The following is a 94056-nucleotide window of genomic DNA, read 5'->3' on the forward strand; positions in this document are numbered from 1 at the left end:
GGCCGGGCGCGCGGGGGCTCCGCCGTGCGCGGGGGAGCGCGGCGCCGGGCGCTGCGCGCGATGCCGGCGGCCATCCGTAGACTGGCCCCGTGAGTGAGCCCCGCCCTTCAGACCGGCACGACGCGTCCGATCCCGACGACACCTTCGCGGAGATCGTCGACGAGGAGACCCAGCGCGATCCCGATTTGGCGGTGATCGAGGCCGGGAGCCGCACGCTGCGCACCCAGTCGGGGCCGCCGCAGGGCGAGGCGGTCCCGGACCGCCCCGCCGACCCCGAGACCGACCGGGCGCTGCGCGAGGTGGAGCAGGAGCTCGCCGGCCGCTGGGGCGAGACCAAGCTCGAACCCTCGGTGACCCGGATCGCGGCCCTGATGGACGTGCTGGGCGAGCCGCAGCGCGCCTACCCCTCGATCCACATCACGGGGACGAACGGCAAGACCAGCACGGCCCGCATGATCGAGGCCCTGCTGAACGCCCTCGACCTCCGCACCGGCCGCTACACCTCCCCGCACGTCCAGTCGATCACCGAGCGGATCAGCCTGGACGGCGCCCCGATCGCGGCCGAGCGCTTCGTCGAGACGTACGCGGACGTCAAGCCGTACGTCGAGATGGTCGACGCCCAGCAGCCCTACCGGCTCTCCTTCTTCGAGGTGCTCACCGGCATGGCGTACGCCGCCTTCGCCGACGCGCCGGTCGACGTCGCGGTCGTCGAGGTCGGCATGGGGGGCACCTGGGACGCGACGAACGTCATCGACGCCTCGGTCGCCGTCGTCACCCCCATCTCCCTGGACCACACCGACCGCCTCGGCACCACCCCGGCCGAGATCGCCGGTGAGAAGTCCGGCATCGTCAAGCAGGACGCGACGGTGATCCTGGCCCAGCAGCCGGTCGACGCCGCGCAGGTGATGCTGAAGAAGGCCGTCGAGGTGGACGCCACGGTCGCCCGCGAGGGCATGGAGTTCGGGATCGTCTCCCGCGAGGTCGCGGTCGGCGGCCAGCTGCTCACCCTGCGGGGCCTGGGCGGCGAGTACGACGACATCTTCCTGCCGCTCTACGGCGCGCACCAGGCGCACAACGCCGTGGTCGCGCTCGCCGCCGTCGAGGCGTTCTTCGGCATCGGCGCGGAGCAGGCCCGCAGCCTCGACGTGGAGACGGTCCGCACGGCCTTCCGGTCCGTCCTCTCGCCGGGCCGCCTGGAGGTCGTCCGCTCCAGCCCGACCGTCGTCCTGGACGCGGCGCACAACCCGGCCGGAGCGCTGGCCGCCTCCGAAGGGATCTCCGAGGCGTTCAGCTTCTCCCGGCTGATCGGGGTCGTGGGCGCGAGCGGCGACAAGGACGTCCGGGGGCTCCTGGAAGCCTTCGAGCCGATCTTCGCCGAGATCGTCGTCACCCAGAACTCCAGCCCGCGGGCGATGGACGTGGACGCGCTCGCCGCGGTCGCGGTCGAGGTCTTCGGCAACGAGCGCGTGCAGGTCGAGCCGCGCCTGGACGACGCCCTGGAGGCGGCGATCACCCTCGCCGAGGAAGAGGCCGAATACGCGGGCGCCGGAGTCCTGGTGACCGGTTCCGTGATCACGGTCGGCGAGGCCCGGCTGCTTCTGGGAAGGCGCTGACCTGTGCGTACGCTCTGTGCTTCGACACTGATCGGCGAGTTCTTCGTCATCGGCTTCGCCGGGCTGGTCGCGATGAAGTCCGACGGCATGTCCATGGGGACGGTCTGGACGGTCTGCGGCATCGGCATGCTGCTCTCCGTCCTGCTCTGCGGGGTCATCACCCGGCCCGGCGGGATCCAGCTCGGCTGGGTGCTCCAGATCCTGTTGGTGCTGAGCGGCTTCTTCGTCCCGATGATGTTCATCCTCGGGGTGGTCTTCGCCGCGCTGTGGTGGGCCTCGGTGCACTACGGCCGCAGGATCGACGAGGCGAAGGCGCGGTGGGCGGCGCAGGCCGAGGCGCAGGAGAGCGCGGAGGCTCCGGCCCGAGGATGACGCAGCGTGAGCCCGGTCGCAGGCCGGTCGCCGCAGCCCTGTAACCTCGCCCTCGACCCGCACCCGAAAGTCTCCAAGGAGCCGCACATGACGCAGCGCACCCTCGTCCTTCTCAAGCCCGACGCCGTCCGGCGCGGGCTGATCGGCGAGATCGTCGGCCGCATCGAACGCAAGGCGTGCTGGACGATCACCGCGCTGGAGCTGCGCACGCTCGACCAGGCGACCCTGGAGCAGCACTACGGTGAGCACAAGGGCCGTCCGTTCTACGAGCCGCTGGTCGAGTTCATGGCCTCCGGACCCGTCGTCGCTCTGGTGGCCGAAGGCGAGCGGGTGATCGAGGGCGTCCGTGCCCTGGCCGGTCCCACCGACCCGATCGCCGCCGCGCCCGGGTCCATCCGCGGTGACTTCGGCACGATCACCAGGGAGAACCTCATCCACGCCTCGGACTCCGAGGAGTCCGCGGAGCGAGAACTCAAGCTTTTCTTTCCCGGCCTTTCCTGACGTCGGCTCCCCCGATCAGCGCTCATGACCTGGGGCGACCGAAGTAATTCGGTCGCCTCCCGGTATGGGCGCCGATGTCGCGGGAACGCATCCCTTCGACGTAACGTCAGCATGGGTGGGACGGGCAGCCGTTCCGCCCGCCACGGCGAAGGACCCTCGCGCTGTGTCCGTGCGTACGGCACTACGATGGAAGCTTCCACGCCCACAGCGCCCACCTCGCCTACCAAAAACAAGCCATTCTTCGCTTCTTGGGAAGGCCCGACGCATCCTCATGGGGAACAAGGGGAACTCAATGTCGTTCATCGGCCGTGACATGGCTATCGACCTCGGGACTGCCAACACGCTGGTGTACGTCAGGGGGCGCGGCATCGTTCTGAACGAGCCGTCCGTCGTGGCCATCAACACCAACACCGGCGGAATCCTGGCGGTCGGCGCCGAGGCAAAGAAGATGATCGGCCGCACACCGGGCAACATCGTCGCCGTGCGGCCCCTGAAGGACGGCGTGATCGCCGACTTCGAGATCACGGAGCGCATGCTCCGCTACTTCATCCTGAAGATCCACAAGCGCCGCTACCTGGCCCGCCCGCGGGTCGTCGTCTGTGTGCCCTCCGGCATCACAGGGGTCGAGCGGCGCGCCGTCATCGAGGCGTCGACGCAGGCGGGCGCGCGTCAGGTGCACATCATCGAGGAGCCCATGGCCGCGGCCATCGGCTCCGGCCTGCCCGTCCACGAGGCCACCGGCAACATGGTCGTCGACATCGGTGGCGGCACCACCGAGGTCGCCGTGATCTCGCTCGGCGGCATCGTGACGGCCCAGTCGATCCGGGTCGCCGGTGACGAACTGGACAACGCGATCATCCAGCACATCAAGAAGGAGTACTCCCTCCTCCTCGGTGAGCGCACCGCCGAACAGATCAAGATCACGATCGGTTCCGCGTACGAGATGGACAAGGACGAGCACACCGAGATCCGCGGCCGCGACCTGGTCTCGGGCCTGCCCAAGACCGTGGTCATCTCCGCGACCGAGGTCCGCAAGGCCATCGAGGAGCCGGTCAACGCGATCGTCGACGCCGTGAAGACGACGCTCGACAAGTGCCCGCCGGAGCTCTCGGGCGACGTGATGGACCGCGGCATCGTCCTCACCGGCGGCGGCGCGCTCCTGCGCGGGCTCGACGAGCGGCTGCGCCACGAGACCGGCATGCCGATCCACATCGCCGAGGACCCGCTGGACTCGGTGGCCCTCGGATCCGGCAAGTGCGTCGAGGAGTTCGAGGCGCTCCAGCAGGTGCTGGACGCCCAGCCGCGACGGTAGGACACGATGTTCCGCCGTACGGGCACTGCCGTCCCGTACGGCGGAACGTTGGTATACAGGCACGAACATTCCGACGAGGAAGGCACGGCCGCCGCACGTGAGGGACACACGAGAGAGCCGGCTGCTCCTGGTGCTGCTGATCGCCATCGCATTCGCCTTGATCACGGTGGATATCCGCGGTGGCGAGGCGTCACCGGTGGACGGAGCCCGGCAGGCCGCCGCCACGGTCTTCGGACCGGTCGAGAACGGCGTGGCGGCAGCGGTCGATCCGGTGGGCAACGCCATCGGCGCCGTACGGGACTCCGGTGACCGGCACGACCGGATCGCCGCCCTGGAGCACGAGAACGCCGCACTGAAGACCAAGCTCGGCAGCGACGACCGCAACACCAGCAAGGTCCGTCAGCTCGACACCATGCTGAAGAGCGCCGGGGCCGGCCAGTACGGCATCAAGGCCGCCCAGGTCATCGCCATAGGAGCGGCCCAGGGCTTCTCCTGGACCATCACCATCGACGCCGGGGCCGACGACGGCCTCCAGCGCGACATGACCGTACTGAACGGCGAGGGGCTCGTCGGCCGGGTCACCACCGTCGGGCCGAACACCGCGACCGTCCTGCTGGCCAACGACCCCGACTTCACCGTGGGCACCCGGCTGGAGAAGACCGACGAGCTCGGCTTCGCCACCGGACAGGGGGCCCGGCCGCTCTCGGTCCAGTTCCTCAACGGCAAGGCCGAGGTGAAGAAGGGCGACCGGCTGGTCACCTTCGGCTCCAGCAAGGACAAGCCCTTCGTCCCGGGCGTGCCCGTCGGCGAGGTCGTCCGGGTCGACCCCTCGGGCGGCGACCTGACCCGGACGGTCTCCGTCCGGCCGTTCGTCGGCTTCACCAAGCTCGACATCGTGGGCATCGTCGTCCAGGCGCCCCGCGCGGACCCCCGCGACATGGTCCTCCCGGCCCAGCCCAAGAAGCCGGCGAAGCCCAAGCCCACCCCGACGGTCACCGTCACCGTCCAGCCGAACGGCGACCTCGTCGACGGCAGCGGGAAGGTGGTCGGGAACGTCAACGAGACCCCCGGTGCCGCCGCCTCCCCGGGTGCTTCCCCGAACGCCACCGGCAACGCCGATCCGGCCGCCGACGGCGCGGCGAACGAGCAGGAATAGAGCTGATCCCCATGCGTATCAACCGGACGCTGCTCTCCGCCGCCCTGGTCGTGGTCGCCCTCGTCATCCAGGTGTCCGTCCTCGCCCGCCTCCAGCTCCCCGGCGCCACCCCCGACCTGCTGCTCCTCGTCGTCCTCGGACTCGCCTTCGTGTACGGGCCGGTCAGCGGCGCCCTGATCGGCTTCTGCGCGGGCCTCCTCGCCGACCTGGCACCGCCCGCCGACCACGCGGCCGGGCGCTACGCCCTGGTCCTCTGCGTCATCGGCTACGTCGCCGGCATGGCACGCCCCGAGACCGGCCAGCTGAAGTCGGCCTTCACCCCGATGGCCTTCGTCGTCGCCGCCGCGCTCGGCTCGACCCTGCTGTACGCCGGTGTCGGCTCCCTGGTCGGCGACACGGCCGCCCGCCACGTGGGCCTGGGCGGCCTGCTGCTGAGCGCCGTCGTGTACGACCTGCTCCTCGCGCCGTTCACCGTCCCGCTGATCATGGCGCTCGCCAGACGTACCGAGAACGACCCGGTCGCCGACAGTTCCGGCAGCGGCGACGTCGCCGCCGGCTGGCTGGCCTCCGGTACCGGGCTGCGGATCGGCAGCCAGCGCGGCGGCATGCGGCTGCGGGCCGCCCGGGGCCGCGCCGCACGTGCAGGAAGGATCAAGGGGGTCAAGCGACTGTGAGCTCGTACCGGCACCGGCCGGCCACCGGGGGCGTCCGCCCCGGTGTCCCCGGCCGTCCCACCACCACCGGGGGCGCCCCGTGAGCAACATTCCGGAGACGGGCCGGACCCCGAGGGTCCAGATCCGTCTCGTCGTCATCCAGGTCCTCGTCTTCTCCCTGCTCCTGACGCTCGGCGGCCGGCTCTGGTACCTCCAGATCCGCAACGGCCAGGAGTACACCGACGAGGCGAAGAACAACCACGTCCAGCAGGTCGTGCAGCCCGCCGTCCGCGGCGCGATCCTCGACGCGCGCGGTGTGCCGCTCGCGGACAACGAGACACGCCTCGTCGTCTCCGCGAGCCGCACCGAGCTGATGAAGATGAAGGACGACGGCGTCGGCGTCCTCACCCGGCTCGCCGGAGTCCTGGACATGAAGCCCAGGGACGTCCTGGACAAGGTCCGGCTCTGCGACGCCAAGACCCCGCAGCCCTGCTGGAACGGCTCGCCCTACCAGCCGATCCCGGTCACCGACGAGGCCACCACCCAGCAGGCCCTCACGATCCGCGAGCGTGCCGAGGACTTCCCCGGCATCACCGCCGAGCCCACCGCCGTGCGCCGCTACGCCGCCCCCGGCAAGGCCAACACCGCGCAGGTCCTCGGCTACCTCTCGCCCGTCACCGACGACGAGGTCACCCAGGCCCAGGACACCGACTCGCCCTACCTCCGCTCCGACCAGGTCGGCCGCTCCGGACTGGAGCGCACGTACGACAAGGAACTGCGCGGCAAGGCCGGCGTCACCCGCTACGAGGTCGACAACCTCGGCCGCGTCATCGGCCAGGCGCAGAACGACGAGGCCGAGGCCGGCGCCAGCGTGGTCACCTCCATCGACGCACGGGTCCAGGCCGTCGCCGAGTACGAGCTGAACAAGGCCATGGAGATCGCCCGCACCGAGATGGACCGCAACACCAACGAGCTCTACAAGGCCGACTCCGGGGCCGTCGTCGTCATGGAGTCCAAGACCGGCCGCATCGTGTCCATGGCGTCCCTGCCGACGTACGACCCCAACGCCTGGATCGGCGGCATCTCCGCCAAGGACTACGCCAAGCTGACCGGCAAGAAGTCCAACTTCCCGCTGCTCAACCGGGCCATCCAGGGCACGGCGGCCCCCGGGTCGATCTTCAAGGTCGTCTCCTCGACCGCCGCGGTCAACGCCGGATACGCCTTCGACGGCAACTACCCCTGCCCCAGCTCGTACTCCATCGGCGGCCAGACCTTCAAGAACTTCGAGTCCCAGGGCTACGGCAGCATCAGCATCGGCCGCGCCCTGGAGGTCTCCTGCGACACCGTCTACTACAGCCTGGCGCACCAGGAGTGGCAGAAGGACGGCGGCAACAAGCCGAAGAAGAGCCCCTCCGACTGGTTCTACAAGACGGCCCACCAGTTCGGCCTGGGCAAGGAGACCGGCATCGACCTCCCCAACGAGGTCGCCGGCCGCGTCCCCGACCGCCAGTGGAAGCAGAGCTTCTACGACGCCAACAAGGCGTCCTGGTGCAAGCAGGGCAAGAAGGACGGCACGTACGTCGAGAAGATCGCGTACGAAGGCTGCGTCGAGGGCAACAAGATGCGTGCCGGTGACTCCGTCAACTACTCCATCGGGCAGGGCGACACGCTCGTCACCCCGATCCAGATGGCGACCATCTACGCCGCGATCTCCAACGGCGGCACCCTGTACGACCCGACCGTCGGCAAGGCGATCATCAGCGGCGACGGCAGAACCGTCCAGGAGATCGCCCCCCAGGCCCACGGCAAGCTCCCCTTCAAGGGAGACACCCGCGACGAGATAGACGAAGCCCTCGCGGGAGTCGCGACCCGGGGCAGCGCCGCCTGGCGGTTCGGCGGATGGCCCCAGGACAAGATCCCGATGCACGCCAAGACGGGAACGGCCGAGGTCTACGGCAAGCAGACGACCTCATGGTTCGCCACGTACACCAAGGACTACTCGATCGTCATGACGATCTCCCAGGGTGGTACGGGCTCCGGCGCCTCCGGCCCCGCCGTGCGCAACATCTACAACGCGCTCTACGGGCTCGACGCCTCCGGCAAGCAGGACCTCAAGAAGGCGCTGCTGCCCAAGCCCCAGAAGGCCCTGCCCAAGATCAAGCCGGACGGCCAGATCGAGTCCCCGAAGATCCGGCCGTACACCCCCGCGCCCGCGGACGACGGCACCCAGGCACTCGCGGGCGCCCTGCCCGTGGCCGTCGGGAGGCGTGACTGATGGCCGGGTTCTCCGTCCCCCGCTACGGCCCCGAGGACCGCTCCCTCTGGGCCAAGCTCACCGCCCGCGACTCCGTCGTGCGGCGGCTGGACTGGCCCCTGCTGGGATCGTCCCTGGCGCTGTCCTTCGTCGGCTCGCTGCTCGTCTGGTCGGCGACCCGGGGCCGGGACTCCCTCACGCACGGCGATCCGTACTTCTTCCTCTTCCGGCACGCCCTGAACACCGGGATCGGCCTCGCGCTGATGATCGGCACCATCTGGCTCGGGCACCGCACGCTGAGGGGAGCGGTGCCGGTCCTCTACGGACTGTCGGTCCTGCTCGTCCTGCTGGTCCTGACCCCGCTGGGCGCCACCGTCAACGGCGCGCACGCCTGGATCCTCCTTCCCGGCGGTTTCTCCCTCCAGCCCTCCGAGTTCACCAAGATCACGATCATCCTGGGCATGGCGATGCTGCTCGCCGCCCGGGTCGACGCGGGCGACCAGCTGCACCCTGACCACCGGACCGTCGGCAAGGCCCTCGGCCTGGCACTCGTCCCGATGGCCGTGGTCATGCTGATGCCCGACCTCGGTTCGGTCATGGTCATGGCCGTCATCGTGCTCGGTGTGCTCCTCGCCTCGGGCGCGTCCAACCGCTGGGTCTTCGGACTCCTCGGCGCGGGCGCGGCCGGCGCGGTGGCCGTCTGGCAGCTCGGCGTCCTCGACGACTACCAGATCGCCCGCTTCGCGGCCTTCGCCAACCCGGCACTCGACCCGGCCGGCGTCGGCTACAACACCAACCAGGCCCGCATCGCCATCGGTTCCGGCGGCCTCACCGGCACCGGGCTCTTCAACGGATCGCAGACGACCGGGCAGTTCGTCCCCGAGCAGCAGACCGACTTCGTCTTCACCGTCGCGGGCGAGGAGCTCGGCTTCCTCGGCGCCGGGCTGATCATCTTCCTGCTCGGCGTCGTCCTGTGGCGGGCCTGCCGCATCGCCCGCGGGACGACCGAGCTGTACGGCACGGTCGTGGCGGCCGGCATCATCGCCTGGTTCGCCTTCCAGTCCTTCGAGAACATCGGCATGACCCTCGGCATCATGCCGGTGGCCGGCCTGCCCCTGCCGTTCGTGTCCTACGGAGGCTCGTCGATGTTCGCCGTGTGGGTGGCGATCGGGCTGCTCCAGTCGATCAAGGTGCAACGGCCGATGTCGGCCTGAGCGGCGCGCACCACCCTGCCGAACCCCGGACATCACGGATAGATTCGCCCCATGGCGGACTCGAAGCGTGAGGTCGGGCGGAAGTACCGAGCGACGCCCGGGACCCGGCTGCCGGACCTGACCCGTGCGGCCGGGGTCTCGGCCGTCGTCCACCGGGGCCCGGCCGAGCTCGACGCCGTCTACTACGACACCGAGGATCTCCGGCTCGCCGCGGACTCCCTCACGCTTCGGCGCAGGACCGGCGGGGACGACGCCGGATGGCACCTCGAGATCCCCGTCTCCGCCGGCGTCCGCGACGAGATCCGGGCCCCGCTCGCCGACACCCTGCCCCCCGTGCTCGGCGCCCTGCTCCGCTCCCGGGTGCGCCGCGCCGCGGTGCACCCCGTCGTCCGCATCCGCTCCACCCGGGACGTCCACCACCTCCTCGACGGCGAAGGCGCCCTGCTGGCCGAGCTCAGCGTCGACGAGGTCCGCGCCGAGCGCCTCACCGAGGACGGGCGGGGTGCCACCGCGACGTGGACCGAGATCGAGGTCGAACTGGCCGACGGCGTCGACCCCGCCCTCCTGGACGCCGTCGGGCGACGGCTGCGCAAGGCCGGGATCCGCCCGGAAGCCGCACCCTCCGAGCCGGCCAGGGCCCTGGCCGGGACCGCCCCGCCCGGACCAGGGCGCCGGCCCACGGACGAGGCTCCCGTCCCCGCCACCGCCGGCTCCTGCGTGCTCGCGTACGTACGCCGCCAGGTCACCGCACTCGTCGCGCTCGACCCCGCCGTGCGCCGTGAACTGCCCGACGGCGTCCACCGCATGCGGGTCGCCACCCGCCGGCTGCGCAGCGTCCTGCGGACGTACCGCGCGGTGCTCGACCGGGCCGCCACCGACCCGCTCCGCGAGGAGCTCGCATGGCTCGCCGGCGAGCTGGGCGTGGACCGCGACCGGGAGGTCCTCGACGCCCGGCTCGGCTCCCGCCTCGCCGCGCTCCCGCCCCGCCTGGTGCTGGGCCCCGTGGAGGCCCGGCTGCGGCTCGGCTCCGCGGCCGGGCGCACCGCCTCCCGGCGGCGGGTCCTCGCCGCGCTCGACTCCGGGCGTCATCTCGACCTGCTGGACGCGCTGGACGCCCTCCTCGCCGACCCGCCGCTGCGCCCCGCGGCCGGGCGGGCCCCTCGGGAGGTCCTGCCCCGCGCCGTCCTCGCGGACTACGAACGCCTCGCCGGCCGCGTCACCCACGCCCTGGACCGGCCGGCCGGCCCGGAGCGCGACGTGGCCGTGCACGAGGCGCGCAAGGCCGCCAAGCGCGTCCGCTACGCCGCCGAGGCCGCGGAGCCCGCTCTGGGCCGGCCGGCCGCGCGGTTCGCCGGGCGGATGAAGTCCCTGCAGTCGCTCCTCGGCGACCACCAGGACAGCGTCGTCGCCCGGGACGCCCTGCTCGCCCTCGCCGTCCAGGCGCACGACGCGGGGGAGTCCGCCTTCACCTGGGGCGTCCTCCACGGCCGGGAGGAGGCGGCGGCCGACGCACGCGAACGCGAGCTGCCCGGGGTCTGGGCGCGGGCGTCGCGCCCGGGACTCCGCGCGGCGCTGGAAGGCTGAGCACCGGGTTACGCTTGGTGGTCACCCCTGCCAGCTACGAAGGTCCTCAGATGTCTGCCGAGTCGGTCTTCCCACAGCTCGAAGCTCTGCTCCCGCATGTGCAGAAGCCCATTCAGTACGTCGGCGGTGAGCTGAACTCCACCGTCAAACCGTGGGACGCGTGCGACGTCCGCTGGGCACTCATGTACCCGGACGCCTACGAGGTCGGACTCCCCAACCAGGGCGTCATGATCCTGTACGAGGTGCTCAACGAACGCGAGGGCGTTCTCGCCGAGCGCACGTACAGCGTGTGGCCGGACCTCGAGGAGCTGATGCGCGAGCACGCGGTGCCGCAGTTCACCGTGGACAGCCACCGCCCCGTCGGCGCCTTCGACGTGTTCGGCCTCAGCTTCTCCACCGAGCTGGGCTACACCAACATGCTCACGGCCCTGGACCTCGCGGGCATCCCGCTGGAGTCCAAGGACCGCACCGTCGACCACCCGATCGTGCTGGCGGGCGGCCACGCCGCGTTCAACCCCGAGCCGATCGCGGACTTCATCGACTGCGCCGTCATCGGCGACGGCGAGCAGGCCGTGCTGGAGATCACCGAGATCGTCCGCGCCTGGAAGGCGGAGGGCCGTCCCGGCGGCCGTGAGGAGGTGCTGTTCCGCCTCGCGAGGACGGGCGGCGTCTACGTCCCCGGCTTCTACGACGTCGAGTACCTCCCCGACGGCCGCATCGGCCGCGTCGTGCCCAAGAAGTCCGGTGTGCCGTGGCGGGTGTCCAAGCACACCGTGATGGACCTCGACGAGTGGCCGTACCCGAAGCAGCCGCTCGTCCCCCTCGCCGAGACCGTCCACGAGCGGATGTCCGTGGAGATCTTCCGCGGCTGCACCCGCGGCTGCCGGTTCTGCCAGGCCGGCATGATCACGCGCCCCGTGCGGGAGCGGAGCATCACCGGCATCGGCGAGATGGTGGACAAGGGGCTCAAGGCCACCGGTTTCGAGGAGGTCGGCCTCCTGTCGCTCTCCTCCGCGGACCACAGCGAGATCGGTGACATCGCCAAGGGCCTCGCCGACCGCTACACGGACGACAAGATCGGGCTCTCGCTGCCCTCCACCCGTGTCGACGCCTTCAACGTGGACCTGGCCAACGAGCTGACGCGCAACGGCCGCAGGTCCGGCCTCACCTTCGCCCCCGAGGGCGGCTCCGAGCGCATGCGCAAGGTCATCAACAAGATGGTCTCGGAGGAGGACCTGATCCGCACGGTCTCCACCGCCTACGGCAACGGCTGGCGCCAGGTGAAGCTGTACTTCATGTGCGGCCTGCCCACCGAGACCGACGAGGACGTCCTCCAGATCGGCGACATGGCGGTCAACGTGATCGCCAAGGGCCGTGAGGTCTCCGGGCAGAACGACATCCGCTGCACCGTCTCCATCGGCGGCTTCGTGCCCAAGCCCCACACGCCCTTCCAGTGGGCCCCGCAGCTCAGCGCCGAGGACACCGACGCCCGGCTGAAGAAGCTCCGGGACAAGATCCGCGACGACAAGAAGTACGGCCGCTCCATCGGCTTCCGCTACCACGACGGCAAGCCCGGCATCGTCGAGGGACTGCTCTCCCGCGGCGACCGCCGCGTGGGCGCCGTCATCCGCGAGGTGTACGAGTCCGGCGGCCGCTTCGACGGCTGGCGCGAGCACTTCAGCTACGACCTCTGGATGAGGAGCGCCGAGAAGACGCTCCCCGGCTTCGGCGTGGACGTCGACTGGTACACCACCCGCGAGCGGACCTACGAGGAGGTCCTGCCCTGGGACCACCTGGACTCCGGCCTCGACAAGGACTGGCTCTGGGAGGACTGGCAGGACTCGCTCGACGAGACCGAGGTCGAGGACTGCCGCTGGACCCCCTGCTTCGACTGCGGCGTGTGCCCGCAGCTCGACCTGGACATCCAGATCGGCCCCACCGGCAAGAAGCTCCTGCCGCTGACCGTCGTCAAGTAGGACCCCGCCGCCCTCCGCGGGGCGGCAGCCGGTGACGGACGCCCGGCCCGGGAGACCCCGGGCCGGGCGTCCGTGTCTTTCCGGGTCCTTCCGGCCCGGACCGCCCGCCGCACCCGGCCGGAGCGCCGCAGGTCACCGAGGCGGGGAAACGCGGAGGGTCGGCTGCGCGTACGCTGGGTAGGACAAGGACTGTCCCCTGCGCGGCGCCCGCGCCCGAGATCTCCCCGCCCGTCGGCAACCGCCGGGCGGGGGTGAGCCGGAGCGGCACCCCGGGGCACCCCGTACTTCGTGGGCGGCACGCCGACGCGGCCGCCCCGCACCGAGGAGAAGAACCACTGGGCAAGCGACAGCCCGAAGGCCCGCCGCCCGCACCGGCGGTGCAGCGCATCCGACTGCGCTACACCAAGCGGGGCCGCCTCCGGTTCACCAGTCACCGAGACTTCCAGCGTGCCTTCGAGCGGGCGCTGCGCCGCTCCGAGGTGCCCATGGCCTACTCGGCGGGTTTCACCCCGCACCCGAAGGTGTCGTACGCCAACGCCGCCCCCACGGGCACCGGCAGTGAGGCCGAGTTCCTGGAGATCGCCCTCACCGAGGCGCGGGATCCGGCGACCCTCCGCGCACTCCTGGACGCGTCGATGCCGGACGGCCTCGACGTGATCGACGCTGTGGAGGCCCGCACCTCCGGCCTCGCCGACCGGCTCACCGCCTCCGTGTGGGAGATGCGGCTGGACGGGGTCGGCGCCGAGGAGGCGGAGAAGGCCGTCGCCGCCTTCATGGGCGCCGAGGCCGTCGAGGTCCAGCGCCGCGCCAAGAACGGCGTGCGGACCTTCGACGCCCGCGCGGCCGTCGTCGACCTCAGGGCGCTCGATCCACAGCCTGATAGGTCCGGGGACAGGCCCTGTGCGATACTGCGGCTGGTAGTGCGGCACGTGACACCTGCCGTGCGACCCGACGACGTCCTGTCCGGTCTCCGAGCCGTGGCCGACCTCACGCCGCCGGTCCCCGCAGCGGTGACCAGGCTGGCGCAGGGGCCCTTCGACGAAGAGCCCGGCACGGTGACCGACCCGCTCGCGCCCGACCGCGAGGCAGCCCCGGCCGTGGACACAGCCGATCCGGCAGCCGCCGCGGCGGCGCCGGAAGGTGCAGGTTCCGCGTAAGGCGGTCGTCGTAGCGCAGCCCTCGGACTCGGGAGCCACCTGGGTCGGGCCGCGCACCGCCCCATAAGACTTTCGCCAGGCCGTGCGCAGCACGTACGGAACCGGCGAGCCAGACATCAGCTCCCGTGCGGCGCCCGCGCCCCGGACGGCGGTATCGCGCACATCACGCGAATCGCGCCGGACCGGAACCAGGCGCGGCGCCCGGGAGCGCGACGGGAGAACCGCCCGCATGCACGAGCAGAACGAATCCGGTACCACCGGAAACTCCGCGAACGCGGAAGACAACAACGCACCCGGGGACAAGCTGCCGCCGCGCCGCAGGCGCCGCGCCGCCTCCCGCCCCGCCGGTCCGCCGTCGGGCGCGCCGGGTGCGGCCGCCACCGAGGACGTCACGCCGGCCGCGCCGGCCGCCGCCGAGGACATCGCCGAGCCCGCGGCCGAGGCCGCGCCGCCCGCGCGTCCCCGCCGCCGTGCGGTCCGCAAGGCCACCGCTCCGGCGGGTGCGCCGCAGGCCGCCGAGGTCGTGGAATCGGTCGCCGAGACCGCCCCCGCCGAGGAGGAGCCCGCGCGGACCACCGAGCCCGCGGAGACCGCCGAGGCCGCGCCGCCCGCGCGTGCGCGCCGTCGTGCGGTCCGCAAGGCGACCGCTCCGGCGGGTGCGCCGCAGGCCGCCGAGGTCGTGGAGCCGGTCGCCGAGACCGCCCCCGCCGAGGAGGAGGCCGAGGAGACCGAGGAGCCCACCGAGGCCGCCGTCGTGGAGGCCCCGGTCGAGGAGGCCCCGCGCGGTCGCCGCCGCGCCACCCGGAAGGCCACCTCTCCCGCGGGCGCGCCGCAGCAGGCCGAGGCCGTCGCGCAGGACACCGCGGTCACCGAGCCCGTGAAGGCACCCGAGCCCGCCGCGGATGCCGCCGCCGAACCCGTGGCCGCCGCCCCCCGGGGCCGCAGCCGCCGCCGTGCGTCGGCCCCTGCCGGTGCGCCCCAGGGCGCGGAGACCGCCGAGGCCCCGGCGGCGACGGCCGCCGAGCCCGTCCCCGCCGAGCAGTCCGACCGCGCCGAGGAGTCGGCCGAGGCCGCACCGCCGGCCCGGGGCCGCCGTCGCGCGTCCCGCAAGGCGACCGCGCCCGCCGGTTCCCCGCAGTCCACCGAGGAGGCGGCGGCCGAGCAGGCCGAGAGCCTTCCCGCCGCCGTCGCCGAGGAGCTGGCCACCGAGACCGAGCAGGTCGAGGAGGCCGCGCCGCGAGGCCGCCAGCGCCGTCGGGCCACCGCCGCCGCGGGCCGCCCCGAGTTCACCGGCAAGGCCGAGGAGCCGGCCCGCAGGAGCCGTCGCGCGACGCGCCCCGCCGTGGCCGTGTTCCAGGCCCCGGTCTTCGCCGAGCCGATGTTCCAGACCCCGGAGTCCGCGGCCGCCGCGGCGGCCGCCACCCCCGCGCACGACGAGCGCGAGGAGGCCGAGGAGCAGAGGACCCCGGACCGCGCGCCGCGCAGGGCCGAGGCCGTGCAGACCGGTGAGTCCGCCCCCGCCGAGTCCGAGTCCGCCCCCCAGGGCGGTTCGCGCCGCCGTCGGCGCCGCCGTGGCGAGGCCGTCGAGACCGAGCCCGCCGCCACCCCGGTCACGCTTCCGGCCGAGCCGGCCGCCGACACCGCCGAGGAAGGCCAGGAGTCCGAGACGGACGCCGAGCACGAGGGCGACGACACGGACGAGTACGGGGACCGGCCCTCGCGCCGCCGCCGCCGTGGAGGCCGTCGCCGCCGTCGCGGCGAGGCCAACGACGCGGACGACGAGCAGCAGCGCGAGGACAGCGCCGCGGACCACTCCGACGAGGAGCCGCAGCAGGCGCACGACGACGACGAGGACGACGAGCACGAGTCCTCCTCCGGATCCAGCAGCAGCCGTCGCCGCCGTCGCCGTCGCCGCCGCAGCGGGGACGCCTCCGGCGAGGACACGGCCTCGGGCACCGACGACCCGGAGCGCACGGTCGTCAAGGTCCGCGAGCCGCGCAAGAAGGACGCCGAGCGCGAGCCCGGCACCGGATTCGACGAGGTCCAGTCCATCAAGGGCTCGACCCGTATGGAGGCCAAGAAGCAGCGCCGCCGCGAGGGGCGTGAGCAGGGCCGCCGTCGCGTCCCGATCATCACCGAGGCCGAGTTCCTGGCCCGTCGCGAGGCCGTCGAGCGCGTCATGGTCGTACGCCAGAGCGGCGAGCGCACCCAGATCGGCGTCCTCGAGGACAACGTGCTCGTCGAGCACTACGTCAACAAGGAGCAGGCCACCAGCTACGTCGGCAACGTCTACCTGGGCAAGGTGCAGAACGTACTGCCGTCCATGGAGGCCGCGTTCGTCGACATCGGCAAGGGCCGCAACGCCGTCCTGTACGCGGGCGAGGTCAACTTCGAGGCGCTCGGCATGGCCCACGGGCCGCGCCGCATCGAGACCGCGCTGAAGTCCGGCCAGTCCGTCCTCGTCCAGGTGACGAAGGACCCGATCGGCCACAAGGGCGCCCGCCTGACCAGCCAGGTCTCGCTGCCCGGCCGCTACCTGGTCTACGTGCCCGAGGGCTCCATGACCGGCATCAGCCGCAAGCTGCCCGACACCGAGCGGTCCCGGCTGAAGACCATCCTCAAGAAGATCGTCCCCGAGGACGCGGGCGTCATCGTGCGCACCGCCGCCGAGGGCGCGAGCGAGGACGAGCTGCGCCGTGACGTCGAGCGGCTGCAGCAGCAGTGGGAGGAGATCCGGAAGAAGGCGAAGAACACCAGCAGCTCCAACGCGCCCACGCTGCTGTACGGCGAGCCGGACATGACCGTCCGGGTCGTCCGGGACATCTTCAACGAGGACTTCTCGAAGGTCATCGTCAGCGGTGACGACGCCTGGGAGACCATCCACGGCTACGTCTCGCACGTGGCACCGGACCTGACGGACCGTCTCTCGCGCTGGACCTCCGAGGTCGACGTCTTCGCGACGTACCGCATCGACGAGCAGCTGATGAAGGCGCTGGACCGCAAGGTCTACCTGCCCAGCGGCGGCTCGCTGGTGATCGACAAGACCGAGGCGATGGTGGTCGTCGACGTCAACACCGGCAAGTTCACCGGCCAGGGCGGCAACCTCGAGGAGACCGTCACCAAGAACAACCTGGAGGCGGCCGAGGAGATCGTGCGCCAGCTGCGGCTGCGCGACCTCGGCGGCATCGTCGTCGTCGACTTCATCGACATGGTGCTGGAGTCCAACCGGGACCTGGTCCTGCGCCGGCTCCTGGAGTGCCTGGGGCGCGACCGCACGAAGCACCAGGTCGCCGAGGTCACCTCGCTGGGCCTGGTCCAGATGACCCGCAAGCGGGTGGGCCAGGGGCTGCTGGAGTCGTTCTCCGAGACCTGCGTGCACTGCAACGGGCGCGGTGTCATCGTCCACATGGAGCAGCCCACCGCGTCCGGCGGGGGCGGCGGCAAGCGGTCCAAGAAGCGCGGCCGCGGCGCCGGGCACGAGCACGAGCACGGCCAGGAGCACCCGCACGCCGAGCAGCCGGCCGAGGCGGAGACCGAGGCCGAGGTGGCCGCCGAGGTCGCCGCCCCGGTGGCCCTGCCCGAGCCGGAGTTCGTCGCCGACGAGGAGCTGTACAGCAGCCCGGCCGAGGCCGAGGCGGCCGCCTCCCGCGGCCGTGGCCGCCGGCGCGCGACCCGCAAGGCCACGGCTCCGGCCGGTGCGCCCGCCCCGGCGGCCGAGACCGCCCCGGCGGCCGAGACCGCCCCCGCGGCCCCGGTGGCCGAGGAGAAGCCGCAGCCCGAGCCGGCCGCCGAGGCGGCACCCCCGGCCCGTGCGCGGCGCAGGGCGACCCGCAAGGCGACCGCCCCGGCGGGCTCGCCCAAGCAGGCCGACGTGACGCCCCCGGTGCAGCCGGCCGAGCCCGCGGCGGAGCCCGTCGCGGTCGAGGACCCGGTCGCCCCGGCTCCCGCCACCCCGGCGCCCGCTCCCGCCGAGGCGCCGGAGGCCGCGTCCGAGGCGCCGGAGGCCGCGGAGGAGTCCGCTGCCGCCGCGCCGCCGCGTGCCCGCCGCCGGGTGACCCGCAAGGTCACTGCTCCGGCCGGCTCGCCCACCGGAGCCGAGGAGGCGGCGGCCGTGGTCGTCGCCGGTTCCGACACGCCCGGGACCGACGGTCCCGACGCGGCGGACGAGGAGGCCCCGGTCAAGAAGGCCGCGGCGCGCAAGACGGCGAAGAAGGCCACGGCCAAGAAGGCGGCCACCAAGAAGACCGCCGCCAAGACGGTCGCGAAGAAGACCGCCGCGAAGAAGACGACGAAGAAGGCGGCGGCCAAGAAGACCGTCGCCGCCGAGCAGACGTCGCCTTCCGCGGCCGCGTCCGCGCGCACGGGGGAGAGCGAGTGAGCGAACCCCTCATGACCGCGTGACGCTCGTCCGCACGCACGTGTCCCGCTCCCGGATCCCGGGGGCGGGACACGTGCGTTGTGGCCCTCCGCCCGGGCACCGCCCGCTCATTCCTGCGACTGATATGTCTGATGTGTCATCATTCGATGCATTCGTAAGGTAGCAAGGCGAGGGGCGCGCGAACGGCGCACCCCTCAAGGAGGGCGTCGATGACGAGCACCGATCAGCAGGCCGTTCCCGCAGCCAGTCCCGTCATCGGAGAGGCCGAGATCGAGGCCGTGGTCCGCGTGATGCGCAGCGGCCGGGTCGTGCAGGGCCCCGAAGTCGCCGCCTTCGAGGAGGACTTCTCCGGACTGGTCGGCGGACGGCACTGCGTCGCGGTCAACTCCGGCACCTCCGCCCTGCACCTGCTCCTGCTCGCCCTGGGCATCGGCAGGGGCGACGAGGTGATCGTCCCCTCCTTCTCCTTCGCGGCGTCCGCGAACGCGGTACGCCTGACCGGCGCCGAGGCCGTGTTCGCCGACATCGAGCCGGGGAGCTTCGGCCTCGACCCGGCGGCGGTGGAGGCCGCGATCACCCCGCGCACCGCCGCGGTCATGCCGGTGCACCTCTACGGCCATCCGGCGGCGATGGACCGGCTGACACGGATCGCGGCCGCGCACCGGCTCGCCGTCGTCGAGGACGCCTGCCAGGCGCACGGCGCCGCCCTGGACGGCACCCCGGTCGGGGCGTTCGGCGCGGGCGGTGCCTTCAGCTTCTACCCGACCAAGAACATGCACGCCCTGGAGGGCGGCATGGTCACCACGGGCGACGCCGGACTGGCCCGCACCCTGCGCCTGCTGCGGAACCAGGGCATGGAACAGCGATACGCCAACGAGATCATCGGCGCCAACATGCGGATGACCGACGTCTCCGCCGCCGTCGGCCGCGTCCAGCTCGGCAGGCTCGGCGCATGGACCGAGCGGCGCAGGGCCAACGCGGCCCGGCTGGACGCGGCCATCACCGCCCCCGGGGTCGTGACCCCGCCGGTCGCCGAGGGCGCCCGGCACGTCTACCACCAGTACACGGTGCGCGTCCCGGGCGGCCGGGACGCCGCGAGGGCCGCACTCACCGAGGCGGGCATCGGCCACGCGGTCTACTACCCGACGCCGATCCACCGCCTGAAGCCCTACCGGGAGCCGGACCGGAAGGCGGGCCGCTGCTGGGCCCTCCCGGAGACCGAACGGGCCGCCGCCGAGGTCCTCTCCCTGCCCGTGCACCCGTCCCTGACACCGGGGGAGCTCGACCGCGTGGCCGCCGCCGTCAACGCCCTGGAGGTAACCCTGTGAACGCCGGACTGCGGGCCGGACTGATCGGCCTCGGCTCCATGGGCCGCCACCACGCCCGCGTCCTCGTCGCGCTGGAGGGCGTCACGCTGGTCGGTGTCGTCGACCCGCTGGGGGACAAGAACGGCTGGGCCCAGGGCGCTCCCGTCCTGACCGACCTGGAGGACCTCCTGGCCCTGGGCATCGACTACGCCGTCGTCGCCTGCCCGACCGGCCTGCACGAGGAGGTCGGCCTGAGACTCGCCGAGGCCGGGGTCGGCGTGCTCGTCGAGAAGCCGCTCGCGGACTCCGTCGAGGGCGCCCTGCGCCTCGTCGACGCCTTCGAGTCACGGAACCTGCCGGCGGGCGTCGGCCACATCGAACGGTGCAACCCCGCCCTGCGCTCGCTCCGCAGCCGCCTGGCGACCGGCGAACTCGGCGACGTCTACCAGGTGGTGACCCGGCGCCAGGGCCCCTACCCGCACCGCGTCGCCGACGTCGGCGTGATCAAGGACCTGGCGACCCACGACATCGACCTGACGGCCTGGATGACCGGCCGGAGCTACGTGTCCATCGCGGCCCACACCGTGTCGAAGTCGGGCCGGCCCTACGAGGACATGGTCAGCGCGGTGGGCCGGCTCTCCGACGGGACCATGGTCAACCACCTGGTCAACTGGCTGAGCCCGCTCAAGGAACGGTTCACCTCGGTCACCGGCGAGCGGGGCTGCCTCGTCGCCGACACCCTGACCGCCGACCTGACCTTCTACTCGAACGCCTCCGTCGCCACCGAGTGGGAGACCCTGCGGGCGTTCCGCGGCGTCTCGGAGGGCGACATGATCCGCTACGCGATCCCCAAGCGCGAACCCCTGCTCGTCGAGCACGAACTCTTCCGGGACGCCGTCCAGGGCCTCCCGTCCGACATCTGCACACTGCGGCAGGGACTGCGCACCGTGGAGGTCGCCGCCTCCCTGCTCGACTCGGCCCGCAGCGGCCGCACCGTGGTCTTCGAGGCGGAGGAGGCGGTGTCCCGTGGAGCCTGAACGTCCGGTCACCGGCCCCCGGCGCGGGACGGTCGTCATGCTGGTCGAGAACGGGGTGAAGGGCGACTCCCGGGTGCAGAAGGAGGCCCTGTCGGCCGCCGCGGCCGGCTGGGACGTCGTGCTCCTGGGCAAGTCCCCCGACAAGAAGGCGCGGAGCTGGCGGCTGGGCGGGGCCCGGGTGCGCCTGCTGCCCGTTCCGACGCCCCTGCACCGGCGCCGCCACGAGTACCGCCGCGCCGTGCTGCGCGCGCCGCTCGCCTACCCGCCGGGCCCCCTGGCCGAGTACCGCAAGCAGCGGATGAAGGCCTGGCGCGCCGAGCTCAACCTCCAGGTCATCGAGACGGGGCGGACCGGTTCCGCCGTCGCGCGGACCTGCCTGCTGCCGACCCGGCTGCTGTCCCGGGCCCTGCACCGCTGGGTCCGGCTGCGCGCCCGGCACACCGCCGCGCTGGAGCGCCGCCGCAAGGACATGGACGGCCCGCTCGACCGGTTCACCACGGCCTTCTGGGTCCGGGCGATGGGGGAGCGGGCCTGGCGCCGGCTCGACCCCGGCCTGTGGGACCTGGAGCTCGCCTACGGCAAGGTCATCGACGCGCTGCGGCCCGACCTCATCCACGCCAACGACTTCCGGATGCTCGGCGTGGGCGCCCGCGCCAAGCTGCGGGCCGAGGCCAGGGGCCGCACCGTGCGGCTGGTCTGGGACGCGCACGAGTTCCTGCCCGGCATCAAGCCCTGGAACCCGCACCCGCGCTGGCACGTCGCCCAGTGTGCCCACGAACGGGAGCACGCCAAGTACGCGGACGCCGTCACGACCGTGTCGGCCACCCTGGCGCGGATGCTGGCCGAGCACCACGGGCTGAACGCCCTCCCCGAGGTGGTCCTCAACGCCCCCGACGCCGAGACCCCCGCGGACGCGTCCGCCGAGCCGGTCCCCGACCTGCGGGCGCTGTGCGGGATCGGCCCGCAGGTGCCGCTGGCGGTCTACAGCGGATCCGCCGCCCCGCAGCGCGGGCTCGACATCATGGTCGAGGCGCTGCCGCAGCTCCCGGGAACCCACGTCGCGTTCGTCGTCCCGCGCGGCAACGCGCCCTACATGCAGGCGCTCAGGAAACGGGCGGTCGTGCTCGGGGTGCAGGACCGCGTCCACGTCCTGCCGTACGTGCCGCACGACCAGGTCGTCCGCCACCTGGCGGCGGCGGACGTCGGCGTCATCCCGATCCACCACTGGCCGAACCACGAGATCGCCCTGATCACCAAGTTCTTCGAGTACTCCCACGCCCGGCTGCCCCTCGTCGTCAGTGACGTCCGGACGATGGGCGCGATGGTCGCCACCACCGGGCAGGGAGAGGTCTTCACCGCCGAGGACGTCTCGGACTACGTGCGGGCGGTGTCCGCGGTGCTCGCCGACCCGGGACGCTACCGGGACGCCTACCTGCGGCCGGGCATGCTCGCGGAATGGACCTGGGAGGCCCAGGCCGCGGTCCTCGACGGGGTCTACTCCCGGCTCGTCGAGGGCGCACGCACCCCGGTGGGTGAACGCATGGCGCCGGTGGCCCCGTGACGGGGCGCCCCGACGTCACCGTGATCGTGGCCGTGTACAACACGATGCCCTACCTGACGGAGTGCCTGGACTCCCTGGTGGGACAGAGCATCGGACCGGACCGCCTCGAGGTGATCGCGGTCGACGACGGCTCCACGGACGGCAGCGCGGCCGAGCTCGACCGGTTCGCCGCACGGTACCCGGGCGTCGTGACCGTGCTGCGCCAGCCCAACTCGGGCGGCCCCGCCGCCCCGAGCAACCGCGCCCTGGACCGGGCCACCGGACGCTTCGTCCACTTCGTCGGCTCCGACGACCACCTCGGCGAGGAGGCCCTGGAGCGCCTGGTGGCCTGCGCGGACGCCCACGGCTCGGACGTCGTCGCGGGCCGGATGGTCGGCACCGGCGGACGGTACGTCCACCAGAAGCTGTACGCCGAGAACGCCCCCGACATCAGCCTGTTCGACTCGGCCCTGCCGTTCACCCTGGCCAACACCAAGCTGTTCAGGCGCGAGCTGCTGGAGCGGCACCGGCTGCGCTTCCTGGAGGACCTGCCGGTCGGCAGCGACCAGCCGTTCACCATCGAGGCCTGCCTCCGGGCCCGCAGGATCTCGGTGCTCGCCGACTACATCTGCTACTACGCCGTCAAGCGGAACGACGCGAGCAACATCACCTACCGCGCCGACCACCTGTCCCGGCTGCGGTGCACCGCCCGCATCATGGACCACGCCGCCGGACTCGTCCCGGCCGGCCCGCACCGGGACGCGCTCCTCGCACGGCACTTCGCCTGGGAGCTCTCCAAGCTCCTGCTGACGGACTTCCCCGCACTCGGCGCCGACACCCGGCAGCGGCTGTGCGCGGGGCTGTCCGTGCTGCTGGACGCGTACTACACCGACGCGCTGCGCGACGGAACGGGCGTGAAGCGCCGGGTCCGCTTCGGTCTGGCCGGACGCGGCGCCACGGCGGCCCTGAGCAGGACCATCACCGACGAGGCCGCCTCCGGGGCCCCGCCCTTCCTGCTGGAGGGAGCCCGCGCCTTCGCCGTCTACCCGGCGTTCCGGGACCCCGGGGTGGGCCTGGACGACCGGTACTACGAGGTGCTCGGCGAGACGGTGGCGGGCAGGCTGGCGGCGGCCGCCCACTTCGAGTCGGCCGACTGGGAGCAGACCGGTGCGGACCTCTGGCTCACCGTGCGGCTGCGGCTCGGGGTCGTCGGCGACGTGGGCTCGGTGACGGTCGCCCTCGCCGGGAGGGCCATGCCGCAGAGTGCGGACCGGGCGGGCGCCCGCCGGCTGCCGGCGGGGCACGGGCGCCCGCCGGCCCCGGGCGAGGTCACCACCGAGGCGACCGCCGACGGGCGCGGCACCCGGGTCAGCGCGCGCGTCCCGGTCCCCGCGTCCCCGGCCGTCCAGGGGCTACGCGTCTACGTCGACGTGGCGGGGTCGACGTACGAGATCCCCGTGCGCACCGAGGGGCGGCCCATGCCGCTGGCCCGCAGATGGGGCGAAGCCGTCCCCCACCGCGTCGCGGCGAGGCCGAACACCAAGGGCCGGCTCGTGATCACGACGGCCCCCCTGACCGAGCCCCGGAACGGACCGTTCACCGGGCTGGGGAGGCTGCTGACACCGAAGAGGAAGCGGAACCGATGAACATCTGCGTAGTGGCCCTGGGCAAGATCGGGCTCCCGCTCGCCGTGCAGTTCGCCGCCCGGGGCCACACGGTCGTCGGGGCGGACGTCGACGAGCGGGTCGTCGCCCTGGTGAACGCGGCCACCGAACCGTTCCCCGGCGAGCACGGCCTGGCCGCCCGGCTCACCGAGACGGTGGCCGCGGGCCTGCTCTCCGCAACGACGGACACCACGGCCGCGGTCGCGGCGTCCGAGGCCGTCGTGATCGTCGTACCGCTGTTCGTCGACGCCGAGGGCACCCCGGACTTCGGCTGGATGGACGCGGCGACGAAGGCCGTCGCCGCCGGGCTGCGGCCCGGCACCCTCGTCAGTTACGAGACCACCCTCCCGGTCGGCACCACCCGGGAGCGCTGGGCACCGATGCTCGCGGAGGGGTCCGGGCTCACCCCGGGACGGGACTTCGCCCTCGTCTTCTCCCCGGAACGCGTCCTGACCGGCCGGGTCTTCGCCGACCTGCGGCGCTATCCCAAGCTCGTCGGCGGCATCGACGAGGCCTCGGCGCTGCGGGGCGTCGCCTTCTACGAGACCGTGCTCGACTTCGACGAGCGCGACGACCTGCCCCGCCGCAACGGCGTCTGGAACCTCGGCACGGCGGAGGCCTCCGAGCTGGCGAAGCTCGCCGAGACCACCTACCGGGACGTCAACATCGGTCTGGCCAACCAGTTCGCCCGCTTCGCCGACCTGCACGGCATCGACGTCGAACAGGTCATCGACGCCTGCAACAGCCAGCCCTACAGCCACATCCACCGGCCGGGCATCGCCGTCGGCGGCCACTGCATCCCGGTCTACCCGCGGATGTACCTGTGGAACGACCCGCGCGCGACCGTCGTGCGGGCGGCCCGCGAGGCCAACGCCGCGATGCCCCGCTACGCCGTCGACCTGCTGGCCGCCGCCTACGGCGACCTGGAGGGCGCCGGGGTCCTCGTGCTGGGCGCCGCCTACCGGGGCGGCGTCAAGGAGACCGCGTTCTCCGGGGTCTTCGGCGTGGTCGAGGCGCTCGCGGAGCGCGGCGCTGTCGCCTTCGTGTCCGACCCCCTCTACGGGCCCGAGGAGCTGAGGGCCCAGGGCCTCGTCCCGCACGAGGACCAGACCGTCACCGCGGCGATCCTCCAGACCGACCACCCCGAGTACCGCGAGCTGTCCGCGCGGAGCCTGCCGGACGTACGCGTCCTCGTCGACGGCCGCCGCACGACGGACCCGGCCCGGTGGGAGGGAGTCCGCCGGGTGGTCATCGGCGGCTGACCCCGCGCGGACCGGCCGGGGGAGCGGGCACCGTCCCGGACGCCCCCCCCGGGGAGCGTGCGCCGGCCCTCCCCCGTCCCCTCCGGCAGGGGCGCGCCCCCGGGTCAGCCGGCGGTGCGCTCCGTGAGGGCGCCGCCGGCCTCGTCGTGCAGGGCGCCGGTCCGCGGGCACTCCCAGACACCCGGTTCGCCCGCCCGCTCGACGAGCCGGACGCCGCTGCGCCCCACCCAGCCGATCCTGCGCGCCGGCACGCCCACGACCAGGGCGAAGTCCGGGACGTCCGCGGTCACGACGGCGCCCGCCGCCACCAGGGCCCAGCGGCCGATCCGCACGGGCGCGACGCACACGGACCGCGCGCCCAGCGAGGCGCCCTCGGCCACCGTCACGCCCACGGCCTCCCAGTCGCCGCCGCGCTTCTGCCGGCCCTCCGGGCCGACCGAGCGCGGGTTGCGGTCGTTGGTGAGGACCACGGCGGGGCCGACGAAGACACCGTCACCGAGCTCGGCCGGCTCGTACACCAGGGCGTAGTTCTGCAGCTTGACGTTGTCGCCGATCCGCACGCCCGTGCCCACGTACGCCCCGCGGCCGACCACGCAGCCCGTGCCGAGTCTGGCTCCCTCGCGGATCTGGGCGAGGTCCCAGACGCTGCTGCCGTCCCCGATCTCGGCGCTCTCGTCGACCTGGGCGGTGGGCTGGAGCCTGTAGTTCACGTGCAGCACCTTTCGCGGAACGGATCGGGACAAAGCGTACGACCCCTCCGGCGGGCCCGTCCGGGTGGCGGCGGCGGCCCGAGGCCGGTTTGACCCCCCGGGACGCGCCCCGTAATCTTGACCCTCGGCGTGTTTCTGTGCGCCTACCCCCTGAGCACATCCCTCCCGGTGATCCGTCCCCGGGGGAGGCCGCTCATCCTTCCGGACTGTCGTGGGCCCCGGCCCGTGCGGGCGGCTGGCATCAGGGGATCCGTTCCGAGTGAGAGAGAGATCCGCGTGTACGCCATCGTGCGCAGCGGTGGTCGCCAGCACAAGGTTGCTGTCGGCGACATCGTTGAGGTTGACAAGATTTCCACCGCCAAGGTTGGCGACACGGTCGAGCTCTCGACCCTGCTCGTTGTCGACGGTGACGCCGTGACCAGCGACCCCTGGGTGCTGGACGGCATCAAGGTCCAGGCCGAGATCGTGGACCACCACAAGGGCGCGAAGATCGACATCCTTCGCTACAAGAACAAGACGGGTTACCGCCGTCGCCAGGGTCACCGCCAGCAGTACACGGCGATCAAGGTCACCGGTATCCCCGCGGCTGCGAAGTAAGGGACTGAGGAGACATGGCACACAAGAAGGGCGCATCGTCCACTCGGAACGGGCGCGATTCCAATGCTCAGCGGCTCGGCGTGAAGCGCTTCGGCGGTCAGGCCGTCAACGCCGGTGAGATCCTGGTCCGCCAGCGCGGCACCCACTTCCACCCGGGCACGGGCGTCGGCCGTGGCGGCGACGACACGCTGTTCGCGCTGACCGCCGGTGCGGTGGAGTTCGGTACGCACCGTGGCCGCAAGGTCGTGAACATCGTTCCCGTCGCTGCCTGATCCAGGCAACGGCTGAACGTCACAGCACCTTCCGAGGGCGGATCTCGGCTTTCCCGGTGACCGGGGAAGCGGGTCCGCCCTCGGCGCGTTACGCACAGAGACATTCCGTATTTTTCCGCTGTACCTGGAGGCCCCACCATGACCACCTTCGTGGACCGCGTCGAGCTGCATGCCGCCGCGGGTAACGGAGGCCACGGCGTGGCCTCCGTGCACCGTGAGAAGTTCAAGCCGCTGGGCGGCCCCGACGGGGGCAACGGCGGACGCGGCGGCGATGTGATCCTCGTCGTCGAGCAGTCCGTCACCACGCTGCTCGACTACCACCACCACCCTCACCGCAAGGCCACGAACGGCCAGCCCGGCGCGGGCGACAACCGGTCGGGCAAGGACGGCCAGGACCTCGTCCTGCCCGTCCCGGACGGCACCGTCGTCCTCGACAAGGCGGGCAACGTGCTCGCCGACCTCGTCGGCCAGGGCACCACCTTCGTCGCCGGCCAGGGCGGCCGCGGCGGCCTCGGCAACGCCGCGCTGGCCTCCGCCCGCCGCAAGGCGCCCGGTTTCGCGCTGCTCGGCGAGCCGGGGGAGAGCCGGGACATCGTCCTGGAGCTCAAGACCGTCGCCGACGTCGCGCTCGTCGGCTACCCGAGCGCCGGCAAGTCCTCGCTGATCTCGGTGCTCTCCGCGGCCAAGCCGAAGATCGCGGACTACCCGTTCACGACCCTCGTCCCCAACCTGGGCGTCGTCACCGCGGGCTCCACCGTCTACACCATCGCCGACGTCCCGGGGCTCATCCCGGGCGCCAGCCAGGGCAAGGGACTCGGCCTGGAGTTCCTGCGGCACGTCGAGCGCTGCTCCGTCCTGGTGCACGTGCTGGACACCGCGACGCTGGAGTCGGACCGCGACCCGCTCTCCGACCTCGACATGATCGAGGAGGAACTCCGGCTGTACGGCGGTCTGGAGGACCGCCCGCGCATCGTCGCGCTCAACAAGGTCGACATCCCGGACGGCCAGGACCTCGCCGACATGATCCGCCCCGACCTGGAGGAGCGCGGCTACCGCGTCTTCGAGGTCTCGGCCATCGCGCACAAGGGCCTCAACGACCTCAGCTACGCCCTGGCGGGGATCATCGCCGAGGCGCGGGCGAGCAAGCCGGCGGAGGAGTCGACGCGCATCGTCATCCGCCCCAAGGCCGTCGACGACGCGGGCTTCACCGTGACGGTCGAGGAGGACGGCATCTACCGCGTGCGCGGCGAGAAGCCCGAGCGCTGGATCCGGCAGACCGACTTCAACAACGACGAGGCCGTCGGCTACCTCGCCGACCGGCTCAACCGCCTCGGCGTGGAGGACGAGCTCCGCAAGGCGGGCGCCCAGGCCGGCGACGGCGTGGCCATCGGTCCCGAGGACAACGCGGTCGTCTTCGACTGGGAGCCGACCATGGCGGCCGGCGCCGAGATGCTGGGCCGGCGCGGTGAGGACCACCGCATGGAGGCGCCCCGCCCCGCCGCGCAGCGGCGCCGCGAGCGCGAGTCGGAGCGCGACGACGCACAGCGCGAGTACGACGACTTCGACCCCTTCTAGGAAGCGCCGGGAGCACCGCCCGCACGGCCGTGCGGTGCTCCCCGGCACCGCGCGGACCGGGCTGCTCCACGCGCCGGACACCGGGGCTGCACGCCGGGCCGCCCGGTGCCGCCGGGCCCCGGAGACACCGGGACGTGCCGGGCGAAGGGTGCGCCGCGGGCGCTCATGTGCAGATTGCGTCACACATCTGTGGAGTCCGGCGGCGCGGGGCGGAGCCCCGGAAGGGCCAATCTCCCTGGCCAGACGGTGAACTGCAGGTTTCCCACGGGCGAGTGGCAGTAAACGTCCGCCTTGCGAGACGGTCGCGGAGAGTGCGACCATCACACTGTTCCCCCCTGTCATCGCAAGGTAGGTCGTCTGTGTCTGTGTCTGTGCCGCATGAAGCCAAGCCCCGGACCACAGCGGTCGTGCTCGCCGGTGGGACCGGCCAACGCGTGGGCCTGTCGATCCCCAAGCAGCTGCTGAAGATCGCCGGTAAGGCCGTCATCGAGCACACGCTGACCATCTTCCAGAACGCCGACGACATCGACGACGTCATCGTGCTGATGGCGCCGGGCTTCGTGCCCGACGTGGAGAAGATCGTCGCCAAGGCCGGGCTGACCAAGGTCGTCAAGGTCATCGAGGGTGGCAGCACCCGGAACGAGACCACCGAGCGCGCCATCGAGGCCCTCGGCGAGGGCCTCGCCGAGGGTGAGGACCGCAACGTCCTCTTCCACGACGCGGTCCGCCCGCTGCTCTCGCAGCGCGTCATCACCGACTGCGTCGAAGCACTCGGCCGCTACCAGGCCGTCGACGTCGCCATCCCGTCCGCCGACACGATCATCGTGACCCGGACCCACGGCGAGGACGGCGAGTTCATCACCGACGTCCCGGACCGGTCCCGGCTGCGCCGCGGCCAGACCCCGCAGGCGTTCAAGCTCTCCACGATCCGCAAGGCGTACGAGGTCGCGGCCGGCGATCCGAACTTCCAGGCCACCGACGACTGCTCGGTCGTCCTGCGGTACCTCCCCGACGTGCCGATCTACGTGGTCGCGGGCGACGAGTACAACATGAAGGTCACCCAGCCGGTCGACGTCTTCATCACCGACAAGCTGTTCCAGCTGGCCTCCACCGCGGCGCCGCGCCAGGCCGACGAGGCCGCCTACCGCGAACTGCTCTCGGGCAAGACCCTGGTCGTCTTCGGCGGTTCGTACGGCATCGGCGCCGACATCGGCACGCTGGCCGAGCAGTACGGCGCCAAGGTGTACGCCCTGGGCCGCTCCACCACCGGCACGCACGTGGAGAACCCCGAGCACGTCGACGAGGCGCTGTCGAAGGCGTACGCCGAGACCGGCCGCATCGACTACGTCATCAACACGGCGGGCGTGCTGCGCATCGGCAAGCTGGCCGAGACGGACACCGCGACGATCCAGGAAGCGCTGAACGTCAACTACCTGGCGCCCGTGCAGATCGCCCGTGCCTCCTACAAGTACCTGGCGGAGACCCAGGGGCAGTTGCTCCTGTACACCTCCAGCAGCTACACCCGGGGCCGTGCCGAATACAGCCTCTACTCCTCCACCAAGGCTGCGATGGTGAACCTCACCCAGGCGCTGGCCGACGAATGGGCGGGCGAGGGTGTCCGGGTCAACTGCGTGAACCCGGAGCGCACCGCGACGCCCATGCGGACCAAGGCGTTCGGCCAGGAGCCTGAGGGCTCGCTGCTCTCCTCCGAGGCCGTGGCGCGCACCTCGCTCGACGTCCTCCTGTCCGCGATGACCGGCCACGTCATCGACGTGCGGCAGCAGGACCCGACCCGTGACGTCACGGAGGCCTCCGGGTTCGAGCAGGCCCTGGCCTCGGTGCTGGACCGTCAGGAAGATGTGTAATAATTCTTGACAATTGTGCTTTTCCGGGCCTCTGGAATCACCTTCGGTGATTGCAGGGGCCCGACTGCGTGAAGCCGCACCTTCACAATTCCCTCCATACGTGAAACAACCGGCACCCCCTGGAGCAGGTTCTTCGTGATTTCGACAGCCATCCGCCTGGCCCGTGTGGGCAGCCGGTCAGAACTGGCGGCAGCGATACTGATGATGCTGGGTTATCCCTGCGTCATGGTCGCCGCTCTCGTCCCCGATATCTGGTTCTTCGCGGCGGCCACGGCTGTCACGTACGTCGCGGACTGGTACCTGCACCAGCGCGGCAGCTATCTGGTCAACAGGCTGGGGAAGGTGCGGGCCGGGCTGTCCATCCGCTTCCTGCTCCGCCAGCTGATGATCATCCTGCTCCTGGCCCGTCTGGACCTCTCGCAGGAACCTCTCTTCTACGCCGCCGTCGCGTGCTTCCTCCTCTTCTACGGTCTGCAGGCTCCGCACGGCGCGCTGACGACGCTGATCCGGCTGCGCCGCTCGCTGCCGATCGTCACGCGGAACGTGGACCTGCACGCCGTCCGCATCCCGGACGGGCCGCCGCGCGCGCTGCTGCACCGGGCCAGCGAGAAGATGCTCCACCTCGACCTCCCCGCGGTGGTGGGCGTCCTGATCGCGGCGGGCACGGGTGAGGACGTCATCGGGTACGCCGGCGCCGCCCTGACCCTGCTGCTGGCCCTCGGCTACAACGCGCTGCTCGTCCCGTACCTGCGCCGGAAGCGGCAGGCGCCCTCGGCCCCCGCCGTGCTGAAGGCCCTGGACGTCTGGCTGGGCGAGTACCAGCCGACCGTGGTGCTCTACTTCTCCGGCTCCAGCGAGTCCGCCTACCAGGGCAACATGTGGCTGGACACCATGGCGGCCGTCGAGGGCCGCCCGCTGATCGTCATGCGTGAGCGGAACCTCGTGTCGCAGCTCGCGGAGACGTCCGTGCCCGTGATCTGCGTGCCGGGCGGCACCCACCTGATGAACATGAACCTCTCGACGGTCCGTGTGTGCCTGTACCCGGCCAACGTCGGCAAGAACATCCACATGCTGCGCGTCCCGACCATGAAGCACGTCTTCATCGGACACGGCGACAGCGACAAGCTGGCCAGCGTCAACCCGTACTCCAAGGTGTACGACGAGGTGTGGACGGCGGGCCGGGCGGGCCGCGACCGCTACGCCCTGGCCGACGTCGGCGTGCGCGACGAGGACATCGTCGAGGTCGGGCGGCCCCAGCTGGCGCCGATCGAGAGCTGGACCGGCACCACCCGGAACCCCGTCCCCACGGTGCTGTACGCCCCCACCTGGGAGGGCTGGGACGACAACCCCGGCAACACCTCGCTGCTGCTGGCCGGGGAGAACATCGTCCGCCGCCTGCTGGACGCGGACAGCCCGGTCCGGGTCATCTACAAGCCGCACCCCTTCACGGGCATCCGCAGCGCCAAGGCCAAGGCCGTCAACGCCAGGATCGAGGACCTGCTCGCCGCCTCGGCGCAGAAGCGCGCCGCCGACCCCCGCTGGGTCAAGGAGGCCGCCGACGCCGCTGCCGCCCACGGTGAGGCGAAGGCGGAGCTGGTCCGGATCGAGGCACGCCTGGCGGAGCTGGCGAAGCCGGGCCGCGCGGGCGGCGACGAGTCGGAGGTCTCCCGCCTCTCGCTCGCCGACCCGGCCCGCCTGGCCGAGACCGTCACCCTGCGCGCGCAGTGGAACGACGCCTACTGGCGTTCCTTCGGCTGGTGGGAGCACAAGACGGTGACCGGCGCGCAGCCCAAGCTGTACGACTGCTTCAACCAGTCCGACGCCATGGTCTCGGACATCTCCAGCGTGGTGTCCGACTTCATCGCGAGCGGCAAGCCCTACGCGGTCACGGACTCGGCCGAGCTGGGGGCGGAGGAGTTCAAGCGTCAGAACACCGCCGTGCGGGCCGCCGTCATCCTCTCCAACAGCGCCGCGGAGATCGACGCACTGCTGCGGGCCGTCGCCGACCCGTCGTCGGACCCGCTCGCCGAGGACCGCCACGAGCTGAAGACCTACCTGCTGGGCCCGGACGAGCCGACGTCCATGGAGCAGTTCAACGCCGCGGTCGCCGCGCTCGCGGCCAAGGCCGAGGTCCGCAACGCGGGCGTCGCGCAGCGGGTGGGCGGGCAGCAGCCCCCCGCGCCCCTGCCCGACGCCGAGGCGGAGTCCAGCGGTGTGGGCGACGGCACGGCCGAGATCATCGCCGAGGCCGAAGCCGCGGTCGACCCGGACGCACCGGACGCCCCCGACGCGCCGGAGACCGACGCCGGGATCGGCGCGGGGCCCACGACGGTCCGCTGACCACCGGCGTCTGGCCCGCCCCGCCGCCTCGCGCGGGCGCGGGCCGGACGCCCGCCGGTTCACCCGGAGTTCTCCGCCGCGTCGCCGCCCGGCCGATTTTCGTCCGGTACACGGCGCAACCCACAGGACGGCCCGTCCGTCTCCTCCTCGGGGAGGGGAACGTACGGGCCGTTCGGCGTGTCCGTATCGGAACCAGGCATGTGCCGTCGTTCCATCGTTTCTCCTGATAAGTGCGTTTATCTGAACCGGGGAGACATGGGCACGACCACCACGACCACCGCCGACACCGTCACCACGCCCGACGTGACCGTGATCGTCGGCGCCTACGAGGCGATGCCGTACCTGATCCGCTGTCTGGAGTCCGTGGAGGCGCAGACGCTTCCGGCCGGACGCATGGAGATCGTCGCCGTCGACGACGGGTCGACCGACGGCACGGGGGAGTACCTGGAGGAGTTCGCCGCCCGGACCGCGATCGACATGCGCGTCGTCCGCCAGGAGAACTCGGGGGGCCCCAGCGGCCCGCGCAACGTCGGCCTCGGGCTCGCCCGCGGCCGGTACGTCTTCTTCCTCGACGCGGACGACTACTTCGGCGAGGAGGCCCTGGAGCGCATGGTCGCGATGGGCGACCGGGCCGGCACCGACGTGGTCCTCGGCAAGGTGGTCGGGGTCAACCGGGGGGCGCCCAAGTCGATGTGGGCGCGGACCGAGGAGCGGGTCGACGTCCACCGTTCCAAGATCATCTACACCCTCAGTGCGCAGAAGCTCTTCCGGCGGGACCTGCTGGAGCGCATCGGCCTGCGTTTCGACGAGCGTCTCAAGACCGGCGAGGACGCCCTCTTCACGATGGAGGCGTACCTGCGCGGCGCCGGGGTCTCGGTCATCGCCGACTACACCTGCTACCACCTGGTGGGCCGCGACGACGGCAAGCACGCCACCAAGCGGGGCGGGTACGTCCCGCGCTTCGACGCGATGGAGGCCATGATGGCCCTCATCCACCGGCTGGAGCCGGCCGGGCCGAAGCGCGATCTCCTCATGGTGAGGCCCTTCACGGTCGGCATGCTCCAGCAGTTCGGCCCCGGGCTGCTGCGGCAGCCGGAGGACGAACAGCGGCACAAGATGGAGCTCGCGGCCCCGCTGATGCGGAGCTACTGGACGGGCGGGGTGGCCCGGCGGATCAAGGTCGCCGAGCGGCTGCGGCTCGCCTGCGTCGCACGCGGCCGCCTCGACCTGCTGGCCGACGTGCTGAGGTACCTCCAGTCCAAGGAGGTCCCCGACCTGGTCCCCTCGGCCAAGGGGGACAAGCTCTTCCTCGCCTACCCGCACTTCCGGGACGAGGAGGCCGGACTCCGGGACGCCGACTACCAGGTCACCGTGCCCGACTGGCGCGGCGGCGACCGGGTCAGGCGGCCCAAGCGGATGCTGAGGCCGGCGCCCGACCAGCCGTCCACCCCGCGGCGCGTCGTCCGGCGGCTGCGCAGGGAGCTCCGCGGCTGGCGCTCACGCCTGAGAACCGGATGACCCCGGACCCGGCCCGTAGCCCACTCGCCTCACCCGGAGGGGCGTTCTCGTCCCCGTCGGTGCCCGACGGCCGGGCCGCGGGGCACCCAGGGATAAACTCGCACAATATTCATGATCTCCCAAGAGATCTACATATCACCATCTGGACAGGGGCAACGTGAAGGCTCTCGTACTCTCCGGTGGGGCGGGCACCCGTCTTCGTCCCATCACGCACACGTCGGCCAAGCAGCTGGTCCCGGTGGCGAACAAGCCCGTGCTCTTCTACGGGCTGGAAGCCATCGCCGAGGCGGGCATCACCGACGTCGGCATCATCGTGGGGGACACGGCACCGGAGATCCGGGAGGCCGTCGGCGACGGATCCGCGCTGGGCATCGACGTCACCTACATCCCCCAGGACGAGCCCCGGGGCCTCGCGCACGCGGTGCTCATCGCACGCGACTTCCTGGGCGACGACGACTTCGTCATGTACCTCGGCGACAACTTCATCGTCGGAGGGATCACCGGACTGGTCGAGGAGTTCCGCGCGGACCGCCCCGACGCCCAGATCCTGCTGACCAAGGTGCCCAACCCGACCGCCTTCGGTGTCGCCGAGCTCGACGCCCAGGGGCGGGTCGCCTCCCTGGAGGAGAAGCCGAAGGAGCCGAAGAGCGATCTGGCGCTGGTCGGCGTCTACCTCTTCACCCCGGCCGTCCACGAGGCCGTACGCGCGATCGAGCCGTCCTGGCGCGGCGAGCTGGAGATCACCCACGCCATCCAGTGGCTGATCGACCAGCGGCGCGACGTCCGCTCCACCACCATCTCCGGGTACTGGAAGGACACCGGCAACGTCACCGACATGCTGGAGGTCAACCGCTCCGTCCTGGAGACGCTCCGGGGCGTCACGGAGGGGACGGTCGACGAGAGCAGTGAGATCATCGGACGGGTGCGGATCGAGGCGGGGGCCCGGGTCACCAGCAGCCGGATCGTCGGCCCGGTGATCATCGGGGCCGGCTCGGTCATCACCGACGCCTACGTCGGTCCGTTCACCTCGGTCTCGGAGAACTGCCGGATCGAGGACAGCGAGATCGAGTACTCGATCGTCCTGCGCGGCGCGTCCGTCTCCGGGGTCCGCCGCGTCGAGGCTTCGCTCATCGGCCGGGACGTCGAAGTGACCCCCGCGCCCCGCAACCCGTCCGCCCACCGGCTCGTGCTCGGTGACCACAGCAAGGTGCAGATCTCTTCATGACGACCCACATCCTGGTGACCGGCGGGGCCGGATTCATCGGCTCCCACTACGTCCGTACCGTGCTGGGCCCGCAGGGACCGGGCGACGTCGCCGTGACGGTCCTGGACAAGCTCACCTACGCGGGCAACCCGGCCAACCTCGACGAGGTCCGCGACCACCCGGGCTTCACCTTCGTACAGGGCGACATCTGCGACGCCGAACTGGTCGGCAAGCTGATGGCCGAGCACGACCAGGTGGTGCACTTCGCCGCCGAGTCGCACGTCGACCGCTCCATCGACGGCGGAGCCGAGTTCGTCCGCACGAACGTCGTGGGCACCCACACCCTGATCCACGCCGCCCACCTGGCCGGCATCACGACCTTCGTGCACATCTCGACGGACGAGGTCTACGGGTCGATCGACGAGGGCTCCTGGCCGGAGACCCACCCGCTCGAGCCCAACTCGCCGTACTCCTCGGCCAAGGCGTCCAGCGACCTCATCGCCCTCTCGTACCACCGCACCCACGGCCTCGACGTGCGGGTGACGCGCTGCTCCAACAACTACGGGCACCACCACTTCCCCGAGAAGGTCATCCCGCTCTTCGTCACCAACCTCCTGGACGGCAGGACCGTGCCGCTGTACGGCGACGGCGCCAACGTGCGCGACTGGCTGCACATCGACGACCACGTCCAGGGCATCGAGCTCGTCCGCACCAAGGGCCGTGCCGGCGAGGTCTACAACATCGGCGGCGGCACCGAGCTCTCCAACAAGGAGCTCACCGGGCTGCTCCTGGAAGCCTGCGGCGCCGACTGGGAGACCAGCGTCACCTACGTCGAGGACCGCAAGGGCCACGACCGGCGCTACTCGGTCGACTGCACCAAGATCCGCGAGGAGCTCGGCTACGAGCCCCGCACCGACTTCGCCGCCGGCCTCGCCGACACCGTCCAGTGGTACCGCGACAACCGCGCCTGGTGGGAGCCGCTGAAGGACCGGGCAGCGCTGTGAGCGCCGTCTGGCTGGTCACCGGGGCCGAAGGAATGCTGGGCCGCGACGTGCTGGCCCGGCTGGCCGGGGAGGACGTCACCGCCGTCGCCGCGGGCCGGGGCACCGTCGACATCACCGACCCCGCCTCGGTGCGCGCCGCCTTCGAGCGGCTGCGCCCGCAGGTCGTCGTCAACTGCGCCGCCTGGACCGCCGTCGACGACGCCGAGACCCAGGAGGACGCGGCCCTCCGCGTCAACGGACAGGGAGCCGCGCATCTCGCCGAGGCGTGCCGCGAGCACGGCGCCGTCCTCCTCCAGGTGTCCACCGACTACGTCTTCGCCGGCGACGCCGGGCGGCCGTACCCCGAAGAGGCGCCCACCGGACCGCGCAGCGCGTACGGCCGGACGAAACTCGCCGGGGAGCGCGCGGTCCTGGAGACCCTTCCGGACACCGGGTACGTCGTCCGGACCGCCTGGCTGTACGGCGCCGGCGGCGGGAACTTCGTCCGCACGATGATCCGGCTGGAGGGAGTCAAGGACACCCTCGACGTGGTGGACGACCAGCGCGGCCAGCCCACCTGGACGGCCGACCTGGCCGACCGGCTGGTCAGGCTCGGACAGGCCGCCCGCGCCGGCACCGCCCCCGCGGGCGTCTACCACGGCACCAGCGGCGGCGAGACGACCTGGTTCGGCCTGACCCGGGAGATCTTCGCACTGCTGGGTGCCGACCCGGAGCGGGTCCTCCCCACCACCAGCGAGGCCTTCGTACGGCCGGCTCCCCGCCCCGCGTACAGCGTGCTGGGCCACGACCGCTGGGCGGCGGCCGGGATCGAACCGGTGCGCGACTGGCAGGCGGCGCTCAAGGAGGCGTTTCCCGCCCTGCTGGCCGCCGAACGTCCCTGATCCGCGGCTCCCGGTGTCCGGGCCCTCCCCATGGGGAGGGCCCGGACACCGCCGTGGACGCGGCGCCCTCCGGCCGCCCGCACGCAGTCGGGTGGAACAGCTCCCGTACCGGGCGTTCCTGGGTTACTTTCTTCGGAAAAACCCGGCCAGTCGGTCCCTGTCGAAGGGCTGCTCCACGTGAACCGCCATGAGTTCCTCCGGTCCCTGCACCGCGTCTACCGTCCTCGCACCTACCTGGAGATCGGTGTCAACGACGGGCGGAGCCTGGCCCTTTCCCGGGTCCCCTCCGTCGCCGTCGACCCGGCGTTCCGGGTGGTGACGGACATCAGCTGCGACGTCCACCTGGTCCGGGCCACCAGCGACGACTTCTTCGCGCGCAAGGACCCGCTGCTGCACCTGCGCAACGGCCGCAACCCGTTCCGGGCCCTCGCCCGCCGGGACCCGCTGAACCTGCTGGGCGCCGATCCGAAGCTGGAGCTCTCCTTCATCGACGGCATGCACCTGTTCGAGTACGCGCTGCGTGACTTCATGAACGTCGAGCGGCACTCCCGCTGGACGAGCGTCATCGTGCTGGACGACATGCTCCCGCGGGACGTCGACGAGGCGGCACGGGACCGGCACACGAAGTTCTGGACCGGAGACGTCTACAAGGTGGCCGAGGTCCTGCGCCGCCACCGCCCCGACCTGTTCGTCGTGGAGGTGGACACCGAGCCCACCGGTGTGGTGGTCGTGCTCGGCGCCGACCCCGGCAGCACCGTCCTGAGCGACGCGTACGAGAGCATCGTCGAGGAGTACGTCGTCCCCGACCCGCAGCAGGTGCCCGAGGAGGTCCTGGTGCGCAAGAACGCCGTCCGGCCCGAGGCGTTCCTGCAGGCCGGCTTCTGGCCGGCACTCGTCCGGGCACGCAATCTGCGCCGCCCCCGGTCCGCCTTCGCCCCGCTGCGCCGGACCATGGAGGCCGCGGCCCGCTGAGCGGCGAGGTGCCCCCGGTCCCTGCCTGCGGACCGGGGGCGCACCGTGGTCAGCCGCGGGCGCGCAGCTCCTCGGCGTAGGCCAGGCAGGCCTCGTACGTGGGCAGGAGACCCTGCTCCTCCGCCTCGGCCAGCGTGGGGGCGGCCGCGTCCTTGTCGGACAGCAGCGGGGTGATGCCGTCGGGCCACTCGATGCCCAGCGCCGGGTCGAGCGGGTTGATGCCGTGCTCCCGGCCGGGCGCGTACCCCTCCGAGCAGAGGTAGACGACCGTGGCGTCGTCCGTCAGGGCCATGAAGGCGTGCCCGAGGCCCTCCGAGAGGTACACGGAGCGGTGGTCGACGTCGTCGAGCCGCACGGCCTCCCACCGCCGGTACGTCGGGGAGCCGACACGGATGTCCACGATGACGTCGAGCACCGCGCCCCGTACGCACTTCACGTACTTCGCCTGGCTCGGCGGCACATCGGCGAAGTGGACGCCGCGCAGGGTGCCCAGGCTGGAGACGGAGCAGTTGGCCTGGGCGAGCCGCAGCGGGTGCCCGACCGCCTCGGTGAGGCCGGCCCCCTGGTACCACTCGTGGAAGCTTCCGCGACTGTCCGGGAAGACCTTCGGCTCGTGGACCAGGGCGCCCGGGATGGAGAGCTGCCGCATGTTGATCACGTCCTTGTACGTGCGTGTGCGTGTGCGTGGGTGTGCGTCGGCCGCCGCGCGGCCCGGAACGGGCGGCGGTCAGCCGATGATCCGGCCGGCGAGACGCCGTACGCGCTTGCGGGCCCCGCCGGGGAGCCGGCGGGCGAGCGGGCCGCCGACCTTGCTCAGCGTGCGGCGCACCGTCGCCTTACGGCGCTTCGAGACGACCCGGCCGACCAGGTCACGGTCGGCCTCGGGCAGGCCGGCGGGCAGCTTGATCCGTCCGCGGGCGTCGACGGACACCGCGAAGAGGGGGAGCGGCGCGCCCTTGGCGCCGTCCAGCTTCACGGACAGCTGCCACGTGCCGGCCGGGACCGCCGCCAGGGCGGGCAGCGGCAGGTGGGCGCGGCCCTCCGTGGGGACCAGCGAGGAGGGGAAGACGTGGGCGGAGTCGTCCTGCGACAGCAACAGCTGGACCGCGGCCGGGCCCGTCCCGGCCGTGGTGAGCAGGTCGAGCCGGAGCTCCGGCCTGCCGCCCGGGACCAGCAGGACCGGACGACCCTCAAGCCGGGGGGCCAGCTTCTTGCCGCGGCGGGCGACGTCGAGGGTGAGGTTGCCGTGCGGATCGGTGAAGTACGGAATGACAGGCCGGGCGGCGGGGCCCAGGAGGGCGGGCAGGCACGCCTCGTCCACCCGCGGCGCACGGTCGGCGCCGAGCCGTGCCTTGCGCACCAGGCCCAGGCCGCGCAGCGGGACCCACACGTCCCAGAAGCCGCGGGAGAGCCGGCCGCGGCCCTTGACGGCGTCCGGGGACAGGCGCCCCGTGCCGTGCAGCACCACCTCGAAGACGTCGTCTCCCAGGTCCACCGTCTCTGCCGTGAACTTCGCCGGGCAGGGCCACTCGACGGCCGTCTCGCGGTTGCGCAGGGCCATCTCGGCGGAGAACCCGCCGAGGTCGTCGGTGACGTCGAGGAGTTCCCCCTCGGGCAGCAGACCCGCGGTGAGGTCGGGGTGCAGGTGGAAGCGGTCGTCGCGGCGGAGCAGCCTCAGCGGCGTCCCCTCCTCGCCGTGGACGAGGCGGCCGGTCACGGTGATCTCGATACTTCCGTCCGGCTGCCAGGCGAAGTCCTCCAGGCGGGCGGACGCCTTGACGGCCGCGGAGAACCGGGCGATCCGCAGGAGCCCCTGCCGGTCGTCGTCGCGCAGCAGGGTGGAGCGCAGCCGCTGCACCGCACCGAGCCCGTCGTGGACACCGTCGTCCATGAAGTCCTTCGCCAGGCCCTCGACGGCGTCGCACATCTCGTCGAGGAACTCGGGCGTGTACGAGAGGACGGCCGGCTCGCTGAGGCGGCCCAGCATCTCCACGCGGTAGAAGCGGCGCAGCAGGAGGTCCCGGAACTCCCCGGGCTCGGTGTTCTCCACCACCACGTCGAGGACCTCGCGGAGGTTCCCGTAGTAGCCGGACGGGACGATCCGCGCGGAGCCCGCGTTCTTCCCGTCGTCCCGCTTGGAATAGAAGTAGCAGGTGTGGTCGCCCAGGATCGAGACGACCTCGGCGGGGAAGTACGCCTGCATCATGTAGAGCTGGTCCTCGAGGCGCCGCTTCCCCTCGGGGTAGGCGATCCCGTTCTCGCGCAGGAACTCCGTGCGGAACATCTTGTGCGGGGTCAGGCTGTCGTACAGCGGGGCGTCGCGCAGCGTGCACTTCTCGCGGTTCTTCTTGAAGACGGCGTGCGGGACTCCGCGGAAGTTGCTCGCCACCTTGCCGATGACGATGTCCGAGCCGTTGCGGTGCCCCATCGCGTACAGCCGTTCCAGCGCCTCGACGCCGAGGTAGTCGTCCTGGTCGACGAATTGCACGTACTCGCCGGCGGCCTCGGCCACGCCGATATTCCGGGGCTTACCGGGCCAGCCCGAATTCGGAATGGTGATCACCCGGAAGTGGGGGTGCTCGGCCGACAGCGTCTCAAGCCGTTCCCGTGTGTCGTCCGTCGAACCGTCGTTCACGAACAGGACTTCGAACTCGTCCGCGGGCAGGGTCTGGCGCAGCAGTGAGTCGATGCACGGATCGATGTACTTGCCGGGGTTGTAAACCGGAATGACAACACTTACTTTGACTGACACGACGCGCCCCACCTTTGAGAACCCTGGACTGCAAGAAGGCGTGTGGGCCGCTTGCCGATCGAGGGCAGGGGGCCACCGTCCGCATGCACTCTAACCGCTGCCGCGATCGAACAGTTCGGACGCCGCCGGAAAAGCGGGCATCTACCGGTTGATCCGGTGCCATTCAGGGGCCTCTCACGCCGGTTCTGCATGCCCATGAGCATGACGGTACGGAGGGGATGTACGTTGACGCTCGTATCCATGACCCTTCTGCGAGTGAGCCCAGGACGTTTTGCTCCCCCGGTTGTTTCAGGAGTCATCCATCTTTACGCGGATCATCAGTTCCGGTCGTCCGCGCTGGTCACGGGGGTCGGTGGCCGAGCGCTTCGCCGGCCGTGACAACAGCCTCGGCGCCCTGCGCCTCGCGCTGGCCTCCGGCGTCGTCGTCTCGCACGCGAGTGTCCTGGGCTTCGGGGACAGCGAGTTCGGTTTCCGCTTCAGCCACGGGCAGGCCAACCTCGGCAACATGGCCGTGTACGGCTTCTTCGTGCTCTCCGGCATCCTCGTCACGCGCAGCGGCAAGCGGCTCCCACTGGGGCGCTTCCTGTGGCACCGGGCCCTGCGCCTGCTGCCCGGCCTCTGGGTCTGCCTCGCGGTGACCGCTTTCCTGGTCGCCCCGCTCCTCTACTGGAGGCAGCAGGGCGGCCTGGACGGTTTCTGGGGCCACCCCCGCGGGCCGTGGGACTACATGGCGTCCAACTGGGCCGTCGCGCCCCGGCAGAACGACGTCTCCGGTGTCGTGGCCACCGCGGGCGACGCGGGTCTCGCGCACAGCCCCAGCATCGACGCCGCGCTGTGGTCGCTGCGCTACGAGGTGCTGTGCTACCTCGGCGTCGCCGTCCTCGCCGTGACCGGCGTGCTGGCACGGGCGCGCCGGGTCGCGCTGCTGCTCGTCGGCGTACTGGGCTGGCTGATTCTCCGCGACGCGGTGCACGAGCCCTTCTGGGCCGGATTCCCGGACTCCACCTACCACCGGTCCATCGAGTTCTTCGAGGTCACGGGCAAGTTCGACCCGGACATCGTCCTCTACCTCGGCTTCGCCTTCGGTCTCGGGACGCTCATCGAGCTGTACCGCGAGCGGATCCCGGTCAGCGACGTGCTCGGCGTGGCGTCCGCGCTGGTCCTGCTCGGCAGCCTCCGCTTCGGCTACCTCTTCGTCGTCGGACTGCCCGCCTTCGCCTATCTGCTGCTGTGGCTGGCCATCCGGCTGCCGGCACCGTTCCGGCGCGTCGGCGCACGGCACGACTACTCGTACGGCATCTACATCTACGGCTTCGTGGTGCAGCAGTCCCTGGTGGCGCTGGGGCTGGCCCGCTGGGGCTTCTGGCCGTACCTCGCGATGTCGCTTGCGGGAGCGCTGGGCGCCGCGGTGCTGTCCTGGCACCTGGTCGAGCGTCCGGCGATGCGGCTCAAGGACGTCGGCTCCGCCCGCGCCCGGCGGCCCGGAACCGCCGGCTCCGCGCCCACCCGGACGCCCGGGAACAGCGGCTCCGCCTCCACCCGGCCCCCGGCCGGAGTCGGAGCGGCGCCCTCCGGATCCTCCGCGGCTGCCGGTCACCCCGGCGCCGAGGCACCGTCGGCCGTGCCGGCCCAGGCGTCCGGCGACACCGGACGTGCCGGCGGCCCCCCTGCCTGACCGGGAGGGGCCCGCCGTCGGTCGCCCCGCGGCGGGGACCGCCCCGTGTCCCGTCGGCGGCAGGGACGGCGCACGCCCCGGCCGGTGCGCGGGCCCGAGCGTCGTCCGGTCTGCTGCTCCGGTCTACTGCTCCGGGCGCAGCAGCCTGCGGACCGGGCGGCCCACCACGCGCCGTGCGCGCCGGTAGGCGGCGGGCCACGCGGCCGATCCGGCGCCGGCCTGGAGGCTGATGTCGACCGGGCGGCCCGCCTTCTTCTCCAGCTGCCCCAGCAGCAGGGCGTTCTGCGCGGACAGCTCCTCCAGCCGGCTCTGCATGAAGCTGAAGCGGCTGCTCAGCGCGTCCGGTCCGGCGTCGGTCCACGGCCGGACGGCGGGCGGCAGGGCGAGCTTGGAGACCTGGGCGTCGAAGGCCTTCCCCCGGTCGCCGTGGTGGAAGGTGTTCTCCAGGCCGTTCTTCTCCATGAAGCCGGTGAAGCGCAGGAAGCGCTCCTTGTGGCCGTTCACGAGCTCGCTGAAGTCCGCCGCCTCGTACAGCTCGGCGGGGTCGATGTTCTTGGGCGTCTCGGAGATCTTGCGGTGCGGGATGCCGAAGTAGCGGCAGAGCTCCAGGGTCCGGGAGTCACTGCACAGCACGGTGCTCGGGACGCCGGCCAGCAGCGCCGCGATGTTGCCGTGGATGCGGGAGCCGAACGAGAAGTCGAACGCCCGCAGCTCCTCGATCCAGGTGGCCGGGTCGACGTAGAGCCGGACCTTGCCCTCGCGGTACATCGGGTGGGACGGATGGGTCGGCATCGAGGTCTGCGCGCCGATCGGGTTGGCGGTTTCCCGCCAGTGCAGCAGCTGGGCCTCAAGGAGGTTCTGCCCGACGAACCGCAGATGCGGGTAGCGCTCGTGGGCCTGCCGGATGATGGCGTCGAGCCCGTGCGAACGCACGGCGCTGTGCGAGCCGTTCACCGAGATGCGGGATTCCGCGGTGAGGGACTCGGACCTCTTCTCCACCGTGAACGTCTCGCCGTGCAGGAACATCGAGGGGCAGCCGATGACCTCGACGTCCTTGAAGCCCATCTTGTTGAGGTACTGCTCGGTGAACTCGCCCCGCACGCCGATGGACGCGCTGCGGTTGAGCACCTCCGTGACGAACTCCCGGACCGTCGGCTCCATCGGCTTCAGCCGGTCGGCGTTGTACTTGAGGTCCGCCTGAGCGCCGACACCCAGGACGACGACGGGGATGCGCAGCTTCTTGATCAGCTGCGTCATCCGCTTCAGGGGGCGCTCGAAGGTCGGCCGGAACGCGTTCGCGAGCGGCACGACGAAGGCGTCGAACTCCTCGTTTATCCGGGCCGCCGCCGAAGGATCCGTACGGATGCCGTTGGAGAAGACCTCGGCCCGTGAGGTCGTCAGCAGCTTGTGCGCCGCGTCACTGAAGATCAGATTGCCCGCGTTGGTCGCGAAGACATCTCTGTGGAGGGACTGTTCGAGCGAAGCCACATCGAAGGGACTCTTGCCTGAGCGGAGGAGGATGCGCCTCTGGCGGGCCGGTTCATCTGTCACACAAAGAGGGTAGCCCGATGAACGCGCGGTGGAGATTGCGTAAATGCTCGCATTCAGTCGCATGTCGGGCAGGCGAAATCCGGTGTTCTCACGTAAGGAGGGTCGGATGTGACAGCAGCTGAGACGGCACGGTGCCCGCGGTCACCGCTCGCGTAGATTGGGAGGACGGAGCGGAACGACGTGATGTGGGGACGGACGTACGTGTCAGGGGCAAGGGAATCTCAGGGCGCGGCAGCGGCGTCCGAAGCCGCGGTCCACACCTCCGCCGCCGCCGGAGCGGGACGCAGACCCGGGGTGACCGAGGCCCGGAGGATCGTCGTCAAGGTCGGCTCCTCCTCGCTCACCACCGCGGCGGGCGGCCTGGACGCCGACCGGGTCGACGCACTCGTCGACGCGCTCGCCAAGGTCAGGAGCGGCGGGGACCGCGAGGTGGTCCTCGTCTCCAGCGGCGCCATCGCGGCGGGCCTCGCACCCCTCGGCCTGGTCCGCAGGCCCAAGGACCTGGCCCGGCAGCAGGCGGCCGCCAGCGTCGGCCAGGGCCTGCTCGTCGCCCGCTACACCGCGTCCTTCGCCCGGTACGGCGTGCGGGTCGGACAGGTGCTGCTCACCTCCGACGACACCAGCCGGCGCGCCCACTACCGCAACGCGTACAGCACGCTCGACCAGCTCCTGGAGATGGGGGCGTTCCCCGTCGTCAACGAGAACGACACCGTGGCGACGGACGAGATCCGTTTCGGGGACAACGACCGGCTCGCCGCGCTCGTCGCCCACCTCGTCCACGCCGACCTCCTGGTGCTGCTCTCCGACGTCGACGGCCTCTACGACGGGGACCCGAGCACACCGGGCACCTCCCGCATCGCCGAGGTGAGCGGTCCCGCCGACCTCGAAGGCGTCACCATCGGCAGCGCCGGAAAGGCGGGCGTCGGCACCGGGGGCATGGTCACCAAGGTCGAGGCGGCCCGCATCGCCACCGCCGCGGGCATCCCCGTCGTCCTCACCTCGGCGAGCCGGGTCGCCGACGCCCTCGCGGGGCGGGACACCGGGACGTACTTCCACCGCACCGGGCGCCGCTCGGCCGACCGGCTGCTCTGGCTGGCCCACGCCTCCACCCCGCAGGGCGCCCTCACCCTCGACGAGGGCGCCGTACGCGCCGTCGTCGAGCGCCGCACCTCCCTGCTGCCCGCCGGGATCTCCGCCGTCGAGGGCGAGTTCTCCGCCGGGGACCCGGTCGAGCTGCGGGACCCCGCCGGCCGGGCCGTCGCCCGCGGCCTCGTCAACTTCGACGCCAAGGAGATCCCCCAGCTGCTCGGCCGGTCCACCCGCGACCTCGCGCGCGAACTGGGCCCCGCCTACGAACGGGAAGTCGTACACAGGGACGATCTCGTCGTCCTCACGCCACGTTCGGGCCCCCGAAACGGCTGAAAGTCCGGCCTTCGGGCGGGACCTTCAGGAAAACCGCCCCACGCCCGGCCCCGGGCTGGTCAACTTTGTCACAGGGACACAAAAGGGGTCGGGACAGCCACACATCCACAGGAGGCCACCGGTGAGACGAGCGCGCCCGGGGGCACTGCCCCGCGGCACGGGCAGCCGTGCCCTGACCAGCGTCGGGGCGGGATCCGACGCCGTCGGCACGCCCGCGGACCAGACCCCGGACCCGAGACGCGTGGTGACGGACGAGGAGCTGACCCGCTCCAAGTTGTGGCACATCACCCTCAGCGTCTCCGGCGGCGAGACACCCCTGAAGGAGGTCAGGCGCGGGCTGGAACAGCTGGCGCACGACCACCCCTTCCTGCTCACCAGCAGGTACGCCAACGACCACGCGGAGATCCGCTACTGGGAGGAGGCCCGGGACCTGCACGACGCCGCTGCGGTCGCCCTGCGGCTGTGGGGTGAGCACCGCTCCAGCGCGCAGCTCCCGCCCTGGGAGATCGTCGGCCTGGAGGTCATCGACCGGGAGACCTACCACCTGCGCGTCGCCGAGGGCTACGGCCCCCCGCCGGCCGCCCCCGTGGGAGTCCACCCGTACTGAGCTGACCATCCTGTCCATGCGGCCGGGGGCCGGGGGAGTGCTGCCGGCCGGGGCGGGCTGTGCCCGGGGCCGGGCCGGGTCCGCGGCGGAGCTTCGGGCCGGGTCGGGGTCGGAGGAGAGCTGACGGCCGGGGCGGCTGTGCCCGGGATCGGGCCGGTTCCACGGCGGAGCTTCGGGTCGGGTCCGGGGCGGGGGAGAGATGCCGGCCGAGGACCGGGGAGCCCGGCTGTGGGGCGCGGGCGGGGAGCTCCGGTCCGCTTACGGGCGCGCGCTCGCGGCTCGTGCGGGGCCCGCGCCTGGCGTCTGTCTCGGTGGTGCGCGCCTCGATGAGCGTGCACCGGGTTGGGCCTGTGTGGGCGTGCGGCTTCTCCGTATCGGTGGGCGGGAGGCGCGATGGGTGCGCGGGTCGGTGGATGCGCGTCCCGGTCGGCGCGTGCCGAGGGTGCGTGCTTCGGTGGGTGTGCGCCTCCGTCGTTTCGCCGGGCGGATGCCGGACGGCCGGGCGGATGCCGTGCGGATACCGGGCGGGGGGACGGTGCCACGGTCGCGGGGCCGGGCGTTCCGGACGGGGTGCGAGGGGAGCGGGGCCGGGCGGCGCGCCAGCCCGGGACGGTGACGGCCGGGCGGTCCCGACCCGGTCAAAGGGCGGCGAAGCCCCCGTCCCGCGTCACGGGTGTCTCGTATCACGGGATACGTGAGGGATGCCCGCAGTGGGCGCACTACCCTGCGGGCATGACCACGCTTTCGCCGTACGACAACATGTCCCCGGTCGCCCAGGCCGCCTACCGGGCACGCGCCGCCGCCGACGACATCGCGCCGCTCCCGCGTGCGGCGAAGGACGACGCCCTGCTGGCGATCGCGGACGCGCTCGAAGTGCGCACCGGCGAGATCGTCGAGGCGAACGCCGAGGACGTCGCGAAGGCCCGGGAGGCCGGGACCAGCGAGTCGATCGTCGACCGTCTCACCCTGACGCCGGAGCGGATCCGTGCGATCGCCGCGGACGCGCGCCACGTGGCCGCGCTGCCCGACCCGGTCGGTGAAGTGGTCCGGGGCTCGACCCTCCCCAACGGCATCGACCTGCGCCAGGTGCGGGTGCCGCTCGGCGTCGTCGGCATCATCTACGAGGCCCGGCCCAACGTGACCGTCGACGCGGCCGCGCTCTGCCTGAAGTCCGGCAACGCGGTGCTGCTGCGCGGATCGTCGTCGGCGTACGCCTCCAACACCGCACTCGTCCGGGTGGTCCGCGACGCGGTGGGCGGTTCGGGCCTCCCCGCGGACGCGGTGCAGCTCGTCCCGGGCGAGAGCCGCGACTCGGTGCGCGAACTGATGCGGGCCCGCGGCCTCGTCGACGTACTCATCCCGCGCGGCGGCGCCTCCCTGATCCGGACCGTGGTGGAGGAGTCGACGGTCCCGGTCATCGAGACCGGCACCGGCAACTGCCACGTGTACGTCGACGCGCAAACCGACCTGACCATGGCCGTCGAGATCCTGCTCAACTCCAAGGCGCAGCGCCCGAGCGTGTGCAACGCCGCCGAGACCCTCCTGGTGCACAAGGACATCGCGGCGGAGTTCCTTCCCCTGGCCCTGGACGCGCTGGCCGAGGCCGGCGTCACCGTGCACGGAGACGAGCGGGTGCTGGCGTACGCCGAGGGGTCCAAGGCCACCGTCGTGGCGGCGACCCCGGAGGACTGGGAGACCGAGTACCTCTCGTACGACATCGCCGCGGCGGTCGTGGAATCCCTGGAGTCCGCGGTGGCGCACATCCGGCTCTGGTCCTCCGGCCACACCGAGGCGATCGTGACCACCTCGCAGGCGGCGGCTCGCCGGTTCACCCAGTTGGTGGATTCCACGACGGTCGCCGTGAACGCGTCCACCCGCTTCACGGACGGCAGCCAGTTCGGGTTCGGCGCCGAGATCGGCATCTCCACGCAGAAGCTGCACGCCCGCGGGCCGATGGGGCTGCCCGAGCTGACGTCCACGAAGTACATCGTCACCGGTGACGGCCACATCCGCTGACCGGACGACTGCGGCAGGGCGGGGGAATCGGCGGGTCGGGCGACTTTGCGGGCTCCCTGCCCAAAACACCCCACCGGGGCTACGCTGAAACCGTGCCGGAAGACGTGGGGGGCAGGCCGTTCCCGGACGGCTGGGAGCCCGACGACGACCGCGGGGGCGCGGACGAGGACTTCGCCGCCGTGGTCTTCGACGAGGACTTCGTCCGGTCCGCCCCGATCCACGAACCCACCGCGGTCGAGCGTCTGCTGGCCGCCGCACAGGCCCGCGCCGAGGCGGAGGCCTCCCGGTCGCGTCGGAGAGGCAGGGCCCGGGACGACGATCCCTACGAGGACGGGTACGGCCCCGACGGCGTGTACGGCCGCGGCAGGGCCCATGGCGGCTCCTACGACCCGGATGACCCGGACGCCGCCCGTGAGGACGAGGACGGCCCCTACGGACGCCACGGCGGTTCGCTGCGCCCTTACCGGGGCTCGGCCCGCTGGCACCGACCGGTCGCCTGGCTGCTCGCCCTGCTCATGGGCGTCGGGATGGTGGCGCTCGCCTTCAGCGCCGTGTACCGGGGCGCGGCGGCCGACCGACAGGACCAGGTGCCGCCGCCGGCCACCAGCGGAGTCGGCGATCCGAGCGGGGATCCGTCCGTCTCGGCCGACCACTCCCAGCCCGCGGTGTCCGCTGTCCCCCGGACCCCGTGAGCGCTCCCTGACCGCTTTCCCGGGCGCCCTCCGTGCCGCACGCCTCCCTTCGGCCGGGCTTCCTGTTGCGGGTCTTCCTGCTGCCTGTATCCATGCCGCCCTCTCCATGCCGCGCGCCCCCCTTCCCTCCGTCGGTCTTCCTGCCGCCCTCCGTGCCGCCGGCCTTCGCTGCCTGACTCCTGGCGGTGCTCCCCGTGCCGCGCGACTTTCCTTCCGCCGGTCTGCCCGGCGCCCTCCGTGCCGCGCGCTCTCCCTTCCGTCGGTCTCCCCGGCGTCCTGCGTGCCGCCGGCCCGTGCTGCCTGTCTCCCTGCTGCTCCCCGTGCCGCGGGCCCCGCGCTGCCCGTCCTCCCGGCCGCCCTCCCGGCCGCGCTCCACCTGCGCTCCGACCTGCGGGGCGTTTACCTTGATGAGGATCGACCCAATCTGAAGGTAAGACCGTGTGACCCCTCCTCCCTGTCCCCGTCCCCGGGGAGCGAGTCAGCACCTGCCTCACTGCCGAAACTGTCGAACCCGTGACGGACAGGTCCGCCCGGTGCCATGGGGCCGAGGTGGATCCCAGCGCCGGCCCAGCCGGTGGCGCGGAGATCGGGAGTAGTCATGACAGGCCGCGGAGAACCGCCGGAAGGGCCGCCCGACAACCCGGGGGGCGAGGACGAGTACCGCTCACTCGTCTTCGACGAGTCGTTCATCCGCGCTGCCCGGCTCCAGGAGTTCTCCGCGAAGGAGCGCATGGGTCACCACGCGCGCGCCGTACGCTCCCTCCCCGGCCGGGTGCCCCGCAGGCACCGGTCGCGGGCCGGTATCACTCTCGTCGTGCTGATCGCGCTGGCCTTCGCGACCGCCGTGTACCTGGGGTTCCGCAATCCCTACCCGACGTCCGTCGGCAGACAGGCGGAGCCGCTCCAGGCCACCGTGGTCCCGCTGGCTCCCCAGGGGCGCGTGCCCGGAGGAACCGCGGAGTCGCTCGTAGCCGACGGCCCGGCCGCCGGCTACGCCACCGGGGCCTCGGGCATCAACCTGCCGACGGTCCGGCGCACCCAGAACTTCTCGGACAGCCAGGTGACCATGGCCCTCACGACGGCCAAGGACTACCTGGTGAATTCCTCCCTCGACCCCGATGTCCTCACCGGCGGGGTGGTCCGGCCGGTCGGACGGCTCCTCGACCCCGACCAGACGGCGCAGTTCGACAGGAGTGTGGACTCACCGGCCGCCGACGGTGAGCACAGCGCCACCGGCTGGCTGGTGCGCTTCGACCCGGCCGAGGTGGAACTGGCCGCCCCCGACATCAGGGTCCACGGCAGCCTCACCTACCGGGAGGCAGGGGCGGACGTCCTGGAAGTGGTGTCCGACCACACCTTCACCTACACCCTGCGGCGCCCCGTGTCCGGCCCCCACCGGGCCGACGGAGACTCCCTCTTCACCGTGCGCCGCGTGCTGCATTTCCTGCTCGACCGGGAAGACATCCGGCTGCACCGGCTGGAGGTCCGCAACGCCTATGTCCAGGCCGGCCCGCAGTCCTGCTCGGCCCCGACCGCGGAAGCCCTGCACCCACTGCTCGCGGGCGAGCGGGCGGACCCCCGCGGCCCCACGGGCACCGACCCCTATGCCACCGGTGCGCCGACCACGGCGCTGTGCGGCACCCTGGCCGTCACGCCCCCGGCGCGGTCCCCTCCTCCGGGCCCGGACGCCGCCACGTCCCCTCTGAGCCGTCCGTAGCACCCGGGTCCCCCTTGCCGTCCTTGCCGGCGCCGCCGGGGTTCCCGCCGCCCGCGCCGGTGAACCTGTCCCGGAGCTTGCCTCCCAGATCGCCCGCGCCGCCCGCGATGTCACCGACGAGCTTCATCAGCGGGTCCTTGCTGGTGCGCACCGTGTCCGCGTAGTGCGCCGCGGACTCGCGGAACGAGTCCGTCACCGAGGTGTTCTTGTCCTCGTCGCGCTTGGGGTAGTGGCCGTCCATGATGCGCTGGAAGTCCCTGCTCTCCGACCACTTCTTCAGCTCGGAGGCCCGGACCGTGGTGAACGGATGCGTCCGGGGCAGCACATTGAGGATCTTGAGCACGGAGTCGCGGAGGTCGCCGCTCTTCTCGTACTCGTCGGCCTGCGCCAGGAAGGCGTCCACGTTCATCTCGTGCAGATGATTGCCGCCGGCGATCTTCATCAGCCCGCGCATCGAGGCTTGCAGATCCTGCCCCACCAGGAGACCGGCCCGGTCCGCGGACAGCTCCGACTTACGGAACCACTCGCGCAGCGCGGTGACGATCGCCATGATCGCGACGTTGCCGAGCGGGATCCACGCCACCTTGAGAGCGAGGTTGGTGAGGAACAGCAATATCGTGCGGTACACCGAATGACCGGAGAGGGCGTGACCCACCTCGTGGCCCACGACGGCCCGCATCTCCTCCTCGTCGAGCAGCTCCACCAGCCCGGTGGTCACGACGATGATCGGCTCGTCGAGGCCGATGCACATGGCGTTCGGCTGCGGGTTCTGCGTCACGTACATCGGAGGGACCTTCTGGAGGTCCAGGATGTAACAAGCGTCCCGCAGCATGTCGTTCAGGTGAGCGAACTGGGCATCGCTCACCCGCACGGAGTCCGACAGGAACAGCAGCCGCAGACTCCGCTCGGGCAGCAGGCCGCTGAGCGCCTTGAAGACCGTGTCGAAACCGCTCAGCTTGCGCAGGGCCACCAGGGCGGAGCGGTCCGCCGGATGCTCGTAGGCCCGCGAGGAGATGTCCGGGAATCGCCTGCGGTGCCTGCTCGGCACGCTCTCGTGACTGGTGTCGGTCATGGATGCCCCCTGTTCGTACGAGACGTTGCTCGTCCCCCTGACAGAAGCCAGCGTAGGCGCTGGCGCTACGGTGTGCGGGGGGCTGTGGATAACTTTGAGGAGCGCCCGGAATGCCGCACACCGCCGTCATGCTCGCCGCCGTGTCCGAGGACCAGGGACCGGGCGACACGCTTCGCATCGTGCTGCTCGTCTCGCTCGTCGGAGCCGCCCTGCTCGCCTGGTTCCTGCTGCGCGGATACCGCAACGACGACGACAACGACTGAGTCGGCGTGAGCGTGCCCGTGGCGCCCGCATACGATGTGCGCGACGTCTCCCTCCTGATTCCCGATGGATAGGTCCTGCAGAAGATGAGCCTCTCGAGCACCGCGCACCAGCTGGTCACCCTCGCCTCCGAAGGCGAGCAGGGTGGTAACCACGAAAGCCTCAGCCCGTACCTCACCGGTGGCGGTGCGCTCCTCGCGCTGCTGGTCCTGCTGTGGATCACGACGCGTTTCAACCGGGACCGCTGAGTCCGAGGCGAACAGGCGAACAGCTGTACCAGTAGGGTCTGCACGCATGGGAGAGCAGGAAGTGCCTACCGGCAGCGGCAAGCGCCGCCTCGGCGTGATGGGCGGGACGTTCGACCCGATCCACCACGGACACCTGGTGGCGGCCAGCGAAGTGGCCGCCCACTTCCACCTGGACGAGGTCGTCTTCGTCCCGACCGGGCAGCCCTGGCAGAAGAGCCACAAGCAGGTGTCACCGGCCGAGGACCGTTACCTGATGACGGTCATCGCGACGGCGTCCAACCCGCAGTTCTCGGTCAGCCGCAGCGACATCGACCGCGGCGGGCCGACGTACACCATCGACACGCTGCGGGACCTGCGCACGGCCCACGGCGACGCGGACCTCTTCTTCATCACCGGGGCCGACGCCCTGTCCCAGATCCTGACGTGGCGCGACGCCGAGGAACTCTTCTCGCTCGCCCACTTCATCGGTGTGACCCGGCCGGGTCACCTGCTCACGGACGACGGCCTGCCCAAGGGCGGGGTCTCGCTGGTGGAGGTGCCCGCACTGGCGATCTCGTCCACGGACTGCCGCGCCCGGGTCGCCCAGGGGGAGCCGGTCTGGTACCTGGTCCCGGACGGCGTCGTCCGCTACATCGACAAGCGCCAGCTGTACCGCGGCGAATGAGCCACGGAGAGGGGCACCTGTGAACGACCGACAGAACCCGTACGACCCGTACCAGCAGCCCCAGATCATCGGCTACGACGAGTACGGGCAGCCGGTCTACCAGCAGCAGGGACAGCAGCAGGGGCAGCAGCACTACGACCCGTACGCGCAGCAGCAGCAGCAACAGCAGCCGCAGCAGGATCAGCAGAGCGGGCACCCGCAGCAGGGCTACGGCTACGGCTACGACGCGTACGGACAGCCGGTCTACCAGCAGCAGGGACAGCAGCACTACGACCCGTACGCCCAGCAGCAGGCCCAGCCCCAGCAGCAGGTCCACCCCTCGCAGCCCCCGCAGGCCCAGCCCCCGCAGCAGGGATACGGGTACGGCGACGGCTACGGGGCGTACGGCTACGACACGGGCCGGCAGCCCGCCGTGGACGACTCCACCCAGCAGTGGGCTGCCACCCCGGCTCCCGCGGCCGCGCCGCCACCACCGCCGTCTTCGCCTGCGCCGGAGCCGGAGCGGCAGCGCGAACCCGAACCGGCAGCCGAGGCCGCCGTCCCCGGGCAGCGCCGTGCCGAGGGCGAGCCGGGCACCGAGCAGTTCGCCTTCATCGAGGAGCCGGACGAAGAGTCCGAAGACGTCATCGACTGGCTCAAGTTCACCGAGAGCCGCAGCGAGCGGCGCGAGGAAGCGCGACGGCGCGGGCACAACCGGATGATCGCGCTGATAGTCGTCGCCGCCCTGGTGGTCGTCGGCGGAGCGGGCTACCTCTGGTTCGCCGGGAAGATCCCCGGAGTCTCGGGCGGCGGCGAACAGAACACCACGGCGACGGGCCCGCAGAAGCGCGACGTGATCGTCGTCCATCTGCACAACACCAAGAAGGGCGGCACCTCCACGGCGCTGCTCGTGGACAACGTCACCACCGGACAGGGCACCACCGTCCTGCTCCCCAACTCGCTGGCCGTGGCCGGGGAGGACGGGGCCACCACCACGCTCGGCACCTCGGTCGACGACGACGGGTCCACCGGCACCCGTGAGGCGATCGACACCCTGCTCGGCACCAGCATCAGCGGCACCTGGCGTCTCGACACCCCGTACCTGGAGAACCTCGTCGAACTCGTGGGCAACATCGAGGTCGACACCGACACGGCCGTGCCCGACGCCAAGAAGGGCGCCGCGCCGCTGGTGGAGCAGGGGGAGGGGCAGACGCTGAGCGGTCCGATGGCCGTCGCGTACGCCACCTACCGGGGGGCGGACGAGCCGGAGGCCAAGCAGCTCATGCGCTTCGGCCAGGTCATGCGCAGTGTGCTGCGCAAGCTGTCCGAGGACCCGAAGGCCGCGACCGTCACCATCGAGACGCTCGCCCAGATCCTCGACCCGTCCCTGCCGGAGCAGGACCTGGGCGCCTCGCTGGCGAAGCTCGCCGGGCACGCCAAGGTCGGCGACTACAAGACGGAGCTGCTCCCGGTCCAGAGTGACGGAACCCTCACGGAGTCGGCCGTCGCGAGCGTCGTCAAGGACGTCCTGGGCGGCAAGGTGAAGGCCCCCGAGCAGGGTGCGGCGGTCCGCGTCGGCATCAAGAACGCCACCGGGAACACCAAGGGCACCGAGCGTGCCAGGGTCCAGCTCGTCAACGGCGGCTACGCCTTCGTCGACAGCGGCACGGCGGGCGCCGCGACCTCCTCCGAGGTGGTCTACGGGGCCGCCGAGGACAAGGCGAAGGCGGTCGAGGTCGCCAAGACCCTCGGGCTGCCGGAGAGCTCGGTCGGGAAGGGCGAGCCCGCGGCGAACGCGGACGTGTCCGTCGTCCTCGGGCAGGACTACGAGATCCCCGGGCAGACGTCGTAAGGGCTGTCGGCGGTCCGTGAGACCCTAGGGGTTGATCTGACCGCCGACGAAAGCCTGCATGTGACCGCCACGGACCGCTCCATCGAGCTCATCAACGCCGCCGCCCAGGCGGCCGCCGACCGGCTCGCGCACGACATCATCGCCTACGACGTCAGCGATGTGCTGTCGATCACCGACGCCTTCCTGCTGGCCTCGGCTCCCAACGACCGCCAGGTCAAGTCGATCGTCGACGAGATCGAGGAGCGGCTGCAGAAGGAGCTCGGCGCCAAGCCGGTGCGCCGCGAGGGCGACCGCGACGCCCGCTGGATCCTGCTCGACTACGTCGACATCGTGATCCACGTCCAGCACAGCGAGGAGCGCGTGTTCTACGCGCTGGAGCGCCTGTGGAAGGACTGCCCCGAGATCGCCCTCCCCGAGGACGCGGTCAAGACCCGGGGCAAGGCCGAGGAGCACGCCCAGCTCAACGGCGGCACGGAAGGTGACCAGAGCTGAACACCGGCGGGAGCGGCAGGGGCCGCAAGATCGTCCTCTGGCGGCACGGCCAGACGGCGTGGAATCTGGAGCGACGCTTCCAGGGCTCCACGGACATCGAGCTGACCGAGGCCGGTTCCGGACAGGCCCGCCGTGCGGCCCGGCTGCTCGCGTCGCTGAAACCGGACGCGATCGTGGCCTCCGACCTGCGGCGGGCCGCGGCCACCGCCGCCGAGCTCGCCGCAGTCACCGGCCTCTCCGTCGCCCACGACTCCGCGCTGCGCGAGACGTACGCGGGTGCCTGGCAGGGCCTCACCCACGAGGAGATCGTCGGGCAGTACGCCGAGCAGTACGCCGCGTGGAAGCGCGGTGAGCCGGTCCGCAGGGGTGGCGGCGAGCTGGAGACCGAGGTCGCCGACCGGGCCGCTCCCGTGGTGCTGGAGCACGCCGGCAAGCTGCCCGACGCGGGCACGCTCGTCGTCGTGAGCCACGGCGGCACCATCCGGACCACCATCGGCCGTCTGCTCGGACTCGAGTCCCACCACTGGGAAGGGCTCGGCGGCCTGTCCAACTGCTGCTGGTCGGTGCTGGGCGAGGGTGCGCGTGGCTGGCGCCTGCTCGAACACAACGCCGGCACACTCCCCGAACCGGTGCTCGGGGACGACGATTAGCGGGCGCCCGGAGGCTCTCTCCGGGCGGCGGCGGCCGGATTTCACTTTCCGGCTCGTCGCAGGCTAAAGTTCTTCTTGTTCGCAGCGCGGAAACGCAGGGAAACACCGCGGACAGCGGGGCTATAGCTCAGTTGGTAGAGCGCCTGCATGGCATGCAGGAGGTCAGGAGTTCAATTCTCCTTAGCTCCACAGTGAAGATCCCGTCCCCGGCAGGGGGCGGGATTTTTTTTGATCATCCGGAACCGCGCCCGTGACGCGCGCCGGACGCGCCTCAACTGCCCCGGCCCGCGCGGGACAAGGGCCGAAGGGGGTCTTCCGGTGCCGTCTTCGCAGGTACGTGGCCCGGCCCGGTGCGCCTCCTTCCGGACAAAGGCGGTCGTCGGGGCGTTCGTCGGGCTGACCCTGTTGCGGCGCCATGGCAGAATCGGAGCGCCGGAGGGGGCGACGGACCGATCGGGAGGGAGCGCGATGCCTGCGAGCCGCGTACGGGCCCCGGGTCCGTCCCTTGCACCCACCGCGACCCACCGCACCACCACCTTCCGTTCCGTCGCGCCCGGCCTCTCCGGTGTCTCGCCCGGCGATGTCCTCGCGCGCACGGCCTGCGGCCACCCCCGGAGCTGACCGGATGGGTGCACACAGGCGGAAATGCGACTGGTGCGGCAGTGGTACGCCCATCGTCAGGGACATGGACCCCGTCAACACGGAGTTCCAGTACTGGTGTGAGGAGTGCGCACAGGCGCTGATCATAAAAGGCGATCCCATCGAGACGTACCGGGAGCTCGAGGGGGAGCCCATCTACGGTCGGCTCCTGGAGGAGCACTGCACCCTCAAGCGGTTCTACTCCTTCGCCACCGCCTGACGGCGCCCGCCCGGATCCGCCCGCCCGCGGCCGGAGCGACCGCCGGGCGGAGCGACCGCCGGGCGGAGCTTCACCCTCCGCTCCTGCCGGGGCGGACCGGAGCTTCGGTCGCCGCCCGCACCGGGGCGGAGTGGAAACGATTTTTGATGGGCCGCTGGGACCGTGTAATGTTCTCGATGTCGCCAGGGAAACCGGGCGGAAAACAGCACGGGGCTATAGCTCAGTTGGTAGAGCGCCTGCATGGCATGCAGGAGGTCAGGAGTTCAATTCTCCTTAGCTCCACAGTGAAGAAGCGGGTCATCCGGATCGGATGGCCCGCTTCTTGTCGTGTGCGTCACCTCCGGGCCGGCGGGCCGCGCCCACTGCCCGTTCGCCCGGTCAGGGGCGGTGTACGCGCAGTGACCTCCGCGGTGGCGCGGTCGTTCCCGAGGTCCCGCCGCCGCTGTGCCCGTCACGGCCGGAGTGACGCGGTCCGCACGGTGTCCGGGGAGAGCGTGCGCCGGGCCGGGCACCGGGCCCGTGCGGTACCCTGACGCCATGCGTGCCGTACGCCTTCTGCTGAGCGAGCCGCGCTGATCACTCCCGACCGGTGAGGATGCCTGGTCGGACCCGGCGCGGCGTCCCCTCCTGTGCGAGGGGATTTTTCGTTTCCGTAGACGTGTGTCCGTAGACGTGGGCGCCGGCAGATGACGATCGATGGAGCTTTGAGGATCATGAGCGAGACGAATTCCGCGACCGAGGTGGCCGCGCCGCACCGCTACACGGCGGCGATGGCTGCCGACATCGAGGCACGCTGGCAGGACTTCTGGGACGCCCGGGGCACGTACGAGGCACCCAACCCGGCTGGCGACCTGGCGGACGACTCGGGGCTGGCCGCCAAGCCGAAGCGCTTCATCATGGACATGTTCCCCTACCCCTCGGGGGCCGGTCTGCACGTCGGCCACCCCCTGGGCTACATCGCCACCGACGTCTACGCCCGCCACCAGCGGATGACCGGGCACAACGTCCTGCACACCCTGGGCTTCGACGCGTTCGGCCTGCCGGCCGAGCAGTACGCCGTCCAGACGGGCACCCACCCGCGCGCCTCCACCGAGGCCAACATGGAGAACATGAAGGTCCAGCTGCGACGGCTGGGCCTGGGCCACGACAAGCGCCGCTCCTTCGCGACGATCGACGCGGAGTACTACAAGTGGACCCAGTGGATCTTCCTGCAGATCTTCAACTCGTGGTACGACACCGAGGCCGACCGGGCCCGTCCGATCGCCGACCTGGTCGCCCAGTTCGAGAGCGGTGAGCGCCCGGTCCCCGGCGACCGTGAGTGGAGCACGCTGAGCGCGGCCGACCGCGCCGACCTCCTGGGGCAGTACCGCCTGGCGTACGCCTCGGACGCGCCCGTCAACTGGGCGCCCGGCCTGGGCACCGTGCTGGCCAACGAGGAAGTGACGGCCGACGGCCGCTCCGAGCGCGGCAACTTCCCGGTCTTCAAGGCCAAGCTGCGCCAGTGGAACATGCGCATCACGGCCTACGCGGACCGGTTGCTCGACGATCTGGACGGCCTGGACTGGCCCGAGGCGATCAAGCTGCAGCAGCGCAACTGGATCGGTCGTTCCGAGGGTGCGCGCGTCGACTTCCCCGTCGACGGCGCGGGGGACATCACCGTCTTCACGACCCGTCAGGACACCCTGTTCGGTGCGACCTACATGGTGCTGGCGCCCGAGCACGAACTGGTCGAGCGGATCATCCCGGCCGCCTGGCCCGAGGGCACCCACCCGGTCTGGACCGGCGGCCACCCGAATCCGGCCGAGGCCGTCACCGCGTACCGCAAGCAGGCCGCGGCCAAGTCCGACGTGGAGCGGCAGGCCGAGGCCAAGGACAAGACCGGCGTCTTCACGGGTGCCTACGCGACCAACCCCGTCAGCGGCGAGCAGGTCCCCGTCTTCATCGCCGACTACGTCCTGATGGGCTACGGCACCGGCGCGATCATGGCGGTCCCGGCGCACGACGGGCGCGACTTCGCCTTCGCGCGCGCCTTCGAGCTGCCGATGCGCTGCGTCGTCGAGCCCTCGGACGACCGTGGCCTGGACACGGCGACGTGGGAGGACGCGTTCGCCTCGTACGAGGCGAAGCTCGTCAACTCGTCCAACGACGAGATCTCGCTGGACGGTCTGGGCGTCGTCGAAGCCAAGGCGAAGATCACCCAGTGGCTGCAGGACCGGGGCGTCGGTGAGGGCACCGTCAACTTCCGGCTGCGCGACTGGCTGTTCAGCCGCCAGCGCTACTGGGGCGAGCCCTTCCCCATCGTGTACGACGAGGAGGGCATCGCCCACCCGCTGCCCGAGTCGATGCTGCCGCTGGAACTGCCCGAGGTCGAGGACTACGCGCCGCGGACCTTCGACCCGGAGGACGCCGACACCCAGCCCGAGACCCCGCTGTCCCGGAACGCCGACTGGGTCCACGTCACCCTGGACCTGGGAGACGGTGCCGGCCCGCGGAAGTACCGCCGCGAGACCAACACCATGCCGAACTGGGCGGGCTCCTGCTGGTACGAACTGCGCTACCTGGACCCGCACAACGACCAGCGGCTGGTCGACCCGGCGATCGAGCAGTACTGGATGGGTCCGCGCGAGGGACAGCCCACCGGTGGCGTCGACCTGTACGTCGGCGGCGCGGAACACGCGGTCCTCCACCTGCTGTACGCGCGCTTCTGGTCCAAGGTGCTGCACGACCTGGGGCACATCTCGTCGGCCGAGCCGTTCCACAAGCTGTACAACCAGGGCATGATCCAGGCCTTCGTCTACCGGGACAGCCGCGGCATCGCGGTGCCGGCGGCCGAGGTCGAGGAGCGCGACGGGGCGTACTACCACGCGGGCGAGAAGGTCAGCCGCGTCCTGGGCAAGATGGGCAAGTCCCTGAAGAACGCCGTGACGCCCGACGAGATCTGCGGCGAGTACGGGGCCGACACCCTGCGGCTGTACGAGATGGCCATGGGGCCGCTGGACGTCTCGCGTCCGTGGGACACCCGCGCCGTGGTCGGGCAGTACCGGCTGCTCCAGCGTCTGTGGCGCAACGTCGTCGACGAGGAGACCGGTGAGGTCACCGTCGTGGACACGGAGCCCGGCGAGGACACGCTGCGGGCGCTGCACAAGGCCATCGACGGGGTGGGCCAGGACATGGCGGGGATGCGCTTCAACACCGCCATCGCCAAGGTCACCGAGCTGAACAACCACCTGACGAAGGCGGGAGGCCCCCTCTCGCGCTCGGTCGCCGAGCGGCTGGTGCTGCTGATCGCCCCGCTGGCTCCGCACGTGGCGGAGGAGCTGTGGCGCCGGCTGGGCCACACGGAGTCCGTGGTGCACCAGGACTTCCCCGTCGCCGACCCCGCCTACGTCGTGGACGAGACCGTCACCTGCGTGGTGCAGATCAAGGGCAAGGTCAAGGCCCGGCTGGAGATCTCCCCGTCCATCACGGACGAGGAGCTGGAGTCACTGGCCCTGGCCGACGCCAACGTCGTCGCCGCGCTGGGCGGGGCCGGAATCCGCAAGGTGATCGTGCGGGCACCGAAGCTGGTCAACATCGTTCCCGCCTGACGGCACCCGGGCCGCTCGCGGCGCCGTTCCCTGACGGCGCGGAACGCTCCGGTGCGAACGCGCTGGTGCTGCTGCAGGTGAGCCGTGCGGGGGTGCTGGTGCCGGTGGGGCCTGCGGATCGGCGCGTGTGTGCCAGGGCTTTCCCTTACGGGCAGGTTGGGGGTTCCGGTGGAACCCTCGGCCTGCCCGTTCCGTTTACGGTAGAAGGGGGGACCGTACACAGGCGGCCGATCCGACGACCGAGGGGCGTTCATGGAATCCGTGATCCTGATCCTGACGCTGCTGTTCGTGGCCTTCGTGGCGCTCGGTGTGTACGCCGGTGTGAAGACGGTGCGCGCGGCCAAGCGGGGCGTGGACCGGACGATCACGCAGGCGCGCCGCTCGGTGGAGGACACCACGCTGCGGGCCAAGAGCTACGGCCAGCCGGGTGTGCCCGGAGAGCTCGCCCAGCTCAGGCTGGCACTGCGCACCTCGATGCGGGCCACACAGGAGGCGTTGGACGCCGCGATGGCGGAGGACACCTCCCTCTCGGAGTCGCACGGCCTCTTCCAGCGCCTGAGCGCGCACGGACGTGAGCTCGACGGCGATCTCAAGCGGCTGGAACGCGAGCCCGACCGGGCGACCGTGGCCACGCTGCTGCCGGGGCTGCGGGAGCGCACGGAGCGCATCACGCACGCCGCCGAGTCGCTGCGCTGGGCTGCGCGTGACCGGGCACGACAGTTCGCCGACGACGACCTGGCCACGCTCGGTGCCCAGATCGACCTCGAAGCGGGCGCTCTGCGCCACTGGACGACCGAGGAGTCGGCGACACCCCGGGACGATGGGGCCGGTCAGCACCGGAGCGGACGGGTCGACGAGCGGACGCCGCCGTCGCTCACCCCTCCTGATCCCGGGCTGCGCGCGGGCTATCCGTGGCAGAAGTCGGCCAAGCCGGAGACGACGAACTGACCCGCGCCGGAGCCGAAGGCGCGGACCGGCGCATGCCGGGGCCGGAGGCGACGGACCGACCGGTGGCGTTCCTGCCCGACGGCCGCGGGACGTGCTCGGACGTGTCCTGAGCGTCTCCGAAACGGCAGCGGTGAGTCAGGGATGGACACCGCCCAACGGGAAATGATCAGTAAGGCGGTCCCGGGCTGCCGCGTTCCCGCCCCGGAAGGTAATCTCCGGCTCATGTCCCGCCATGTCGCGATCGTCACCGATTCAACGGCCTACCTGCCGCCCCAGACGATGGAACGGCACAGCATCACCGCGGTGCCGCTGACCGTCGTCCTGGGCGATCAGGCGCTGGACGAGGGCACCGAGATCTCGGCACGGTCGCTTGCGCTCGCCCTGCAGAAGCGCCGGTCCGTGACCACCTCACGGCCCAGCCCGGACGTCTTCGCCGCCACCTACCGAGCGGTGGCGGAAGCGGGGGCGACGGGCATCGTCTCCCTCCATCTGTCGTCCGAGCTCTCCGGCACGTACGACGCCGCGGTGCTCGCGGCGAAGGACGCTCCCGTCCCGGTGCGGGTGGTCGACACCGGCATGGTCGCCATGGCTCTGGGCTTCTGCGCCCTTGCCGCCGCCGAGGCGGGAGAGGCGGGCGGGGGTCTGGACGAGGCGGTCGCGGCGGCCGACAAGCGGGCGGCCGGGACCTCGGCCTTCTTCTACGTGGACACGCTCGACTACCTGCGCCGAGGCGGGCGCATCGGCGCAGCACAGGCGCTGTTGGGGTCCGCCCTGGCGGTCAAACCGCTGCTCAGGCTCGAGGACGGCCGTATCGAGATGCTGGAGAAGGTGCGGACCGCGTCCAAGGCGATCGCGCGGCTGGAGGAGATCGTCGTCGAGCGGGCCGGCACGGGCGCCGTGGACATCGCCGTCCATCACCTGGCCGCTCCGGAAGGCGCCGAACGGCTGGCGGAACGGTTGCGCGGACGGCTGCCGGGGCTCGGTGACCTGCATGTGAGCGAGGTCGGCGCGGTGATCGGGGCGCACACCGGACCGGGCCTGCTGGGAGCGGTCGTCGCACCACGCTGAATCTCACCTCTCCGGGGGACGCGGTTATCCACAACTGGTGAGTTATCCACTGAAATACGAGCGCCTCGGCGGATTTTCCCTGATGTGCCTAGCGTCTGGGACATGACCTTCCGAACTCCTCCCGCGTCCGCCTGTGCCACCGGTCTCCAGGGTCCCGGCAGCGGTGCCGTGGGCCACGCCTCGCACCGGCTCACCGATCTCCCCGCGCATATGGCCATGGACCCACCCGTCCACGCGACCGCGCCTCCCGTCGTGCGATCGGGAGCACACCGAGCTCCGCACCGTGGTTCGTCAGGATCGGATCCGGCCGGGCGGGGGCGTCTCAGGCCCGGTCTGCGTCCCGCCGGTCCGGCCGGCAGCTCACCCGGCGCGGCGTCCAGGGCGCGGCACGGGCGTCGGCGGCGCCCCGCTCGTGGGGCCGACCCCGAGATCGCAGCGGCCTCCCGACTCCGAGCGGATGCCCTCCTGGGACCGGACCGGCCTGCAGCCGCGAAGACGGCCGCCACGGCGGCCGAGCCGACGGTTCCGGGGGCAGACCCAGAGGCGTTGGCGGTGCCGGAGATTCCGGTGGGGCAGGGGCAGGGGAAGAAGCGGGGACAGGGAGAGAAGCAGGAGCAGGGGTACGGGCGCGGGGCGACGGCGGTGCCGATGGTGCGGGACCGAGGGGCAACGGCCGCGTCGACGGTGCCGGTTGCTTCGGGGCGAGCGAGGGGTGCTGCGGCGGCTGCCGATCCGTGCACCGCTTCACCATGCTCCGACGAAGCCGGACGCTCCCGTCCGGCGCCGTCCTGGGCCGTGGCTCCTCGGGATCGCCCGAGCTCCGGTGCGAGGCCCGCGGCGACCCCGCCGACCGAGCCGGAGACGCTGTCGCACGGTGTGCCCGGTGACACGGGCACACGCCCCCGGTGGTGGCGAGAAGCAGGCCCCGCGCTGCGCGACCGGTTACCGCTGTGGGTGCAGTCGCGGTGCGGCCTCGAACGACGAGCCCTCACCGCGCTGGCCGTCGTCCTGGCCGGAGCCGCAGTGCTCGCGGGGACGCACTTCTGGTCGGCACGGCCGGAGTCCGTCCGTGCTCCCGACCGGGTCACGGAGGCCGGTGCGGTCCAGACGGACGGGACAGGATCTCCGAGCGCTCCGGCCCCCGGTCCCACCCCCGGATCCGAAGCGGGGCAGACGCCCGCGACACCCTCGGGTGGACGCATCGTCGTGGATGTGAGCGGCAAGGTGCGGCGGCCGGGGATCCAGTATCTGCCGGCCGGTTCACGCGTCGCGGATGCCCTGCAGGCGGCGGGAGGGCTCCGTGAGGGGGCCGACGTCACCCTGCTCAACCGCGCACGTGTCCTGACGGACGGCGAGCAGGTGGCGGTGGACACGCCCGGAGCTCCGCCGCCCGCCGGTGGCACGGGAACAGGCGGAGTCGCTGCGGGAGCGGCCGGTCCCACCGCGACCGTGAGCCTTGGCACAGCCACCGCCGAGCAGCTCGAAACCCTGCCCGGTGTCGGACCTGTGCTCGCTCAGCACATCATCGACTACCGGACGGAGCACGGGGGATTCCGCTCCGTCGACGAGCTCCGTGAGGTGAAGGGCATCGGGGACCGGCGATTCGCCGACCTCCGGCCGCTGGTCAGCCCGTGAACGCTCCCGACGTCCATACGGATTCGGGGCGACGGCTCGGCTCTGCCGATCCGCGTCAGGAGGCCCCGACCGATCTGAGGCTGGTCCCACCGGCCCTGGCAGCCTGGGCGGCGGCAGCTCTGGCACTGGGGGCGCCGGGTCCGTGGGTGGCGGCCGGATCAGCGCTCTGCGTGTGTGCGGGTCTGGCACTCGTCGCTGTATCCGGATACCTGACACGGACGACGCCCCGGTCCGGTACGGACACAGGAATCCCGCCGGACGCGCTGCCCGCGAGTCCGATCAGCAGGGACCGGGAGGCCGGAGCGAGTGCGGTCGCCGTGGCTCCCGAGCGCCGGGACCACAGCGAGCGCCGGGAACGCCGGGAGCGCCAGGAGGGCGGAGAGCACCCGCCTGGGCATGCCGCCACGTCGGGCGGGCTGCCGAGGAGTGAGGTCCCTCCCACCGGACCCCCGGGGAGTGAGGTCCCTTCGGCCGGGCCACTGGGGCGTACGACTTCGCCGAACTGCCCGGCGAGGCCTGTGAGTCCTCCGGCGGACCGACCGGACCCTGCCGGCCACCACCGGCGCAGAGAGACGCGCGTGATGGCGGTCGCCGCCGCGCTGCTGTGTGCGGCGGCGGGGGCGGCGGTCGCCGGGCTCCACGGTGCGGACGTCCGCAGCGGTCCGGTCCCGGCACTGGCGGAGTCCTTCGCGCGGATCGACGCTGACCTGACCGTCACCTCCGATCCACGGCAGACCCGGCCACGTGTACGCGGCGACCACAGCACACCCGTATCCCTCCTCCTGAACGCCGAGATCGACCGGCTGACCGCCTCCGACGGCACGGTGATGAGACTTCGGACCCCCGTCCTCGTCATGGTCGCCCCCGGCTCGGCGGCATCCGAGTGGCAGCGCCTGCTGCCCTCGACGGGCCTCCGCATCAGCGGACGGCTCACCCCGCCGCGCCACGAGGGGGAGCGCATCGCAGCCGTGCTCGGCGCCGACGCGGACGCCCCACCCAGGATCATCAGGGAGCCCACCCCGCTCCAACGCGTGGCGGGCCGGCTGAGGTCCGGACTGCGGGAGGCCACCGACGGACTCGACACGGACGCCCGGGCACTCCTGCCGGGGCTGGTGGTCGGCGACACCTCGCGGGTGACGCCGGACCTGCAGGACGCCTTCAAGGCCACCGACCTGACCCACCTGCTCGCAGTTTCCGGCGCCAACCTGTCGGTGCTTCTCTTCCTCCTCATCGGCCCACCGGGTACGGCGCTGCGCAGCGAACGCCGGGGCCTGGCACCCCGACTGGGCATCTCCCTGCGCATGACAGCTCTGATCGGCGGTGCGATCGCGCTCGCCTTCGTGATCGTCTGCCGTCCCGAGCCGAGCGTGCTGCGTGCGGCCGCCTGCGGCATGATCACACTGCTCGCCATCGGGACGGGCCGACGCAGATCGCTGATTCCCGCACTGGCCACGGCCGTTCTGCTGCTGGTGCTGTATGACCCCTGGCTGGCCCGCAGTTACGGGTTCCTGCTGTCCGTACTCGCGACCGGAGCGCTGCTCACCCTCGCGCCGAGATGGAGCGACGCCCTCCAGCGGCACGGGGTCCCGGCACGACTCGCCGAGATCCTGGCGGCGGCGGGAGCCGCTCAGGCGGTCTGCGCACCCGTGATCGTGGTTCTCGCATCGAGGGTCAGCCTGGTGGCGATCCCCTGCAACCTGCTGGCCGAGTTCGCCGTGGCGCCCGCGACGGTCCTGGGCTTCGCCGCGCTCGCCGTGGCCCCCGCCTCCTTGCCGGTGGCGAAAGTGCTGGCCGAGGTCGCAGGCTGGCCGGTCGGCTGGATCGCGTCCGTGGCGCGCACGGGGGCCTCACTGCCCGGAGCGGAAGCCGACTGGCCGGCCGGCTGGCCGGGCGCGGCACTCCTGGCCGTCCTGACCGCCGTGCTGGTGCTGTCGGCCCGCCGCCTGGCCCGGCACCCCTGGGTGTGTTCCGCCGCTGCGCTCCTGCTGGTCCTCGCGGTGCTGAGACCGGTTCCGCTCACCCGGATCGTGACGGGATGGCCGCCTCCCGACTGGGCCTTCGCGCTCTGCGACGTGGGGCAGGGCGATGCCATGGTGCTCGCCGCCGGGGACGGCACCGGCGTGGTCGTGGACACCGGACCCGAGCCCGCCCTCGTCGACCGGTGCCTGCGCGACCTCGGTGTCACCCGGGTGCCGCTTCTGCTCCTGACGCACTTCCACGCCGATCATGTGCGCGGCCTGCCCGGAGTGCTGAAGGGCCGCGAGGTCGGCACGATCCAGACGACGACTCTCGACGAACCGCCGGAGCAGGCGGCCTTCGTCAGGAGGACCGCCGCGGCGGCGCACGTCCCGACGACCCGGGCCGTTCCCGGTGAGCGGCGGCGGACAGGCCCTCTGGACTGGCAGGTGCTCTGGCCCGCGGCCGGTGCGCCGGGGGCGGCGCCCGTCCACGTCACCGAGGAGCCGAACGACTCCAGTGTCACGCTCCTCGTCCGGTCCGGCGGACTGACCCTGCTGCTCCTCGGCGACCTCGAACCCCCGGCCCAGCAGGGAGTGCTGCGCGTCCACCCGGCGCTGCCCCGGGTCGATGTGCTGAAGGTCGCACACCATGGCTCCGCGCACCAGGACACCGCGCTTCTGCGCAGTGCGCACCCGAGGCTCGCGCTGATCAGCTGCGGCACGGACAACCCCTACGGCCACCCGGCGGCCCGAACGGTCGAAGCACTCGAAGCGACGGGGGCGAAGGTTCTGCGTACGGACGTCCACGGGGCGATCGCGGTGACGGGCGCCGGTCCGGAGCTGCGCGCGGCGGGCCGGTCATGAGACGGCGGGACCTCCGGCGGAGCAGGAGGGGAACAACGGTCCTAGGACCAGGGGTCCATGGCGCCGGCCGGTGCGCCACGACAGACTTCCCCGATGAACGCGTACGCACGGCGACCGGGCCGGACATCCGCTCCCTCCCGGGTGGAGGCCTACCTGCACCGCATCGGTGCGGTTCGTCCCGTCCGGGCCGACGCCGCGGCGCTGCGCGAGCTCCAGCTGCGCCATCTGATGACCGTGCCCTTCGAGAACCTCTCCGTCCACCTCGGTCAGGATGTCGTCCTGGACGAGGAGAAGCTCGTCGACAAGATCGTGGCGGACCGTCGGGGCGGCTTCTGCTACGAGCTCAACGGCGCTTTCGCCGTGCTGCTGCGCGACCTCGGCTTCCGTGTCGTCCTGCTCCAGGCGCGGGTGTTCGGCGACGGGGGCCGCCTCGGTATCCCGTACGACCATGTCGCCCTCCGGGTGGAGACCGACGACGGTACGGGCCCCTGGCTGGCGGATGTCGGATTCGGCGATCACGCGCTGCACCCACTGGCCCTGGAGGCCCGCACCGAACAGGAGGATCCCGGAGGCACGTTCCGGTTCAGGGAGGCACCGCAGGGAGACCTCGATCTGCTGCGCGACGGTTCACGGCAGTTCCGCCTGGACCTGCGACCGCGCGTACTGGCGGACTTCAGGGCCGGATCCTGGTACCACCGCACCTCGCCGGACTCCCACTTCACCCGGTCGCTGATCTGCTCCCGGTGCACAGCGGACGGCCGCGTGACGCTCCGCGGCCGCACGCTGATCACGACCGTGCGGGGCGAGCGACAGGAGTTGGAGCTGCGGGACGACGCCGAGGTGCTCGCCGCCTACCGCGACCACTTCGGCATGGCGTTCACCCGCCCGCCCGAGGCGCGCCGGTTCCCGGCCGTGTGACCGTACGCTGCGCCGTGTACGGACGGCTCGCGCCACCGCACAATACGGACCTTCGGTGCCACCTGCGTACAGGGCAGCACAGCTCGTCACAACCCACGCTGAGCTGCGGCGTTTGCCTCGAACATCGCAACAGTGATCGAATGTGTATTCGTCGGCGGATCCCTGCTCCGACAGCGACGTCCGGCTGTCAGGGGTCCGAGATGAGAACCGCCCTGGGGAGAGCGTGCACATGTTCGGCCGTTGGCTAGGCAGCAGAGCGAAGTCCGGCACCGCGCAGAGCAACGCTCTCGCCGGGTTTCCGGTCCCACAGGACGCCGGCATGCTGAGCTGCCGCGTACTGGACCCCGTTTCCGAGCCCGTGCGTCAGGCCGACTTCGTCGTCACCGACCGTGCGGGCCGCAAGGTCGTCGGCGGGGAGACCGATCCCTTCGGGAACGTGGTCGCGACCGTTCCCACGGGCGACTACCGACTGGGCGTCACGGCCGAGGGCTTCACCCCCTTCCACGGATCGGTGACCGTGGGCCGGGGCGAACACACCAGCCTCGGCGACGTCCTCCTCCAGGTGTCCCAGCCCCCTCAGTTGCCCGACCCGGGTGACTGGGAGATCGAGCCGGCGCACACCCAGATCGGGTTCACCGCACGTCACATCGGTATGGCCCGGATCCACGGCAGGTTCAACACGTTCGCCGGTGCCGTGCGGATCGCCGACCGCATGGAGGACTCCGCCATGCACGTCGTCATCGACGCCTCCTCCATCGACACGAACGTCCAGATGCGTGACGACCACCTGCGGTCCGGTGACTTCCTCGACGTCGAGCGCTACCCGACCCTCGAGTTCTACAGCGAGCGCTTCGTCCATCGCGGCGGCACGCGTTGGGGCGTCACCGGTGCCCTCACCCTGCACGGAGTGAGCCGCACCGTCACCTTGGACACCCGGTACCTCGGCCTGGGCAACGGCCTGGAGGGCGAGACACGCGCCGCCTGCCGGGCGACCACCGAGCTGCACCGTGAGGACTTCACCCTCACCTGGCAGACGATGCTGGCGCGGGGCATCGCCGTGGTCGGCCCGAGCATCAAGATCGACATGGATATCCAGATCATCCCCAAGGGCTGAGTCCGCCGGGGAGATCCGCCGTTCCGGACGGAGTTCCTCTGATTCCCGGGGAGGCCCTCCGACTCGCGAGGAAAACTTTTCGACTCCCGAGGAAAACCCTTCGACAGCCCTTCGCCCTGCGACGGGCACCCTCCGAGGCTGAGCCCCGGCAGGCCGGATGCTCGGGGGCCGGATCCTCCCGGGCCCCCGCGGTACGAAACCCCGGAGGCCGGATCCGCGGGCCGGATCCGGCAGACCGCATCCACGGGTCGCATCAAGGAGGCTGGATCCGCGGTCGAACCCCACGGTCCGCCCCCGCAATCCGAACCCCCGCAGCCCGCCCTCTCCGGGGCTGGAGCAGCAGGGGTGGCCGGGAGGTGCGGCAGTCGCCGGGGCAGGGGGGGGCGGCGTACCTGTCGCGCGCACCGCGTACGGGGCACACGGTCGCGCCTCTACGGTGCCTCCAGCCAGCCCTCGTACTCCGCGGCGAAGGCGTCGAGGGCCGCGGAGTCCAGTCGCGCGGCCGGATCCTCCACCACCACCAGCCACTGCGCGTCCTCGGCGTCGTCCTCGCCGGCCAGTGCATCCCGCACCAGCTGGGGCTCCTCGGTCACACCGAACCGGTCGGCCAGCTCTCCGGCGACCTCCTCGGCCGCGTCGCGGTCGGGCAGCACCAGTACATGTCTCACATCGCTCACCCCGTCATTCTCCGACAGGCCCGCCCTGCCGGTACGCCGGGGCGGCTGCCCCACGGTGTTGTCAGCGGGGCGTGGGATGCTGGACCGCGATGGCCACCAGACGCAGTTCCACCGACGATCCGCTCGCCCCCGTCACCCTCGCCGTGGGCCAGGAGGACCTGCTCCTGGACCGCGCGGTGCAGCAGGTGGTGGCCGCGGCCCGCGCCGCCGACTCCGACACGGATGTCCGCGACCTGACCCCGGACCAGCTGCAGCCCGGCACGCTCGCGGAGCTCACCAGCCCCTCGCTCTTCGCCGAGCGCAAGGTGGTGATCGTGCGCAGCGCGCAGGACCTCTCCGCCGACACGGTCAAGGACGTCAAGGCCTACCTGGGCGCCCCGGCCGAGGAGATCACCCTTGTGCTGCTGCATGCCGGCGGGGCCAAGGGCAAGGGGCTCCTGGACGCGGCGCGCAAGGTGGGCGCACGCGAGGTGGCGTGCCCCAAGACCACCAAGCCGGCGGAGCGGCTGTCCTTCGTGCGGGCGGAGTTCCGGGCCCTCGGGCGCTCAGCCACCCCGGAGGCCTGCCAGGCGCTGGTCGACTCCATCGGCAGCGACCTGCGAGAACTGGCCAGCGCCGTCTCGCAGTTGGTCGCGGACGTCGAGGGCACCATCGACGAGGCGGTCGTCGGCCGTTATTACACGGGGCGAGCCGAAGCCTCCTCGTTCACCGTCGCCGACCGTGCGGTCGAGGGCCGGGCGGCGGAAGCGCTGGAGGCCTTGCGCTGGTCGCTGTCCACCGGTGTCGCTCCCGTCCTGATCACCAGTGCCCTCGCACAGGGCGTCCGGGCGATCGGCAAGCTCTCCTCGGCCCGGGGCGGACGCCCCGCGGACCTGGCCCGTGAGCTGGGTATGCCGCCCTGGAAGATCGACCGGGTCCGCCAGCAGATGCGCGGATGGACTCCGGACGGAGTCGCGGCGGCCCTGATGGCGGTCGCGGCGGCAGACGCCGGCGTCAAGGGCGGCGGGGACGATCCCGAGTACGCCCTGGAGAAGGCCGTGGTCGCCGTCGCCCGCGCGGCTCGTTCCGGCGGCGCTCGCTGAGCAGCGCCACCCGGCTACCCGCCCCCGATCCGACGGTGCCTCTCCGAGGTCCCACGCGGCCCTGCGGCTTCAGGCTCCGCGCCCGCAGGGCTTGAGGGAGGGCGGCTTCCGCGGAGCATGAGGGGCGGCCTCCCTGCGGCCCCGCGCTCGTGCTCTTGGGGCTTCGGGGCTCAGGGGCCCCACGGTCCGGCGGTTCCAGGACCCTACGGGCCCCACGGTCTTGCAGAGGCGTGGCGCCCGGAGCCCGTACGGCCCGACAGCAGGCCCAACCACCCTCCGGCTCAGTGACGCACCCGGCCCGGCCGCCTCGCCACCGACGATCCCGCAGCTCGCAGCTCGCAGCCCGTTCGCCCGGCCCCCCTCTGCCGTCGCATGCCAACCAAGACCCCTGCCACGGAGAACCCCGCACCCCGCCAAGGCCGGCCCCCACGACCGTGCCCTGGAAACCCGCGAGCCCGCCGCGGAGGCTCGGCCCCACTGCTTGCAGCACCCCCACGGCCCCGCTGTTCGCGGAACCCCCGGCGGCCCCACTGCTCGCGGCACCCCCGCACGACCTCGCTGTTCGCGGAACCCTCGGCGACCCCGCCGCGCAAGGCCCTCCGCCCCAGCCGGCGCTTCCGCACAAGCCCCCGCCCCCGACGCAGCCCCGCCCCGGGGCTGAGCCCCCGCCCGCCTGGTCAGCCGCCCCGCTGAGCAGGCGACCCGCCCCGCCAGAGCCCCGCGCAGCCGAGCCCTCGACGCGGCCCCACCCCCGCGCCCGGGCCCCGGCCCCGCCAGCCCCCGCCGCCCCGCTGAGCGGGCACCCCGCCCTGTGCCAGCCGCCCCGCTCCCGGGCCGCCCCCCGCCCGAACCCCCGCGCAGCCGAGCCCCAGCCCCGCCCCCTCCCCGCCCCGGACGGAGGCCCCCCGCGCCCCCACCCCCCCGCCCGGGCAGCACGAAGGCCCCGGCGGGGCGTCCTGGGGAGGACGTGGCCGGGGCCTTCGGTTCACACTCGGTGCGCCGCACCCGCGTGGCGAACGCAGGTTCGGTGTGCGGCGCGGGGTGCCGGTCAGGAGCGGGAGAGAGGGCCCGCTGAGTCCGTTCCGGCGATCACATCAGTAGCTCAGCCCTGGAGGGCGGCAACCTTGACCGCGAGCGCCGACTTCTTGTTGGCGGCAGCGTTCTTGTGGATGACACCCTTCGAGACAGCCTTGTCGAGCTGGCGGGAGGCGTCGCGGACGGCCGCGGTGGCCTTCTCGACGTCACCGGCAGCGGCAGCCTCGCGGGCCTTGCGGATCGAGGTCTTGAGCGAGGACTTGACGGCCTTGTTGCGCAGGCGCGCCTTCTCGTTCGTCTTGTTCCGCTTGATCTGGGACTTGATGTTCGCCACGAAAGAGCCTTTTCAGGTTCGTTGGATCTTCTATGTGCACCACGCCGCTTCTGAGGGCCACGAGGCACAGCTGCCCACGGTAGCAGTCACCCTCGGACCGGCCCAAACCGGTCCCGGTCCGCAGGCGTGGGACCATGGAGGCTACGTATCGATCCGTCCGACCCGACATCGACCCGAGACACGGCGTCCGGCGTCTCAAGAATCAGGACCCTGCGTGCCCGCGACTCCCATCAACGTGCCCGAGCCGAGCCGTACCGACCCGGCGCTGATCCGTAACTTCTGCATCATCGCGCACATCGACCACGGCAAGTCGACCCTTGCCGACCGGATGCTCCAGCTGACGGGAGTGGTCGACCAGCGGCAGATGCGCGCCCAGTACCTCGACCGGATGGACATCGAGCGCGAGCGCGGCATCACCATCAAGTCCCAGGCGGTCCGTCTGCCGTGGGCACCCACCGAGGGTGAGGACAAGGGCCCGACCCACATCCTCAACATGATCGACACCCCGGGCCACGTGGACTTCACGTACGAGGTCTCCCGGTCGCTGGCCGCCTGCGAGGGCACGGTCCTGCTGGTCGACGCGGCCCAGGGCATCGAGGCGCAGACGCTGGCCAACCTCTACCTGGCGATGGAGAACGACCTCACCATCGTCCCGGTGCTCAACAAGATCGACCTGCCCGCCGCCCAGCCGGAGAAGTTCTCCGAGGAACTGGCCAACCTCATCGGCTGCCAGCCCGAGGACGTGCTCAAGGTCTCCGCGAAGACCGGTGTCGGCGTGGACGCGCTGCTCGACCGGGTCGTCCGGGACGTCCCGGCCCCCGTCGGCCAGGCGGACGCCCCCGCCCGCGCGATGATCTTCGACTCCGTCTACGACGCGTACCGCGGTGTCGTCACCTACGTCAGGGTCGTCGACGGCCAGCTCAACAAGCGCGAGCGCATCAGGATGATGTCGACGGGCGCCACCCACGAGCTCCTGGAGATCGGCGTCTCCTCCCCGGAGATGACCCCGGCCGACGGTATCGGCGTGGGCGAGGTCGGCTACATCATCACCGGGGTGAAGGACGTCCGGCAGTCCAAGGTCGGTGACACCATCACCTCCCTGAACAAGGGCGCGACCGAGGCGCTGGGCGGCTACAAGGACCCCAAGCCGATGGTGTTCTCGGGGCTCTACCCGCTGGACGGCTCCGACTACCCGGACCTGCGCGAGGCGCTCGACAAGCTCCAGCTCAACGACGCCGCCCTGGTGTACGAGCCGGAGACCTCGGCCGCGCTCGGCTTCGGCTTCCGCGTCGGCTTCCTCGGGCTGCTGCACCTCGACGTGATCCGTGAGCGCCTGGAGCGCGAGTTCGGTCTCGAACTCATCGCGACCGCCCCCAACGTGGTCTACCGCGTGGAGATGGAGGACGGCTCGGAGCACACGGTCACCAACCCGAGCGAGTTCCCCGAGGGCAAGATCGACAAGGTGCACGAGCCGGTCGTGCGGGCCACGGTCCTCGCGCCCAGCGAGTTCATCGGCGCGATCATGGAGCTCTGCCAGACCCGGCGCGGCACCCTGATCGGCATGGACTACCTGTCCGAGGACCGGGTCGAGATCCGCTACACCCTGCCGCTCGCCGAGATCGTCTTCGACTTCTTCGACCAGCTGAAGTCCAAGACCCGCGGGTACGCCTCGCTCGACTACGAGCCCACGGGGGAGCAGTCCGCCCAGCTCGTCAAGGTCGACATCCTGCTGCACGGCGACAAGGTCGACGCCTTCTCCGCGGTCACGCACAAGGACAAGGCGTACGCCTACGGCGTCCGGCTCGTCGCCAAGCTGCAGAAGCTCATCCCCCGGCAGAACTTCGAGGTCCCGATCCAGGCCGCCATCGGCTCCCGGGTCATCGCCCGTGAGACCGTCCGCGCCATCCGCAAGGACGTCCTCGCCAAGTGCTACGGCGGTGACATCTCCCGTAAGCGGAAGCTGCTGGAGAAGCAGAAGGAGGGCAAGAAGCGGATGAAGATGGTCGGCAACGTCGAGGTGCCGCAGGACGCGTTCATCTCCGTCCTGTCCACCGACGAGTCCGCTGGTGAGAGCAAGAGCAAGAAGTAGCCCCGCTCCGCTCCCGCCCGCCCCGCCCGGGGTGTCCTCCGGGCTCACGCCGCCGGGCGTACGCGGCGGCAGTCGTACGGGCCCCCGTGCCGCGGATCTCCGCGGTGCGGGGGCCCGCTTCGTTACCAAGCGGCGGCCCGCTGCCCCTTACGCGGCGGTCCCACGCGCTCTAGTCTGATCACCACCCGTTAGTTACTCGCCAGTTAAACAAGCAGGCCGAGCGGGAACGAGAAGCAGGACATACCAGTAGCAGCATCCCTATGCCGGTCGTAGCAATGCCGCAGGCCCGGAGGACGTCGTGAGCGACACACAGACCTTGATCGATAGCCGACCGCCCTCCGTGGCGGCTCTCTTCATCGACCGCGTGGCGGCCACTCCGGACGGGGAGGCGTACCGCTATCCGGTGCCCGCCGCGTCGGGGCAGGGCCCGGACGACTGGAAGTCGCTCACCTGGGCCCAGGCCGCCGAGCGGGTTCATGCCATCGCCGCCGGCCTGATCGCTCTGGGGGTCCGCCCCGAGGAGCGGGTCGCGCTCGCCTCCTCCACCCGCGTCGAGTGGATCCTCGCCGACCTCGGCGTGATGTGCGCGGGAGCTGCGACCACGACGGTCTACCCCTCCACGAACACCGAGGAGTCCGCCTTCATCCTGGCCGACTCCGACAGCCGCGTGCTGATCGCCGAGGACGCCGTCCAGCTGGCGAAGGCCCGCGAGAGCCGGGCCGAACTGCCCGAGCTGGCGCATGTCGTCGTCATCGACCCGGCCGGCGCCGAGCCGGCCGAGGGCGATCCCGAGGGCTGGGTCCTCTCCCTGGCCGACCTCGAGGCCCGGGGCGCCGAGCACCTGGCGAAGCACCCCGATGCCGTCACCGAACGGGTCGCCGCGATCACCCCCGACCAGCTGGCGACGCTGATCTACACCTCGGGCACCACGGGCCGCCCCAAGGGGGTCCGGCTGCCGCACGACAACTGGTCGTACATGGCGAAGGCGACCGTGGCCACCGGGCTGATCACCGCGGACGACGTCCAGTACCTCTGGCTGCCGCTCGCGCACGTCTTCGGCAAGGTGCTCACCTCCGGCCAGATCGAGGTCGGCCACGTCACGGCCGTCGACGGCCGGGTGGACAAGATCATCGAGAATCTGCCGGTGGTCCAGCCGACCTACATGGCGGCCGTGCCCCGCATCTTCGAGAAGGTCTACAACGGGGTCGCGGCCAAGGCGCGGGCCGGCGGAGGCGCCAAGTACAAGGTCTTCCAGTGGGCGGCCGAGGTCGCCCGCGAGTACGCCACGGTCTCGCAGGACAACTTCCGGCGCACCGGCAAGGCCTCCGTGCCGTTCGCCCTGGGCGCCAAGCACAAGGCCGCCGACGCCCTCGTCTTCGCGAAGATCCGTGAGGCCTTCGGCGGGCGGCTCCGCGCCTGCGTCTCCGGTTCGGCCGCGCTCGCCCCCGACATCGGCCTCTTCTTCGCCGGCGCGGGCATCCACATCCTGGAGGGCTACGGCCTGACGGAGTCCAGCGCCGCCTCCTTCGTCAACCCGGGCGAGGCCTACCGCACCGGGACCGTCGGCAAGCCGCTCCCCGGCACCGAGGTCCGGATCGCGGACGACGGCGAGATCCTGCTGCGCGGCCCCGGGCTGATGGAGGGCTACCACCGGCTCCCCGAGAAGACCGCCGAGGTGCTGGAGTCCGACGGCTGGTTCCACACCGGCGACATCGGCGAGCTCTCCCAGGACGGCTACCTGCGCATCACCGACCGCAAGAAGGACCTGATCAAGACGTCCGGCGGCAAGTACATCGCCCCGGCGGAGGTCGAGGGGCAGTTCAAGGCGGTCTGCCCGTTCGTCTCCAACATCCTGGTGCACGGCGCCGACCGTAACTTCTGCACCGCCCTCATCTCGCTCGACGAGCCGACCATCCTCGGCTGGGCGGAGGAGAACGGGCTGGGTGGCAGGCCGTACGCCGACGTGGTCGCGTCCCCCCGGACGGTGGAGCTCATCGAGGGCTACGTGAAGCGGCTCAACGAGGGGCTGCAGCGCTGGCAGACCATCAAGAAGTTCCGGCTGCTGCCGCGCGACCTCGACATCGAGCACGGCGAGCTGACGCCCAGCCTCAAGCTGAAGCGGCCGGTCGTCGAGCGGGAGTACAAGCACCTCATCGACGACATGTACGCGGGCTCCCGGGAGGCCTAGAACGGCTTCCGGCCGGGTCCGCGAGGGGGCCCGGCCGGGAGGTCCGTACGGGGTTGCCGGGCGGTCCGGGCCGGACCGGCGCCGGCCTCCGGGAGACGTCGGCCACACGGTGGCGGTGGCCCGGTACGGCGGGACGGCCGAAGCAGCACGTGGGAGCCGGGGCGGGCGGGTGCGGGAGCACCCGTCCGCCCCGGCTCCTCCCCGTCCGCCGCGCGCGACTTCCGTCACTCGGCGCTTATGGGCACGCCCGGTCTGTCACCCTGTCGGGATACGTCAGCGGCGTTTCGCGAGACCCTCAGGAGCCGCACCGTGGGGCCCATTCCCCTGCAACGGGACACAGTCCAGCGTCCCGGCACCGTCGTCGCAGGCCAGGGCGGCGATCCGCGTCCGGCCGCCCGCACCAGCCTGCCCGGTATCCCGCAGGCGTCGGCCGCGGCCCGCAGGTTCGTCAGGGCCGCACTCGCCGACTGGACGGCCACCGGTCTGCCCTCCGGCGGCGAGTTCGGGGAACGGCTCACCGACGACGCGCTGACGGTGGCCAGCGAGCTGGTCACGAACGCGGTGGTGCACGCGGGCACGACCGTCGAGCTGCTCCTGCGGCTGGAGGACCCGGCCGGTCCCGAGCCGGCCGCGCTGGTGCTGGAGATCACCGACCACCACCCCGCCCGGTCGGTGCGCGACGACCGGCCCGACCGGCCCGACCCCGCCGAGTACGGCCGGGGGCTGCAGCTCGTCGCCACCCTCGCCGAATCGTGGGGCATCACCTACCGCACCGGGCTCAAGACGGTCTGGGCCCGCCTCCTGGGCGACGACCGCTACGGACTGCCCGACGCCCCGCCCGCCGCCGACGCCCGCGGACGCGACGGCGTGGTCCTCACCTCCGCGGCCGGCCGCGCGGTGCGCGACGACGCGGGCTGGGCGGGACGCGGCGGGCTCTCCTTTCTCGCCGAGGCCTCCGGCCTCCTCACGGGCCAGCTCGACGAGGACCTGGTGGCCTCGACCGCCGGCCGGCTGCTGGTGCCGCGGCTGGCCGACTGGTGCGCGATCTGGCTGGAGAGCGAGAGCGGCGGCCCGGCCGCCGCCCCCCGGCTCGCGGGCGTCTGGCACAGCGACGAGGCACGGACCGCGCTGCTGCGCCCCGCACTGGAGAAAGAACCGCTCCGCCTGCCCGGGAGCGTCGGAACCGGCCCGGTGCCCATCCCGTGGCCCTGCGGTGCCGCGCCGGAGCGCGGGGGAGGCACGGGCGCCGCGCTCGCCCACCGCATCATCTCGGGCGGGCGCACACTCGGCGCCCTCCTCGTCGGCCGCGAGGGCGACGAGAACATCCCCGACGAGGTGGCCGCCCTCCTCGCCGACTTCGTGCGCCGGGTGGGCCTCGCCGTGGGCGCCGCCCGCGCCTACACCCGGCAGGCCACCATCAGCCGCATCCTGCAACGCGGTCTGCTGCCCAGCAAGGTCGCCGAGATACCGGGGGTCACCAGCGCCCTGGTGTACGAGCCGAGCGACGACGGCATGGTCGGCGGCGACTTCTACGACCTCTTCCCGTGCCCCGGCGGCCGCTGGTGCTTCGTGCTCGGCGACGTCCAGGGCAGCGGCCCCGAGGCCGCCGTCGTCACCGGCCTCGCCCGGCCCTGGCTGCGTCTGCTGTCCCGCGAGGGCTTCCGCGTCGGAGAGGTGCTCGACCGCCTCAACCGGCTCCTCCTGGACGACGCCATGGAGGCCGCCGAGGCCGCCGCGCTCATGGTCGCGGCGGCCGGAGGACAGCAGCTCCAGGGCGGCGAGCAGATCCAGGACGGCTCCCAGTCCCGCTTCCTCTCGCTGCTGTACGGCGACCTGGTGCCGCTCCCGGACGGCGGTGTGCGCTGCACCGTGGCGAGCGCCGGCCACCCGCTGCCGCTGCTGCTGCGGCCCGACGGGTCCGTACGCCCGGCGGCCGAACCCCAGGTGCTGCTCGGCATCGTCGAGGACGTGGCGTACGACAGCCGGAGCTTCGACCTGGCGCCCGGTGACAGCCTCCTCTGCGTGACCGACGGGGTGACGGAGCGGCGCTCGGGCCGGGTGATGTTCGACGACGCCGACGGCCTCGCACGGGTCCTGGAGGGGTGCGCGGGCCTTCCGGCCGCCGGGATAGCCGACCGGATCAAGCGGGCCGTCCACACCTTCGCCGAGCGCCCGCCGGACGACGACCTGGCCCTGCTCGTGATCCAGGTCGACGAGGACCGGCCGGCGGCTGTCCGGGGAAGCTCCGCCGGCGAGTGACAATGGACGGTATGCCTTCCGTACTGCCCGATGGTGAGCCCGTGCCCGACGACGGGGCGCTGCCCCGCCACGCCCTGGAAGGCGCCGCCGATCGGCCGCTCGGCTTCTACCTGCACGTGCCCTACTGCGCCACCCGCTGCGGCTACTGCGACTTCAACACCTACACCGCGACCGAGCTGCGCGGTTCCGGCGGCGCCCTGGCCTCCCGGGACACCTACGCCGCCCATCTGACCGAGGAGGTCCGGCAGGCCCGGAAGGTGCTCGGCGACGACCCCCGCCAGGTCCGCACGGTCTTCGTCGGCGGTGGTACGCCGACGCTGCTGCCCGCGGCCGACCTCGTCCGGATGCTCGCGGCGATCCGGGACGAGTTCGGGCTGGCCGAGGACGCGGAGATCACCACCGAGGCCAATCCGGAATCCGTCGACCCGGCCTATCTCGCGGCGCTCCGGGAGGGCGGCTTCAACCGCGTCTCCTTCGGGATGCAGAGCGCGCGGCAGCACGTCCTGAAGGTCCTGGACCGCACCCACACCCCGGGCAGGCCCGAGGCCTGCGTCGCCGAGGCGCGCGCGGCCGGCTTCGACCACGTCAACCTCGACCTGATCTACGGCACCCCCGGCGAGTCCGACGACGACTGGCGGGCCTCGCTGGACGCCGCGATCGGGGCCGGACCCGACCACGTGTCGGCGTACGCGCTGATCGTCGAGGAGGGGACCCGGCTCGCCCAGCGCATCCGCCGGGGCGAGGTCCCGATGACGGACGACGACGTCCACGCCGACCGGTACCTGATCGCCGACGAGGCGATGGCCGCGGCGGGCTTCTCCTGGTACGAGGTCTCGAACTGGTCCCGCACGCCGGAGGGCCGCTGCCTGCACAACGAGCTGTACTGGCGCGGCGCCGACTGGTGGGGGGCCGGACCCGGGGCGCACAGCCACGTCGGCGGGGTGCGCTGGTGGAACGTCAAGCACCCCGGCGCCTACGCGCAGGCCCTCGCCGAGGGCCGTTCGCCCGGGGCCGGCCGTGAGGTGCTCGGGGACGAGGACCGGCGGGTCGAGCGGATCCTGCTGGAGCTGCGCCTCGTCGAGGGCTGCCCGCTGTCCCTGCTGGCCCCCGCCGGCCTCGCCGCGGCGGGCCGTGCCGTGACCGACGGGCTGCTGGAGGCCGGGCCCTACGCCGAGGGACGCGCGGTCCTCACCCTCCGGGGGCGGTTGCTGGCCGACGCCGTGGTGCGGGACCTGGTGGACTGAGGTCCCGCCTCCACCGCGGCGCCCTCCCCGGGTGAGCGCTGCGGGGTCGCCCGCCGCCGTGGAAGACGGCGGAGGCCGCCTCGTTCTCCGCGCTGTCCCGCCACACTTCGCGTGTCATCAGCCCGTGCCTTCCCCTGAGCGCGGTCCTGCCGTCATCACTCAATAACGGATGGTCCGTGTGCGGCGCAGGTGTTCACGGGGATCGGTACCGTATCCTCCTCGAAGCTCCCGGGACATCACTCGGGAAGTGTGACGAAATCGATCAATTCCTCCACCCGGCCCAGGAGTTGCGGTTCCAGATCCTTGTAGGAGCCGATCCGGGAGAGGATGTGCTGCCAGGCCGCGCCGGTGTTCTCCGGCCAGCCCAGGGCGCGGCACACGCCCGTCTTCCAGTCCTGTCCGCGCGGCACGGAGGGCCATCCGGGGATGCCCACGGACGACGGCTTCACGGCCTCCCACACGTCGATGTACGGATGCCCCACCACCAGCACGTCGGCGCCGGTGACCTGGGCGGCGATCCGGGACTCCTTGGACCCGGGCACCAGGTGGTCGACCAGGACGCCGAGCCGGGCGTCCGGTCCCGGTGCGAACTCCCGCACGACGGCGGGGAGGTCGTCGACGCCCTCCAGGTACTCCACCACCACGCCCTCGATGCGCAGGTCGTCGCCCCAGACCCGCTCCACGAGCTCGGCGTCGTGCCGTCCCTCCACGTAGATCCGGCCCGCGCGCGCCACCCGGGCCCGCGCCCCGGGGACCGCCACCGAACCGGAGGCGGTGCGGGCGGGGCGGACCGGGCCGCCGCCCGACGGGCGCACCAGGGTGACCACCTTCCCCTCCAGCAGGAAGCCGCGCGGCTCCATGGGGAAGGCCCGGTGCTTGCCGAAACGGTCCTCCAGGGTGACCGTCGGCCCCTGGGCCGTCTTCTCGCACCGGATCACCGCACCGCAGAAGCCGCTGACGGCCTCCTCGACCACCAGGTCGGGCTCGGCGGGCACCTCGGGAGCGGGGGCGGACCTCTTCCACGGCGGAGTCAGGTCCGGCTGGTAGCTGCGCATGGCACGACGATAGACGGGCGCCCCGTCACGACACGCCGAAGCGCGCGGCCAGCCGGTCACGCTGGGCGCGGACGAAGGCCGCGTCCACCACGGCCCCGTGCCCCGGCACGTACAGCGCGTCCTCGCCGCCCAGTTGCAGCAGCCGGTCCAGGGCGGCCGGCCAGCGCGCCGGGACCGCGTCGCGCCCCGCCTGCGGCTCGCCCGACTCCTCGACCAGGTCGCCGCAGAGCACCACCACGGGGGAGCCCGGCACCAGCACCGCCAGGTCGTGGCCGCTGTGCCCGGGGCCCACGTTGGCCAGCAGCACCTGGAACCCGTCGCCTAGGTCGAGCGTCCACTCGCCGCTCACCTGGTGCCGCGGAGCCACCAGGGCGTCCGTGGCCGCGGTGGCGTCCGCCTCGCTCATCCCGTGCCGCACCGCGTCCGCGCGCAGCTCCGCGGCCCCGTGCGCCAGCAGGTCCGCCGTGCCGACCGCCCCGTAGACCTCCGCCCCGGAGAAGGCGGCGGTGCCCAGCACGTGGTCGAAGTGCGGATGGCTCAGTGCGATGTGCGTCACTCTCCGGCCCAGCAGGGCCTGTGCCTGGGTGCGCAGTTCCACGCCCTCCCGGAGCGTCGCACCCGTGTCGTAGAGCAGCGCCCCGTCCGTCCCGGCCACCAGGGCGGCGGTCGCGTCCCAGACGGGCAGGCGCCGCCGTCCCGTACCGCGGCCCAGCCGCTCCCAGCCGAACTCTTCCCAAGAGACGTCCATACGACGACGCTATCGGCAACGACCTGCGCGGTCCCGGGGCGGCGTGGCCGGTCGCCCTTGCCCCGGCCCCACCCCGCCCCCGTACACTGACCGGGGGATCGCTGGCACTCGCACGCGCAGAGTGCCAGGCGGAGGCCGAAGGACCACAGCTGGAGGTGTGCGCGGTGCTCAGCGAACGCAGACTCGAAGTGCTGCGCGCCATCGTCCAGGACTATGTCGGCACCGAGGAGCCCGTCGGCTCCAAGGCGCTCACGGAGCGGCACAGCCTCGGGGTCTCCCCGGCGACCGTCCGCAACGACATGGCGGTGCTGGAGGACGAGGGCTTCATCGCCCAGCCGCACACCAGTGCGGGGCGCATCCCGACGGACAAGGGCTACCGCCTCTTCGTCGACCGGCTCGCGGGCGTCAAGCCCCTGTCGTCGCCGGAGCGCCGGGCCATCCAGAACTTCCTCGACGGCGCGGTGGACCTCGACGACGTCGTGGGCCGCACGGTCCGGCTCCTCGCCCAGCTGACCCGGCAGGTCGCCGTCGTGCAGTACCCCTCGCTGACCCGGTCGACGGTCCGGCACGTGGAGCTCCTGTCGCTGGCCCCGGCCCGGCTGATGCTCGTGCTGATCACGGACACGGGCCGGGTCGAACAGCGTATGATCGACTGCCCCGCACCGTTCGGCGACACCTCGCTGGCCGATCTGCGGGCCCGGCTCAACAGCCGGGTCGTGGGACGCCGCTTCGCGGACGTCCCGCGGCTGGTGCAGGACCTGCCGGAGTCCTTCGAGGCCGAGGACCGGGGGACCGTCTCGACGGTGCTCTCCGTCCTCCTGGAGACTCTGGTCGAGGAAACGGAGGAGCGGCTGATCATCGGCGGCACCTCCAACCTCACCCGTTTCGGCCACGACTTCCCGGTGATGATCCGGCCGGTGCTGGAGGCACTGGAGGAGCAGGTCGTGCTGCTGAAGCTGCTGGGTGAGGCGACGGATTCGGGCATGACCGTACGGATCGGGCACGAGAACGCCCACGAGGGCCTCAACGCCACGTCCGTCGTCGCGGTCGGCTACGGTTCGGGCGACGAGGCAGTCGCCAAACTCGGCGTGGTCGGACCGACCCGCATGGACTACCCCGGAACGATGGGAGCGGTACGCGCAGTGGCACGTTACGTCGGACAGATCCTGGCGGAGTCGTAAGTGGCCACGGACTACTACGCCGTACTCGGCGTGCGCCGCGACGCTTCCCAGGACGAGATCAAGAAGGCGTTCCGGAGGCTCGCCCGCGAGCTGCACCCGGACGTCAATCCCGATCCGAAGACCCAGGAGCGGTTCAAGGAGATCAACGCCGCCTACGAGGTGCTGTCGGACCCGCAGAAGAAGCAGGTCTACGACCTCGGCGGAGACCCGCTCTCCCAGTCGGGCGGTGGCGGCGGTGCCGGTGGCTTCGGTGCCGGCGGCTTCGGCAACTTCAGCGACATCATGGACGCGTTCTTCGGCAACGCGACCCAGCGCGGCCCCCGTTCGCGGACCCGCCGCGGCCAGGACGCCATGATCAGGCTGGAGATCGACCTCAACGAGGCGGCCTTCGGCACGACCAAGGACATCCAGGTCGACACGGCCGTCGTCTGCACGACGTGCAGCGGCGAGGGCGCCGCCCCCGGCACCTCCGCGCAGACCTGTGACATGTGCCGCGGCCGCGGTGAGGTCTCCCAGGTCACCAGGTCCTTCCTCGGCCAGGTCATGACCTCGCGCCCCTGCCCGCAGTGCCAGGGCTTCGGCACGGTCGTGCCGACCCCGTGCCCCGAGTGCGCCGGGGACGGCCGCATCCGCTCGCGGCGCACCCTCACCGTGAAGATCCCCGCGGGCGTCGACAACGGCACCCGGATCCAGCTCGCCGGGGAGGGCGAGGTCGGCCCCGGCGGTGGCCCCGCCGGTGACCTGTACGTCGAGATCCACGAGGTCGCCCACGCGGTGTTCCAGCGCCGCGGCGACGATCTCCACTGCACGGTCACCATCCCGATGACGGCCGCCGCGCTGGGCACCCAGGTGCCGCTGGAGACGCTCGACGGCCTGGAGGAGATCGACATCAGGCCGGGCACCCAGTCCGGCCAGTCGGTCCCGCTGCACGGGCGCGGCATCACGCACCTGCGCGGCGGCGGACGCGGCGACCTGATCGTGCACGTCGAGGTCATGACCCCGACGAAGATGGACCCCGAGCAGGAACGCCTCCTGCGGGAGCTGGCCAAGCTGCGCGGCGAGGAGCGGCCCACGGGCCAGTTCCAGCCGGGACAGCAGGGCCTCTTCTCCCGCCTGAAGGACGCCTTCAACGGTCGCTGACCCCGCCCACGGCACCGCCCGCCGGTCCCGTGGACCCGGACACCGCACCGCCCGCCGGTCCCGTACCGGCGGGCGGTGCCGCGTCCGGGGCGGCCCGCCCGCCGTGTGAAGGGGCTGATTCGGCCGGATCCGCCGGACGTGGCACGATGCGGTCATGTCCTCGCCGTTCACCGGTCTCTGCCGGTACCCGATCGTGCAGGCCCCGATGGCGGGAGGCGCCTGCGGACCGGAGCTCGCCGCCGCCGTCGGCGAGGCCGGAGGCCTCGGCTTCCTCGCCGCCGGCTACCGGACGGCGGACGGGATGCACCACGAGGTCGAACGGCTCCGCGGGATGACCGGCCGGCCCTTCGGCGTGAACCTCTTCATGCCCCAGCCCCGCGTCGCCGACCCCGGGGCCGTCGAGGTCTACCGCCACGAGCTCGCCGCCGAGGCGGCCCGGTACGAGACCCCCCTCGGCGACCCGGACGACGGCGGGGACGACGGCTACGACGCCAAGGTCGCGATCCTCCTGGACGCCCCGGTCCCCGTGGTCTCCTTCACCTTCGGCTGCCCCACCCGCGAGGTCCTCGACGCCTTCGCCGCCGCCGGCACGCTCACCGTCGTCACGGTCACCTCCGCAGAGGAGGCGCGGGACGCCGGACGGGCGGGTGCCGGCGCCCTCTGCGTCCAGGGCGCCGAGGCCGGCGGCCACCGGTCCACGCACCGCGACGATCCGCGGGCCTCCCTCGACGGCACCGGGCTGCTCACCCTGCTCGCCGAGGTCCGCGAGGCGGTGGACCTGCCGGTCGTCGCGGCCGGCGGGCTGATGCGCGGCTCCCAGATCGCCGCCGTCCTGGCGGCCGGCGCCGACGCCGCCCAGCTCGGCACGGCGTTCCTGCCCTGCCCCGAGTCGGGCGCGCACCCGCTGCACAAACAGGCCCTGACCGACCCGCTGTTCGCGACGACGGCCCTGACCCGGGCGTTCTCCGGCCGCCCCGCGCGCGGGCTGGTCAACCGGTTCCTGCGGGAGCACGGGCCGTACGCCCCCGCCGCCTACCCGCAGGTGCACCGGCTGACCGCCGGGCTGCGCAGGGCGGCGGCCGAGGCGGGCGACGCCCAGGGCATGGCCCTGTGGGCGGGCCAGGGGCACCGGCTGGCACGCGAGCTGCCCGCCGGGGAACTCGTCGCCCTGCTCGCCGCGGAGACGGACGCCGCGCGTGCGGCGCTGAGTGTGAGGAGCCCCCGGTGACCGCACCGGTCTTCATCGTCGAACAGCTGCCCGAGGGGCCGGAGTTCGTCCTGGACGGCCCCGAGGGGCGGCACGCCGTGTCCGTGCGGCGGCTGAACCCGGGGGAGGACCTCGTCCTGACCGACGGGCGGGGCCGCTGGGCGGCCGGCGTCGTCCGGGCGGCCGAGGGCAAGGACCGGCTCCTGGTCACCGTCCCGGAGGGCGTGCGGGAGGAGCCGGAGCCCGTACCGCACCTCACCGTCGTGCAGGCGCTGCCCAAGGGCGACCGCGGGGAGCTCGCCGTCGAGACCATGACCGAGACGGGCGTCGACGCGATCGTGCCCTGGCAGGCCGCGCGCTGCATCACGCAGTGGAAGGGCGACCGCGGTCTCAAGTCGCTCGGCAAGTGGCGCAGCACCGCGCGCGAGGCCGGGAAGCAGTCCCGCCGGGTGCGCTTCCCCGAGGTGCGGGACGCCATGACCACGAAGCAGGTCGCCTCGCTCCTCGCCGGGGCGGACTTCGCGGGCGTCCTGCACGAGGACCGGCTCAGCGGCAGCGAACCGCTCGCCACCGCGGAACTCCCCGCCCGGGGAACGATCGTGCTGGTCGTCGGCCCGGAGGGCGGGGTGTCACCGCAGGAGCTGGCCGCCTTCGCCGAGGCGGGCGCCCCCGCCTACCGGCTCGGCCCCAGCGTGCTGCGCACCTCGACCGCCGGCACCGCCGCGGCGGCCCTGCTGATGGGACGCACCGGGCGCTGGAGCTGACGGCCGCCCGCCCCGCCCGGCCGGATAGCATGCCGGTGTACTGATCACGAGGACCGAACGACCGAGGAGGCCGGGCCATGGCGGGAGAGCCGCAGACCGACTGCCTGTTCTGCAAGATCGTGACGGGTGACATCCCGGCGACCATCGTCCGGGAGAGCGCGACGACCGTCGCCTTCCGCGACATAAACCCCCAGGCCCCCACGCACGTCCTGGTCATCCCCAAGGCGCACCACGCGGACGCCGCGGCGCTCGCCGCGGCCGACCCGCAGGCCGCCGCCGACGTGCTGCGCGAGGCGGGGCTGGTCGCCGCCGACGAGGGGATCGCCGAGACCGGCTACCGCATCGTGCTCAACACCGGCACCGGCGCCGGACAGACCGTGTTCCACGCGCACGCCCACGTCCTGGGCGGTCGCGGGATGCAGTGGCCCCCCGGCTAGACGGCCGCCATCCGTGTCCGCGCGCGAGCTCGTGGTCCTCGGCACCGCCAGTCAGGTGCCGACCCGCCACCGCAACCACAACGGCTACCTGCTGCGCTGGGACGGCGAGGGCATCCTCTTCGACCCGGGCGAGGGGACCCAGCGCCAGATGCTGCGGGCGGGCGTCGCCGCGCACGACATCGACCGGATCTGCGTCACGCACTTCCACGGCGACCACTCCCTGGGCCTGGCGGGCGTCATCCAGCGGATCAACCTCGACCAGGTCCCGCACCCCGTCACCGCGCACTTCCCGGCGAGCGGGCAGCGCTTCTTCGACCGGCTGCGGTACGCCACCGCCTACCGCGAGTCGGTCGAGCTGACCGAGGCGCCCGTCGCCGCCGACGGCGTGCTGGCCACCACCGGCGCGTACACCCTCACCGGGCACCGGCTCTCGCACCCCGTCGAGTCCTACGGCTACCGCCTCACCGAGCCGGACCGGCCGCGCATGCTGCCCGCGAAACTGGCCGAGCACGGCATCGCGGGGCCCGACGTCGGACGGATCCAGCGGGACGGAACGCTGCGCGGCGTCCCGCTGGAGGCGGTCTCCGAGACCCGCCGCGGTCAGCGCTTCGCCTTCGTCATGGACACCCGGCTCTGCGACGGCGCGTTCGCGCTGGCCGAGGGATGCGACATGCTGGTCATCGAGTCGACGTTCCTCGACGAGGACGGCCGGCTCGCCGCCGACCACGGCCACCTCACCGCGGGACAGGCGGCCCGGGTGGCGCGGGAGTCCGGCGTACGGCACCTCGTGCTGACGCACTTCTCCCAGCGCTACACCGACCCCGACGCCTTCGAACGCCAGGCCAGGGCAGCCGGCTTCACCGGCGAACTGACCATCGCCCAGGACCTCATCCGGGTCCCGGTACCCACCCGCCACACGTAACGAGAACCCCGTGCACCTCCCCAAAGCCGAACTCCACCTCCACATCGAAGGAACCCTCGAACCCGAGCTGGCCTTCGCCCTCGCCGCGCGCAACGGCGTGGACCTGCCCTACGCGGACACCGAGGAACTGCGCACGGCGTACCTCTTCGAGGACCTGCAGTCCTTCCTCGACCTGTACTACGCGCTGATGGCGGTGCTGCGCACCGAGGAGGACTTCGCCGAGCTGGCCGACGCCTACCTCGCCCGCGCCGCCGCCCAGGGCGTCCGGCACGCGGAGATCTTCTTCGATCCGCAGGCCCACACCGACCGCGGCGTCCCGATCGGCACCGTCGTCGAGGGGCTCGGCCGGGCGCTGGAGCGCAGCGAGGAGACGCACGGCGTCTCCACCCAGCTGATCATGTGCTTCCTGCGCGACCGGTCCGCGGAGTCGGCGCTGGAGACGCTGGAGGCCGCGAAACCGTACCTGCACCGCATCAGCGCCGTCGGCCTCGACTCGGCGGAGGTCGGCCACCCGCCCGCGAAGTTCCGCGCGGTGTACGAGGCCGCCACGGCCCTGGGCCTGCGCAAGGTCGCCCACGCGGGCGAGGAGGGCCCGCCGGAGTACATCCGGGAGGCCCTCGACGTCCTCGGCGTGGAGCGGATCGACCACGGCCTGCGCTGCCTGGAGGACCCGGACCTCGTGGACCGGCTGGTCTCCGAGCGGATCCCGCTGACGCTCTGCCCGCTCTCGAACGTCCGGCTGCGGGCCGTCGACGTCCTGGAACAGCACCCGCTGCGCACGATGATGGACGCGGGACTGCTCTGCACGGTGAACTCCGACGACCCGGCCTACTTCGGCGGATACGTCGGAGACACCTTCCACGCCGTGCACGAGGCCCTCGGCCTGGGCCGCGAGCAGCTGCGCACGCTGGCCCGCAACTCCTTCGAGGCGGCCTTCCTCGACCACGACGAGGAGCGCAGGGCGCGCTACCTCTCCGAGGTCGAGGCGTACGCGTTCGACTGACCGGCACCGCCCGGTCCTGCCGTGCGGAACGCGCTGCGTCCCAGCCGCCTGCGCCGCAGCGAGGGCATGCTGATCTCCGTGACCGCCTGCTCCGGCGCGCCCAGCTTGGGCACCGCGCCGGACAGGCTGTTGGTCGTGGCGGCGAGCAGCGCGGCCGGGGCGCCGCCCCTGCGCCGGACGGAGCCGGGCACCAGCGGCCGGCCACCGGTGTGCAGGGCGACCGCGGTGACCGGGGCCGCGACCAGGAGGGTGGCGGCCCCCAGGACGAGCCCCATCACCGCGTAGCCCGCCTGCTCGGAGAGCACACTGCCGAGCAGCGGACCGCACGCCGTGCCGACGGACGCCGCCGAGCCCGCGAGGACCGCCCAGCGGCCGCGCACGTCCAGCGAGGCCGCGAGCCCGATCAGGTACGACAGGACCACCGGGTAGAAGGTGTTCCACGCGATCTCGCCGGTCGCGAAGGACCCCAGGTCCTCGGCGGACGAGCTCAGCACGATGCTGGCCGCGATGATCATCGTCCCGACGCCGATCGGCACCGCCCGCCCGAGGCGGGCCCCCAGCACGCCCGCGCCCATCACGCCGAGCAGCCCGGCCCCCAGCGCGGCGGCGAACACGGCGCCGATGGCCACCTCGGAGAGGCCGACCTGGACGGCGCCGATACGGCTGCTCACGCCCCACAGGGCGTTCTGCGCCATGGACCAGACGAGCATCCCGCCCGCCAGTACCAGCCCGGACCGCCGGTGCGGCAGCCGTCCCTGGAGCGGTGAGGTCCCGCCGGCGGGCACCGACTCGCCCAGCCGGGAGGTCGCGGGCCAGACGAGGAGGGCGACCAGGGCGATGGACGCGAACGGCAGCCGGTGGCCGCCGCCCAGGTGGGGGATCGTCAGATAGAGGGCTCCCGCCGTCGCCGAGACGCTGAGCAGCCCGAGCGAGGAGGTGCGGTGCGGATCGTGCTGCGCCGCGATGCCGGAGGCCGCGACGGCGGTCGCCGCGCCCGAGCCGAGCCCGCCGACCACGACGCCCGCGACCACCAGCGGCACCGAGGTGGTCAGCGCCGCGCAGCCGTACCCGAGCGCGGCGAGCAGCAGCCCCGCGCGCGCCGGTCTCCGCGACCCGAATCTCTCGACGCGCCCCGCCAGCCCGAAGCCGGCCGAGGCCGAACTGAGCAGGAGGGCGCTGCCGACCAGACCGGCCTCGGCCGAGGTCAGCCCCAGATAGGTGCTGAGGCGGCCGACGATGGTGGGGAGCAGATAGGCGGCGAGGTAACCGGCGGTGAACACGGCGACCAGGGGCCACGCGGCGCGGGGGCGCGAGGACATGGGCGTTCCCGAAGACATGCCTGAGCAGGCGTAAAAGGGCAGGGGAGGGTGGGGCAGGGTGGTGCGGGGAAGGGTGGAGCGGAGGGAGCGGCACATGTCGTCGGCCGTGCCGAACGGTGCTCGCGGGGCAATTTGTATCAAGGGCTCCCCGGCAACGGAAAGTCGGCTCGATGTGATCTGGGTCACTTACATGTTTATGCATTTCCAGGCCGGGTAGCAGCGCATGTTTATGCAGGTGGGAGTGAGTGCGCGCGCCCCGGCGCGGACCCTCCGGAAGCCGGGCCGGATCCGGCACACTGGCCGGATCTTGCACGGTTCAGATCCGCACGGCCGGGGAGCGCACGGTGAGTACACGGAATCCAGGCATCGACCCGCTGCTCGGGCTGCGCGCCCCGCAGGACCCGCCCTGCGACGTCTTCCTGACCGGCACGGTCTTCCTGGACATCGTCTTCACCGGCCTGGACAGCGCGCCGGTGCGCGGGACGGAGTCCTGGGCCCGGGGGATGGGATCCAGCCCCGGAGGCGTCGCCAACATGGCCACCGCGCTCGCCCGGCTCGGCCTGCGCACCTCGCTGGCCGCCGCGTTCGGGGACGACCACTACGGCGAGTACTGCTGGGACGCCCTCGAACAGGGCGAGGGCATCGACCTGTCCATGTCGCACACGGTCCCCGGCTGGCACTCGCCGGTCACCGTCTCCATGGCGTACGAGGGCGAGCGCACGATGGTCTCGCACGGCCACGAGGCCCCGGCCCCGGCCGCCTCCGAGGTGCCCGGCGGCACGTTTCCGCACTGCCCGCCGCGCGCCCGGGCCGCCATCGCCTCGCTGACCCCCGGCCGCAGCGAGCCCTGGGTCGCGTCGGCCGCCCGGAACGGCGCACTGGTCTTCGCCGACGTGGGCTGGGACGAGACCGGCCGCTGGGACCTGGACGCCCTGCCCGATCTCGGACACTGCCTGGCCTTCCTCCCCAACGCGGAGGAGGCCATGCGCTACACCCGCACGGACTGCCCGCGCGCCGCCGCCCACGCCCTGGCCGAGCGGGTCCCCCTCGCCGTGGTCACCCTCGGGGCGGAGGGCGCCTACGCGGTGGACGGGCGGACGGGGACGGCGGCCGAGGTGCCCGCCATCGAGGTGGAGGCGCTCGACCCCACCGGGGCGGGCGACGTCTTCGTCGCCGGGTTCGTCACGGGCACGCTGGCCGGCTGGCCGCTCGCCGACCGCCTCGCCTTCGCCGGTCTCACGGCCGCCCTGTCCGTGCAGGAGTTCGGCGGATCCCTGTCCGCACCCGGATGGGCGGAGGTGGCCGCCTGGTGGCAGCAGGTGCGCACCTGCGCCGGCCAGGACCCGGCGGCACTGGAGCGCTACGCCTTCCTGGAGAAGCTCCTGCCCGCGAGCAGCAGGGCCTGGGCCCTGCGCCGGGCCGTCCCGACCATCGGCTTCCGGCAGTGAAGAGCTGATGATCACCGGGTAAAACCTGTCGGCGTTGTCGGCGGCTGGTCGTACGCTGGTAGTCCGGAGGCGGTCGAGCCGCGACAGCCCTGCAACGGGAGGTATGCGCAGGCCCGAGGGCCGGCCCATGACTCAGTCACCCACACAACCGCAGGCGACGGCCCGGATCAGCATTCCGGCCGCGCACCCCATGGTGATGCTCCTGGGGTCGGGCGATTCGCTGCTGCGCGTGATCGAAACGGCGTTCCCGGCCGTCGACATCCATGTCCGGGGCAACGAGATCAGCGTGACGGGCGGGGCGGCGGACGTCGCCCTCGTCCAGCGCCTGTTCGACGAGATGGTGCTGGTGCTGCGCACCGGGCTGCCGATGACGGAGGACGCTGTGGAACGCTCGATCGCCATGCTCAGGGCGAGCGGCAACGGCAACGCCGAGGGCGCGGAGACCCCCGCCGAGGTGCTGACCCAGAACATCCTCTCCAGCCGTGGCCGCACGATCCGGCCCAAGACCCTCAACCAGAAGCGCTACGTCGACGCGATCGACTCGCACACCATCGTCTTCGGTATCGGCCCCGCGGGCACCGGCAAGACCTATCTCGCCATGGCCAAGGCGGTCCAGGCCCTGCAGTCCAAGCAGGTCAGCCGGATCATCCTGACCAGGCCCGCCGTCGAGGCGGGGGAGCGGCTCGGCTTCCTGCCCGGCACGCTCTTCGACAAGATCGACCCGTATCTGCGCCCGCTCTACGACGCCCTGCACGACATGCTCGACCCCGACTCGATCCCCCGCCTCATGGCCGCGGGCACGATCGAGGTCGCGCCGCTGGCCTACATGCGCGGTCGCACCCTGAACGACGCGTTCATCATCCTGGACGAGGCGCAGAACACCAGCGCCGAGCAGATGAAGATGTTCCTCACCCGTCTCGGCTTCGACTCGAAGATCGTCATCACCGGTGACGTCACCCAGGTCGACCTGCCGACCGGGACCAGGAGCGGTCTGCGGCAGGTCCAGGAGATCCTGGACGGCGTCGAGGACGTGCACTTCTCCCGGCTCACCTCCCAGGATGTCGTCCGGCACAAGCTCGTCGGCCGTATCGTCGACGCGTACGAGAAGTACGACAACGCAGAGGGCCGCACCGGCCGCAACGGGAAGTAGTCGCAGCGCACCATGTCGATCGACGTCAACAACGAGTCCGGAACCGAGGTCGACGAGCAGGCGATCCTCGACATCGCCCGCTACGCGCTCGCCCGGATGCGGATCCACCCGCTGTCCGAGCTCTCGGTGATCGTGGTGGACACCGCCGCCATGGAGCAGCTCCACATCCAGTGGATGGACCTCCCGGGCCCGACGGATGTCATGTCCTTCCCGATGGACGAGCTGCGTCCGCCGGCCAAGGACGACGAGGAGCCCCCGCAGGGGCTCCTCGGTGACATCGTGCTCTGCCCGGAGGTCGCCACCAAGCAGGGCCAGGACGCCGAGACGCAGCACTCCATGGACGAGGAGCTCCAGCTCCTCACCGTCCACGGGGTGCTGCACCTCCTCGGGTACGACCACGAGGAACCGGACGAGAAGGCCGAGATGTTCGGCCTCCAGGCGGCGATCGTCGACGGCTGGCGCGGCGAGCGCGGCCTGACCGGTCCCTCTCCCGCCCCCACGGTCTCGTGAGCGTCCCCCTCATCTCCGGTGCGGTCCTGCTGATCGTCGTCGGCTGGCTCGCGGCCTGCGCCGAGACGGGCATCGCCCGCACGTCGAGCTTCCGCGCGGCCGAGGCCGTGCGGGCCGGCCGCCGGGGCAGCGCCAAGCTGGAACAGGTCGCCGCCGACCCCACCCGCTATCTCAACGTCGCGCTCCTCGTGCGGGTCGCCTGCGAGATGTCGGCCGGTGTCCTGGTCACCTACGCCTGCCTCCAGGAGTTCACCGAGACCTGGCAGGCCCTCGCCCTCGCCATGGGCGTCATGGTCCTCGTCAGCTACGTCGCCATCGGCGTCTCGCCGCGCACCATCGGCCGCCAGCACCCGCTGAACACCTCCACGGCCGCCGCGTACGTCCTGCTGCCGCTGGCCAGGATCATGGGGCCGATCCCGCAGCTGCTGATCCTCCTCGGCAACGCGCTGACCCCGGGCAAGGGCTTCCGCAAGGGACCCTTCGCCAGTGAGGCCGAACTGCGCGCCATGGTCGACCTCGCCGAGCAGGAGTCGCTCATCGAGGACGACGAGCGCCGCATGGTGCACTCCGTCTTCGAGCTCGGCGACACGCTCGTGCGCGAGGTCATGGTGCCCCGCACGGACCTCGTCTGCATCGAGCGGTACAAGACGGTCCGTCAGGCGCTGACCCTCGCGCTCCGCTCCGGCTTCTCCCGCATCCCGGTCACCGGGGAGAACGAGGACGACATCGTCGGGATCGTCTACCTCAAGGACCTGGTCCGCAAGACCCACATCAACCGGGACGCCGAGGCCGACCTGGTCTCCACGGCGATGCGTCCCGCCGCCTTCGTCCCCGACACGAAGAACGCCGGTGACCTGCTGCGCGAGATGCAGCAGGAGCGCAGCCACGTCGCCGTCGTCATCGACGAGTACGGCGGCACGGCCGGCATCGTCACCATCGAGGACATCCTGGAGGAGATCGTCGGCGAGATCACCGACGAGTACGACCGCGAACTCCCGCCGGTCCAGGAGCTGGAGAACGGCTGCTTCCGGGTGACCGCCCGGCTCGACATCGGTGATCTCGGGGAGCTCTTCGGCCTCGACGCCTACGACGACGAGGACGTGGAGACGGTCGGCGGCCTGCTGGCGAAGGCGCTGGGGCGGGTCCCGATCGCCGGAGCCTCCTCGATCGTCGACCTCCCCGACGGGCGCAAGCTCCGCCTCACCGCGGAGTCCCCGGCCGGCCGCAGGAACAAGATCGTCACGGTGCTGGTGGAGCCGGAGGGAGCGGAAGCGGTATGACCCCGCAGGAACTGCGCGCGTTCTGCCTGGAGTTCAACGCGAGCACGGAGGAGTTCCCCTTCGGACCCGAGACCTCGGTCTTCAAGGTCCTGGGCAAGATGTTCGCCCTCGGCGCGCTCGACGCCCCGCCGCTGAAGGTCAGCCTCAAGTGCGACCCGGACGACGCGCTGCGGCTCCGCAAGGAGCACCCGGCCGTGGTCCCCGGATGGCACCTGAACAAGCGGCACTGGAACACGGTGACGGTCTCCGGACTCCCGGACCGGATGGTCCGGGAGCTCGTGGAGGACAGCTACGACCTGGTGGTGGCCGGACTCCCCAAGGCGGAACGCCTGCGCCTGGACCGTCCGTAGAAGCCGGAACCCCGGCCCCCGGAACCCCGGCCCCCCCGCCCCCCCCCGCCCGCCCCGGGGCCCCGGGGGCCCCGCCCCGTCCCCCCCCCCAGCACCACACAACCCCACCCCACAA

The 94056-nt window shown here is 72.1% G+C and carries 74 protein-coding genes and 2 tRNA genes; 66 read left to right on the top strand and 10 right to left on the bottom strand.

Annotation, left to right across the window (positions count from 1 at the left end):
- The first annotated feature begins 89 nt into the window (after nt 1-89).
- The 17 genes from ABZ172_RS21245 (at nt 90) to ABZ172_RS21325 (ending at nt 24980) form a co-directional block, all read left to right on the top strand.
- A complete protein-coding gene (locus ABZ172_RS21245) occupies nt 90-1613 on the top strand; it encodes a folylpolyglutamate synthase/dihydrofolate synthase family protein (RefSeq protein ID WP_356885306.1) in 1524 nt (507 codons plus the stop codon).
- 3 nt (nt 1614-1616) lie between these two features.
- On the top strand, nt 1617-1985 hold the full coding sequence (locus tag ABZ172_RS21250; protein WP_356885307.1) for a DUF4233 domain-containing protein: 369 nt from the start codon (nt 1617-1619) through the stop codon (nt 1983-1985).
- Between the two features lie 87 nt (nt 1986-2072).
- Nucleotides 2073-2486: a nucleoside-diphosphate kinase gene (gene ndk / locus ABZ172_RS21255; RefSeq protein ID WP_356885308.1), complete on the top strand. Its 414-nt coding sequence runs from the start codon at nt 2073-2075 to the stop codon at nt 2484-2486.
- A gap of 292 nt (nt 2487-2778) precedes the next feature.
- Nucleotides 2779-3798, top strand: a complete 1020-nt coding sequence (locus tag ABZ172_RS21260) for a rod shape-determining protein (protein WP_356885309.1) — start codon at nt 2779-2781, stop codon at nt 3796-3798.
- Between the two features lie 97 nt (nt 3799-3895).
- Entirely contained in the window at nt 3896-4954 is a 1059-nt protein-coding gene (gene mreC, locus ABZ172_RS21265) for a rod shape-determining protein MreC (RefSeq protein WP_356885310.1), read from the top strand.
- A gap of 11 nt (nt 4955-4965) precedes the next feature.
- Complete coding sequence (mreD, locus tag ABZ172_RS21270) at nt 4966-5628, top strand: rod shape-determining protein MreD (RefSeq protein WP_356885311.1); 663 nt, start codon at nt 4966-4968, stop codon at nt 5626-5628.
- Between the two features lie 79 nt (nt 5629-5707).
- The gene (gene mrdA / locus ABZ172_RS21275; RefSeq protein WP_356885312.1) at nt 5708-7882 is read left to right on the top strand and encodes a penicillin-binding protein 2; all 2175 of its coding nucleotides are present in this window, start codon (nt 5708-5710) and stop codon (nt 7880-7882) included.
- Complete coding sequence (rodA, locus tag ABZ172_RS21280; protein ID WP_356885313.1) at nt 7882-9075, top strand: rod shape-determining protein RodA; 1194 nt, start codon at nt 7882-7884, stop codon at nt 9073-9075. The genes mrdA and rodA overlap by 1 nt, the downstream gene beginning before the upstream one ends.
- Nucleotides 9076-9126: 51 nt before the next feature.
- Entirely contained in the window at nt 9127-10659 is a 1533-nt protein-coding gene (locus ABZ172_RS21285; protein ID WP_356885314.1) for a CYTH and CHAD domain-containing protein, read from the top strand.
- A 50-nt stretch (nt 10660-10709) separates the two neighbouring features.
- The gene (locus ABZ172_RS21290) at nt 10710-12635 is read left to right on the top strand and encodes a TIGR03960 family B12-binding radical SAM protein (RefSeq protein WP_356885315.1); all 1926 of its coding nucleotides are present in this window, start codon (nt 10710-10712) and stop codon (nt 12633-12635) included.
- A gap of 377 nt (nt 12636-13012) precedes the next feature.
- On the top strand, nt 13013-13792 hold the full coding sequence (locus tag ABZ172_RS21295; protein ID WP_356885316.1) for a TIGR03936 family radical SAM-associated protein: 780 nt from the start codon (nt 13013-13015) through the stop codon (nt 13790-13792).
- A gap of 229 nt (nt 13793-14021) precedes the next feature.
- Nucleotides 14022-18170, top strand: a complete 4149-nt coding sequence (locus ABZ172_RS21300) for an Rne/Rng family ribonuclease (protein ID WP_356885317.1) — start codon at nt 14022-14024, stop codon at nt 18168-18170.
- A 209-nt stretch (nt 18171-18379) separates the two neighbouring features.
- The gene (locus ABZ172_RS21305; protein WP_356885318.1) at nt 18380-19498 is read left to right on the top strand and encodes a DegT/DnrJ/EryC1/StrS family aminotransferase; all 1119 of its coding nucleotides are present in this window, start codon (nt 18380-18382) and stop codon (nt 19496-19498) included.
- Nucleotides 19495-20514, top strand: a complete 1020-nt coding sequence (locus tag ABZ172_RS21310) for a Gfo/Idh/MocA family oxidoreductase (RefSeq protein WP_356885319.1) — start codon at nt 19495-19497, stop codon at nt 20512-20514. Before ABZ172_RS21305 ends, ABZ172_RS21310 begins: the two co-directional genes overlap by 4 nt.
- Before the next feature lie 37 nt (nt 20515-20551).
- The gene (locus tag ABZ172_RS21315) at nt 20552-22075 is read left to right on the top strand and encodes a glycosyltransferase family 4 protein (RefSeq protein ID WP_356885372.1); all 1524 of its coding nucleotides are present in this window, start codon (nt 20552-20554) and stop codon (nt 22073-22075) included.
- Nucleotides 22072-23700 (top strand): glycosyltransferase, encoded by a 1629-nt coding sequence (locus ABZ172_RS21320; protein ID WP_356885320.1) that lies wholly within the window; start codon nt 22072-22074, stop codon nt 23698-23700. Before ABZ172_RS21315 ends, ABZ172_RS21320 begins: the two co-directional genes overlap by 4 nt.
- Nucleotides 23697-24980, top strand: coding sequence for a nucleotide sugar dehydrogenase (locus tag ABZ172_RS21325; RefSeq protein WP_356885321.1), 1284 nt, complete (start codon nt 23697-23699; stop codon nt 24978-24980). The genes ABZ172_RS21320 and ABZ172_RS21325 overlap by 4 nt, the downstream gene beginning before the upstream one ends.
- A 104-nt stretch (nt 24981-25084) precedes the next feature.
- Here ABZ172_RS21325 and ABZ172_RS21330 read toward each other — a convergent pair whose 3' ends face one another.
- On the bottom strand, nt 25085-25690 hold the full coding sequence (locus tag ABZ172_RS21330) for an acyltransferase (protein ID WP_356885322.1): 606 nt from the start codon (nt 25688-25690) through the stop codon (nt 25085-25087).
- Nucleotides 25691-25966: 276 nt separating this feature from the next.
- Here ABZ172_RS21330 and rplU point away from each other — a divergent pair, with 276 nt between their 5' ends.
- From rplU to ABZ172_RS21380, 10 genes are all read left to right on the top strand, one after another.
- Nucleotides 25967-26287, top strand: a complete 321-nt coding sequence (gene rplU / locus ABZ172_RS21335; RefSeq protein ID WP_015577124.1) for a 50S ribosomal protein L21 — start codon at nt 25967-25969, stop codon at nt 26285-26287.
- 14 nt (nt 26288-26301) lie between these two features.
- A complete protein-coding gene (gene rpmA, locus ABZ172_RS21340) occupies nt 26302-26559 on the top strand; it encodes a 50S ribosomal protein L27 (protein ID WP_014045902.1) in 258 nt (85 codons plus the stop codon).
- A 138-nt stretch (nt 26560-26697) separates the two neighbouring features.
- A complete protein-coding gene (gene obgE / locus ABZ172_RS21345) occupies nt 26698-28134 on the top strand; it encodes a GTPase ObgE (protein ID WP_356885323.1) in 1437 nt (478 codons plus the stop codon).
- 365 nt (nt 28135-28499) lie between these two features.
- Complete coding sequence (locus ABZ172_RS21350) at nt 28500-29999, top strand: bifunctional cytidylyltransferase/SDR family oxidoreductase (protein WP_356885324.1); 1500 nt, start codon at nt 28500-28502, stop codon at nt 29997-29999.
- 135 nt (nt 30000-30134) lie between these two features.
- The gene (locus ABZ172_RS21355; RefSeq protein ID WP_356885325.1) at nt 30135-32339 is read left to right on the top strand and encodes a hypothetical protein; all 2205 of its coding nucleotides are present in this window, start codon (nt 30135-30137) and stop codon (nt 32337-32339) included.
- 255 nt (nt 32340-32594) lie between these two features.
- On the top strand, nt 32595-33857 hold the full coding sequence (locus ABZ172_RS21360) for a glycosyltransferase family A protein (protein WP_356885326.1): 1263 nt from the start codon (nt 32595-32597) through the stop codon (nt 33855-33857).
- Nucleotides 33858-34014: 157 nt separating this feature from the next.
- Entirely contained in the window at nt 34015-35082 is a 1068-nt protein-coding gene (locus ABZ172_RS21365; protein ID WP_356885327.1) for a glucose-1-phosphate thymidylyltransferase, read from the top strand.
- Entirely contained in the window at nt 35079-36065 is a 987-nt protein-coding gene (gene rfbB / locus ABZ172_RS21370; protein ID WP_356885328.1) for a dTDP-glucose 4,6-dehydratase, read from the top strand. Before ABZ172_RS21365 ends, rfbB begins: the two co-directional genes overlap by 4 nt.
- Nucleotides 36062-36946: a dTDP-4-dehydrorhamnose reductase gene (rfbD, locus tag ABZ172_RS21375; RefSeq protein WP_356885329.1), complete on the top strand. Its 885-nt coding sequence runs from the start codon at nt 36062-36064 to the stop codon at nt 36944-36946. Before rfbB ends, rfbD begins: the two co-directional genes overlap by 4 nt.
- 177 nt (nt 36947-37123) lie before the next feature.
- Nucleotides 37124-37918: a class I SAM-dependent methyltransferase gene (locus tag ABZ172_RS21380; protein ID WP_356885330.1), complete on the top strand. Its 795-nt coding sequence runs from the start codon at nt 37124-37126 to the stop codon at nt 37916-37918.
- Between the two features lie 49 nt (nt 37919-37967).
- Here the strand turns inward: ABZ172_RS21380 and rfbC are convergent, their stop codons facing one another.
- Both rfbC and ABZ172_RS21390 read right to left on the bottom strand, forming a co-directional pair.
- A complete protein-coding gene (gene rfbC / locus ABZ172_RS21385) occupies nt 37968-38567 on the bottom strand; it encodes a dTDP-4-dehydrorhamnose 3,5-epimerase (RefSeq protein ID WP_356885331.1) in 600 nt (199 codons plus the stop codon).
- A gap of 78 nt (nt 38568-38645) precedes the next feature.
- Nucleotides 38646-40670 carry a glycosyltransferase family A protein gene (locus tag ABZ172_RS21390; protein ID WP_356885332.1) on the bottom strand — a complete coding sequence of 675 codons (2025 nt, stop codon included), beginning with the start codon at nt 40668-40670 and terminating at the stop codon, nt 38646-38648.
- Between the two features lie 352 nt (nt 40671-41022).
- On the opposite strand from ABZ172_RS21390, the gene ABZ172_RS21395 reads away from it, so the two are divergent.
- Nucleotides 41023-42345, top strand: coding sequence for an acyltransferase (locus tag ABZ172_RS21395; protein ID WP_356885333.1), 1323 nt, complete (start codon nt 41023-41025; stop codon nt 42343-42345).
- Between the two features lie 123 nt (nt 42346-42468).
- Here the strand turns inward: ABZ172_RS21395 and ABZ172_RS21400 are convergent, their stop codons facing one another.
- Nucleotides 42469-43896, bottom strand: coding sequence for a polysaccharide pyruvyl transferase family protein (locus ABZ172_RS21400; protein WP_356885334.1), 1428 nt, complete (start codon nt 43894-43896; stop codon nt 42469-42471).
- 294 nt (nt 43897-44190) lie between these two features.
- Here ABZ172_RS21400 and proB point away from each other — a divergent pair, with 294 nt between their 5' ends.
- From proB to ABZ172_RS21425, 5 genes are all read left to right on the top strand, one after another.
- Nucleotides 44191-45318, top strand: a complete 1128-nt coding sequence (proB, locus tag ABZ172_RS21405; protein WP_356885335.1) for a glutamate 5-kinase — start codon at nt 44191-44193, stop codon at nt 45316-45318.
- Between the two features lie 121 nt (nt 45319-45439).
- The gene (locus tag ABZ172_RS21410; RefSeq protein WP_356885336.1) at nt 45440-45925 is read left to right on the top strand and encodes a hypothetical protein; all 486 of its coding nucleotides are present in this window, start codon (nt 45440-45442) and stop codon (nt 45923-45925) included.
- A gap of 732 nt (nt 45926-46657) precedes the next feature.
- Nucleotides 46658-47941 (top strand): glutamate-5-semialdehyde dehydrogenase, encoded by a 1284-nt coding sequence (locus tag ABZ172_RS21415; RefSeq protein ID WP_356885337.1) that lies wholly within the window; start codon nt 46658-46660, stop codon nt 47939-47941.
- A gap of 92 nt (nt 47942-48033) precedes the next feature.
- On the top strand, nt 48034-48633 hold the full coding sequence (locus tag ABZ172_RS21420) for a hypothetical protein (protein ID WP_356885338.1): 600 nt from the start codon (nt 48034-48036) through the stop codon (nt 48631-48633).
- 598 nt (nt 48634-49231) lie between these two features.
- The gene (locus ABZ172_RS21425) at nt 49232-50350 is read left to right on the top strand and encodes a hypothetical protein (RefSeq protein ID WP_356885339.1); all 1119 of its coding nucleotides are present in this window, start codon (nt 49232-49234) and stop codon (nt 50348-50350) included.
- Here ABZ172_RS21425 and ABZ172_RS21430 read toward each other — a convergent pair.
- A complete protein-coding gene (locus ABZ172_RS21430; RefSeq protein WP_356885340.1) occupies nt 50283-51422 on the bottom strand; it encodes a M48 family metallopeptidase in 1140 nt (379 codons plus the stop codon). The two genes, ABZ172_RS21425 and ABZ172_RS21430, sit on opposite strands and share 68 nt — an antisense overlap.
- Nucleotides 51423-51532: 110 nt before the next feature.
- Between ABZ172_RS21430 and ABZ172_RS21435 the strand changes: the two genes are divergently transcribed.
- The 16 genes from ABZ172_RS21435 to ABZ172_RS21510 all read left to right on the top strand — a co-directional run bounded on the left by ABZ172_RS21435 (nt 51533) and on the right by ABZ172_RS21510 (nt 68519).
- A complete protein-coding gene (locus ABZ172_RS21435) occupies nt 51533-51685 on the top strand; it encodes a hypothetical protein (RefSeq protein WP_356885341.1) in 153 nt (50 codons plus the stop codon).
- A gap of 84 nt (nt 51686-51769) precedes the next feature.
- Nucleotides 51770-51931 (top strand): hypothetical protein, encoded by a 162-nt coding sequence (locus ABZ172_RS21440; protein WP_356885342.1) that lies wholly within the window; start codon nt 51770-51772, stop codon nt 51929-51931.
- A gap of 46 nt (nt 51932-51977) precedes the next feature.
- On the top strand, nt 51978-52595 hold the full coding sequence (gene nadD, locus ABZ172_RS21445; protein ID WP_356885343.1) for a nicotinate-nucleotide adenylyltransferase: 618 nt from the start codon (nt 51978-51980) through the stop codon (nt 52593-52595).
- A gap of 19 nt (nt 52596-52614) precedes the next feature.
- A complete protein-coding gene (locus ABZ172_RS21450) occupies nt 52615-54426 on the top strand; it encodes an LCP family protein (RefSeq protein WP_356885344.1) in 1812 nt (603 codons plus the stop codon).
- Between the two features lie 60 nt (nt 54427-54486).
- The gene (gene rsfS / locus ABZ172_RS21455) at nt 54487-54918 is read left to right on the top strand and encodes a ribosome silencing factor (protein ID WP_006124372.1); all 432 of its coding nucleotides are present in this window, start codon (nt 54487-54489) and stop codon (nt 54916-54918) included.
- Entirely contained in the window at nt 54915-55568 is a 654-nt protein-coding gene (locus tag ABZ172_RS21460; RefSeq protein WP_356885374.1) for a histidine phosphatase family protein, read from the top strand. The genes rsfS and ABZ172_RS21460 overlap by 4 nt, the downstream gene beginning before the upstream one ends.
- 116 nt (nt 55569-55684) lie before the next feature.
- A tRNA-Ala gene (locus ABZ172_RS21465) sits at nt 55685-55757 on the top strand.
- A gap of 436 nt (nt 55758-56193) precedes the next feature.
- Nucleotides 56194-56427: a hypothetical protein gene (locus ABZ172_RS21470; protein ID WP_031091875.1), complete on the top strand. Its 234-nt coding sequence runs from the start codon at nt 56194-56196 to the stop codon at nt 56425-56427.
- A gap of 209 nt (nt 56428-56636) precedes the next feature.
- Nucleotides 56637-56709: transfer RNA gene (locus ABZ172_RS21475), tRNA-Ala, on the top strand.
- A gap of 431 nt (nt 56710-57140) precedes the next feature.
- The gene (leuS, locus tag ABZ172_RS21480; protein ID WP_356885345.1) at nt 57141-60014 is read left to right on the top strand and encodes a leucine--tRNA ligase; all 2874 of its coding nucleotides are present in this window, start codon (nt 57141-57143) and stop codon (nt 60012-60014) included.
- 252 nt (nt 60015-60266) lie between these two features.
- Nucleotides 60267-60962: a hypothetical protein gene (locus ABZ172_RS21485; RefSeq protein ID WP_356885346.1), complete on the top strand. Its 696-nt coding sequence runs from the start codon at nt 60267-60269 to the stop codon at nt 60960-60962.
- A gap of 222 nt (nt 60963-61184) precedes the next feature.
- Entirely contained in the window at nt 61185-62030 is an 846-nt protein-coding gene (locus ABZ172_RS21490) for a DegV family protein (RefSeq protein WP_356885347.1), read from the top strand.
- A 684-nt stretch (nt 62031-62714) separates the two neighbouring features.
- Nucleotides 62715-63665: a ComEA family DNA-binding protein gene (locus ABZ172_RS21495; RefSeq protein ID WP_356885376.1), complete on the top strand. Its 951-nt coding sequence runs from the start codon at nt 62715-62717 to the stop codon at nt 63663-63665.
- 581 nt (nt 63666-64246) lie between these two features.
- The gene (locus ABZ172_RS21500) at nt 64247-66487 is read left to right on the top strand and encodes a ComEC/Rec2 family competence protein (RefSeq protein WP_356885348.1); all 2241 of its coding nucleotides are present in this window, start codon (nt 64247-64249) and stop codon (nt 66485-66487) included.
- Between the two features lie 93 nt (nt 66488-66580).
- Nucleotides 66581-67405 (top strand): arylamine N-acetyltransferase, encoded by an 825-nt coding sequence (locus ABZ172_RS21505; RefSeq protein WP_356885349.1) that lies wholly within the window; start codon nt 66581-66583, stop codon nt 67403-67405.
- 229 nt (nt 67406-67634) lie between these two features.
- Nucleotides 67635-68519, top strand: coding sequence for a YceI family protein (locus ABZ172_RS21510; protein ID WP_356885350.1), 885 nt, complete (start codon nt 67635-67637; stop codon nt 68517-68519).
- Between the two features lie 431 nt (nt 68520-68950).
- Here ABZ172_RS21510 and ABZ172_RS21515 read toward each other — a convergent pair whose 3' ends face one another.
- Complete coding sequence (locus ABZ172_RS21515; RefSeq protein ID WP_198959666.1) at nt 68951-69196, bottom strand: hypothetical protein; 246 nt, start codon at nt 69194-69196, stop codon at nt 68951-68953.
- An 89-nt stretch (nt 69197-69285) separates the two neighbouring features.
- On the opposite strand from ABZ172_RS21515, the gene holA reads away from it, so the two are divergent.
- Entirely contained in the window at nt 69286-70278 is a 993-nt protein-coding gene (gene holA / locus ABZ172_RS21520; RefSeq protein WP_356885351.1) for a DNA polymerase III subunit delta, read from the top strand.
- Nucleotides 70279-71380: 1102 nt separating this feature from the next.
- Here holA and rpsT read toward each other — a convergent pair.
- Complete coding sequence (gene rpsT / locus ABZ172_RS21525) at nt 71381-71647, bottom strand: 30S ribosomal protein S20 (RefSeq protein WP_356885352.1); 267 nt, start codon at nt 71645-71647, stop codon at nt 71381-71383.
- A gap of 214 nt (nt 71648-71861) precedes the next feature.
- Here rpsT and lepA point away from each other — a divergent pair, with 214 nt between their 5' ends.
- The 4 genes from lepA (at nt 71862) to hemW (ending at nt 79427) form a co-directional block, all read left to right on the top strand.
- Nucleotides 71862-73736: a translation elongation factor 4 gene (lepA, locus tag ABZ172_RS21530; RefSeq protein ID WP_356885353.1), complete on the top strand. Its 1875-nt coding sequence runs from the start codon at nt 71862-71864 to the stop codon at nt 73734-73736.
- Nucleotides 73737-74034: 298 nt separating this feature from the next.
- Complete coding sequence (locus ABZ172_RS21535) at nt 74035-75924, top strand: AMP-binding protein (RefSeq protein WP_356885354.1); 1890 nt, start codon at nt 74035-74037, stop codon at nt 75922-75924.
- Nucleotides 75925-76233: 309 nt separating this feature from the next.
- Nucleotides 76234-78183 (top strand): SpoIIE family protein phosphatase, encoded by a 1950-nt coding sequence (locus ABZ172_RS21540; protein WP_356885355.1) that lies wholly within the window; start codon nt 76234-76236, stop codon nt 78181-78183.
- A gap of 11 nt (nt 78184-78194) precedes the next feature.
- On the top strand, nt 78195-79427 hold the full coding sequence (hemW, locus tag ABZ172_RS21545; RefSeq protein WP_356885356.1) for a radical SAM family heme chaperone HemW: 1233 nt from the start codon (nt 78195-78197) through the stop codon (nt 79425-79427).
- Nucleotides 79428-79663: 236 nt separating this feature from the next.
- Here hemW and ABZ172_RS21550 read toward each other — a convergent pair whose 3' ends face one another.
- Both ABZ172_RS21550 and ABZ172_RS21555 read right to left on the bottom strand, forming a co-directional pair.
- Complete coding sequence (locus ABZ172_RS21550) at nt 79664-80482, bottom strand: DUF3097 domain-containing protein (RefSeq protein ID WP_356885357.1); 819 nt, start codon at nt 80480-80482, stop codon at nt 79664-79666.
- Nucleotides 80483-80507: 25 nt separating this feature from the next.
- A complete protein-coding gene (locus ABZ172_RS21555) occupies nt 80508-81230 on the bottom strand; it encodes an MBL fold metallo-hydrolase (RefSeq protein ID WP_356885358.1) in 723 nt (240 codons plus the stop codon).
- 164 nt (nt 81231-81394) lie between these two features.
- Between ABZ172_RS21555 and hrcA the strand changes: the two genes are divergently transcribed.
- The 7 genes from hrcA (at nt 81395) to ABZ172_RS21590 (ending at nt 87884) form a co-directional block, all read left to right on the top strand.
- Complete coding sequence (gene hrcA, locus ABZ172_RS21560) at nt 81395-82411, top strand: heat-inducible transcriptional repressor HrcA (RefSeq protein WP_356885359.1); 1017 nt, start codon at nt 81395-81397, stop codon at nt 82409-82411.
- The gene (dnaJ, locus tag ABZ172_RS21565) at nt 82412-83551 is read left to right on the top strand and encodes a molecular chaperone DnaJ (protein ID WP_356885360.1); all 1140 of its coding nucleotides are present in this window, start codon (nt 82412-82414) and stop codon (nt 83549-83551) included.
- A 154-nt stretch (nt 83552-83705) separates the two neighbouring features.
- Nucleotides 83706-84779 (top strand): nitronate monooxygenase, encoded by a 1074-nt coding sequence (locus tag ABZ172_RS21570; RefSeq protein ID WP_356885361.1) that lies wholly within the window; start codon nt 83706-83708, stop codon nt 84777-84779.
- Nucleotides 84776-85522, top strand: a complete 747-nt coding sequence (locus ABZ172_RS21575; RefSeq protein WP_356885362.1) for a 16S rRNA (uracil(1498)-N(3))-methyltransferase — start codon at nt 84776-84778, stop codon at nt 85520-85522. Before ABZ172_RS21570 ends, ABZ172_RS21575 begins: the two co-directional genes overlap by 4 nt.
- Before the next feature lie 77 nt (nt 85523-85599).
- Entirely contained in the window at nt 85600-85959 is a 360-nt protein-coding gene (locus ABZ172_RS21580; RefSeq protein ID WP_356885363.1) for a histidine triad nucleotide-binding protein, read from the top strand.
- Nucleotides 85960-85972: 13 nt separating this feature from the next.
- Nucleotides 85973-86881, top strand: coding sequence for a ribonuclease Z (locus tag ABZ172_RS21585; protein ID WP_356885364.1), 909 nt, complete (start codon nt 85973-85975; stop codon nt 86879-86881).
- 10 nt (nt 86882-86891) lie between these two features.
- Nucleotides 86892-87884: an adenosine deaminase gene (locus ABZ172_RS21590; RefSeq protein WP_356885365.1), complete on the top strand. Its 993-nt coding sequence runs from the start codon at nt 86892-86894 to the stop codon at nt 87882-87884.
- Here ABZ172_RS21590 and ABZ172_RS21595 read toward each other — a convergent pair.
- Nucleotides 87848-89203, bottom strand: coding sequence for an MFS transporter (locus ABZ172_RS21595; protein WP_356885366.1), 1356 nt, complete (start codon nt 89201-89203; stop codon nt 87848-87850). The genes ABZ172_RS21590 and ABZ172_RS21595 overlap by 37 nt on opposite strands.
- Before the next feature lie 344 nt (nt 89204-89547).
- Between ABZ172_RS21595 and ABZ172_RS21600 the strand changes: the two genes are divergently transcribed.
- The 5 genes from ABZ172_RS21600 to ABZ172_RS21620 all read left to right on the top strand — a co-directional run bounded on the left by ABZ172_RS21600 (nt 89548) and on the right by ABZ172_RS21620 (nt 93941).
- Nucleotides 89548-90651, top strand: a complete 1104-nt coding sequence (locus ABZ172_RS21600; protein WP_356885367.1) for a PfkB family carbohydrate kinase — start codon at nt 89548-89550, stop codon at nt 90649-90651.
- A gap of 127 nt (nt 90652-90778) precedes the next feature.
- Nucleotides 90779-91801: a PhoH family protein gene (locus tag ABZ172_RS21605; RefSeq protein WP_356885368.1), complete on the top strand. Its 1023-nt coding sequence runs from the start codon at nt 90779-90781 to the stop codon at nt 91799-91801.
- Nucleotides 91802-91813: 12 nt separating this feature from the next.
- Nucleotides 91814-92311, top strand: a complete 498-nt coding sequence (ybeY, locus tag ABZ172_RS21610) for an rRNA maturation RNase YbeY (protein ID WP_356885369.1) — start codon at nt 91814-91816, stop codon at nt 92309-92311.
- Nucleotides 92308-93591 carry a hemolysin family protein gene (locus ABZ172_RS21615; RefSeq protein WP_356885370.1) on the top strand — a complete coding sequence of 428 codons (1284 nt, stop codon included), beginning with the start codon at nt 92308-92310 and terminating at the stop codon, nt 93589-93591. Before ybeY ends, ABZ172_RS21615 begins: the two co-directional genes overlap by 4 nt.
- Nucleotides 93588-93941 (top strand): MmcQ/YjbR family DNA-binding protein, encoded by a 354-nt coding sequence (locus ABZ172_RS21620; protein ID WP_356885371.1) that lies wholly within the window; start codon nt 93588-93590, stop codon nt 93939-93941. The genes ABZ172_RS21615 and ABZ172_RS21620 overlap by 4 nt, the downstream gene beginning before the upstream one ends.
- The last annotated feature ends 115 nt before the right edge of the window (nt 93942-94056 follow it).

The organism is Streptomyces sp. NPDC006296 (assembly GCF_040613235.1).
GTDB lineage: Bacteria > Actinomycetota > Actinomycetes > Streptomycetales > Streptomycetaceae > Streptomyces.

Excerpts from the sequence above, each read along its gene's own strand:
- ABZ172_RS21550 (WP_356885357.1), bottom strand. The coding sequence starts at position 80,482 with ATGCGCAGCTACCAGCCGGACCTGACTCCGCCGTGGAAGAGGTCCGCC.
- ABZ172_RS21510 (WP_356885350.1), top strand. The coding sequence starts at position 67,635 with ATGTTCGGCCGTTGGCTAGGCAGCAGAGCGAAGTCCGGCACCGCGCAG.
- ABZ172_RS21570 (WP_356885361.1), top strand. The coding sequence starts at position 83,706 with ATGTCCTCGCCGTTCACCGGTCTCTGCCGGTACCCGATCGTGCAGGCC.
- rpmA (WP_014045902.1), top strand. The coding sequence starts at position 26,302 with ATGGCACACAAGAAGGGCGCATCGTCCACTCGGAACGGGCGCGATTCC.
- ABZ172_RS21325 (WP_356885321.1), top strand. The coding sequence starts at position 23,697 with ATGAACATCTGCGTAGTGGCCCTGGGCAAGATCGGGCTCCCGCTCGCC.
- ABZ172_RS21440 (WP_356885342.1), top strand. The coding sequence starts at position 51,770 with ATGAGCCTCTCGAGCACCGCGCACCAGCTGGTCACCCTCGCCTCCGAA.
- leuS (WP_356885345.1), top strand. The coding sequence starts at position 57,141 with ATGAGCGAGACGAATTCCGCGACCGAGGTGGCCGCGCCGCACCGCTAC.
- ABZ172_RS21285 (WP_356885314.1), top strand. The coding sequence starts at position 9,127 with ATGGCGGACTCGAAGCGTGAGGTCGGGCGGAAGTACCGAGCGACGCCC.
- ABZ172_RS21505 (WP_356885349.1), top strand. The coding sequence starts at position 66,581 with ATGAACGCGTACGCACGGCGACCGGGCCGGACATCCGCTCCCTCCCGG.
- ABZ172_RS21290 (WP_356885315.1), top strand. The coding sequence starts at position 10,710 with ATGTCTGCCGAGTCGGTCTTCCCACAGCTCGAAGCTCTGCTCCCGCAT.
- ybeY (WP_356885369.1), top strand. The coding sequence starts at position 91,814 with ATGTCGATCGACGTCAACAACGAGTCCGGAACCGAGGTCGACGAGCAG.
- ABZ172_RS21300 (WP_356885317.1), top strand. The coding sequence starts at position 14,022 with ATGCACGAGCAGAACGAATCCGGTACCACCGGAAACTCCGCGAACGCG.
- ndk (WP_356885308.1), top strand. The coding sequence starts at position 2,073 with ATGACGCAGCGCACCCTCGTCCTTCTCAAGCCCGACGCCGTCCGGCGC.
- ABZ172_RS21595 (WP_356885366.1), bottom strand. The coding sequence starts at position 89,203 with ATGTCCTCGCGCCCCCGCGCCGCGTGGCCCCTGGTCGCCGTGTTCACC.
- ABZ172_RS21620 (WP_356885371.1), top strand. The coding sequence starts at position 93,588 with ATGACCCCGCAGGAACTGCGCGCGTTCTGCCTGGAGTTCAACGCGAGC.
- rfbB (WP_356885328.1), top strand. The coding sequence starts at position 35,079 with ATGACGACCCACATCCTGGTGACCGGCGGGGCCGGATTCATCGGCTCC.
- ABZ172_RS21500 (WP_356885348.1), top strand. The coding sequence starts at position 64,247 with ATGGCGGTCGCCGCCGCGCTGCTGTGTGCGGCGGCGGGGGCGGCGGTC.
- ABZ172_RS21605 (WP_356885368.1), top strand. The coding sequence starts at position 90,779 with ATGACTCAGTCACCCACACAACCGCAGGCGACGGCCCGGATCAGCATT.
- rodA (WP_356885313.1), top strand. The coding sequence starts at position 7,882 with ATGGCCGGGTTCTCCGTCCCCCGCTACGGCCCCGAGGACCGCTCCCTC.
- holA (WP_356885351.1), top strand. The coding sequence starts at position 69,286 with ATGGCCACCAGACGCAGTTCCACCGACGATCCGCTCGCCCCCGTCACC.
- ABZ172_RS21315 (WP_356885372.1), top strand. The coding sequence starts at position 20,552 with ATGCTGGTCGAGAACGGGGTGAAGGGCGACTCCCGGGTGCAGAAGGAG.
- ABZ172_RS21430 (WP_356885340.1), bottom strand. The coding sequence starts at position 51,422 with ATGACCGACACCAGTCACGAGAGCGTGCCGAGCAGGCACCGCAGGCGA.
- hemW (WP_356885356.1), top strand. The coding sequence starts at position 78,195 with ATGCCTTCCGTACTGCCCGATGGTGAGCCCGTGCCCGACGACGGGGCG.
- mreD (WP_356885311.1), top strand. The coding sequence starts at position 4,966 with ATGCGTATCAACCGGACGCTGCTCTCCGCCGCCCTGGTCGTGGTCGCC.
- ABZ172_RS21555 (WP_356885358.1), bottom strand. The coding sequence starts at position 81,230 with ATGGACGTCTCTTGGGAAGAGTTCGGCTGGGAGCGGCTGGGCCGCGGT.
- nadD (WP_356885343.1), top strand. The coding sequence starts at position 51,978 with ATGGGAGAGCAGGAAGTGCCTACCGGCAGCGGCAAGCGCCGCCTCGGC.
- ABZ172_RS21260 (WP_356885309.1), top strand. The coding sequence starts at position 2,779 with ATGTCGTTCATCGGCCGTGACATGGCTATCGACCTCGGGACTGCCAAC.
- ABZ172_RS21425 (WP_356885339.1), top strand. The coding sequence starts at position 49,232 with ATGACAGGCCGCGGAGAACCGCCGGAAGGGCCGCCCGACAACCCGGGG.
- ABZ172_RS21470 (WP_031091875.1), top strand. The coding sequence starts at position 56,194 with ATGGGTGCACACAGGCGGAAATGCGACTGGTGCGGCAGTGGTACGCCC.
- ABZ172_RS21415 (WP_356885337.1), top strand. The coding sequence starts at position 46,658 with ATGACCACGCTTTCGCCGTACGACAACATGTCCCCGGTCGCCCAGGCC.
- obgE (WP_356885323.1), top strand. The coding sequence starts at position 26,698 with ATGACCACCTTCGTGGACCGCGTCGAGCTGCATGCCGCCGCGGGTAAC.
- ABZ172_RS21435 (WP_356885341.1), top strand. The coding sequence starts at position 51,533 with ATGCCGCACACCGCCGTCATGCTCGCCGCCGTGTCCGAGGACCAGGGA.
- ABZ172_RS21490 (WP_356885347.1), top strand. The coding sequence starts at position 61,185 with ATGTCCCGCCATGTCGCGATCGTCACCGATTCAACGGCCTACCTGCCG.
- rfbC (WP_356885331.1), bottom strand. The coding sequence starts at position 38,567 with ATGCGGCAGCTCTCCATCCCGGGCGCCCTGGTCCACGAGCCGAAGGTC.
- ABZ172_RS21305 (WP_356885318.1), top strand. The coding sequence starts at position 18,380 with ATGACGAGCACCGATCAGCAGGCCGTTCCCGCAGCCAGTCCCGTCATC.
- ABZ172_RS21360 (WP_356885326.1), top strand. The coding sequence starts at position 32,595 with ATGGGCACGACCACCACGACCACCGCCGACACCGTCACCACGCCCGAC.
- ABZ172_RS21580 (WP_356885363.1), top strand. The coding sequence starts at position 85,600 with ATGGCGGGAGAGCCGCAGACCGACTGCCTGTTCTGCAAGATCGTGACG.
- ABZ172_RS21485 (WP_356885346.1), top strand. The coding sequence starts at position 60,267 with ATGGAATCCGTGATCCTGATCCTGACGCTGCTGTTCGTGGCCTTCGTG.